Origin of the sequence: Microbacterium sp. H37-C3 (genome assembly GCF_027157935.1) — a bacterium.
Classification (GTDB): domain Bacteria; phylum Actinomycetota; class Actinomycetes; order Actinomycetales; family Microbacteriaceae; genus Microbacterium; species Microbacterium plantarum.
Genome location: NZ_JAPVLR010000001.1, coordinates 288,358 through 400,932, shown reverse-complemented (window position 1 = coordinate 400,932; position 112,575 = coordinate 288,358). Strand labels below are relative to the sequence as shown.

The following is a 112,575-nucleotide window of genomic DNA, read 5'->3' as shown; positions in this document are numbered from 1 at the left end:
GTCGACTGGTTCACGCCCGACGGCTTGGGAGTGTTCGGTGACGGGCGCACGCTTCTGCTGGGCACCGACGGGTACATCGAGCTGCGCAAGTACATCGACATCACGACCGACAACGGTGGTGGCCAGGTGCTCCTCGTGAATCAGGAGGCTCAGCACCGGTTCAACGCGAACGGCATGACGGGGTTCCCGTATTTCGGGCAGCTCATCCGCGACTGCATCGATGGCACCGAAACCGCGATGAGCCAGGACCACGCCTTGACGGCGGCGGAGCTCAGCCTGCACGCGCAGATGGGCGCGACGGTGGTCGGCTCTCCGACGCCGGCGCCCGTCCTGACACCCTGACGGCGACCCGCTCACGAAGACCACGAGGATGTGGAGTTCCGAATGACGCAATCCGTTCACGCGCCGGTTCGGCTCGGGGAGGGCCCGCGGCCGGGCACCGCCACGCGCGCGATCACCACGGCGCCCGCGAAGCGGCGACTGTTCCGCCGTGATCGCACCCCGCGAGCCAAGCAGACCTGGCGCCGCGCCCTCGTCCGCGACTGGCGGCTGTACACCTTCCTTCTCGTGCCGGTCGTCTTCCTGCTCGTGTTCCGGTACATCCCGATGCTCGGGAACGTCATCGCCTTCCGGCGGTTTCGCCCGGGTGGGTCGATCTTCGGCGACGAGTGGGTGGGCTTCTACTACTTCGAGGCGTTCATCTCGAACCAGCAGTTCTGGACGGTGTTCTGGAACACGGTGGTGCTCGGAGGCCTCACTCTTCTGATCACGTTCCCGCTGCCGATCATCCTGGCGCTCATGCTCAACGAGCTGCGCTCGCGTCGCTTCAAGCGCATCGTGCAGACGATCTCGTACCTTCCGCACTTCATGTCGGTCGTCATCGTCGCCGGTCTCGTACTGCAGCTGACCGCTCTGAACGGGACGGTCAACCAGGTCGTCGAGGCGATGGGGGGCGACCCCGTGCCGTTCATGCAGCGCCCCGAGTGGTTCCGTTCCATCTACGTGTCGTCCGAGGTGTGGCAGACGGTCGGCTGGGGAACGATTCTGTACCTCGCCGCGCTCACCACCATCGACGATCAGCTCTACGAGGCCGCCCGCATCGACGGGGCCAATCGCTGGCAGCAGACCTGGCACATCACGCTGCCGGGGATCCGCCCGACGATGATGGTGCTCCTCATCCTGAACATCGGCTCCTTCATGGCCGTTGGGTTCGAGAAGGTCCTGCTGTTGCAGAATCCACTCATCTACTCGACGGCGGACGTCATCTCTACGTATCTCTACCGCGTCGGCATCCAGTCGGCCCAGTTCTCGTACGGAACGGCCATCGGTCTGTTCGAGGCCGTCATCGGCCTCGTGCTCGTCCTCGGCGCTAACGCCCTCTCCCGTCGATTGGTTGGTACCTCGCTGTGGTGACCGAAGCCCTTCCCCCGAAGCCAGACAGTGCCCGCGTGCGCCGGGAGACCGGCATCATCAAGGAGTCAGCGGGTTACCGCACCTTCCGTGTGGTGAACGCCGTCGCCCTCGTGCTCGTCTGCGTCGTGACTCTCTATCCGTTCATCAACCTCGTCGCCAAGGCGTTCTCGTCGGAGGGGTACATCGCCGCCGGCGAAGTGAACCTCATCCCGCGCGGATTCAATATCGACACGTTCCGCGTTGTCATGAACGACGGCACGTTCTGGACGAACTACGGGAACACGTTCCTGTACACGATCGTCGGAACCGTCATCGCGATGGCGATCACCACGACGTACGCCTACGCGCTCAGCAAGCCGTATCTGAAGGGACGGACCTTTTTCGTCGGCATCGCGGTGTTCACGATGTTCTTCGGCGGCGGGCTCATCCCCAACTACATCCTCATCGCCAACTACCTCGGCTGGCGCAACAGCATCTGGGCCGTCGTGGTACCCGGAGCGCTGAGCGTCTTCAATCTGCTCGTCATGAAGTCCTTCTTCGAGAACTTCCCGGAGGAACTCGAAGAAGCCGCAGCGATCGACGGGCTCACGACCTACGGCATCTTCTTCCGGATCGTGCTGCCGCTGTCGAAGGCCGTGCTCGCGACGATGACGCTGTTCTACGCCGTGAGCATCTGGAACTCGTGGTTCAACGCCTTCCTGTTCCTGGACGACAAGTCACTGTTCCCGGTGACCGTCTACCTGCGGAACCTCATCGCGGCGGCGACGGGGGTCCAGGAAGCGATCGGCGGCGAGTCCGCTCAGGTCGCTTCGAACATCCAGGCCGTCACGATGCTGCTCACCGTGCTCCCCATCATCTGCCTGTACCCCTTCATCCAGCGCTACTTCGTCTCGGGCGTGATGCTCGGGTCGGTTAAGGGCTGAATCCCCTACGTCGAACGACGACGTTCACACAGAGGAGAAACACCATGAGAATCACTCGCCACACCCTCGCCGGTGCCGCGGGCCTGGCTGCGGTCGCGGTCGCGCTGTCCGCCTGCTCCGGGCCCGCGACCGAGGATGCCGCCGGCGACGGCGGTGCCACGATCGGAGAGGCCCAGTCCGTCGGCGCAATGGAGGACTTCGAGGCCGGGGTCTCCTTCGCCGCGACCGAGCCGGTCCAGTTCTCGATCATGTATCGGGACCACCCCAACTACCCGGTGAAGGACGACTGGTCGTTCTTCGAGCATCTCGAGAAGGACCACAACGTCACGTTCTCCCGTACGGACATCCCGATGGCCGATTTCGATCAGAAGAAGTCTCTTCTCATCGGCAGCGGCGAGGCCACCGACATCATCTCGTCGACGTACGCCGGATCCGAGACGCAGTTCGTCTCGGGCGGTGCGATTCTGCCGGTCTCGGACTACTTCGACTACATGCCGAACTTCCAGCAGAAGATCGCCGATTGGGACCTCGAGGACGATCTCCGGAATCGTCGCCAGGAGGACGGGAAGATCTACCACCTTCCCGGCCTGCGCGAGGTGCCCGATGTCCAGTACTCGGTGGCCATCCGCGAGGATCTGTGGAAGAAGGCCGGCATCACCGAGGATCCGGCGACCTGGGACGAGTACCTCGAGCAGCTCGAGAGGGTGAAGCAGGCGAATCCCGAGCTGGACTACGCGATGTCGGATCGCTGGACGGATGCGACACCGCTCGGCTCCCTGCTCAGCATCATGGCGCCGAACTACCCCACGGCCGCGGGCTGGGGCTACGCGAACACGTGGTACGACCAGGATGCCGGCGAGTACGTGTTCACGGGAGCATCGGACGGATACAAGCAGGTCGTGTCCGATGCTGCTGCTCTCGTCGAGGCGGGCGTCCTGGACCCGGAGATCACCCAGAGCGATGACCAGGCTGTGCAGAAGTTCATCTCGGGCAAGTCTGCCGCGATCTCCGGGAACACCCAGACGATCGCGGAATACCGGCAGAAGTTCGCGGACTCGGGGCAGGGCGACGTCCCGATCCGCCTGATCTCGCTCCCGGGCGGGCCGGCGGGCGACAAGCTTCCGAGTGGTCGCTTCACCTCGGGCATCCTCATCTCGAGCGATGCGGCCGAGAAGCCGTACTTCAAGGCTCTGCTGCAATTCGTCGACTGGCTGTACTACTCCGACGAAGGCCTCGAGTTCGCGCAGTGGGGCGTCGAGGGCGAGACGTTCACCCGCGAGGCCGACGGTAGTCGCAAGCTGATGGACGACATCGCGTGGAGCTCGATCAACGCCGGCGCCCCACAGCTGCTCAACGCCGACTACGGCTACAGCAACGGGGTCTTCCTCCTCGCGAACGGCTCTTCTCAGGAGCTGGTGCTCTCGATGATGACCGACGAGATCGCCGAGTGGACCGCTGAGCAGCTCGAGAAGAAGGAACAGCTGCCCACCGCCCCGGCGCCGTTGCTCAACGAGATCGAGCTCGAGCAGACCTCTCTGCTGCAGACGCAGCTGACGGATGCCGTCCACGCGGCGACCGCGTCGTTCATCACGGGCCAGCGCTCCATCGAGGACGACTGGGACGCTTACGTGGCCGAGCTCGAGGGCTTGGGGTCGCGCCAGCTCATCGACACGTTCAACACGGCGCTCGAGCGCACGCAGAATCAGGGATGACCGAGAGCGGCCGGCCTTCTGACCGGGGCCGGCCGCCTCGTCTCGTCGAGCGAAGGGGCCGAAGAAATGGATGCGGAAACCACCACGATTCGTCGCGGCGACCCGGCAGATGAGGTCGGCCGCGGCCCCCTCTCACGCGGTGCCGCGTTCATCTACCGGCAGATGGTCCTGGAGGCGCAGCTGCTGCTCGCGTCGCTGCCCTCCGTCGTGGCGGTGCTGCTGCTGGACCGCGACCCGTCGAACGTCCCCCTCTTCGTCCTCGCACTGCTGCCCGTCGCCCCCGCCCTCGTGGCGGGCGTGGCCGCAGCGATGGTTCCGCGTACCGACCTGTCGCCGGGTCAGCACTTCTTCCGTGCGTATCGCCGCGAGCTCGTGCCGACCCTCCGCTGGGCGGCCCCGGCGGCGGTGGCTCTCGCTCTGCTCGCCTTCAATCTCGTCCACCTCGACGGCGTCGACGGCGGGGCGACGCTGCGCCCGCTCTACAGCGTCCTCGGGCTGCTGATCCTCGTCTGGGCCGGGCACATGGTGGTCCTGACGGCCGGGTTCCACTGTCGTGCGCGCGATGCAGCGCGTGTCGCGGCGGCGCAGCTCGCTTCCCAATGGCGTTTCTCGCTGGGCGTGCTGTCCCTGCTGATCGTCACGGTGTTTCTCGTGATCGTGGTGAGCGAGACCGTCGTGCTGCTCCTGCTGTGGGCGTTCGCGGGTCTGCTCGCGCTCATGGCTCGACCGCTGCTGGCGGACACCGCGCGGAGATTCACGCGTCAGGCGTGACCGGCTCCTGGAGTGCCCCCGACAGGATTCGAACCTGTGACCAACGGATTAGAAGGCCGCTGCTCTATCCACTGAGCTACGGAGGCGGATGCATCTACGCTATCGCGCGGAGACGCCGGTTTCGGGCCGGATGCCGCGGAACACTGGTTCCGGGGCGCTCGGGGGCGTACCCTGCGGGTGTCGGAAGGGGTTCGATGATGAACGCGCAGACACGATCGACCGCACTGTGGGTGGCGTACGGCGCCGGGGGAGTCGCGGGAATGATCCGCCACCGCGGCGATGAATACATCGTGACGATGGCGGGTGCGGACGCCGAGCTCGGCGCGTACCCCACGATGGAGATCGCCAAGAACGCGCTGCACGCGCACATGGCGCCGGGAGCGGACTGGCCTACGTTCCGGGAGCACTGAGGCCGCCCACCGCCGCGGCTGGTCTTGTGTCACGTCGGCGGCGTGCCCGGCTGTCGAAGACCGGCAGGCTCACGTGCACCATGGGCCCGATGAGCACGGCGAAGAGCACCGTGCCCAGGCCCACCGTGCCGCCCAGGAGCCAGCCCGTGACGAGCACCGTCGCCTCGACCCCGAGCCGCCCCGCCCAGATGGGCCAGCCCCACCGCTGATGGATCCCGGTCATCAGGCCGTCGCGGGGGCCCGGACCCAGTCGCGCCCCGATGTAGATGCCCGAGGCGACACCGACGAGCGCCGTGCCCGCGATGAACATCGCCACCCGCGCGATCCAGTGATCGGGCGTGCTCACGAGCGGGAGGGTGAACTGCATCGCGGCGCCGACCACGAGGATGTTCGCGACGGTGCCGACACCGGGCTTCTGACGGAGTGGGATCCACAGGAACAGGACCAGGAACCCGGTGATGCTGACGACCCAGCCGATCCCGATACCGGTGTTCTTGCTGATTCCTTCGGCCAGGACGGTCCAGGGGTCGAGACCGATTCCCGCGTCGACCATCACCGCGCACCCCGCTCCGAACAGGATGAGGCCGACGATGAGCTGCGAGAAGCGGAGTATCACTCGTCTATTGCACTGCAGGATTGGCCGTAGCGAAAGATGCCAATTACCGTATCGTGGCCGTATGCACTCCCGGATCTCCGCCAGGTCGCTGGAAGTGGCGCTCGGAGGATGGCGCACACGCGAGCCGGCCTATGAAGCGCTCGCGGACGGCATCCGACTGCTGTGTCTGGACAACCGCATCGCGGCGCGCACCCTGCTCCCCGCCGAGCGCGCCCTGGCGCAGACGCTGGGGCTGAGCCGCACGACGGTGGCGAGCGCCTATGCGAGCCTGCGCGCGAGCGGGCACATCGAGAGTGTGCGGGGCTCGGGCAGCGTCACCACTGCTCAGCCGGTGCGCGGGGGTGGGACGGTGTTCGCCGCACCGGGGTCGATCGACCTGCAGCAGGCGAGCCCGAGCGCCTGGCCGGGCTTGGCCGGCGTGATGGCGGAGATGGCGTCGGATGCGGCCCGACTGGTCTCGCGGACCGGATACGACACCCTCGGGTCGACCGGCCTGCGCGACGCCATCGCCGAACGCTACACCGCGCGTGGCATCCCGACGTCGCGCGATCAGATCCTCGTGACCGCGGGCGCGCAGAGCGCCATCCACCTCATCGCCGAGGTGCTCGTGGCGCGGGGCGATCGCGTGCTCGTCGAGACGCCGACCTATCCGCATGCGGCGGAGGCTCTCCGGGCCGCGGGAGCGCGGCTCGTAGCCGTACCCGTGACGACCGCTCACGGCTGGGACCTCGACCGCCTGGACGAAGCCGCGCGACGGACGCGACCGACGCTCGCCTACCTGATGCCCACGCTGCAGAACCCGACCGGCCGCTCCATGACGGCGACGGAGCAGAATGCACTGCGCGAGGTGGCACAGCGGGGGTGCACGCTCGTCGTCGACGAGACGACGGCCGAACTGTCGTTCGACGCACCGGCACCCGCAGCCCTTCCGGACGACGACGTCGTGCGGATCGGTTCGCTCGGCAAGACGGTGTGGGGCGGCCTGCGCGTCGGATGGGTTCGCGCCCAGCCGGAGGTCATCCGGCGGCTGCATGCGGCGCGGCCGGCGCGCGACCTCGGCACGCCCGAGTTCGAGCAGGAGGTGGCGGCGAGGCTGATTCCGCGGATGCCGGAGATCCTGCCGCAACGCGCCGAGTTGCTCGCCACGGGATACCGCGCGGTCCGAGCCGCGCTGCGCGACAGGCTGCCGGACTGGGACGTCCCCGAGGTCTGCGGTGGCGTGGCGCTCTGGGTCGGTCTTCCGGCGCCGCTCAGCGGGCCGCTCGTTCTGGGTGCCCGTGCCGAGCACGTGTATCTCAGCGGCGGACAGCGCTTCGCGGTCGACGGCGGGCACGAGAACCGTCTGCGGATTCCGTTCACCGCGTCGCCTGCAGAACTGGAGCGCGCCGTCGAAGTCCTGGCCTCGGTGTGGCCGCGCGTGGCGAGCGGAGCTCGGACGGCCGGCCCCACGCCTCTCGACGCCCTGGTCTGAGCTGTGCGAGCCGGGCAGAGCGGGCGAAGGTCAGCGAGAGAGCCGGAGGGTGTCGGACGCCTCATTGATGCGCCAGAATTCGCCGATCGCCCGGAAGGAACGTGACGGCGGGTGGAACCGGAGCGCGCGGAAGCGGTCTCCGGTGGGCGTCTGGACGCGCTCGACGAGGCCCCGGATGTGTCCATCGCCCTCGACGACTCGCCAGCGGTCGGTCCCGATAGCGATGAGCTCGCCGCCCGGCCGCTGTTCCCGGGCCTGGCGGGTGTGGGCCTGCACCAACGTCATGATCTCCTCCTCGCGAACGAGGCTAGAACGGGCCTCGGACATCCGCGGGAACACGCGGCCGGCGCCCGTGGTTGGTTAGGGTGAGACCTCGCGCAAGCGGGAGAACGGAGCTTTCCATGACCACCACCTTCATCCTCGCCGGCGGCTGCTTCTGGTGCCTCGATGCCGCTTATCGTGCGCTCGACGGTGTGTCCGAGGTCGTGTCGGGTTACATCGGCGGGCACATTCCGCACCCGAGCTACGAGGCGGTGTGCACGGGCACGACCGGTCATGCCGAGGCGGTGTCGGTGACGTTCGACCCCGATGTCATCCCGGCCGACGTCATCCTCGATGCGTTCTTCACGATGCACGACCCGCGTCAGCTCAATCGCCAGGGTGCCGATGTCGGCACTCAGTACCGCTCGGCCATGTTCCCGCTCGACGAAGACCAGCGCGAGCTCTTCGCGGCGGCCCGCGACCGCGCCGACGAGATGTGGGGTGGCGGGGTCGTGACGACGATGGAACCCGCCGACACGTTCTACCCGGCCGAGGACTACCACCAGGACTTCTTCGCGAAGAACCCGGGGCAGGGATACTGCCTCGCGGTGGCCGTTCCCAAGGTGAACAAGGTGCGCGCGCGCTTCGCGGAGTACGCCCGCAGCTGACTCCTCCCCAGCGCGATTCGAGGGCGGTTCTGCACCGATGTGCGGAACCGCCCTCGGTGTTCCGGCGCCGGGGCCGAGGCTGGAAGCGCTCCGGCACCCGACGGGCACTCGGGTGTCGGAGCGTCCCACCTTCCGTGCCCTGCTGAGGAGCAGACATGTCAGATCGCATCACCGTCATCGGCAACATCGCCACCGAGCCCGAGCAGCGACGGACGGGTACCGGCATCCCGGTCACGAGCTTCCGTCTCGCGAGCAGCCAGCGCTACCGGGACGCCCAGTCCGGCGAGTGGATCGACGGCACCACCAACTGGTACCGGATCAGCGTGTTCCGTGGGCTCGGAGAGAATGCGTTCGCGTCCCTGCGGAAGGGGCAGCGGGTCATCGTCGACGGGCGGCTGCGGCTGAAGGAGTGGGAAGCCGGCGAGAAACGCGGCATCGAGATCGAGATCGACGCCGACGCGATCGGTCCCGACCTCAAGTGGGGGACTGCGTCGTTCCAACGGAACCCCCGCACGGATGCGGCCGGTCCCGCACGTCCCGGCGGGGCGGCCGATGGCACCGAGGCCGCCGGCGAGAACGCGGCCCACCCCGTGACCACCGACGGCGAGTGGGCCGTCGCTGCGGTGCCCGAGAGGGACCCCGTCGAGCCGACGCCGTTCTGACGCCGCGAGTCGGAGACCGGGGCCGCCTAGAATTCAGACATGCGCTCGCCTCGTCCCCGGTTCACTCGCTCGCTCGTGGGAACGGCCAGCGCTCTCGTCCTCGCCGCATCGCTCGCCGGGTGCTCGATGCTCTTCCCCGAGGAGCCCCCGGCGACATCCACAGCGCCCACGGCGGCACCGACCACCACGGAAGGTCCGGCGCCCCTGTCGCCCGAGAGCACCGCGACTGACAACCTGCCGCTGTTCTCCGAGGTGATGAACCAGGTGGCGGCGTCGCCCGACAGCGTCGCGGGGCGGGCGTACATCGATGCGCTCGTGGCAGCCGGTTTCGACAAGTCGACGATGCAGGTGACGGCCGACCGCACCTCCGTCGACGACCCGGTCGACAGCTTGCAGTTCTCGGTCCTGTGGGCGGGGGAGTGCCTGGTCGGACAGGTGGGTCCATCGACTCCCGCCCCCACGGCGACGGTGTTGCCCGAACTGCCGAGCGGTGGCTGCCTGATCGGCCAGACGCGCCCCATCGACTGGTGAATCGCGGGGTCCGGGCGGGCGAACGCGGCGCCCTCCCGGACTAGACTCGAGACGTTATGGCCGAATACATCTACTCCATGGTCCGCGCCCGCAAGGCCGTCGGCGAGAAGCTCATCCTCGACGACGTCACGATGGCATTCCTTCCCGGTGCCAAGATCGGAATGGTCGGCCCCAACGGTGCCGGTAAGTCGACGATCCTGAAGATCATGGCGGGGCTCGATCAGCCGTCCAACGGTGAGGCGAGGCTCGCGCCGGGCTTCTCGGTGGGCATCCTGATGCAGGAGCCGGAGCTCGACGACACGAAGACCGTGCTCGAGAACATCGAGGCCGGGGTCGCGATCAAGCCGAAGCTCGACCGCTTCAATGAGATCTCCGCGCTCATGGCCGACCCCGACGCCGACTTCGACTCGCTCCTGGCCGAGATGGGCACGCTGCAGGAAGAGATCGACGCGGCCGACGGGTGGGACCTCGACTCTCAGCTGCATCAGGCGATGGAAGCACTTCGCACGCCGCCGGCCGACGCCTCGGTGGCGCCGCTGTCGGGTGGGGAGCGCCGCCGCGTGGCCCTCGCGCGTCTGCTCCTGCAGAAGCCCGACCTGCTCCTCCTCGACGAGCCCACGAACCACCTCGACGCCGAGAGCGTGCTCTGGCTCGAGCAGCACCTTCAGGCTTACAAGGGTGCTGTCATCGCCATCACCCACGACCGGTACTTCCTCGACAATGTCGCCGAGTGGATCGCCGAGGTCGACCGTGGTCGCCTGATCGGCTACGAGGGCAACTATTCGACGTACCTCCAGAAGAAGGCCGAGCGCCTCGACATCCAGGGCAAGAAGGACGCGAAGCTCGCCAAGCGTCTGAAGGACGAGCTCGAGTGGGTGCGGAGCTCTGCCAAGGGGCGTCAGACGAAGTCGAAGGCCCGTCTGGCCCGCTACGAGGAGATGGCGGCAGAGGCCGAGCGCACGCGCAAGCTCGACTTCGAAGAGATCCAGATCCCCGCGGGCCCGCGTCTGGGCAGCGTCGTCATCGACGCGAAGAAGCTTCACAAGGCGTTCGGCGATCGCGTGCTGATCGACGGCCTGAGCTTCAACCTCCCGCCCAACGGCATCGTCGGTGTCATCGGCCCCAACGGCGTCGGAAAGACCACGCTGTTCAAGACCATCGTGGGTCTCGAACCGCTCGACGGCGGAGAGCTGAAGATCGGCGAGACCGTCAAGATCAGCTACGTCGACCAGTCACGCGGCAACATCGATCCGGAGAAGACCCTCTGGGAGGTCGTCTCCGACGGACTGGACATCATCACGGTGGGCAAGACCGAGATCCCCTCGCGGGCCTACGTGTCGAAGTTCGGATTCAAGGGACCTGACCAGCAGAAGAAGGCGGGCGTGCTCTCCGGTGGTGAGCGGAACCGTCTGAACCTCGCCCTCACCCTGAAGGAGGGCGGCAACCTCCTGCTCCTCGACGAGCCGACCAACGACCTCGACGTCGAGACCCTCAGCTCGCTCGAGAACGCGCTGCTGGAGTTCCCCGGCTGCGCGGTCGTCATCACCCACGACCGGTGGTTCCTCGACCGCATCGCGACGCACATCCTCGCGTACGAGGGCACCGAGGAGAACCCGGCGCAGTGGTACTGGTTCGAGGGCAACTTCGAGGCTTACGAGGCGAACAAGATCGAGCGGTTGGGCGCGGATGCCGCGAACCCCGCCAAGTCGACCTACCGCAAGCTCACGCGTGACTGAGCACACGCCGCACACGGTGGCCTCGGTGGTGACAACTGCCGGGGCCACCCGTGTCCGTATCCCCATCCATCTCCGCTGGGGCGACCTCGACGCTCTGGGGCACGTCAACAACACCTCGATGCTCAAGCTGCTGGAAGAAGCGCGCCTGCGCGCCTTCTGGAAGCCCGAGGCAGGGATGTCGGGCCCGACCACGGCCATCCTCGACGCGCTGAGCCTGTCGGCGGAGACGATGACGCTGATCGCGCGGCAGGAGATCGAGTACCTCGCTCCGGTGCCGTACGGCCAGCGCCCGCTCGACGTTCAGCTCTGGATCGGCCGTATCGGCGGTTCGAGCATCGACGTCTGCTACGAGGTCTACAGCCCCCATGAGGACGACCCGCAGACCTGTTACGCCCGCTCGACTGCCGTCGTGGTGATCGTGTCGACCGAGACCGGCCGGCCCGTCCGCCTGACGGATGAGATGCGCCGCGCATGGGCGCCCATCCTCGGGGAGCCGATCACCTACGCTCATCGGCGTTAGGGTCACCAGCATCCGTGGTCGCGGGAACGCGGACCATGATCTCCTGGGCGACGCTGGCGACGAGTGTGCCCGCCCGATCGTAGATCCGCCCGGTCGACAGCCCGCGCCCGCCGCGTGCGCTGGGTGATTCCTGTACGTAAAGCAGCCAGTCATCAACCCGCGCGAAGCGGTGCCACCACATGGCGTGGTCGAGGCTCGCCACCTTGAGGCCGGGCGTCGCCCACGCCAGCCCATGCGCTCGCAGCACGGGCTCCTGGATCGTGAGGTCGCTGAGGAACGCGAGGGCTGCCCGGTGCACCGCGGGGTCGTCGGGCAGGGCAGAGCGGGTGCGAGCCCACACCGCCTGCCGAGGCGTCGCGTCGTTGTCGGGCTGCAGGTAGATCGGCGCCGTGACGTGGCGCAACTCGATGGGGCTGGCGGAGAAGATCCGCCGGCTGAGCGGGTGCATACCGCTCAGCTGTTCCTCCAGAGCGGGGAGGTCTTCGGGCTGCGGCAGACCGTCGGGCATGGGCTCCGCGTGCTCGACGCCGGGATCCTCATCCTCGAACGAAGCGATCATCGAGAAGATCGGCATCCCGTTCTGGAAAGCCTGGGTTCGCCGTGTCGAGAACGACCGACCGTCGTGGATGCGATCGACGGAGAACGTGATGTTCCTCGACGAGTCGCCGGGGCGCAGGAAGTAGCCGTGCATCGAGTGCGGCACGCGTTCGCGCGGCACCGTCCGCATCGCCGCCATCGTCGCCTGTGCGAGCACCTGGCCGCCGAAGACCCGACCCTGGGGCATCACCTGCGACCTGCCGGTGAAGATGTCCTCCGTGGTCCGCGCCTCGCTGGAGGAGAGATCGAGCACGCTGAGCATCGCGGCGACGGGATCCGTCTCTTCCGTGAGGCTGTCGGGCATGGGCTCTGAGCTGTGTGCGGGCATCGGTCGGTAGTCTAGGACGGATGTCCGAGCGCCTCCTGTTCCCGCAGCCCGAGGTGGCCCAAGACGTCCTGACATTCGCGGGCCGTGCAGCCCGCCACGGCGACGGCATCCTTCGGCTGCGCGCTCGTGCCGGCGTCCTGGCGCTCTCGTGCGCGCCCCTGGCACCGCGTTCACTGACCGACGCGACTCCGTTCGTGCTTGCGCTCCGGACGGCTCGCGTCGATCCCGAGCTGGAATGCGACCTGACGATCGACGCGGCTGCGCTCGCACCCGATGGCGATGACGACCGTGCCGTGCGACTTCCCGACAGCGGGGTCGCTGCTTCCTGGGCCGGCGTGTCGCCTCCGCGCTCCGGATGGCGCGAGGCCGGCAGCCTCGACTCCGCTCAGGTGTCGCTCCGGGCGCAGTGGGGGATCGCGGCGGTCGCTCGTCAACTCCCCGCCGGCGCCGGCGATGACGTCGTCCACCTCGTCCGCTCGTCGATCTGGGGAACACCCGACGAGGATCTGGGCGGCCTTCCTCTGGGAGTCGCGTTCGCCGCGGTCGGCCTGGGGTTCATCGCGGGCGCCGAGCACCCGACCATCCGCCGTACCGACGTCTGGACGCGGGTGTCGTTCGCACGGGGCCACGTCCTGACACGGGGGCCGGTCGCGATGGGTCTCACTCCCGTTCGCGCCACGGGAACGCCGCGCTGATTCAGTCCGACGCCGGGGCGTCGGCGGCGGATGCGGGGTGCACGCCCAGCATCGGCCGCCGTGCCGAGCCCTGTGGACCGATGCCGCCCGGCTCGAACGTGTTGACCATGGCGTACGCAGCGCGCTCGAGGTAGTCCCACAGGGTCGCGTCATGGAGCGGGGGCAGCGCGAGCTCGTCGAGTGCCGTGCGCATGTGGCGCAGCCACCGGTCGCGAGCGTCAGGATCTACGTGGAACGGGCGGTGGCGCATTCGCAGCCGAGGATGACCGCGCTCCTCGCCGTAGGTGGTCGGGCCACCCCAGTACTGCTCGAGGAACATCGTGAGCCGGTGCGCCGCCGGCCCCAGGTCGGCCTCGGGATACATCGGCCGCAGCACCTCGTCGGCGGCGACCTCTCGGTAGAAGACATCGACGAGGCGGACGAAGGTCTCGTGACCGCCGACCTCGTCGTAGAAGCTGACCTGGTCGCTCACGGGGTGTCCTTCTGCTGATCCGTTGCGTCGCCGTCACCGGCGGGCGCCTCCTGGGCGTCGGGCGATTGCGTCGACGCCGAGGCCCCCTTGCTGCGCTTCGGCCGCCACTGGGGGCGCGCCTTCACCTGCGGCGGCGCCACCGGCTGGGGCTTGGTCCGCGGCGGGTTCGCGCCTCGGATGCTCTGGGCACCCTCGAAACCGGTGAGGACGGTGGAGTTGAGCTGGGGGAGCGCGACGCCGAGCTCGTCCACGGCATCCTTGAGTCGCGCGCGGAGGGCTCGCGCGACATCGTCCTTGGCGTTGGGCCGCGTCTTGACGACGAGACGGATCACCAACGCGTCGCCGCTGATCGATTCGAGCCCCCACAGTTCGGGCTTCTCGATGATGCGGCTGCGCCACTTCGGTTCGCGCGCGAGATCCTTCGCGGCGTCGATCACGGTCTTCTCGACGACATCGACGTCGGCGTCGGTCGGCACGCCGAGATCGATGATCACGCGCGACCAGCCCTGCGACATGTTCCCGATGCGAGTGATCTCACCGTTGCGAACGAACCACAGCGTCCCGTTGACGTCTCGGACATGCGTGACACGGACGCTGACGTACTCGACGATGCCCGTGGCGAGTCCGAGGTCGACGACGTCGCCGATGCCGATCTGGTCCTCGGCCACGATGAACATCCCGTTCAGGACGTCTTTGACGATGTTCTGAGCACCGAAACCGAGACCGGCGCCGATCGCGGCCGACAGCAGGGTGAACGACCCGAGGATGTCGGGGCTGAGAACGCCCACGATCATCAGCAGGGCAACGATGACGATCGTCACGTTGACGATGTTGGTCAGGATCGACCCGAGTGTGCGGGTCCGCTGGACGATACGCACCTGTGCGAGCGGCGACATGTCGATCGCTCGCGTGTCCTCGGCCTCGGCCCGCGTCTTCGCACCGCGCACGATGCGGTCGACGATGCGGGCGATCAGGCGGCGCATCAACCAGGAGAGCGCGAAGGCGCCGAGGATGATGCCCGCGACCGCGACGATGTTCCATCCCGCGTCGGTGAGGAACTTCCAGAACTCCTCGGCGGGGAACTCCCAGGCGAGCGGGACGGCGGTGGTCACGGTGGTCATCGATCCGATTTTACCGAGCGGCACCACGACATTTCCGAGAGAGCCATCAGGCATCGAGGCCGGGCTCGGCGAGCCCGTGCGCGATCAGCACGGCGTGCACGCGATCTCGCGCGGGCAGCTTCGTCAGGATGCGGCCGACGTGCGTCTTGACCGTGGACTCGCTGAGGAAGAGCTCACCGGCGATCTCCAAATTCGTCAGTCCTCGCGCCATGGCAGCCAGCACATCCGCCTCCCGCGCCGTCAGAACGGCCGGGGTGACGGGCTGCGGAGCGGGCAACCCGGTCGCGGTCACGAGCTCGATCATGCGACGGGTGATCCGCGGAGCGAGCGTCGCCTCGCCTGCGGCGACGGCGCGGACGGCAGCGACGAGCTCATCGCGTCGCGCATCCTTCAGGAGAAAGCCGCCGGCGCCGGCGCGGAGCGCCCCGAACGCATACTCGTCGAGGTCGAACGTCGTGAGCACCAGCACGGCGACGGTCGGATGCTCGCCCCGGATGCGAGCGGTGGCTTGGATGCCGTCGACCACCGGCATGCGCACATCCATCAATACGACGTCGGGCGACGACTCGGAGACGGCGCGGAGGGCGGCCGCGCCATCGGCTGCCTCGCCGACGACTTCGATGCCGTCAGCGGCGTCGAGCACCATCCGGAAGCCGAGGCGGATGAGCTGCTGGTCGTCGACGATCAGCACGCGGATCGGCGAAGCGGGATCAGCGGTCATTATTCTCCTGTTCGAGGGGGATGACGGCGTGCACGCGCCACCCACGGCCCGATCCCGGTCCCGCGGTCACCGCTCCGCCCGCCAGGACCACGCGCTCTCGGAGCCCACGCAGGCCGTACCCCGATGACGACGTCGTCGAGGAAGCGACCGGCTCGCCGTCGTCGACGATATCGACCTCGACTGCGTGAGGACGGTAACCCACCCGCACGTCGATCCGTTCGGCACCGCGTGCGTGGCGCATCGCGTTCGTGACGCCTTCCTGCACGATGCGCGAGATCGCGAGTTGCACCGCGCTGCTGAGCTCCGGCCTGTCGCCGGAGATGGTCAGAGTCGCGTCGAACCCGGCGGCGCGCGCGGAATCGACCGTGTCCGCGGTCGTGTCGCGTGCCAGCGGGGCGAGCGGAGCGGCGTCGTCCTCGCGGAGGATGCCGAGGGTCGCGCGCATGTCGCTGAGGGCTTCGCGCCCCGTCGATGCGATGGCGGTGGCGCCGGGGCGGGCGCGATCGATGTCGCTCGATGCGGCGACGCCCTCGGCCAGGGCGACCATCACCGTCAGCGAGTGAGCGACGATGTCGTGGAGCTCCCGGGCGATCCGGTCGCGTTCCGAGGCCGCGGCGAGGCGCGCCTGCTGATCGCGTTCGACGACGAGCTGGCGCGACCGGTCGATGAGAGCGGCGACGTAACGGTGTCGGTTGCCGACATTCGTGCCGATGAGGGCCCCGATGAGCGCGCTCAGGCCCTCGCCGACCAGCGCGTTCCAGGCGATCATCGGGCCGATCACTCCGGTGAACGCGAGGCCGGCCACCGATGCGGCGAGAACGCCGAACGCGACGGTGACTCCGATCAGGCAGGCCCGAGCACTCCGATGGACGGCGAGGGTGTACGCCGCGATGCCGAGCATCGGCCCACCGGTCGGCGCGGGGGCAAGAAGATACGCGAACGCGACCGTCACGGCCCCGACGAACACGAGCGTCGGGTAGCGCCTGCGCACGAGGAGCGAGGCGCACCCGAGCACGACAACGACCATGACGATAGGAGCCGTGGTGGCCCAGAGCCGGCCGACACCGACCGCGTCGTCGATGCGATCGGTGAAGCTCGTCGCCGGGACGAGCGAGAAGGTCAGGCAGATGAGCGCGGTGAGGATGTCGGCGAAGACCGGGTGCCGCCCCCAGAACCGCCGGAGGAATCCGGGCGGACGCGGAAGCCGCAGCTCATCGTCGGGCGACGATGAGCCACGGCTTCCGGGAGACACTCCTCGTACCCTACGCGTCGGTCGCGCGGAGGATCGCCCAGCCGCCGAGCAGCGTCGCGGTCGGCCACGCGAGCAGCGTGATGAGGCCCGTGACGAAGTCGTCGGAACCGGGCGAGGTCACCGTCTGCGCTGCGCTCGCGGGCAGGTACTGGCCCAGGTCGACGATCCACGCCCACGATTCCCCACCGAAGGCGAACAGGCTCAGGACGATCGGCATGACGAACAGGATGCCGACGGTCGCGGCGATGGCACCTGCGCCGTTGCGGATGATGAAGCCCCATCCGAGTCCGAGCAGGGCGAACGTGGCCATCGCCAGAACACCGAGGACGAGGGGGAGCACCGACGATTCCGCGTCCGTCCAGTCGATGGCACGGTCGCCGAAGATCGGCGCGGAGGCGACGACCGAGACGATCGTGGTGACGACCGTCGTGGCGGCGAGCAGCAGTGCGACCACGACCGCCTTCGCGACGAGCACGGCACCGCGTCGTGGCTCGGCGGTCAGGGTCGATCGGATCATGCCGGTCGAGTATTCGCCGGTGATCGCCATGGCACCGAGGATGCCCGCCACCAGCATCGTGAACTGCATCGGAGCGACGATCGCACCGACCGGGTTGAAGTCGCCGCCGAAATCCTGCGAAGCCCACGCCATGAGCAGCGAGATGCCGATAGCCAGGACGGCCGTGACTCCCAGCGACCACCAGGTGGAGCGCAACGAGAGCAGCTTGATGGTCTCGCTGCGGACAAGGCGACCGAACGACAGTCGCGCGTTCGACGGCGTGGCGCGCGCCGGCGCGGGGGTCTGCACGGTGGTGGTGGCGGTCATCGCACCGCTCCCTTCGTCTGGTATTCGACCGACCCCTCGGTGAGGGCGAGGTAGGCGTCTTCGAGCGATCCCACGCGCGGTGTGAGCTCGTGAAGCGGGATGCCGTGCGCGGCTGCGGTGTCGCCGATCGCGGCCGCGCTCAGGCCGGCGACCTGCAGGAGTCCCGGCTCGCCCGTCGTCACCGCGACGTCGGGGCCGGCGATGAGGCGGGTGAGTTCGTCGGCCCGCGGGGTGCGGACGACGACAGTGTTGCTCGTCCACGAGCGGACCAGATCGTCGATGCCGGCATCAGCCAGCACGCGGCCTCGGCCGAGCACGATCACGTGGTCGGCGGTGAGGGCCATCTCGCTCATGAGGTGGCTCGAGAGCAGTACCGTCCGCCCTTGCGCCGCCTGACCGCGGACGAACTGCCGGACCCAGCGAACGCCCTCGGGGTCGAGACCGTTCACCGGCTCATCGAGGATCAGGGTCTGCGGATCACCGAGGAGCGCGGCTGCGATGCCCAGGCGCTGCCCCATGCCGAGCGAGAACTTGCCGGCGCGCTTGCCCGCTACCGAGCCGAGGCCGGTGATCTCGATCACCTCATCGACGCGGGAGCGGGGGATGCCGTGGGTCGCCGCCATCGCGCGCAGGTGGTTGCGCGCGCTGCGGCCGGTGTGGACGGCCTTCGCGTCGAGGAGGATGCCGACCTCGGTGAGCGGTGACCGCAGCGAGCGGTAGTCGCGGCCGTCGATGGTGACGCGCCCGGACGACGGCCGGTCGAGGCCGACGATCATCCGCATCGTGGTGGATTTGCCGGCGCCGTTGGGACCCAGGAAGCCGGTCACCTTGCCCGACTGCACGGTGAAGCTCACCCCGTCGACGGCCGTCTTGTCTCCGTACCTCTTCGTGAGGCCTTCTGCAACGATCATGCGCCCCACGCTATCGACGGGCGCATCCCGCTGTCGTCCGCCGGGAGTGCCGAGAATGCTGATGGGCGTCGTACCGGAGTACGACGCCCGTCAGCATTGCGGATGACGTCAGTCCTGCGCGTCGCGCTCCTGCACGGCGAGCGCCCGCTCGACGCCCGCGAGGTTCTCGGCGACAAGTCGGCGGAGTGCAGCCGGAGCCTCGGTGTTCTCCGAGAGCCACGCGCGGGTCGCATCGCGCAGCTCGGCGTTGGCGAGAGCAGCCGGGTAGAGGCCGACGATGAGGTACTGGGCGATCTGGTAGGTGCGCGACTCCCAGATCGGCAGCAGCATCCGGAAGTACTCGTCGACGAAGGCGCCGAGGTGCGCCACGCCCGTCGGGTGGGTGAAGCCGGCAGCCGCCGAACGTACGACGGTGTTGGGCAGATCGTCGTTCTCGATGAGCGATGCCCACGCGGTCTTCTTCGCGTCGGCCGTCGGGAGCGCCGCCCGGGCCTGCGCCGCGAATTCGCCGCCCTTCGCGGTGTTGTCGGCCGCCAGTGCGGCGTCGATGTCCCCCGCCGAGACGGCGCCCGACGCAGCGAGGGAGACGAGGAGCGCCCAGGAGAGGTCGGCGTCGATCTCCAGCCCCGGGAGCACGGTGTCGCCCGATCGCAGGGCGCGGACGACGTCGGCGTGGGCGTCGGTCGATGCGGCCGACGCGAAGGCGGTCACGAACTGCAGCTGGCTGTCGCTGCCCGCCTCGGCCTGCTGAGCGAGTTCCCACAGCCCGTCGGCGACGCGGGCACGCGCGGCATCCCGGGTCTGCGGATCGACGTAGGAGTTCGCTGCGAGCTGCAGCTGACCGAGCGTCGTGCGCACCGTGGTGGACTCGGTCTCGGTGCCGATGTTGCGGAGCACCAGGTCGATGTAATCGGTCGCTGATGCTTCGGCGTCGCGGGTCTGGTCCCACGCGGCGCCCCACACCAGGGACCGCGCGAGCGGGTCGCTGATCTTGGCGAGGTGCTCAACCGCCGTACGGAGCGAGCGCTCGTCGAGGCGGATCTTGGCGTACGCGAGGTCCTCGTCGTTCAGGAGGACCAGGTCGGGCTGCGCGCGACCCTTCAGCTCCGGCACCTCCGTCAGATCGCCGTCCACGTCGAGCTCGACGTGGTGCGTGCGCACCAGCGTGCCGCCCTGGAGGGAGTAGAAGCCGACGCCGAGGCGGTGCGGACGGATGGTCGGGTAGTCGGCGGGTGCCGTCTGGACGATGGCGAAGCGGGTGATGGTCCCGTCGGCATCCGTGACGATCTCCGGTTCGAGCGTGTTCACGCCGGCCGTCTCGAGCCACTTCTTCGACCAGGTCTCGAGCTCGCGACCGCTCGTGGCCTCGAGTTCGACGAGAAGATCGGAGAGCTCCGTGTTGCCCCACGCGTGCTTCTGGAAGTACGCCGAGACGCCGGCGAAGAACGCTTCGACGCCGACCCACGCGGCGAGCTGCTTGAGCACCGAGCCGCCCTTGGCGTACGTGATGCCGTCGAAGTTGACCTGGACATCCTCGAGGTCGTTGATGCGGGCGACGACCGGGTGCGTCGACGGAAGCTGATCCTGGCGGTAGGCCCAGGTCTTCTCCATCGCATTGAAGGTCGTCCAGGCCTCGGTCCACTCGGTCGCCTCGGCCGTCGCGATCGTCGACGCCCATTCGGCGAACGACTCGTTGAGCCAGAGGTCGTTCCACCACTTCATCGTGACGAGGTCGCCGAACCACATGTGGGCGAGCTCGTGAAGGATGGTCACGACCCGACGTTCCTTCACCGCGTCGGTGACCTTGGAACGGAAGACGTAGGTCTCGGTGAAGGTCACGGCGCCCGCGTTCTCCATGGCGCCGGCGTTGAACTCCGGCACGAAGAGCTGGTCGTACTTCGCGAAGGGGTAGGGGACGCCGAACTTCTCCTCGAAGTAGGCGAAGCCCTGACGTGTCTTCTCGAAGACGTAGTCGGCGTCGAGGTACTGCCACAGGCTCTTGCGCGCGTAGACGCCGAGGGAGATCACGCGCCCGTCGGCGCTCGTGAGCTCGGAGAAGACCTGCTCATACGGGCCCGCGACGAGGGCGGTGATGTACGAGGAGATCCGGGGAGTCGGCTCGAAGGCCCACGTGGCCGTCCCGCCGTCGCCGGGCACGGGCTCGGGTGTGGGGGAGTTGGAGACGACCTTCCACTCGGCGGGGGCCGTGATCGTGAAGCGGAACTCTGCCTTGAGGTCGGGCTGCTCGAACACCGCGAAGACACGACGCGAATCCGGAACCTCGAACTGCGAGTACAGGTAGACCTCGCCGTCGACGGGGTCGACGAAGCGGTGCAGGCCCTCGCCGGTGTTCGTGTAGAGGCAGTCCGCATCGACGATGAGCTCGTTCTGCGCCGCGAGACCGTCGAGTGCGATGCGGGAATCGCTGAATGCCGAGGGGTCGATCGCCCGGCCGTTGAGGGTGATCTCCCGGACATCGCGTGCGATCAGATCGACGAAGGTCGAAGCGCCCTCGGCGGCGGCGAAACGGATGACCGTGCGCGAGCGGAAGACCTCCGCGCCGACGGTCAGATCGAGGGCGATGTCGTAGCTCTGCGTGTCGACGATCGCGCGGCGCTCCTGCGCCTCGATGCGGGTGAGGTTCTCTCCAGGCACGTGCGTTCTGCTCCCAGGGTCGGGGTGAGGATTCGGGGCCGCGCGCTGCTGGCGCCGACGGCAACCGTGCCAGCCTACGCTTTCGGGGCTCGCACGTTCATAGGATGGTGCCATGCGCATCCATATCGCGACCGACCACGCCGGTCTCGAGTTCTCCACTCAGCTCCAGCACCACCTCGCCGAAGCGGGTCACGATGTCGTCGACCACGGCCCGATCGAGTACGACCCGGTAGACGACTACCCCGCGTTCTGCATCCGTGCGGCGGAGGCCGTCGTCCGGGATCAGCAGGCGGGCGTCGAGGCGCTCGGCGTCGTCTTCGGCGGGTCCGGCAACGGCGAGCAGATGGCGGCGAACAAGGTGCATGGTGCACGCGCAGCACTCGTCTGGAACATCCCGACGGCCGAGCTCGCGCGGGAGCACAACGACGCCAATGTCATCGCCATCGGCGCGCGCCAGCACACGTTCGACGAGGCGGTCACCTTCATCGACCGCTTCATCGCGACGCCCTTCAGCGGGGAAGAGCGCCACGCGCGACGTATCGCCCAGCTCGCCGCCTACGAAGCCGACGGCAGCCTGCTGCCCGATCCGCGCGCGGTCGACGGCGGCACCACGTCGCCGCTGCCGGCAACCGACTCGTTCGATCCGGAAGCGGGCTGATGCCCGAGGGCCATTCCGTCCACCGGATCGCCCGCCAGTTCGAGCGCAACGTCGTCGGCCGCGTCGTCGCCGCGTCGAGCCCGCAAGGGCGGTTCGTCGAGGGCGCGGCGGTGCTCGACGGTCGCGAGGCGATCGAGGCGCGGGCGGTCGGCAAGCAGATGTTCCTCGCGTTCGAGGACGACGTCTGGTTGCGCGTCCACCTGGGGATGTATGGCGCGTGGGATTTCGCCGGCGAGATCGTCGTCGACCCCACGATCGCGTCCGCGAACGGGCGGATGGGACACACGAATCAGCGCGGCACCGAGATCGCGCCGATCTACGACGCCGCCGGAGAGAACTCCCTCAGCTCGATCGGTGCGCCGCGACGAGCCCGCGGACGAGTCCGCATGAGCGAACAGACCACGGGGCTCGGTGACGACGGTGCTGCCGAAGACGGGGGATGGCCGCCGCCCGTCGTCGGTCAGGTGCGCCTGCGCCTGCTCACCGACGTGACCTGTGCCGACCTTCGCGGACCGACCGCCTGTCAGCTGCAGACACCGGAAGAGGTTCAGGCGACGATCGCGAAGCTCGGGCCCGATCCGCTCGTGGATGACGTGACGGAGGGCGAGGAGCGATTCGCCGCGACCGTCCGCCGCAAGCCGACGGCGATCGGTCTGCTTCTCATGGACCAGAGCGTGGTCAGCGGAATCGGCAACGTCTATCGCGCGGAGATGCTGTTCCGCGCACGCCTGAACCCGCACACGCCGGGCCGCGACGTGCCGGAGGAGACCGTCCGAGAGCTCTGGCGCGACTGGGTACGGCTCCTCGCGATCGGCGTCGAGACGGGGCAGATGATGACGATGGACGATCTCGATCCCGAGGCATGGCGCCGGGCGATGGCTCATCGTGACGACCGGCACTGGGTGTATCACCGGGCGGGCCTGCCCTGCCGCGTGTGCGGAACGTCGATCGTCCTCGAGGAGATGGCGTCACGCAAGTTGTACTGGTGCCCGAACTGCCAGAGGTGAGCGCATGAGACAGAATCCCAGCTTCGCGATGACGGATGTCGTCGAGCTGCGCCGTGTGATCGACGAGAACCCGTGGGTCACGATCGTCAGTGCGGGCACCGACGGACTCGTCGCGTCGCACTACGCCGTGCTCCTCGACGACGAACGCGACGACCTCACGATCGTGGGGCACGTCGGGCGCCCGGATGACGTGATCCACGGCCTCGGTGAGAGCGAGATGCTCGTCGTGGTCCAGGGGCCGCACGGGTACGTGTCGCCTCAGTGGTACGGCGACGTGCCTGCCGTCCCCACCTGGAACTACGTCTCGGTTCATCTCTCCGGCGTGCCCGAGATCCTCGCGCCGGAAGAGAACCTGCGTGTGCTCGAGCGCCTCGTCGACCGGTTCGAGTCGGGCCTGGGTGCGCCACGGGGCATGTGGGCCGCGCCGAACGATGAGGACTTCGTCCGGCGTCTCGAGCGGGGGACCGTCGGATTCCGTCTCTCACCGGCCCGAGTCGAGGCTAAACGCAAGCTCAGCCAGAATCGGCCGGATGCCGTGGTCGACACCATCATCGGCGAGCTCGAGCAGGCCGCCACACCGTATGCCGACCCCCGGCTGGCGACGGAGATGCGCCGGGCTCACGAGGCGATGCGCGCCGCCCGCGAGGATCGGTCGTGAACCTCGCAGCGCCGGGCGAGACAGTGGACATCATCGCGGACGTCCGACTGACCGGCCCGGGGCGCACGGATCCGTTCGGTGCCGATCTGGTCGACGTGCACGTCGCGGGTGATGTCGTGGTCGACATCGCGCCTGCGGGCGCCCTCCCGCGACGCGGGGTCGTTCTCGACGGTGGTGGGGGCTGGCTGATCCCCGGACTCTGGGACCACCACGTTCACACCGTGCAGTGGGCCCTGGCGGCGCGCCGCGTCGACCTCGAGGGCATCGTGAGCGCCGCCGAGGCGGCGGCGGTCATGGGTCGAGCGGGACTGGAGCTCGACGGTCGCCGCGTCGGCTCGGGTTTCCGCGACGCGCTCTGGCCTGATCGGCCCTCGCTCGCACTGCTCGACGCGACCACGGGCGACGCGCCCACCTATCTGATCAACTCCGATGTCCACAGCGTCTGGCTCAACAGCGCCGCGCTCCGGCGTGAGGGGATGTCGGCGGCCGACGGGGTGCTGCGCGAGGAGCCCGCGTTCGAGATCTCCCGCCGCCTGAACGCCCTCGACACGGCGGTCGCGGATGCCGCGGTGATCGAGGCGATGTCCGCGGCATCCGCCCGCGGCGTGGTCGGCATCGTCGACCTGGACATGGCATGGAACGCGGAGGCCTGGGATCGCAGGCTGGCTCGCGGATACGACGCGGTGCGCGTGTCGTTCGGCGTCTACGCCAGCATGCTGGATCGAGCGATTTCAGCGGGACTGCAGACCGGCGACGCGATAGATCCGGCGGGGCTCGTGCGGATGGGGCCATTCAAGGTCATCACCGACGGCTCACTCGGCACCCGGACGGCGGCGTGCTCGCACCACTATCCGAACGCCGAGCACGACTTCGGAGTCATGACCGTGCCGCCTGCCGAGCTCGTCGAGCTGATGCGGCGCGCAACGGGGGCCGGCATCTCCTGCGCGGTGCACGCGATCGGCGACGTCGCGAACTCGCACGCCCTCGACGCCTTCGCGATGACGGGAGCCACCGGGACCATCGAGCACGCTCAGCTCGTCGCTCACGCCGACATCCCGCGGTTCGCCCGCCTCGGCATCGGCGCGAGTGTGCAGCCCTCGCATGCCGTCGATGATCGCGACATGGCGGAGGAGTTCTGGGCGGGGCAGACGGCCGTCGGCTACCCGATGCGGGAGCTCGTCGACGCCGGAGCCAACCTGCTGCTCGGTTCGGACGCGCCGGTGGCCCGTCTCGATCCCTGGACCACGATGTCGGATGCGGTGTTCCGTACGCGTGACGAGCGCGAGCCCTGGCGTCCGCATCAGCGAATCCCGGCTGCAGTCGCCCTCGCAGCCTCAACGGCGGGTGGGTCGCAGACCGGCTCGGCGATCGCGCCGGGGGACATCGCGGATCTGGCCATCGTCGACCGTGACCCTCTCGCCGCCGACACGCCCGGAACTCTGCGCGGAACCGGCGTGACGGCGACCCTCCTCGGCGGCCGGATCACGCACATCGGTTGAGTCGCGTTCTTCGGGGCACGCGTCCCGGGAAGGCGAAACGGGACGGTGATCGGTGGGGAAGCGTCCAGCTGCCCTCGTCCCGATCACCGCCCCGTTCGGCGCTGAGGATTACTCGGCGAGGTGTGCGAGGAGGAACCAGCGATCCTTGTCGACGCCGCGCTTGATCTCGATCGCGACGTCCTGGCTCGTGAGGTCGACCTCGTCGAGACCGTCGATGGCGTTCTGAAGGTCGACGAGCACCCCGTCGATGTCGGAGACGATGGCCTTGATCTCGTCCTGCCACTGCGCGAACCCGGCGGGCACGGCGGTGCTGGTCTTCTCGGCCATGGTCGAGACGCGCGAGTCGACGGGCAGGCCGAGGGCGACGATGCGCTCAGCGGCGGTGTCGGCGTAGTCCTGGGCGTGGGCGACCACCGTGTCGAGCAACTCGTGGATCGCGATGAAATTCGAGCCGCGGACGTTCCAGTGCGCCTGCTTGCCGTTGACGACGAGCGCCTGCATCTTGTGCACGACCGGGGTGAGGAACTGCGCGGCAGCGGCGGCGACCTCGGGGTCGGCGGTGAGGGCGGGAGTGGTGATGTTGGTGTCGGTCATGTCTGCGCTCCTTCTGGCAGGTCGTGGCCTGCATCTGTGCAAACGCTACTCACGCCGGAACATTCCGCAAGCAAGAGAAGGCTGGGCTCACCAGGGGTAACGTGAGGCCATGCCCGTCGCCTCGTCCGCATCCCTCGTGTCTCTCGGAGAGTCTCGGCCCCGCCTGCATCCGACGGTGTTCGTCGCGGACGGGGCGCGACTGGTCGGTGACGTGGTCATCGGCGAGATGTCGAGCGTCTGGTACAACGCGGTGATCCGCGGTGATCGGTCGCGCATCGTGATCGGAGATCGCAGCAACGTCCAGGACGGCGTCGTGATCCACGTCGACGCGGGGTCGCCCGCGAAGATCGGCGACGACGTCTCGATCGGCCACAACGCCGTCGTCCACGGGTGCACGGTGGAGGACGGCTGCCTCATCGGGATGAACAGCACGATCCTCAGCGGTGCGGTGATCGGAGCCGGATCTCTCGTCGCCGGGGGAGCGGTCGTGCTCGAGGGAACCGTGATCCCCGCCGGTTCCCTCGTCGCCGGGGTGCCGGCGAAGGTCCGCCGGGCGCTCACGGAGGACGAACGGGGCGGGCTTCACGGGAACGCCGCGACATACCTGCAGCTGGCCACCGATCACGGCGCCCGTTGCGCTGAATGAAAAGCTCCTCCGCATACGAAGACGAGGAGGAGCATCGGAGGGGCTGACGAGAATCGAACTCGCATCATCTGTTTGGAAGACAGAGGCTTTACCACTAAGCTACAGCCCCGCATCCGACCTGGATCGGATGTGGATCGCCCTCACGCTGAGAACCATGTCCAGCGCTGGCAACTCGAACAGTCTAGCGGACTCCGTCGGCTAGACTGACCACGGCCGTTTTCCGACGCACGTGTGCTGCGCGCCCGGGGCGTAGCTCAGCTTGGTAGAGCGCCCGCTTTGGGAGCGGGAGGCCGCAGGTTCAAATCCTGTCGCCCCGACAACGGCCCCACGAACCCAGACCACCGAACGGACGCGCATGTGCGCGGCCGGATAAAGGAGAACGACAGGCATGGTCACCAGCACCGTCGAGACGCTCAGCCCCACGCGGGTGAAGCTCCACATCACGGTCAGCCCGGACGAGCTGAAGCCGAGCATCACCCACGCGTACGAGCACATCGCTCAGGACGTGCAGATTCCCGGCTTCCGCAAGGGCAAGGTGCCCGCTCCCATCATCGACCAGCGTGTCGGCCGCGGTGCGGTCATCGAGCACGCGGTCAGCGAGGGCCTCGACGGCTTCTACCGCGAAGCCGTCACCGCGAACGAGCTGCGCGTCCTCGGGCGTCCGTCGGCCGAGGTCGTCGATTGGCCCAGCGACAAGGACTTCTCGGGCGACCTGAAGGTCGAGGTCGAGGTCGACGTGCGTCCCGAGTTCGAGCTTCCCGCCTACGCGGACATCACCATCGAGGTCGAGCCCGTCGCCACCGACGACGCCGCCATCGACGAGGAGCTCGACCGCCTGCGCGGCCGTTTCGGCACGCTCGTCACCGTCGACCGTCCTGCCGCGAAGGGCGACTTCGTCGAGCTGGACCTCGTCGCGACGATCGACGGCAACGAGATCGACCGCGCCGAGGGTGTGTCGTACGAGGTGGGCTCGGGCGAGCTCCTCGAGGGCATCGACGAGGCCATCGAGTCGCTCACCGCTGGTGAGGACACCACGTTCCGTTCCAAGCTCGTCGGCGGCGACCACGCCGGCGAAGAGGCCGAGGTCGCCGTCACGGTCAAGGCTGTCAAGGAGCGCGAGCTCCCCGAGGCCGACGACGACTTCGCGCAGATGGCGAGCGAGTTCGACACCATCGCCGAGCTGCGCGAGAGCCTTGTCGAGCGCGTCTCGCAGCAGAGCCTGTTCACGCAGGGCGCTGCCGCGCGCGAGAAGCTCGTCGACGCGCTCCTCGAGAAGGTCGAGATCCCGGTTCCGGCCGGACTGGTCGAGGACGAGGTTCACGCGCACCTCGAGGGCGAGGGTCGTCTGGAGGACGACGCGCACCGTGCCGAGGTCACCGAGGCGAGCGAGAAGCAGTTCCGCACGCAGATGGTGCTCGACAAGATCGCCGAGACGCACGAGGTCCAGGTCTCGCAGGACGAGCTGACCCAGTACCTGATCCAGGCCTCTGCGCAGTACGGCATGGCCCCGCAGGACTTCGTCAACGCGCTCCAGCAGAACGGCCAGCTTCCGGTGATGGTCGGCGAGGTCGCCCGTAACAAGGCCCTCGCGATCGCCCTGGGCAAGGTCACGGTCGTCGACACCGACGGGAAGTCGGTCGACCTGACCGGCTTCATCACCGTCGAGGGCGAGGAGTCCGCCGCCGACGAGGTCGTCGAGGAGGCGCAGGAGGCCGCCGACGCCGACGCCGACGCCGCCGGGGCGGAGGAGAAGCCGGCTAAGAAGACGCCTGCCAAGAAGGCGCCCGCTAAGAAGAAGGCGGATGCCGCCGACGACGCTCCCGCCGCCGACGAGAAGGCTCCTGCCAAGAAGGCGCCGGCCAAGAAGGCCCCCGCCAAGAAGAAGGCCGCCGACGAGGCTGCCGCCGAGTGATCTCCTGATCGCGACGGTCGCCCGACCGGCAGAAGGGGCGGATGCTGCGGCATCCGCCCCTTCTGCTCTGCCCGACAGATGCTCCGCATCAGGGACGGCGGTGACACGGGCTATGCCCACGGCGAACACGGTCAGGCGCATGCGGCGGCGTCGGTAGATTCGACACGTCACGAAACTTCGGATCAGGAGCACACATGGCTGACCCCCTCATCGCAACAAGCGTCTTCGACAGACTGCTCAAGGACCGCATCATCTGGCTCGGGTCGGAGGTGCGCGACGAGAACGCGAACGAGATCTGCGCGAAGATCCTCCTGCTCGCCGCCGAGGACTCCGAGAAGGACATCTACCTCTACATCAACTCGCCGGGCGGCTCGATCACGGCCGGAATGGCGATCTACGACACGATGCAGTTCGTTCCGAACGACATCGTCACCGTCGGCATCGGCATGGCCGCGTCCATGGGGCAGCTGCTCCTGACCGCCGGCACGAAGGGCAAGCGTTACATCACGCCCAACGCCCGGGTTCTGCTGCACCAGCCGCACGGCGGGTTCGGCGGCACGGCCAGCGACATCCAGACGCAGGCGCAGCTGATCCTCGACATGAAGCGTCGTCTCGCCGAGATCACCGCGGCCCAGACCGGCAAGTCCGTCGAGCAGATCAACGCCGATGGCGACCGCGACCGGTGGTTCACCGCTCAGGAGGCGCTCGAGTACGGCTTCGTGGACCACATCCGCGAGTCGGCCACCGACGTCGTCGGCGGCGGCGGCACCGAGAACTGATCGACCGAAGGAGAAAGACAACGATGAACACACCCGCCTTCGGCCTTCCCCACGGTGCGGCGATGCCCTCGAGCCGGTACATCCTGCCGCAGTTCGAGGAGCGCACCGCCTACGGCTACAAGCGCCAGGACCCGTACAACAAGCTGTTCGAGGACCGCGTCATCTTCCTCGGCGTCCAGGTCGACGACGCATCGGCTGATGACGTGATGGCCCAGCTGCTCGTGCTCGAGTCGCAGGACCCGGACCGCGACATCATCATGTACATCAACTCGCCCGGTGGATCGTTCACCGCCATGACCGCGATCTACGACACCATGCAGTACGTGTCGCCCCAGATCCAGACGGTGGTGCTCGGTCAGGCGGCTTCGGCGGCGTCCGTGCTGCTCGCCGCCGGCGCCCCGGGCAAGCGTCTCGCGCTTCCGAACGCCCGCATCCTCATCCACCAGCCCGCCGTCGGCGAGGCCGGTCACGGTCAGGCGTCGGACATCGAGATCCAGGCGGCCGAGATCCTGCGCATGCGCACGTGGCTCGAGGAGACCATGGCGCGCCACACCAACCGCACGCAGGAGCAGGTCAACAAGGACATCGACCGCGACAAGATCCTCTCGGCACACGAGGCGATGGAGTACGGCATCGTCGACCAGGTGCTGACGTCGCGCAAGCGGACCCCCGCCGCGATCACCTCCTGAGCGAGGCGAGTTCGCAGCGTATGGCCCCGGCGACGAGCCGGGGCCATACGCGTCATGGGGGCGGTTCGACTCGAAGGGCTCGCAAATCCGCGGGGATGTCTGCGGGAGAGGTTAGGCTCGGAGCACCACGTTCTCAGGTGAGCGATGGTTTCCGGCATCCAGGAGGGGTACATGGCTCGCATCGGTGAGAGTGCCGACCTGTTCAAGTGCTCGTTCTGCGGGAAGAGTCAGAAGCAGGTCCAGCAGCTGATCGCAGGACCCGGCGTCTACATCTGCGACGAGTGCGTCGAGCTGTGCAACGAGATCATCGAAGAGCGCATGGCCGAGTCGGGCGACGAGTCGGTCGCCGAGTTCGACCTCCCCAAGCCGCGCGAGATCTTCTCCTTCCTCGAGGAGTACGTCGTCGGGCAGGACCCGGCGAAGCGTGCGCTCTCGGTCGCGGTCTACAACCACTACAAGCGCGTGCGGGCACACTCGACCCTCCAGCCCGCCGAACAGCGCGCCGACGACGTCGAGATCGCCAAGAGCAACATCCTGCTGCTCGGTCCCACCGGCTGTGGCAAGACGTATCTGGCGCAGACGCTCGCCAAACGCCTCAACGTGCCTTTCGCCGTCGCCGATGCGACCGCGCTCACCGAGGCGGGCTACGTCGGTGAGGATGTCGAGAACATCCTGCTCAAGCTTCTGCAGGCGGCGGACTTCGACGTCAAGCGTGCGGAGACCGGCATCATCTACATCGACGAGGTCGACAAGATCGCACGCAAGGCGGAGAACCCCTCGATCACGCGCGACGTGTCGGGCGAGGGCGTGCAGCAGGCTCTGCTGAAGATCCTGGAGGGGACGGTGGCGTCGGTTCCGCCGCAGGGTGGACGCAAGCACCCGCACCAGGAGTTCATCCAGATCGACACGACCAACGTGCTGTTCATCGTCGCGGGCGCGTTCGCCGGCCTCGAGGAGATCATCTCGTCCCGTGTCGGCAAGCACGGCGTGGGCTTCGGCGCCCCGTTGCAGGAGAAGGACAAGGAACTCGACCTCTTCCGCGAGGTCGAGCCGGAAGACCTGCACAAGTTCGGTCTCATCCCCGAGTTCATCGGCCGTCTCCCCGTCGTCACGTCTGTCGCGCCGCTCGACCAGAAGGCGCTCATCGAGATCCTCACCGGTCCGAAGAACGCCTTCGTCAAGCAGTACCAGCGCATGTTCGAACTCGACGGCGTAGAGCTCGAGTTCGAAGACGAGGCGCTGCGCGCGATCGCCGATCTCGCCGTGGCGCGCAAGACCGGTGCCCGCGGCCTGCGCGCCATCCTCGAAGACGTTCTCGGCCCCATCATGTTCGAGATCCCGTCGGCCGACGATGTCGACAAGGTGATCGTGACGCGGGCCGCCGTCGATGACGGCGCTCCGCCCACGCTCGTCCTGCGGCAGAAGCGCAAGAGCGCCTGACGACCGAGCCGCGACGCCTGCGGAGGTGTCCGAGGTCCCGGTTAACCTGCCGGTATGGGACGCATCATCTTCGACACGGCGAGCTCGCTCGATGGCTTCATCGCCGACAGCGCGGACTCGCTTTCCTGGCTGTTCGCGGTCGACGGTGGCGTCGAGCCCGACGCGAGTCTGCTCCCGGAGAACGCGGGCGTGCTCGTCGAGGGGTCCACGACCTACGAGTGGGTACTCGCCGAGTCCGACCTCCTCGCCCATCCTGAGCGATGGCAGGAGTTCCACGGCGATCGGCCGACCTTCGTGTTCACGACACGCGAGCTTCCGCGTCCGGCGGGCGCAGACGTCAGATTCGTGTCCGGGCCCGTGTCCGATGCGCTTGCGCATATCCGAGAGGCCGCTGCGGGGCACGATGTGTGGGTCGTCGGCGGTGGCGACCTGGCCGGTCAGTTCCTCGACGCCGGTGCGCTCGACCAGATCGCGGTCTCCATTGCGCCCGTGACGTTGGGTGGGGGAGCGCCCCTGCTTCCGCGTCGCATCGAGTCGGACCGGCTCGCGTTGCGCTCAGCAGAACGGGTGGGAGCGTTCGCGCGCCTGGTCTACGACGTGATCCCCGTCGGTGGGCGCGACGCGCGAAGCGCTCCCACCGACGGACTCCTCGCCGCAGACGCGACCTAGGCGCTCAGCCCGCGGCGTGCGAGCAACGGCTCGATGCGGGCGTCACGGCCCCGGAAGTCACGGTATGCCTCGAGCGGATCCTTCGAACCGCCGACGCCGAGGAGGCGCTGACGGAAGCGATCCCCGTTCGAGCGGGTCAGCCCACCGTTCTCCTCGAACCATTCAACGGTGTCGGCGTCGAGAACCTCGCTCCAGATGTAGGAGTAGTACCCGGCGCTGTAGCCACCTGAGAAGATGTGCGCGAAGTAAGCGGACGAGTAGCGTGTCGGCACAGCGGAGTCATCGAGTCCGATGTCGGCGAGGGCCGCGGCTTCGAAGGCTGCCACGTCGGTGACAGCTGCTGCATCCTCCGCGCTGAGCGAGTGCCATGCGAGGTCCAGCCATGCGGCGGCGAGATACTCGCTCGTGGCGAAGCCCTGGTTGAAGGTCCCCGAGGCTTCGAGGCGCTCGACGACGTCCGAGGCGAGCGGCTCACCGGTGTCGACGTGTCGGGCGTAGTTCGCCAGCACCTCGGGTCGGTAGATCCACATCTCGTTGACCTGGCTGGGAAACTCGACGAAGTCGCGGAAAACGCTGGTTCCGGCGAAGGTCGGGTAGGTGACCGTGGCGAACAAGCCGTGCAGCGCGTGCCCGAACTCGTGGAAGAGCGTCGTCACCTCGTCGAGCGTCAGCAACGTCGGGGTACCGGGGGAGGGCTTCGGGACATTCAGGTTGTTGACGACGATCGGAGTCGTCCCTCGTAGCGCCGACTGGGAGGCGATGGAGTTCATCCATGCACCACCGCGCTTGGTGTCGCGCGTGTAGAGGTCGAGCACGAACAGTCCGAGGTGGGAGCCGTCCTCGTTCGAGACCTCGAACACACGCGCGTCCTCGTGGTAGGCAGGCAGGTCATCGCGTTCACGGAACGTGATCCCGTAGAGACGTGTCGCGGCGAAGAAGACGCCGTCGCGCAGCACTCGTTCGGCCTCGAACCATGGGCGCAGCGCGGCCGTGTCGATGTCGAGCGTGCTCGCGCGCACGCGCTCGGTTGCGAATGCCCAATCCTCCGGCCCGACCTCGGCGCCGTCCACGACCTCCTGCAGGGCCAGCTTCTCACGCTGTGCGTTGCGTGCAGCAGGAGCGGCGAGCCGGCGCAGCAGCGCGGACACCGCTTCCGGGTTGCCCGCCGTCTGGTCGGAGGTGACGTAGGCCGCGTGCGAGGGAAAGCCGAGCAGTTCCGCGCGCTCGGCACGGAGGCGGACGATTTCAAGCAGCACGGGGCGGTTGTCGTGGCGGCCGGGCCGGGAGCCGCGAGCGCGCGAGGCCTCGAGGATGCGGCGGCGGGACCGCGGGTTCGTGAGCGAGGCGAGCGCCGGGTGGCCCGTGAACAGTGTCAGGGTTATGACGTAGGCCTCCGGTCGCCCGCGATCGGCAGCCGCGCGCGCGGCGGCGGAGATCTCGCCCTCGCTCAGCCCGTCGAGCTCCTCCCGCGACTCGAACACCACGGCCAGATCGTTCGTATCGGCGAGGAGGTTCTTCTCGAAGGTCGTCGTGAGAACGGACAGTCGGCTGTTGAGCTCGGTCAGTCGCTGCTTAGCGCTGCTGTCGAGCCCGGCGCCGGCGTGGGTCATCTGGACGAACCGCCGCTCCAGCAGGTAGCGCTGCTCGGCCGTGAGTCCGAGATCATCGCGGCTCGTGTGCAGGCGCTCGATCCGGTCGTACAGGCGGGGATCGAGGAGGATCGCGTCGGAGTGCGCAGACATCAGCGGGGCGAGCTCCTCGTCGACGGCCTGCACCGCGGGAGTGGCGTCCGCAGAGCTGACCGTGTAGAAGACGCGCGCTACGTCGCCCAGAAGCCGGCCGCTCTCTTCCCATGCCACGACCGTGTTCTCGAACGTCGGAGGCTCGGTGCTGCCGGCGATCGCGTCGATCTCGTGCCGCTGCTGAGCGAAGGCCTCGCGGAAGGCGGGCAGGTAGTCATCGACGTCGATCTCTCGGTAGTCGGGGAGGCCCCACGCGAGTGACGAGGCGGTGAGAGGGGAATTCGAGGATGCCGACATGGCACAAGCCTACGATGTGTTCCAAAGATCATGTTGCAAAGAGGCGCTTGCAAAGATATCTTTGGACACATGACCGAAGACAACGCCGAGAAGCGGACGCCTCGCGACATCCGCACGCTCGACTCGGGCGCGCTCCGTGCCCTCGCTCACCCCGTGCGCGTGCGTCTCTACGACATCCTGAGTCAGCAAGGCCCTCAGACGGCCAGCTCACTCGCGGCGATGACGGGGGAGTCGTCCGGTTCGACGAGCTACCACCTGCGCGCTCTCGCGAAGCACGACCTCATTCGCGAGATCCCCGATCGGGGCACGGCGCGCGAGCGATGGTGGGAACGGCCCACCGGCGGCGTGTCGTTCCCGGGTGCGGACACGATGCGGACGCCGGCGGGCCGCGCCGCGACCCAGGTCGTCATGGGCGAGTTCCTCGATCGTCGACGCGAGCAGCTCATGCGCTTCGTGGAGAGCACGTTGCGCGAGGAACTCGACCCATGGGCCGAGAACGCGCTCATCACCTCGGCCACCGTCTCGCTGACGGTCGAGCAGCTCCGCGAGGTCAACGCGCGTATCCAAAGAGTCATCGACGACGTCGTCGACGAGTACCGCGTTGACCCGGACCCCGGCCCGAATTCGTCCTCCGAACACCGCATCGTCTCGCTGCGCGCCGAGGCGTTTCCGATCACGACAGAGAGCGACTGACGATGACCAGCGTGACCGTCTCCCGGATCCGCCCACCCGAGTCCGGGCGCCCCCGTCCGCTCGGGCGCGATTTCTCGCGACTGTGGACCGCCGCCGCGTTCAGCAACCTCGCGGACGGCCTGGGCCGCACGGCGGTGCCCCTGATCGCCACGACACTCACGCGCGACCCGCTGCTGATCTCGTTGCTCGGCGCGGCCGCCTTCCTCCCGTGGCTCGTTTTCGGGGTGCCTGCCGGCGTCATCGTCGATCGGCTCGACCGGCGCCGTGTCATGGCGTTGGCGAACAGCGTGCGCGGCGCGGCCGCGGTCGGTCTGGCCGTGCTCACGGTCACGGGCAGTCTCGACATCGTGTGGCTGCTCGTGGGCACGCTCGTCTTCGGCTTCGGCGAGACCCTGTTCGACAACGCGACCAACGCGATCATTCCGAGCGTCGTCGAGCGGGATCAGCTCGATCGGGCCAACGGGCGCATCCAGGCCGCGCAGATCACCATCGACAGCTTCGTAGCGCAGCCCGTCGCCGGCGTTCTCTTCGCCGTCTCGCTCGCACTACCGCTGTGGCTCGGCGCCGCGGGTTACCTGGTGCCGATCGCGCTGGCGCTCCTTCTCCCGCTGGACGCGGCGCGTTCACGGGCTTCGGACGTCATCGGCGCGGATCAGGGCGACGTCGTCGCCGGCGCCGTCCCCGAGCCCCTGCCGGCAGCACCGGACGTCGCCGTTCCCGCCGGGGAAGCGTTGCGCTACCTCTGGCACCATCGGTTCCTGCGTGCCCTGGTCGTGTTCACGTCGGTCGTCGGCTGCGCCTTCGCTTTCGCGCAGGCTCCGACGCTGCTCTACTTCCTCGATGTCCACGGGGTACCCGAGTTCGCCATCGGGTTCGTCACGGCGGGTGTCGGGGTCGGTGCGCTCGCGGGCTCACTCCTCGCTGCGCGCATGGTCGCCCGCTGGGGCCGAGGCAACGTCATGTGGGGCGCGAACCTCGCCGCCGCAGCGTGCATGGTCGCCGTCGGGTTCGCCCCCGGAATCGTCGTCGCGGTCATCGCCTACGCGGGCATGGCGTTCGCGGTGTCGGTGTGGAATGTCCCGTGGGGTGCGCTGCGGCAGCAGATCATCCCGCCGGCGCTGTTCGGGCGCACTCTGGGCATCATCCGGACGCTCACCTGGGGACTCTTCCCCGTGGCGACGATCCTGGGCGGCCTGGTCGCGTCGATCGACCTGCGGCTGCCGTTCATCGCTGCGGGCGCTGTCTGCCTCACCGCGACGGCCGTGTGCACGCGCCTCATCCGCTCCGCGTCCGCGCAAAGCTCTCCCGCCGCGTCGGAGTGAGCGGCGGGAGAGCGGGGCGTCAGAACTCGTCGTCGTCGATCTGACCGACGACCGGTTCACCGGCGGCGTCGAGCGAGACCACGACACCGGTCTCGAGCTCGGCCACGGGGCGTCCCTCGAGCCAGGTCAGAGTCCACTTCGGACGCGGATCTGCGTCGAGCCCGCCGTCGACCGCGCGAACCCGGTCGCGGAAAGCGGCCGGCAGCGAGACGGGCGGCTCATCGCCGCTGGTCCACCGCGTTCCCAAACGCATCTCACGCCTCCTGAGGCGCGAGCTCGACGCGCTCCACGACCAGGTCGCCGTCACTGTCGAGGAGCTCGAGCTCGGCGATGCGTCCGACCGCCTTCAGGTCGCCCTCCGCGCGGCGCAGTCGCTCGATCGTCGCGGCATCCGCGCGCAGCGTCAGTACCGAGACGGGGGTCTTCTGCGAGGCCTTGGCTTCCGTCTTCGCCCGGCGGATGCCGATGAGCGCCGCGCTGGCCGCGGTGAGAACGGCCGGGTCGCCGTCGATGCCGCTCGCTTCCGGCCACGGCGCGGTGTGCACGGAGCCCTCCTCGAACCACGACCATGCCTCCTCTGCGGCGAAGGCGAGCACCGGGGCGAGCAGACGCAGCAGCGACGACAGCGCGAGTCGCAGTGCCAGCGCCGCCGACGCCTGACCCGCGTCGGAGCGGTCGTACGCGCGCTCCTTGACGAGCTCGAGGTAGTCGTCGCAGAAGGTCCAGAAGAACGCTTCCGTGATCTCGAGCGCGCGAGCGTGGTCGTAGGCCTCGAACGCCCGCGTGGCATCGACGATCACACGGTCGAGCGTTGCGAGCATGGCGGCGTCGAGGTCGTGGGTCACCGCCGCGCCCTCGGGCACGGGGAACGACAGCACGAACTTCGCGGCGTTCAGCACCTTGATGGCGAGACGGCGGCCGATCTTCACCTGCGTGGGGTTCTGCGGATCGAACGCGGCGTCGGAACCGAGGCGACTCGACGCGGCCCAGTAGCGGACCGCATCCGTGCCGTGCTGGGCGAGGATGTCGGCGGGGGTGACGACGTTTCCCTTCGACTTCGACATCTTCTTGCGGTCGGGGTCGACGATGAAGCCCGAGATCGCGGCATCCGACCACGGTGCGCGGCCGTCTTCGAGAGCGCTGCGGAGCATCGTGGAGAACAGCCAGGTGCGGATGATGTCCTGCCCCTGCGGCCGCAGATCGAACGGTGCGACGAGCTGCCACAGCTCCTCGTCGCGCTGCCACCCGCCCGCGAGCTGCGGGGTCAGCGACGACGTCGCCCAGGTGTCGAAGATGTCGCGCTCGGCGTCGAACCCGCCCGGCACGCCGCGCTGTTCGGCGGTGTAGCCCGAGGGGACATCCGTGGTCGGGTCGATCGGGAGCTGGGCGGCATCGGGGGTGATGACGCGCTCGTAATCGCGTTCGCCGTTCTCATCGAGGCCGTACCAGATCGGGATCGGTACGCCGAAGAAGCGCTGACGGGAGACGAGCCAGTCGCCGGTGAGACCGTTGGTCCAGTTCTCGTAGCGCACCCGCATGAAGTCGGGGTGCCACGACATCTCCTGACCGAGCGAGATGAGGCGCGCCCGGAGCTCTTCGTCGCGGGCACCGTTGCGCAGGTACCACTGACGGGTCGAGACGATCTCGAGCGGGCGATCGCCCTTCTCGAAGAACTTCACCGGGTGGCTGAAGGGCTTCGACACCTCGAGCAGCTCGCCCGATTCCTGCAGCAGCTCGACGACGCGCCTCTTGGCGCTGAAGACGGTCTTGCCCGCCAGCTCGGCGTAGGCCGCGCGTGCGCCATCCGTGACGATGACGTCAGGCGCCTCGGCCACGATGCGACCGTCGTGGCCGAGGATCGTGCGGTTGGGCAGGTCGAGCTCGCGCCACCAGATGATGTCGGTGACGTCGCCGAACGTGCAGATCATCGCGATTCCCGAGCCCTTGTCGGGCTGAGCGAGGTGATGGGCGAGGACCGGCACCTCGACGTCGAAGAGCGGCGTGCGGACGGTCTTGCCGAAGTAGGGCTGGTAACGCTCGTCATCGGGGTTCGCCACGAGGGCGACACACGCCGGAAGCAGTTCGGGCCGCGTCGTCTCGATGTGGATGTCGCCGCTGCCGTCGGTCTTGTGGAACGCGATGCGGTGATACGACGCCTGCTGCTCGCGATCCTCGAGCTCGGCCTGCGCGATGGCGGAGCGGAAGTCGATGTCCCACAGCGTGGGGGCCAGCGCCTGGTAGGCCTCGCCGCGCTCGAGGTTGCGCAGGAACGCGAGCTGGCTGGTGCGGATGGTCTCGTCCGAGATCGTCCGGTACGTCTGGGTCCAGTCGACGGAGAGCCCGAGCTGGCGGAAGAGCGACTCGAACTGCTTCTCGTCCTCGATCGTCAGCTTCTCGCACAGCTCGATGAAGTTGCGACGGCTGATGGGCACCTGGTCGGCGGCACGGCTCGACTTGTTGTCGCCGCCCTCGAACGGCGGGACGAACGACTCGTCGTAGGGGAGAGTCGGGTCGCAGCGGACGCCGTAGTAGTTCTGGACGCGGCGCTCGGTGGGCAGGCCGTTGTCGTCCCAGCCCATCGGGTAGAAGACGCTCTTCCCGCGCATGCGCTCGAATCGCACCTTGAGGTCGGTGTGGGTGAACGAGAAGACGTGGCCGATGTGCAGCGACCCGGATGCCGTCGGGGGAGGCGTGTCGACGGAGAAGACGCCGCCGCGGCCGGTCTTCGCGGCACGCGCGCGGTCGAACAGGTAGGTGCCCTGCTCGGCCCACGCGGCGCCCCACTTCTGCTCGAGGCCTTCCAGAGCGGGCTTCTCGGGAATGTGCGCTGTCATGGGAACTCCTCGACGATATGTGCGGCACTGTGTGAGCGTGCCTGAGTGTGCGTCGTCCGAGTCTACCGGGGGTCAGAAGGCGGCTTCGATGGTCTCGTTGCCGTCGATGACCTTTCGCACCTCGTCGCTCGTGAACGCGTCGATGAGTGCCTTCGTGGCAGGAGAATCCGCCTCAGCCGAGGGGACCACGAGCTGAAGCGCGAAGCGGTCGTCGAGTTCGGTGAGCAGGCCGTCGTCCTGCGGCGTGAGGCCGAGCGCGGCGATGTGCGACGGCCACTGGAAGACCAGATCGGCCTCGTCGTACGCCGTGTTCAACTGGTTGATCTCCAGCGACAGGAATTGAAGGTTCTTCGGGTTCTCCGCGACGTCGTCGAGGGTCGCGGTGTACGGGTCGATGCCGGGGGCGAGGTCGATGATGTCGGCGTCGGCCAGCAGCTTGAGCGCACGCGCGGTGTTCGACGAGTCGTTCGGGATGGCGACCGTGGCACCGTCGGGGAGCTGGCCGATGTCGGTCAGCGTCTTCGAGTAGAAGGCGATGACGAAGTTGTAGACGGGTTGGACCGCCTCGAGCGATGCCCCGTTCTTCTCGTTGAACTCCGTCATATACGGCTCGTGCTGCGAGAAGTTCGCGTCGATGTCGCCGGCAGCGAGCATGTTGTTGATCGTGACGTAGTCCGACACCGGAACGAGCTCGATCTCGTACCCGTCGGCGATCGCGGCTCCGGCAGCCTCGACGATGTCCGTCGCGGGGGCGGTCACCGCGCCCACGCGGAGCGTCGTGACCCCGGAATAATTGTCTCCGGGCGAGCCGGCGCAGCCGGCGAGGAGTCCGGCGACCGCGAAGGTGGCGATGGCCGCCGAGGCGATGCGGGTGCGAAGGGTGCGAACGGGCATGGGTTCTCCTTGTGAGAGCGGGTGGATGAGGGTCAACGGTGGTCGAGTCGGATCGACAGGCGGTGACCGGCCGACTGGATGACCAGCACGACGGCGAGGATGACGGCGATCGTGAAGTACATCAGCGGATAGTCGTACTCCTGGTAGCCGTAGCGCAGCGCGAAGTCGCCGATGCCGCCACCGCCGACCACACCGAGCACGGTGGAATACGACAGCAGACTGATCGTCGCCGAGGTCAGCGCGTAGACGAGGCCGGGAACGGCCTCGGGAAGCAGGAAGCGCCGGATCGTCTGAGGCAGGGTCGCTCCCATCGTGCGCGCGACCCGGGGGATGCCCGGGCTGATCTCGCGCAGAATCTGCTCGACGAGTCGTGCGTAGATCGCGACCGCGACGAAGCAGAGCGAGAACGTCGCCGCAGGAGTGCCGAATGTCGTCCCGTAGACGAGACGTGTCACCGGCACGAGGAACACGACCAGGAGGAGAAACGGGAAGGAGCGCACGACGTTGATGAAGAGGTTTCCGATCCACCACACGAACCGGTTCGGCGCAGCGCCGCCCCGCCGCGTCAGGTACACGAGCATCCCGAGGGGGAGTCCGAGGACCACCGCGGCGGCCAGCGAGACGAGGAGCATGTATCCGGTCTCGCCGAGCGCCTCGAGCAGGTCTCCGCCGCGGCGCTCGAGTGATTCGACCAGGCCGGTCATGCGCCCAGCTCCCGCCGGGCGCGGTCGAGGTAGCTCTCCCGGCCCAGATCCGATCCGGGTTCGACGTGCAGGATGTCGCGCAGACGCCCGTCCTCGAACAGCGCGACGCGGTCGCAGACGCGCCGCACGACGGCGAGATCGTGCGTCACGACGACCACTGTCGTTCCGAACCGGTCCCGGGCCTCGCGGAGGAGCGCGAGGACGCCGTCGGTCGTGGTGGCGTCGAGCGAGGAGGTCGGCTCGTCGCAGAGCAGGACCTCGGGCCGGCCCACGAGCGCGCGGGCGATCCCCACGCGCTGACGCTGACCGCCGCTGAGCTCAGACGGGTACGCATCCTCGCGACCACCGAGACCGACGAAACGCAGCGTCTCGTCGGCCGCGGCGCGTCGCTCATTCACACTCAGGCGGTTCCGGCGGTCGCGCAGTTCGAGGGCGAGCAGGACGTTTTGACGGACGGTGCGATTCGCCAGCAGGTGCACACCCTGGAAGACCACGCCGATCCGCCGGCGCAGATCCCGCAGCGCCGTCCGGCTGAGACCGGTCGGGTCCTGATCGAGCACCCTCACGGTTCCTGCGGTCGCGCTGATCTCGCCGGTGAGCAGAGCCAGGAGAGTGCTCTTGCCGGCACCGCTCTCGCCGATGACTCCGAAGATCTCGCGCGGAGATACAGCGAGATCGACGTCGGTGAGAGCGCGGGTTCCGCCGGGGTAGGTGACGCTCACGCCGCTGAGGGCGATCGGCGCGTCGGTCGGTGGCACAGGGCATCCCCTAATAGTTGGACGACGTTCAACTATAGTCGAACCATGGTCACCCGGTACCGCACCTCTGCTTTCAACGACGACGGCGGCACGGGGGTCAGCCGCGTGCCGGACGGCCTGGAGGTCGCCGTGTCGAATCCATTGCAGCCGGGCCATGACACCGCCGCGAGCAATCCCGAGCAGCTCCTCGCGCTGGCCTGGTCGACGTGCCTGAACGCGACGGCGCAGACGATCGTGGCGGGCCGCCACCGCACGAAGGCGCGGGTCGAGGTCGAGCTGCGCGACGCCGAGGGGCGCACGGGGTACGAGTTCCTCGTTACGGCTTTCGTCTCCGGCGAGGGGCTGGATGCCTCCGAGGCGGCGGAACTCGCCGCCTCAGCGCACGATCGCTGCCCGATCTCGCGCCTGTTGCGGGAATCGCCGCTCGCCGAGGTACGCGGCGAGGCCTGGTCGGCGTCCTGACGAGGCGCCGTCAGCGATCGACGGCGAATCCGAGGTGGGGCATGTCCACGCCTCGGTAGTGCACCATGAACCGGCGGCGAACGGTCATGCCGAGGCGGATGGCGACGTTCATGGATGCGATGTTGGTGTCGCGGACCTTGGCCCAGATGGCCGGAGCGCCGAGCTCGCGGAATCCCCAGTCGCGGGCGGCGGCGGCGGCCTCGGTCGCGTAGCCGCGATGCCAGTGCGCCCGCTGGAAGAGGTAGCCGACCTCGAGCACCTCTTCGTCGCCGACGAACTGCCGCGTGATGCCGCACTGCCCGATCATGCCGGCCCCAGGGAGGTCGACGGCCCAGAGGCCGAACCCGTCCTCCTCGTAGCGACGAAGATTGCGCGCGAGCCACCGCGCGCTCTCGTCGTCGTCGAACGCCCCCTCGTAGGCGGTCATCGCGATGGGGTCGGTCAGTATCTCGCGGAGCGGGTCCAGATCGTCCTCGGTCATCAGCCGGAGGACCAGACGTTCGGTGCGGGCGATCATCGGCTCGGCTCCTCGGCGGACGCCTCATCGCGCACGTCCCATCCGAGCGCAGCGGCGAACGCGGGGGCATGCGCTTCGATCTGCCGACGCGATGCAGTGGCGCCGGTCAGCGCCCGGATGTCGGTGAAGGCGAGTGCTTCCAGGCCGCGGAGGTCGAGATCCGTGCTCGAGAGCGCACGGGAGTCGAACTCGTCGACCGTCGTGTCGACGAAACGGACCCGCTCGAGCATCGCGCCCGGGGCGTCGAGCGTTCCGATGCGGCAGTCGACGATGAGCACGTCGCGCAACGTCGCGGCGGGCACCGAGAGGTAGTCGATCCGGATGCCGCGGAGGATGACGCCGTCCCAGCGGGCACGCTGGGCGTCGAGGGTGCCGATCCGCCCACCGCTGAGGGTCACGGTGCGCCAGCTGCCGTCGCCCGAGCGGAACTCGGCCGTCGCGAGGTCGCGGATGGCCACGTCGGCGAGCACCGCGCCGGTGAGATCGAGCCGGTCGGGGGACCCGGCTTCGAGGACGCTCTCGCTCAGCCGTGCGTGGGCGCCGTCGACCGCCGCGCCGCCGAGTGCGATCGACGTCTCGACGAGATCGCCGTGTCGGGTGAGGACGCCGGGCTCGAGGTGACGCGGCAGGTCGGGTTCGCTCACGCGAGGGGGCGTGGGACGGGTACGAGGGCGGGCCATACGTTCAGCGTATGCCGACGGTATGATGGGCTCATCAGCACCGATCCGGCCATCACCGGGGAGCTCTCGGAAGAACGGCGGTCATCCGCCCAGTAGAACCGAGCGGGGCAGGCCCGTCACAGCCGCTGGGAGAGTGGCCCTCCGGGGCAAGCGGGGTGGTACCGCGGTCGCACGATCGTCCTCGCAGGAAGTCCGACCCTGCGAGAGAAGCCATGACCTATCCGAAGTCCTCTGCTTTCGGCCCCGCCGCCGACAGCGTCGTTCCGAGCCCCCGCTTCCCCGACGTCGAGCGCGACGTGCTGGCGTTCTGGGAGCGCGACGACACCTTCCGCAGCTCCATCGCGCGGCGCGAGGGGGCGCCCGAGTGGGTCTTCTACGACGGCCCTCCGTTCGCGAACGGGCTCCCGCATTACGGCCATCTGCTCACCGGGTACGCGAAGGATGTCTTCCCTCGCTTCCAGACCATGCGCGGTAAGAAGGTCGACCGCGTCTTCGGCTGGGACACCCACGGCCTCCCGGCTGAGCTCGAAGCGATGAAGCAGCTCGGGATCACCGAGAAGAGCGAGATCGAGGCGATGGGCATCGCCGCCTTCAACGACAAGGCGCGCTCATCCGTCCTCGAGTACACGCGCGAGTGGGAGGACTACGTCACCCGGCAGGCGCGGTGGGTCGACTTCGAACGCGGCTACAAGACGCTCGACACGGGCTTCATGGAGTCGGTGCTCTGGGCGTTCAAGGAGCTGTGGGACAAGGACCTCGCCTACGAGGGGCATCGCGTGCTGCCCTACTGCTGGCGCGACGAGACGCCCCTGTCGAACCACGAGCTGCGCATGGACGACGACGTCTACAAGATGCGCCAGGATCCGTCGGTGACCGTCACCTTCCCGTTCGTCGGGGCGAAGGCCGAGTCCCTCGGCCTCACCGGTGTGCGCGCTCTCGCGTGGACGACGACCCCGTGGACGCTGCCCACGAACCTCGCTCTCGCCGTCGGCCCCGACATCCGGTATGTCGTGCTGCCCGGGGGGCCGGCCGGCGCCGCCGACGTTCATGAGGACCGTGTCGAGGCCGACGCCCACCGCTACCTCCTCGCCGAAGACCTCCTCGCGGGCTACGCGAAGGACCTCGGGTACGGCGACGTCGACGAGGCGCGCGCCGCGATCGAGCGGACCGTTCTCGGCAGCGAGCTCTCGGACGTGCAGTACGACCGGCTCTTCGACTACTACGCGGACACCGACACCTGGGGAACGGGTTCCGCGTGGCGGGTGCTCGTCGACGACTACGTCACCACCACCGACGGCACCGGCATCGTCCACCAGGCCCCGGCCTACGGTGAGGACGACCAGCGCGTGACCGGCGCAGCCGGCATCCCGCTCATCATGAGCCTCGACGACGGCGGGCGCTTCCTCCCGCAGGTCAGCGACGTCGCGGGAGAGTTGTGGATGGACGCCAACCGCCCGCTCATCCGCCTCCTGAAGGCCGAGGGCCGTCTCCTTCGCGAGGCGAGCTACGAGCACTCCTACCCGCACTGCTGGCGCTGCCGCAATCCGCTCATCTACAAGGCGGTGTCGAGCTGGTTCGTGCGGGTCACGGCGATCAAGGACCGCCTGCTCGAACTCAACGAGCAGATCACGTGGGCACCCGAGAACGTCAAGCACGGGCAATTCGGCAAGTGGCTCGAGGGCGCGCGCGACTGGTCCATCAGCCGCAACCGCTTCTGGGGCTCGCCGATCCCCGTCTGGAAGAGCGACGACCCCGAGTACCCGCGGACCGACGTGTACGGCTCGCTCGCCGACATCGAACGCGACTTCGGTCGCCTACCGCGCAACGAGGCGGGCGAGGTCGACCTGCACCGGCCGTTCATCGATGACCTCACGCGTCCGAACCCCGACGACCCCACGGGCCGCTCGACGATGCGCCGCATCGAGGACGTCTTCGACGTATGGTTCGACTCCGGGTCGATGCCGTACGCGCAGGTGCACTACCCCTTCGAGAACCGGGAGTGGTTCGACGAGCACGCGCCGGCCGACTTCATCGTGGAGTACATCGGACAGACCCGCGGCTGGTTCTACGTCATGCACGTGCTCTCGGGTGCGCTGTTCGACCGGCCGGCGTTCTCGGGCGTCGCCTGCCACGGCATCGTGCTGGGCAGCGACGGTCAGAAGATGTCGAAGTCGCTGCGGAACTACCCGGACGTGTCCGAGGTCTTCGATCGCGACGGTTCCGACGCGATGCGGTGGTTCCTGATGGGCTCGTCGGTGCTCCGCGGCGGCAACCTCGTCGTCACCGAGGAGGGCATCCGGGCGGGCGTCCGGGAGTTCCTGCTTCCGCTGTGGAACACCTGGTACTTCTTCGCCACCTATGCCAACGCGGCCGGCGGTGAGGGCGGGGCCGGGTACGAGGTGCGGCGGCGGACCGACTCCACGAACGTGCTCGACCGCTACATCCTGGCGCTGACCGGCGACCTGGTGCGTGATGTCGCAGCCGACCTGGAGGCCCTCGACTCCACGATGGCCGCCGCCAAGCTGCGCGACTTCGCCGAAGCGCTCACGAACTGGTACATCCGCCGCTCCCGCGATCGCTTCTGGGTGGGCGTCGTGCCCGGCGACGATTCCTCGACGGAGGCGTTCGACACCCTCTACACGGTGCTCGAGACGCTGACCCGGGTCGCGGCGCCGCTTCTGCCCCTCGTGAGCGAGCGCGTCTGGCAGGGCCTCACCGGCGGACGGAGCGTTCACCTGGAGGACTGGCCGGACGCGGACGAGTTCGCGCCCGCAGCCGACATCCGTTCGGCTATGGACGCCGTCCGCGAGGTCTCATCTGTGGCCAACGCTCTGCGCAAGAAGGAGGGCAAGCGCGTGCGCCTGCCGCTGCCTCAGCTCACGGTTGCGATGAGTGACGCGGCGTCGCTGGAGCAGTTCGCCGACATCCTCCGCGACGAGCTCAACGTGAAGGATGTCGCCGTGGCCGAGCTTTCGGACGACCTCGCGGCCTCGTATGGCATCAGCCAGCGTCTCTCGGTCAATGCGCGCGCGGCCGGTCCACGACTGGGCAAGCAGGTGCAGCACGTCATCGCGGGTGCCCGGGCGGGCCTGTGGAGCGAGCAGGACGGTGTCGTGACCGTCGACGGCGTCGCGCTTGAGCCCGGCGAGTACGACCTGACCCTCGAAGCGGGAGGGGTGGCGGAAGGCACCGCGATCGCACTGCTGTCGGGGGGCGGGTTCGTCCTGCTCGACACCACCACGACCCCGGAACTCGAGGCCGAGGGCCTGGCGCGCGACGTGATCCGCGCGGTGCAGGACACCCGGAAGGCCGCCGGCTTCGAAGTCAGCGACCGCATCCGGCTGATGCTGACGTTCGATTCCGACGAGGATGCCGCTGCTGTCGCATCGGCGTTCGACGCCGCCGATGTGGCGGGCGAGACGCTGGCGCGCGAATGGGTGGTGCGCTCACGCACCTCGACCGTTGCCGAGTCTGCGGAGTCCGTCGCCGCGACCGAGCCTGACTTCGAGGCCGTGGTCGCCGCCAAGACCTACGCCAACAGCGGAGACCTCGCCGTGAGCGTCACCCGGCTGACAGGAGAGACCGCATGACCGATCAGGCCCGCGCCGACGCCGTGTACACGGCGCTGCTGCAGCGTCAGGGGGAGCAGTGGGTGCAGCCCCGCGTCGAGCGGACACGACGCGTTCTCGAACTGCTGGACGACCCGCAGCGCACCTACCGCGTCGTGCACGTGACGGGAACGAACGGCAAGACGTCGACGAGCCGGATGATCGAGAGCCTCGTGCGCGCGCACGGGCTGCGCACCGGGCTCTTCACCAGCCCGCACCTCGAGCGCTTCACCGAGCGCATCCTGATCGACGGCGAGCCGATCGCCGACGCCGCGGTCGCCGACGCATGGGACGAGATCGCTCCCTTCGTCGACCTCGTGGACGCTGAGCTGGATGCGGCGGGTGACGCTCCTCTGACGTTCTTCGAGCTGCTCACCGTCCTCGCCTTCGTCGCGTTCTCCGACGCGCCCGTCGATGTCGCGGTCATCGAGGTGGGCATGGGCGGATCGTGGGACTCGACCAACACCGCCGACGGGGACGTCGCCGTCATCGGCCCCGTCGCGCTCGACCACGCCGACCGCCTCGGCGAGACCATCGCCGAGATCGCCGCGGTCAAAGCGGGCATCATCAAGCCCGGCGCGGCGGTCGTCTCGGCCGTGCAGACACCCGAGGCGGCCGAGCAGATCCGAGCGCGCGCCGCGGAGGCGGCCGCCACCGTCGGGTTCGCCGGTGAGGAGTTCGGTCTGACCGCGCACAGCCTCGCCGTCGGCGGACAGCAGATCAGTGTTCGGGGGCGCGCGGGGGAGTACCCCGAGCTCTACCTGCCGCTTTACGGCTCTCACCAGGCCGAGAACGCCGCCCTCGCGGTCGCCGCGGTCGAAGCTCTCATCGGCGCCGAGGACCAGGCACTCCACGCGGAGGTCGTCGCGGACGGACTGGGCGCTGTCACCTCCCCGGGTCGCCTGCAGCTGCTCGGGATCAGTCCGACCGTGCTCGTCGACAGTGCGCACAATCCCCACGGCGCAGCGGCACTCGCGGCGGCGCTGCGCGAGTCGTTCGACTTCGACGAGTGGGGCATCGTGCTCGGTGTTCTGGGCGACAAGGACGCCGCGGGGATCGTCGAGGCCCTGGCACCGGTCGCCGCGCACGTATTCGCGACCTCACCGGACTCGGAGCGCGCGTCGGAGCCGACCCTCGTCGCCGATCTTGCCGAGGAGCGCGGACTCGGGGTCACCGAGCACCGCGACCTCGTCGAAGCGGCCGAGGCTGCGCGCGAGTGGGCCGCGGCTGCGGAACGGCGCGCGGTGATCATCGCCGGTTCGGTCGTGCTCGCGGGCGAAGCGATCGCCCTCGCCGCCGCAGAGGACTGGAAGTCGGGATGGCAGGCGTGAGACGGCCTCGCGAGCGCCGACGTCGCGGTGCCGCGGAGTCGCTCGGATCGGTCGTCCTCGGTTTCGAATCCATCGTGGTCTTCCTCGGCGGACTGACCGTCTACGGACTCGGTGCGCTGCCGGAGGGCGTCGCCGACTGGTGGGGAGTGGTCGCCGGGGCGGTCCTCGCCGTGGCGATGATCGTTACCTCAGGGCTGCTGCGGCACCGGTGGGGCATCCTCCTGGGCTGGCTGCTGCAGGTGGTCCTGGCTCTCGGGGTGTTCCTCGTGCCGGCGCTCGGGATCGTCGCGCTGGTTTTCGGCGGCATGTACGCGTATGCGACCATCAAGGGGGCTGCTCTCGACCGGCGGAACGCCGCCCTCGCAGCCGACGAATCGAACGGAGACTGACATGCCCACCGAAGAGACCCTCGTCCTCGTCAAGCCCGACGGTGTGGCCCGCGGCCTCACCGGCGCGATCCTCGCCCGCATCGAGGCGAAGGGCTACGCGCTCGTCGACATCCGGCTCGTCGAACCCGACCGGGAGGTGCTCGAGAAGCATTACGAGGAGCACGCCGGCAAGCCGTTCTACGAACCGCTGCTCGAGTTCATGCAGAGCGGCCCCTCGGTCGCCATCCGCTTGGCCGGCAATCGCGTCATCGAGGGCTTCCGCTCGCTCGCCGGAACCACCGACCCCACGACGGCCGCACCCGGTACGATCCGGGGCGACTTCGGACGCGACTGGGGCCTGGCCGTTCAGCAGAACCTCGTCCACGGCTCCGACAGCCCCGAGTCCGCCGCGCGCGAGCTCGAGATCTGGTTCGGCTGACCGCATCCGCGACATCACGCCCGCCGCTCGACGTCACGACGTCGAGCGGCGGGCGTCGTCGTCTCAGAGGAAGCCGATCCAGTCGAGCCGGATCTGTGCGATCACGGCGATGGCGACGTAGCTGAGCACGGCGAGGAGCGGCACCCAGCCGGTCAGGGTGGCGGCGACCGCTCGGCCTCGACGCGGCAGCGGCACGACACCCGACCTGAGCAGGTGCAGGGTGACGGCGTAGAAGCTCGGGATGGTCACGAACCAGGTGACCATGCACCAGGGGCAGAGCGTTCCGAGAACGAAGATGCTCTGCGAGATCAGCCACACCACGAAGCCGAACGCGAACGCCATGCCCGCCCAGAACAGCAGCCAGAACCACCGGGCGAAGCGTGCGCCCGCGAGGATGGCGGCGCCCACGACGATCGGCGCGACCCAGCCGGTGAGCCCCAGCAGCGGGTTGGGGAAGCCGAAGACCGAACCCTGGGCAGAGGTCAGGTTCGCCCCGCACTGCACGACGAGATTGAAGTCGCATGACGCCGTGGCCGTGGCGTCTTCGAGCAGGTGGAGCCGCTCTGTCGTCAGCGCGAACGCTGCGATCCAACCGATGACGCCCGCGATCATCAGCCAGACGGCGAGTGCGACAGGGCGGGCGTGGCTACGGGGTGCGGACATGACCGCGATTATCCCATCGGCATCGATGACCCCGCCGTGAGCATCGGCCCCGTGTCCCACGAAGCGACGCGCGTAGTGCGATAATGGATGCCGATGCTCGTCTGCAGCCGCGCTGCGACAGGACATCACGAGAGACTTCGGGCAATGGCTGCCCACGCAGGCCGCGCCGAGAGCCGGCTGCACACCGAGTGAGTTCGCGGCTCGTCCTTCCGGGAGCGACGCCGCCAGAGATGTACCGGGTGGCGCGCGGTGCCGCCCGAAGAGGAGTACGCCAGTGATGGCCGATGATCGCAACGACAGCCCGACCCCCGATGAGCCCGCGAACGCGGTAGACCCCGCCGCAGCCGAGCTCGCTGACGCGGTGACGTCGATCGACGCCACCGAGGAGCACATCGACAGCGGGCGCGCCGCCGAGGATGCCGCGCCGGAACCCGGTTCCGGAATGACCGCGGAGACCGGCACCGAGGGGACGTCTGCCGCACCCGCGCCCGAGTCCCCGCCCGTCGAGGAGGCCGCGCCCTCGGAGGAACCCGTCGTCCCCACCGGCGAGCCGGCGCCCGCCGAAGAAGCTGAGGAGCCGGCCCCCGCTGAGGCGCCGGCCCCCGCTGAGGAGCCGGCGCCGACGGACGAGCCGGCGCCCACGGACGAGCCGGCCGCTTCCGGCCCGCCCACCGCGGTCTCGCTCGGACTGTTGCCGGCGGAGTTCGTATCGGCGGTGTCCACCGCGCTGCACTTCTACGCGCCCGAGATCGCGCCTCTTCCCGCGCTGCCGGACGACACCGATGACGACGGCAACGGATCCTCGTCGAGCTCGAGCAGCTCGCGCCGCCGTGGCCGTCGCCGCGGCGGGTCGAACGGCGACGAGGGCAATGAGCCCTCTCCGCGCCAGCGCGCCGTCGAGCTGATCACCGAGCCCCAGCGCATCAAGGGCTCCACTCGCCTGGAGGCGAAGAAGCAGCGTCGCCGCGACGGGCGGGAAGCCGGTCGTCGACGCACCGTCGTCACCGAGGCGGAGTTCCTCGCGCGACGCGAAGCGGTCGACCGCGTCATGGTCGTGCGCTCGAAGAGCGGCCGCATCCAGATCGCCGTGCTCGAGGACAACGTGCTCGTCGAGCACTACGTCGCGCGCAACCAGGACGCTTCCCTCATCGGCAACGTCTATCTCGGCCGCGTGCAGAACGTCCTGCCGAGCATGGAAGCCGCGTTCGTCGACATCGGGCGTGGCCGCAACGCCGTGCTGTACTCGGGCGAGGTCGACTGGGATTCCGTCGAGACGGGCAACCAGCCCCGTCGCATCGAGCTCGCCTTGAAGTCGGGCGACCGCGTCCTCGTGCAGGTCACGAAGGACCCCGTCGGACACAAGGGCGCGCGCCTCACCAGCCAGATCTCGTTGCCCGGCCGCTACCTCGTGTACGTCCCCGGCGGTGCGATGAACGGCATCTCTCGCAAGCTGCCCGACACCGAGCGGGCGCGTCTCAAGCGCATCCTCAAAGAGGTGCTCCCGGAGTCCTCGGGTGTGATCGTGCGCACCGCCGCCGAGGGCGCGACCGAGGATCAGCTGACGCGCGACGTTCAGCGCCTCACCTCGCAGTGGGAGCACATCAGCTCGCAGCTCGAGAAGATCCAGGCGCCGGCCCTCCTGCACTCCGAGCCCGATCTGCTGGTGAAGATCGTGCGCGACGTCTTCAACGAGGACTTCTCGCGAATGCTCATCCAGGGTGACGAGGCGTACTCGACGATCACCTCCTACCTCACCGGCGTCGCTCCCGATCTCCTGGAGCGCGTCGAGAAGTACGAGGACGAGCAGGACCCGTTCGACGCGTTCCGCGTGACCGAACAGATCGAGAAGGCCCTCGACCGCAAGGTGTGGCTGCCTTCCGGAGGTTCGCTCGTGATCGACCGCACCGAAGCGATGACCGTGGTCGATGTCAACACCGGCAAGTTCGTCGGCTCCGGGGGCAACCTCGAAGAGACCGTCACCAAGAACAACCTCGAGGCTGCGGAAGAGATCGTCCGCCAGCTTCGTCTGCGCGACATCGGCGGCATCATCGTCGTCGACTTCATCGACATGGTGCTCGAATCGAACCGCGATCTCGTCCTGCGGCGCCTCATCGAATGCCTGAGCCGCGACCGCACCAAGCATCAGGTCGCGGAGGTCACCTCTCTCGGTCTCGTCCAGATGACGCGCAAGAAGCTGGGCCTCGGGTTGCTGGAGACGTTCAGCGAGGCGTGCGACGTGTGTGCTGGCCGCGGGGTCATCGTTCACCACGACCCGGTCGTCAAGCACCGCGGTGGCGGAGCTCAGGGCAGCAACGGCAACGGCAACGGCTCGGCGCGGCGCGGTCGCGGCGGCGGCAACGCGGCACCGGCTCCCGCGAACGGTGGCACCCATGTCATCACCGAGGGCGCGAAATCGGCCCTGGCGCAGATCGCTGCCTCGACGATCCAGGCGACCGCGGCCGATGAGGATGCCGAGATCATCGCGGCTCCCGTCGAGGCCGAGCCTGCGCCCGTCGAGCGCCCGAAGAAGCCCCGTCGCAAGAAGGCCGAGCCCAAGGCGCCGCGGACCGAGAAGGATCTTCTCCTCGACTCGGTCCTCAACGCGCTTCCCGAGCCCAAGGCGCCCGGTCAGGGACGAGGACGTCGTCGCGTGACCACGGCCGCTCTCAGCGGCACCCCGGTGTCAGCTGCGCCGGCTTCGGACGACTGACGCCCATCGTCGAGAAGAACGCCGCGGGATAGCTTCAGATCCCGCGGCGTTCGCGCGCTGTCACCCTCAGCCCGGAGGCGATGAGCCGGCGTACGAGCTCGTGGCCAGAGACGTGCTGGGCGCCGCCGGCGATGAGGCGCTCGAATGCCGAATCGGGGACGTCGTAGTGGTCGAGGTCGAATGCCCGCGCGGGCAGATCATGGCGTCGCGCGAAGGCATGGAGCTCATCGAGGTCCGTGTCGCTGACCAGGTGCGACCACAGGCGGCCGTGGGCCGGCCAGCGCGGATCGTCGATGAGGATCGCCATCCTCCGATCCTAGGGAGCGCCTCGCTCGGCGGCTCCGAAGCGACACACCCGGCCGTCCTTTTGCCGGATCTCCCGGCATCCGGTAAAGTGGACCCTTGGTGCAGCGAGTCCGTCGACGTCCCGTCACGATTGCGGCTCAGCCACAGGATCCTCTGGGGCACGCGCACCAAGACTTTCCAGTCTCGCAAAGACAATCGGAGCCGTGTGCTCCACAGAAGAAACAGGTGTGAAGTGGTTTACGCAGTTGTGCGCGCCGGCGGCCGTCAGGAGAAGGTCGAGGTCGGCACGATCGTCGTCCTCGATCGTCAGGCGGCTCAGATCGGTGACAAGCTCGAGCTTCCCGCCGTTCTCCTCGTCGACGGCGACGCCGTGACCACCGACGCTGACAAGCTCGCGAAGGTCACGGTCACCGCCGAGGTTCTCGGTGAGGAGCGCGGCCCGAAGATCGTGATCCAGAAGTTCAAGAACAAGACCGGCTACAAGAAGCGCCAGGGCCACCGTCAGGACCTCACGCGCGTCAAGATCACCGGCATCAAGTAAGCCAGGGAGACGCAGAGATGGCACACAAAAAGGGCGCAAGCTCCACCCGTAACGGTCGTGACTCCAACGCACAGCGCCTCGGCGTGAAGCGCTTCGGCGGCCAGGCCGTCAACGCCGGCGAGATCCTCGTCCGCCAGCGCGGCACGCACTTCCACCCCGGCGCCAACGTCGGCCGTGGCGGCGACGACACCCTGTTCGCACTCGCGGCCGGTGCCGTCGAGTTCGGCACGAAGGGTGGCCGCAAGGTCGTCAACATCGTGGCGGCTGCCGAGTAATTCGGACCAGACCACTTCGCGGCGAGGGGCGGGCTTCGGCTCGCCCCTCGCCCTGTTTTCCAGGAGGCACCGCATGGTGACGTTCGTCGACCGGGTCACGCTGCATCTGCGTGCCGGCAAGGGCGGCAACGGCTGCGTGTCGGTGCGCCGCGAGAAGTTCAAGCCGCTCGCCGGCCCCGACGGAGGAAACGGCGGTGACGGCGGCGACGTCGTCCTCGTCGCTGATCCCCAGGTGACGACGCTCCTGTCGTATCACCACTCGCCGCACCGGTCGGGCGGCAACGGCGGCTTCGGCATGGGCGACAACCGCTCGGGCGCGGCGGGGGAGCACCTCGAGCTTCCCGTCCCTGTCGGCACGGTCGTCAAGTCTCCCGAGGGCGAGACGCTCGTCGACATGGTGACCCCGGGCATGCGTTTCGTCGTGGCTCCGGGTGGCCAGGGCGGTCTCGGCAACGCGGCGCTGGCGTCTCCCAAGCGAAAGGCTCCCGGCTTCGCGCTCCTGGGGACCCCGGGCTGGGAAGGCGACGTCCAGCTCGAGCTGAAGACGGTCGCAGACATCGCGCTGGTCGGGTTCCCCTCAGCAGGCAAATCGAGCCTCATCGCGGCGATGTCGGCCGCCCGCCCCAAGATCGCCGACTATCCGTTCACGACGCTGCATCCCAACCTCGGCGTCGTCCAAGCGGGAGACATCCGGTACACGATCGCAGATGTACCGGGCCTCATCGAGGGCGCGAGCGAAGGACGCGGACTCGGTCTCGAATTCCTGCGCCATGTGGAGCGCTGCTCGGCCCTGGTGCACGTGCTCGATTGCGCGACGCTGGAGCCCGGACGCGATCCCCTCACCGACCTCGACGTCATCCTCGCCGAGCTCGGCGCGTATCCGGTCCCGGAGGGCCAGGTGCCGCTGCTCGAGCGCCCGCAGCTCATCGCTCTCAACAAGACCGACGTCCCCGAGGCTCGCGATCTCGCTGACCTCGTGCGTCCCGACCTCGAAGCCCGCGGCTACGGCGTGTTCGAGATCTCGACCGTGAGCCGTCAGGGTCTGCGCGAGCTCTCGTTCGCCATGGCCGAGCTCGTCGCCGAACACCGTGTCGCCGCCGCTGCCGAGGTTCCCGCAGAACGGATCGTCATCCGCCCCAAGGGTGCCGAACGCGACTTCACGATCCGCGTCGAAGGCGGCACCTACGGCAACGTCTACCGCATCCTCGGCGCCAAGCCGGTGCGCTGGGTGCAGCAGACCGACTTCCAGAACGAGGAAGCGGTGGGCTTCCTCGCCGATCGTCTCGACAAGCTCGGCATCGAGGACGAGCTGTTCCGGCTCGGTGCGACCCCGGGCTCGACGGTCGTGATCGGCGAGGGCGACGGCATCGTGTTCGACTGGCATCCGTCGCTGTCGTCGGCCGCTGAGCTCATGACCGCTCCGCGCGGCACCGATCCGCGTCTCGACCTCAATCCGCGCCGGACGTCGAATGAGCGTCGCGAGCGGTACCGCGAGCGGATGGATGCCAAGGCTGAGGCTCGGGCGGAACTCGAGGCAGAGCGCCGCGCTGAGAAGTCGCGAGGTGTCGCAGAGGACGACGCGTGAGCCTGCTCGCGCGCCGGGAGCTCAACGGTGCCCGACGCGTGGTCGTGAAGGTCGGCTCCTCCTCGATCAGCGGGGACAACGCGGGCAAGATCGACTCCCTCGTCGACGCGCTGGCAGAGGCGCACGCCCGCGGAACCGAGGTCGTGCTCGTCTCGTCGGGCGCGATCGCGACCGGCATGCCGTACCTTCGTCTCGACGAGCGCCCGACCGACCTCGCGACCCAGCAGGCAGCAGCGGCCGTCGGGCAGAACGTCCTGGTCTATCGCTACCTGGACGCCCTGCGACAGTACGGCATCGTCGCGGGCCAGGTGCTGTTGACCGCCGGGGACTTCGACGACCCGACGCACCGATCGAACGCACGCCGCGCGATGGAGCGGTTGCTGGGGCTCCGCATCCTTCCCATCGTCAACGAGAACGACACCGTCGCGACACACGAGATCCGTTTCGGTGACAACGACCGGCTGGCGGCTCTCGTCTCGCGTCTCGTCGGGGCGGACGCCCTCGTGCTGCTCAGCGATATCGCCTGCCTCTACACCCGGCCGCCGAGCGAGCCGGGCGCGCGCCCCATCGAGACGGTCTCCTTCGATGACGACCTCAGCGGGTACGAATTCGGCGCGACGGTCGTCAACAGCGTCGGAACCGGCGGTGCCGCAACGAAGGCTTCGGCCGCGCGGCTGGCCGCCGAGGGCGGAGTCGCGGCGCTCGTGACGAGCATCGACCTCGCCAGCGAAGCCCTCGCGGGTGCGGATGTCGGCACGTGGTTCGAGGCGAATCCCGCGCCCGCGCTGATCACCGGTACCGGGGCGATCGGCGTCGGTCAGGGCTGAGGCCGCCGTCGCTAGACTGGCGTGATGACCACAGCCGTCGCATCCGACGTCGCCGAGCGCCTGGGCGCCGCGAAACGGGCGAGCCGCTCGATCGGCCTTCTGGACGATGCCGCCAAGACCCTGCTCCTCGACGGCATCGCCGACGCGTTGATCGCCGACACCGCCCGCATCGTCACGGCGAACCGCGATGACCTGGAGCGCGGCGAGGCGGACGGCCTCTCTGCCGGTCTGCGCGACCGCCTCATGCTCGACGAGGCACGCGTCGCGTCTCTCGCTCGGGCTGTGCGCGATGTGGCACGCCTCCCGGATCCTGTCGGGCGGGTGCTCGATGAGCGCGAGCTGCCGGGCGGCGTGCGACTCCAGAAGGTGTCGGTGCCCTTCGGCGTCGTCGCTTCCATCTACGAAGCCCGGCCGAACGTCACGGTGGACATCACGGCGCTCGCGCTCCGCTCAGGAAACGCCGTCGTCTTGCGAGGCGGCTCCGCAGCGCAGTCGACCAACGCCGCGCTGATCGATGCGATGCGGGGTGCGCTGCAGCGAGCCGGGGTCGACCCCGACGGCATCCAGACCGTCGATGACTTCGGCCGCGACGGCGCGCGGGCGCTCATGCGGGCCCGGGGCCTCGTCGACGTCCTGGTTCCTCGCGGCAGTGCCCAGCTCATCGAGACCGTCGTTACCGAGTCGACGGTGCCGGTCATCGAGACCGGAGCCGGGGTCGTCCACATCGTCCTCGACGAGTCCGCTCCGCTCGAGTGGGCGCGCGAGATCGTCGTGAACGCGAAAGCGCAGCGGCCGAGCGTCTGCAATGCGGTCGAGACCGTGCTCGTCGTGCGGTCGGCGGCCGACCGCCTGGTCCCGCCCGTGTCCGCGGCGCTCATCGGCGCAGGAGTCACGATCCACGGCGACGATGACGTGCGCCGCCTCGTGCCCGCCGCCGTTCCCGCAACGGACGACGACTGGGCGACCGAGCACATGAGCCTCGACCTCGCCATGCGCGTGGTCGACGATCTCGACGAGGCTCTCGAACATATCCGTCGCTACTCGACGATGCACACCGAGGCCATCGTGACCGCCGACGATGCGAATGCGGAGCGCTTCCTCGCTGAAGTGGACGCCGCTGTCGTCATGGCGAACGCGTCGACGCGGTTCACCGACGGGGGCGAGTTCGGCTTCGGTGCCGAGGTCGGCATCTCGACTCAGAAGCTGCATGCCCGCGGCCCGATGGGACTTCCCGAGCTGACCAGCACGAAGTGGCTCGCGCGCGGCGCCGGGCAGACGCGCGCCTGACCACCTAAACTTGATACGCGCCGCCGCGCGAAACGAACGGAGCCACGATGACCCTCGCCACGATCACGGCATTCGCCGCCGAGCAGACCGAGCACCACGGCAATGTGCAGGCGGAGACGATGATCTTCGGCGTCATCGCCCTGGTCATCTTCCTCGCTCTCGGTCTCGTGACGCTGTCGTACCGCAACGTCGCCAACCGCCACGATGGCAAGGCCGAGGCCTACGCCGCCGCCCACGGCAATCAACTGACGCAGTCGGAGAACGGCCACCACTGAGGCCGCACCGATGACGGGAACGCGTGCGCCGCGTATCGGCGTGATGGGCGGCACGTTCGACCCGATTCATCATGGGCACCTGGTGGCAGCGAGCGAGGTCGCGCAGTCGTTCGATCTGGACGAAGTCATCTTCGTGCCGACGGGAACGCCGTGGCAGAAGTCGTTCGTGTCGCCGGGGGAGCATCGGTACCTCATGACGGTCATCGCGACGGCCTCGAACCCGATGTTCACGGTGAGTCGCGTCGACATCGACCGCGACGGTCCGACGTACACGATCGACACACTGCGCGATCTGAAGGCACAACGTCCCGACGCCGACTTCTTCTTCATCACCGGAGCTGACGCCATCGCGCAGATTCTCAGCTGGAGGAACCATGATGAACTGTGGGAGCTCGCGCATTTCGTCGCCGTCTCGCGTCCCGGCCACACGCTTTCCAGTGCCGGACTGCCCAGCGATGACGTGAGCCTGCTCGAGATCCCCGCGCTGGCCATCTCGTCGACCGACTGCCGGGCACGAGTCGGACGCGGACATCCGGTGTGGTACCTCGTTCCAGACGGGGTCGTCCAATACATTGCGAAGCATCATCTCTATCGGAGCAAGGCATGAGCGACAACGAGCAACAGCCACCGACTCCGCAGCTGACGCGCCGACAACTGCGTGAGCTGCGCAACACGGCTTCCAATCCGATCATCGTCGACCCTGACGCCACCGACGACGCGTCGGCGACCGGAGCGGAGCCGACGCCCGCCCCAGCGCCGCTGCCGCGTGCTGCGGAGCCGGTGGAGGTTCCCCCGGCGCCCGTCCCGCAAACGTCTGTCGATCTCGGCTCGCCCGCGCTGACCCGCCGCCAGGCTCGCCTGCAGGAGAAGATCCGCACGGCATCCATCCCTGTCGTGACAGCGACCGGCGAGCACCCGACCGTGGCGGCCGAATCCGACGACTCCGACGCGTCCGGTCCACGCGACGCCGATGACGCGGCTCGGACAGTCGAATCGGATGCCGCCGACGAGGATGCCCAGGACGGCGCCGAGCTCGACGCCCCCCGGGCTGACGGTGAGGCCGAGGCGGCCGATGGTGCGGATGCCGAAACGGAAGCCGCCTCCCCGGACGTCACTGACGCTGTGGTCGAGACCGAGTCTGAGTCTGAGGCAGCGGGTTCCGAGGCTGTCGAGGCGGAGGAGGCCGTCCCCGAAGAGACCGGCGCCGAGGACGACATCGCCCAAGACGACGTCGCGACGGAGGACGTTGTCGCTGACGACGAGCGCGCGATCGACGAGACCGCGGGCGAAGCGGAGCCCGAGCGCCACGTCGTCTCGAACGACCTCGGCGCCGATCTGCTCGCGGGGGAGTCCGCCGCCAGCGACGTGCCCGCATCGTTCGATCAGCTGCTGTCGCGCAGTGCCGCGGCGACGGGCGCGTTCACGACGCCGAACGCACTGATCCTCGCCGAGAACCCCGACGGCGGCCCGCTGGTCGCACCCGTGACCGCGACCGGCGAGGTTCTGATCACCGGGACGTTCACTCTGCCCGAGAACTTCGGTTCGACCGGTGTCGTCCCGGGCGTTGCGGACGGCAAGGAGGTCGATGCGGTTCTCGTGGATGGCGAGCTGCCGGCGTCGTCCTCGCCAACACCGATCGCTGCGAGCGCGGCCATCTCGACCATCAAGAGCGCCGAGGACGTCATTCGTCCGCCGGCGCCGGAGAAGGGCAGCCGCTGGACGGTCGCCCTCGCCATCACCGCGGGGGCCCTCGCCCTCGCCCTGGCGGGTGTTCTGCTCGTCTCGCTTTTCACAGGAGTCTTCGTATGAGTTCACAAGCAGTCATCGACATGGTCGCCGTCGCCGCGACGGCCGCAGAGTCGAAGGGCGGCGAAGACCTCGTCGCCCTCGACGTGTCGCAGCCCCTCCCGCTCGTCGATGCGTTCCTGCTCGTCAGTGGGAACAGTGAGCGCAATGTCGCCGCGATCGCCGATGCGGTCGAGGAGAGCATGCTCGAGGCCGGCCACAAGCGTCTGCGCCGGGAGGGCCGCACCGAGTCGCGCTGGGTGCTGCTCGACTTCGGCGACCTCGTCGTTCACGTGTTCCACGAGCAGGAGCGCGTCTACTACGGGCTCGAGCGCCTGTGGAAGGACTGCCCGGTCATCCCGATCGAGGCCGCCGTGGTCACGAGCACCCCTGGAGATGTTGTAAGCTAAATGAGTTGCCGCGAGAGCGGAAACCACGGGCCTGTGGCGCAGCTGGTAGCGCACCTGCATGGCATGCAGGGGGTCAGGGGTTCGAGTCCCCTCAGGTCCACCAAGTCCCCGCTTCGGCGGGGATTTCGTGTTTTTACGGCGGCGGTGTCGCCCGAGTCGCGGAGTGCTGCGGCTCGTGTGACACGCGCGGCGTGACTCGAATGCTCAGACGGCCGCTGCGGCGTCGACCACGTCGAGCACCGCGGCGCGCAACGCTTGACCGCGGGCGCTCAGCAGCCGCTGCTGGCGCACGTACTCCGCCTTGCCCTCGGCGGTCTCGATCGCAACGGGGGAATAGCCCCAGTCACGCAGATCGTAGGGCGAGGCGCGCATATCGAGTTCGCGGATGTCGCGAGCCAGAACGAAGGCGTCCAGGAGCAGATGTCCGGGAACGAGGGGCCCGAGCTTCAGCATCCATTTGTAGACGTCCATCCCGGCGTGCAGGCAACCCGGCTGCTCGCGTGCGACGGCCCCTTCTCGGTCGAGCGGTTCGCGATTGAGCGGCGCGGCCTCGGGCGTGAAGAACCGGAACGCGTCGAAGTGCGTGCAGCGCAGGTCGTGGGCCTCGACGACGGCATCCGTTCCCGCCGCGCCCAGCCGGAGCGGGATCTCGTGGCGCGTGGCATCGGTCCGGTAGACCATCGCCCACTCATGGAGGCCGAAGCAGCCGAAGACCCCCGCGCGGTCGCGAGTGGCGCGGAGGAGTCCCGTCACACCGCGGTACAGCGACCCGCGCTCCTGGCGGAACTGCTCGTCTGCGACACGCACGTTGCGGCCGCCGACGATCTCATACCAGCGCCAGCCGCCGCGCTGGTCCGCGCCGCCGTTCAGGACGACACCGGGGCCTGGATGCCAGCGCCGGAGAATGGCCGGCTTGTAGGAGTAATACGTGAACAGGAAGTCCTCGACCGGGTGCTTCTCAGCGCGCGAAGCGCGCCGCCGGTGCGCCTCCGTGAGCGCATCAGCGCGCTCCGCGTGCTCGTCGGCGAGCTGATGCCATGTCTCAGGCGCCAACTGCACGGGGGCGGAGAGGCGGAGCGTCACCTCTCGAGGATAGACACCGGTGCGCTGGGAAACCGCGTCACGCCGGCTCGATGAGCGATGGATCGTCATTGCGCACGTTTCCCACAGCGGAGCCGACGGCGAACCAGGTGAGCGTGTCGACGACGGCCGGAGCCGCCTCGGACACCGCGTCGAGCAGGTCGGCCGGGTACTCGGTGGTGGGATCGAGCCAGACATCGGCATACTCGGCGTCGATCATCAGCGGCATGCGGTCGTGAATCTCGGCCAGACCGCCGACCGCTGAGCGCGTCAGGATGGTGAAGCTCAGCAGCCACCGGCCCGGGTCGTCGACGGGGCGCGAAGGGTCTTTCCACCATTCGTAGAGCCCAGCGAAGAAGAGCGGCTCACCGTTCTCGGGCCGGACGAAGTGAGGCGTCTTCGCACCGCCGTGATCTCGCCACTCGTAATAGCCCGATGCCGGGATGACGGCCCGGCGCGAGACCAGCGCATCGCGGAACGTCGGCTTCTCCGCCGCTTCTTCGGACCGGGCGTTGAACGCCCGCGATCCGACCGACGGATCTTTGGCCCAGCCGGGCACGAGGCCCCAGCGGGCGGAGGCGAGGCGACGCGTCGGAGGCTCGGTCTTGACCGAGTCGAGCACGATCGTCGCCTGCGCTGTCGGCGCGATGTTGAACGACGGAGAGGGCAGATCGTCGGGGACGACTTCGGCGTGCAGAACGCTCGCGAGCTCGGAACCGACGCGGGCTACGACGAAACGACCGCACATGTCTTCAGCGTAGGGCGCACGTGCGACATCCGGGCGATGCCGACCTCAGTCGCGCGCGATCACGCCGACATCGGCGAGCCGGTCGAGCAGCGCCGCTCCGTCCGAGCCGGAGACCCACGGCACCTGCGCCGCGGAGTGATCGTTCACCGCGGTGCGGCCACCCGCGAGGACGGCCTCAGCGGGCGACAGCCGCCGGATCGCGACAGCACGCACCCGATCGGGGTACTCACTGGCGAACGCCGTGTAGAGGGAGTCGTCGTGCTGGCCGTCGTCGCCGACCAGGAGCCAGCGGACATGCGGGAACTCCTTCGCGAGGCGGCGCAGGTTCTCGGCCTTGTGATCGCGTCCGCTGCGGAACCAGCGGTCGTGGGTCGGCCCCCAGTCGGTGAGAAGCATCGGTCCTGAAGGGAAGACGTGGCGTCGCAGGAATCGGATGAGGGTCGGCGCGACGTTCCACGCGCCGGTCGACAGATAGATGACCGGGCTGCCCGGGCGGTCGCGCGTCAGCCGCTCGAGCATGACGGCCATCCCGGGCACCGGTTGGCGCGCGTGCTCGTCGAGGACGAACGAGTTCCAGGCCGCCACGAAGGGACGCGGCAGGGCGGTCACCATGACGGTGTCGTCGATGTCGGAGATGATGCCGAAATCGGTGTCGCCGGAGATCACGAAAACCCGGGTCTCGATGACCTCGCTGCCTTCGACGGTCATCGAGATCGTCTGCCAGCCCGGCTCGAGGGCTCCGGGCAGCTCCACGTCGATGACACCGCCGCGATCGGCCACGATCTCGTGCGTCGTGCCCGCGACAGTGACCTTCACCTGTGCGAACGCCACCGGGACCGACGCGAAGCTGCGCCACCCACGGACGGAGGCGTACTCGCCACCCTTCGCCGGGCGCGTCTTCGGCGCGATCAGCACGCGCCCGAGAACGCGCACCCATCCGTCGCCGCCGTAGCCGGGATACGCGGCGACGGTCGGTCGTTGACCGCGCGCGCGGGCGCGTCGTTCGCGCCACGAGTGGAAGCGGCGCTCGAGGCGCGCCAACCACAGGATCTTCTTCCGTGGTGCGGGTGGGGAAGCCATCGCCTCAGTCTTTCACGTCCCCGTCCGCGAGTCGGGTCTTCTCCTCTTCGAGCCGCAGATGACGGGCCTCGCGTCGACTGATCAGCCGTTTCACGAGGTAGGCGAGGAGCAGGAACGCGACGATGACGCCGACGAAAAGGTAGCCCGCGTACTGGATGTTGTCGGAGATCTCGCGGTAGGTCTTCGCCGCGACCGCCACCACTCCGACGTACAGTGACGTCCAGATGACGCAGGCCGGCGCCGTCCACGCGATGAATCGGCGATAGGAGAAGCCGCTCATGCCGACCGTCAGAGGCACGAGTGAATGCAGCACAGGCAGGAAGCGCGAGAGGAAGATGGCGGGTCCGCCCCGGCGTCTCAGATAGAGCTCCGAACGCACCCAGTTGTCCTCGCCGATGCGGCGGCCGAGGCGAGAGAAGCGGATGCGGGGGCCGAGCCAGCGCCCGAGCGCGAACCCGATCGACTCTCCCGCGAGCGAGCCGGCGACGACCGCAGCACCCAAGATGAAGCCCTCACCGACGCTCCCGACCGCGGTCGCGGCCACGATCACCACGGTGTCACCCGGCACCACGAGCCCGATGAGCACACTGGTCTCGAGCATGATCGCGATACCCGCCACGACCGTGCGTAACACCGGATCGATGCTCTGCACGGTGTTCAGAATCCAGTCGAGGATCTCGTTCACGCTCCGAGCCTAGGGGCGTGACCTAGGACATAACCTGTGATCGTGCCCGAGACCACGCGCTTCCGCTGCCTCGACGGCTGGACCGATCCCGCGGAGCTCGTGGGCCACGTGCCCGGGGAGCATGCCTTCTGGCTCGACGCCGGTGTCGACGCTGCGTACGGGTGGAGCTGGATCGGCTCGGGCGAGCCTTCAAATCCGCCGGACCCCGTCGTGGATGGAACGTCGCGCCGGTCGCCGGGCAGCGAGACGGGCACCGGCCCCTTCGTCGGCGGCTGGGTCGGCTGGGCGGGGTACGACGGCGCAGCATCCCGAGCAGGAGCGCCGGCAGAGGGGGATGCCGGCGAACCGGATGCTCTCTGGCTCCGAGTCGAACAGTTCGTCGCGTTCGACCACGCCGCGCGCCGGGTGTGGGTGGCGGCACCGGACGACGCGATCGACGACTTCGCGGCGCAGGTCGAGGGCTGGCGCGCCGCCGCATCCGCCGTCGGCGTTCGCGCGGAGGGCGCGACCGGCGGTCTCCGCGCTGTGGCCCGCGTCGACCCGGAGCGGTACGCCGCGCTCGTCGGGGACTGCCGGAACGCGATCCGCCGGGGTGACGCGTACCAGCTCTGCCTCACGACGCGTTTCACCGTGCGCGATGATCACCCGTTCGACGCGCTCGCGGTGTTTCGGAGGCTTCGTGCCGCGTCGTCGTCGCATCACGGCGGGCTGATCCGATCGGGGGAGCGCGCGCTGATCAGCGCGAGCCCCGAGCGCTTCCTCGGGCTCACCGGCGGAACCGTGCTGACCAGTCCGATCAAGGGCACGCGGCGGCGCGGCGATGACGCGTCATCCGATGATCAGCTGGTGCGGGACCTCGTGACGAGCCCGAAGGAACGCGCGGAGAACGTCATGATCGTCGATCTCATGCGCAACGACCTTCAGCGCGTCAGCGCGCCGGGTTCCGTCGTGGTCGAGCGTCTGCTGGAGGTCGAGACCTACCCCGCGGTGCACCAGCTCGTCAGCAGCGTGTCGGGATCGATCCGGCCGGGTACGCGGCTGTCGGAAGTGCTCGCCGCCGCGTTTCCGGCCGGCAGCATGACGGGCGCACCGAAGCTCTCGGCGATGACGATCCTGCACGAGCTCGAGGGAGCTCCACGGGGGACGTATGCGGGCTGTTTCGGCTGGGTCGGCCGCGACGGCGACGCCGATCTCGCGATGATCATCCGATCGATCGTCGTGAATGGCGAGCAGGCCTACGTCGGCGCGGGCGGGGGCATCACGTGGGGATCCGAGCCGGAAGCCGAGGTCGACGAGGTCGCGTTGAAGGCGCGGGCGCCGCTGGCCGCGCTCGGAGCGGACCTGCCGCCCCTGTGGCGGGAACGGGTCCGGTAGCCTGGGAGCGGTGCTCTCGCGCCCTTTTCGCATTCCCAGATTGGTTCACCCGTGACCGACAGCTCCACTGATCGCGCCAACACGCCCGATTCCGCCGCTTACGACGCCCACGCCGTGCAGGCGAAGTGGCAGCGCGCCTGGGCAGACGCCGATCCCTTCCGGGCCGGCGGCGATGACGACAAGCGTCCCCGCAAGTACGTCCTCGCGATGTTCCCGTACCCCTCGGGCGACCTTCACATGGGGCACGCCGAGAACTACCTCTACTCCGACATCGTGGCCCGCTTCTGGCGGCACCGCGGTTACAACGTCCTGCACCCGATCGGCTGGGACAGCTTCGGCCTGCCCGCTGAGAACGCCGCCATCAAGCGCGGTGCCGACCCCCGCGCGTGGACGTACGACAACATCGCCCAGCAGAAGCAGAGCCTGCACGAGTACGGCGTCTCGTTCGACTGGAGCCGCGTGCTCCATACGAGCGACCCCGAGTACTACACCTGGAACCAGTGGCTGTTCCAGAAGCTGTACGAGAAGGGGCTGGCTTACCGCAAGGAGAGTCCGGTCAACTGGTGCCCCAACGACCAGACGGTGCTCGCCAACGAGCAGGTCGTCGACGGGCATTGCGAGCGCTGCGGCGCCGAGGTGGTCAAGAAGAAGCTCACGCAGTGGTACTTCAAGATCACCGAGTACGCCGACCGCCTGCTCGACGATCTGAATCAGCTCGAGGGCTTCTGGCCGCAGAAGGTCATCCAGATGCAGCGCAACTGGATCGGCCGGTCGGTCGGCGCCGACATCGACTTCGAGATCGAGGGCCGTGACGAGACGATCACGGTCTTCTCGACCCGACCGGACACGCTGCACGGTGCGACTTTCATGGTCGTCGCGCCCGACTCCGACCTCGCCGCCGAGCTGGCAGCGGGTTCGTCCGAGGAGGTGCAGCAGCGTTTCCGTGAGTACCTGCAGACGGTCCAGAAGACGAGCGAGATCGACCGTCAGACCGCCGATCGACCGAAGACCGGCGTCTTCCTCGACCGTTTCGCGATCAACCCCATCAATGGCGAGCGACTGCCGATCTGGGCGGCGGACTACGTCCTGGCCGACTACGGCCACGGCGCGGTGATGGCTGTTCCGGCGCATGACCAGCGTGACCTCGACTTCGCACGCGCATTCGACCTGCCGGTGCGCGTCGTCGTCGACACCACCGCGCCGGTGACCGGCGCGATGCCGGTTATTGAGCTCGACGACGAGGGCGTGCCGATCGACCCGACGCCCGCGATCGACGACATCGACCCCGCCCGCACGGGTGTTGCACTGACGGGCGACGGCCGGATGATCAACTCGGGTGCGTTGGACGGGCTCAGCAAGCGCAACGCCATCGCCCGTGCCATCGAGCAGCTGACCGCGAGCGGAAACGGGCGCGCAGCCAAGACCTACCGCTTGCGGGACTGGCTGATCTCGCGTCAGCGTTTCTGGGGAACGCCGATCCCGATGATCCACACCGACGACGGCCGTATCGTCCCGGTGCCCTCCGAGGAGCTGCCGGTCCGCCTCCCGTCCGTCGAGGGGCTCGACCTCACGCCGAAGGGCTCCTCGCCGCTCGGGGCGGCGACCGATTGGGTCACCACGACCGATCCCGAGACGGGGGAGCCGGCCCTTCGCGACCCCGACACGATGGACACCTTCGTCGACAGCTCGTGGTACTTCCTGCGCTTCCTGTCGCCGAACGACGCAGGCCAGCCCTTCGCGCCTCGCGAGGCCGACAAGTGGGGCCCGGTCGACTTCTACATCGGCGGGGTCGAGCACGCGATCCTGCACCTGCTGTACGCACGGTTCATCACCAAGGCTCTCTTCGACATGGGGCAGGTGGAGTTCACCGAGCCGTTCTCGAGCCTCATCAACCAGGGCATGGTCATCCTCGACGGCGCGAAGATGTCGAAGAGCAAGGGCAACCTCGTGCTCTTCCAGGAGGAGCTCGAGCAGCACGGCGCCGACGTCCTGCGTGTGGCACTGGCCTTCGCCGGACCCGTCGAAGACGATAAGGACTGGGCAGACGTCTCGACGACGGGAGCGGCGAAGTTCCTCGCCCGTGCGCTGCGCGTGGCTGCGGACGTCGACAGCGAGCTCGACGTCGTCTGGGCCGAGGGGGATGCCGCGCTCCGTCGCGTCACCCACCGCCTCTGGGCCGACGCTCCGGGGCTCGTCGAGCAGACGAAGTTCAACGTCGTCGTCGCTCGACTCATGGAGCTCGTGAACGCCACCCGCAAGGTCATCGACAGCGGCGCCGGCGCCGGCGACCCGGCGGTTCGCGAGGCAGCGGAAGCGATCGCCGTCATCCTCGACCTGTTCGCCCCGCACACCGCCGAGGAGATGTGGGAGACGCTGGGCCACCGGCCGTTCGTGGGCCTCGCCGTCTGGCGTCAGCCCGACCCGACCCTCCTCGTCGAGGAGTCCGTCACCGCGGTCGTCCAGATCGACGGAAAGGTCCGCGGCACGCTCAGCGTGTCGGCGAAGATCTCCTCCGACGAGCTCGAATCGCTCGCCCGCAGCGACGACAAGATCGTCCGCGCGCTCAACGGTCGTGAGATCGCCCGCGCCGTGGTGCGAGCGCCTAAGGTGGTCAGCTTCACCACCGCTCGCTGACGAGGGCGGGGGAGTCGTCACGCGATGACACACTTCCCCGCCGCTGTCGCCGGCGGTCTACGGTGGCGATCGTGCAGCCGCTTCCCGCCGTCATCCTCACCGTCGTGCTCGTCGCGTTCGTCGCGGCGGTCGGTCTGGTCTCCCGGCGTTCGCGGGGTCGCTCCCGCGATGTCGCAGACGGCGAGCTCGTGACGCCCGCGATGATTGGCGCGAGCGCCTTCGGTGGCTCCGCCACGCTGCTGCAGTTCAGCACCGAGCTGTGCTCTCGGTGCCCCGCGGCGCGACGCGTTCTCTCGTCGCTCGCCGCGGAGCATGACGGCGTCCGCCACGTCGAGGTGGACCTCACGCATCGCCCGGACCTGACTCGTCGGTTCGAAGTGATGCAGACACCCACGGTTCTCGTGCTCGACGGTACCGGGAGGGTTCGTCAGCGCACCGGTGGTCTTCCGGATCGGTCCGCGCTCGCGACCGAGATCAGCCGTCTGCTGCGGGAGGTCTGAGGTGACCGCGATCGAGCGTATCGATGTCCGAGCACCGCGGTTCGCCGCGTCCATCACCGCGGGACTGCTGCTCGTCGCCTTCCTCGCATCGCTGCTCGGAATCGCAACGGCGTCGGTGGGAGCCGAATGGCGCCTGCCTGCAGCGCCACTTGCCGACCGAGTCGTCGACGCGGGCTTCGTGCTCGTACTGATCGCCGCGCTGCTGTTCCTCTGGGGTGTCTCGTCACCGCGGAGCGCGCCCTGGGGTGTGCTCTTCCGCCGCGTGGTGCGGCCGCGCCTGTCGCCCCCGCGGGAAGTCGAGGACGCTCGTCCACCGCGTTTCGCGCAAGGAGTCGGCCTCGCCGTAACCGCGATCGGGCTGATTCTGCATCTCGCGGGAGTGCCGTGGGCCGTTCCGATCGCTACCGCTCTCGCATTCGCGGCAGCCTTCCTGAATGCCGCGTTCGGATTCTGTCTGGGCTGCGAGATGTACTTGCTCCTGCAGCGCACGGGCATCGTCGGGCGCGCCCGGACATAGCTCGCACCTGACGGTGCGTCCTCCGATTCCTGAGCTCAGTCTCGGGGCCGATTCGCGCTCGGAAGGCCGCCTAGCTTGAGGGGCATTCACGGGGGCGGCGTCGACCGCGGGGACACGGTCGACCCCTTGTCGCCTCTATTCGACGTGCAATGAGGAGACGAAATGAACGACGAGACGATCAGCCCGGCAGCCCCTCTGTTCACCCGGCTATCGAGGACAATTGCTGGCGAATGCTCGCCAATCTGTGGAGCTCACCGGATGCCGGGCACAGCATCGGCACCTCGACGATCGGTTCTTCGGAGGCGTGCATGCTCGGCGGGCTCGCGTTCAAGCGGCGTTGGCAGCAGCTTCGCCGGGCCCAGGGCAAGGACGCGTCCACTCCGAACCTCGTCATGTCGAGCGCCGTGCAGGTGTGCTGGGAGAAGTTCTGCAACTACTTCGACGTCGAGGCCAGATTTGTTCCGATCACCGAGGAACACAAGACGCTCGACGGACACGACCTGGAGAAACACGTCGACGAGAACACGATCGGTGTCGTCGCCATCATGGGCGTGACGTATACCGGGATGTACGAGCCCGTCGCGCAGATCGCTGCGGCACTCGACGCGATCCAGGAGGGCACCGGGCTCGACATCCCCATTCACGTCGACGGGGCATCGGGTGGAATGATCGCACCCTTCCTGCAGCCCGACCTCGTCTGGGACTTCCGTCTCGAGCGGGTCCATTCGATCAGCACCTCCGGCCACAAGTACGGCCTCGTCTATCCGGGCCTCGGCTGGGTCGTATGGCGCGAAGCACGGTGGCTGCCCGAGGACCTCATCTTCAAGGTGAGCTACCTTGGCGGCGAGATGCCCACCTTCGCCCTGAACTTCTCGCGGCCGGGCGCTCAGGTGCTGCTGCAGTACTACCTCTTCCTCCGGCTCGGCTTCGAGGGTTATCGTGCCGTGCAGCAGGAGTCGCAGGACGTCGCGAAGTATCTCGCGGCCGGGATCGGCGCTCTCGACGCGTTCGACCTCTGGAACGACGGCAGCGACATCCCGGTGTTCGCGTGGCGTCTGTGAAGAAGGGGCGCACCGACAACTGGACGCTCGACGACCTGCAGGATCGTCTGCGGATGCGCGGCTGGCTGGTGCCGGCCTATCCGATGCCGGACGATCTCACCGACATCACAGCGCAGCGCATCGTCGTGCGCAATGGGTTGAGCATGGATCTCGCTCAGTCGCTGCTGGCCGACATCCAGCGTGAGGTGGCGTACCTCGACGGCCTGCAGTCGCCCATGCCCACGGCCGCCGCGACCTCGGCGTTCCACCACTGAGGCGCGCCGCCATGTCCACGCGTCAACCATCCCCCCGTACGACGCCGAACCATCCCCTCGCGCCGCGCTCGAGCGTCACGGCGTACCTCGGCGTCGGCCAACTCGCGCTCCTGACGCTCGTCGTCGTCGCGAGCTTGCGCTCGCTCCCGGCGATGGCTGTTTTCGGCCTCGGCAGCGTAACCCTGTACATCCTCCCGGCGATCTTCTTCCTGATCCCGACGGCGCTGGTGGCGGCAGAGCTCGCGACGGGCTGGAAAGGCGGCATCTACGTCTGGATCCGCGAAGCCATGGGCAACCGCTGGGGCTTCACCGCCGTCTGGCTCCAATGGATCCAGAACGTCGTCTGGTACCCCACGCAGCTCGCGTTCATCGCCGCAGCGCTCGCGTTCGTCTTCCTCGATCCGTCACTGTCGAGCTCGGGCTTCTTCACGGCGGTGGTGATCCTCGTGCTGTACTGGGGCTCGACGCTCGTGACGCTCCGCGGCGGGAACCTCTTCGCAAAACTGGGCTCCTGGGGCGGCATCCTCGGAACGCTGCTCCCGGCGGCCTTCCTGATCGTCTTCGGGGCGATCTGGGTGTTCGGTGGCGAGCAGAGCCAGGTGCCGCTCAACCCGGATGCGGTCATCCCGCCGTTCACCGGTATCGCATCGATCGTGCTGATCGTGTCGAACTTCCTCGCCTATGCGGGCATGGAGGTCAATGCAGTGCACGTGAATCAGATGAAGGACCCCGGCCGCGGATTTCCGCGCTCCATCCTGATCTCCTCGATCCTGATCCTGCTCGTGTTCATCCTGCCGACCATCGCGATCTCGGTCGCGGTCCCGCAGGAGGAGCTCGGACTGACGAACGGGATCATGCTCGCGTTCCAGGAGTACTTCCAGCACTGGGGCGTCGGGCAGTGGGCGACGGCCGCGATGTCGGCGCTCATCGCCGCAGGCGCGCTCGCCTCGGTGATCACCTGGATCGCCGGTCCGTCCAAGGGCGTGCTCGCAGCTGCGGAGACCGGGCTTCTCCCGCCGCTGCTGCAGAAGAAGAACAAGGCCGGCGTGCAGTCGGGCATCCTCATGCTGCAGGGCACGATCGTCACGATCCTGGCGGCGATCTTCATCGTCGTTCCCAACGTGAGCGCGGCTTTCGTGGCACTGATCGACATGGCCGCGGCGCTCTACCTGATCATGTACATGATGATGTTCGCGGCTGCGCTCGTGCTCCGGCGCACTCAGCCCGGCGTCAAGCGGACCTACCGCGTCCCGGCCATGGGGCTGGTCGCGGGTGTCGGGTTCCTCGCGAGCCTTGCCGCGTTCGTGTTCTCGTTCATCCCGCCGTCGGGGTTCACCGCGTTCTCACCCGCCTTGTATCCCTGGATCGTCGGGCTGGTGATCATCGTCCTCGGTGCACCGCCGCTGATCTTCTACGCCGCGCGCAAGCCGTCGTGGGACATGCGCACCGCAGAGGACAAGAGCGTCCCGGTCACCCATGAGGCGGATCCACCCGCAGGTGCGGATCGGGGATCAGCGCCGGCTACTCGACGACGACCGGATGCCGCGTCGGGCCCTCCCCAGGCAGGGTGACGCCCGCGATCTCCCGAAGCGACGACCCGCGGCCGAGCGGTCGGGAGCGTCCCGCCTAGCCTGACGGCGTGACTGCTCCCGACTCCGCTCCGGCCCGGCGCCGCCTGGGAATTGGGGCACTGGTCGTCCTCGTTCTTGCCGCAGCGGCGGTCACCGTCGCGATCGGCATGATCCGATCGCTCGCGGCGCCGGTGGCGGTGGTGACCCCCGTCGTGACGCCGACGGCGAGGCCTGACAGCGACACCGGCGCCGCTGTGTACGTCCACGTCCACGGCGCCGTCGTGAGTCCCGGCCTGTATCGCCTGGACGCCGACGCGCGCGTGGTCGACGCTGTGGCCGCGGCCGGCGGGTTCAGCGACACGGCCGATCCGGCTGGAGTGAACCTCGCGCGCACCGTCACCGACGGCGAGCAGCTCTTCGTCCCCGAGCCCGGTCAAGCGCCGCCCGAATCGGCAGGAGGTGGAGCGCCCGGCGGGGCGGGTACGGACGGCCTCGTCGATCTGAACACCGCGGATGCCGCTGCGCTCGACACCCTCCCGCGCGTCGGTCCTGCGCTGGCCGAGCGGATCATCGCCTGGCGCGAGGAGAACGGACGCTTCACGAGCGTCGAAGACCTGCTGGCGGTGTCCGGGATCGGCGAGAAGATGCTGGAGGCACTGCGGGATCGGGTCCGCGTGTGAGCGCCCGCATCCGCCGTCGCGACCTCCGCTTGCTCCCCGTCGCGATCGGTGTCTGGGTCGTCGCGCTCGTGGTGACGCACCATCCCGAGGTCGCGGTCATCGTGGCGGCGGTCCTCTGGACGGTCGCGACGGCATTGCTGATGGCCTTGGCGATCTCCCTTCGCAGATCCCGCGACGGCGCACGCCCGCGACGTACGCCGATCACGATCTTCGCCGTCACTCTCGCCTTCGCCGCCGCGGCCGTCTCACACATCGCGATGAGCGCGCCGGACCGCGATCGGGTCCTCGCATTGCCCCTCTCCGGCGGGCGGGTGGTGACGATCGAGGCCGAGGTCACGGGAAAGATCCTGAGCTCTGCGACCGGCTGGCGTTTCGACGCTGTCGCCACCCGTGTGCGGGTCGGCGGCGACGTCACCGCGACCCGGGTGCCTGTCGTCGTCCGTACGACCGAGCGTCCCGTCGGGCTCGACCTCGGTGCCACCGTCTCGCTCACCGGCTCCGCCGCCCCCGCCCGGCCGGGGGAGCGGGCGGTCCTCGTCATCACGGCGGCCGGCCCGCCGGAGGTGGTATCCCGGCCGCGGGGTCCCCTCGCCCTGGCTTCAAGCCTCCGCACAGCGCTGCTCGCGCAGGCCGCTTCGCTGCCGCAGCCGGGCGCAGGCCTGGTCGCAGGGCTCGCAGTCGGCGACACATCCGCGGTCACTGTCGAGCTCGATGCGCAGATGAAGACCGCTTCGCTCTCGCATCTGACCGCGGTCTCCGGGGCGAACTGCGCGCTCGTCGTCGGCATAGCGTTCGTCGGCGCCGGGATGCTGGGGCTGCGCCGCCCGTGGCGCGTCACGATCGGGCTCGCGGCGCTCTCGGGCTTCGTGATCCTCGTCTCACCCGAGCCGAGCGTCGTGCGCGCGGCTGCCATGGCCGCGATCGCGATGCTCGCAGCGCTGCTCGGGCGCGCGGGTGCGGGAACATCCGTTCTGTGCCTGGCAATTGTCGCGTGTCTGATCGCCGACCCCTGGCTCTCCGGCAGCATCGGGTTCGCCCTGTCGTCGGCGGCGACCGCCGCGCTGATCCTGTTCGCCGGACCTGTGAGCGACTCGCTTCGGCGCCTCATGCCGCGCCCGCTCGCGCTCGCTATCGCCGTACCCGCCGCTGCCCAGCTCGCGTGCACCCCGATCCTGGTGATGATCGATCCGCGACTGCCCGTGTACGCCGTGCTCGCCAATGCGCTGACCGCGCCCGCGGCACCGCTGGCGACCATCGCCGGCCTCGCGGCATGCCTGAGCGCCGGGGTGCCGCTGTTGGCGAGCGGTCTCGCCGCAGTCGCGTGGGTGCCCTGTGCCTGGATCGCCGCCACAGCGGAGGCGGTCGACGCCGTCCCGGGTAACTCGATCGCCTGGATCCCGGATGCGCCAGGCGTCATGCTGGCGACGGTCCTCTGCACCGCGCTGCTGCTCGCTATGCTGCCCGGCACCCCTCGCCGGGTTCATCGCGTTTCGACGGGGCTCGTCGCCCTCGCAGTGGGCGGGGCGGTCGGCGCGGGCCTCGTAACGGGGCCTCTCGACCGGGCGCGAACACCCGAGGACTGGGCGATCGCGCTGTGTGACGTGGACCAGGGCGACGCGGTCCTCGTGCGCTCGAATGACGCCGTCGCGCTCGTCGACACCGGTCCTGATCCCGAGGCCCTCGCGGCGTGCCTGGACCGGTTCGAGGTCAGCCGTATCGATCTCCTCGTACTCACCCACTTCGACCTCGACCATGTCGGCGGCAGCGATGCGGTCATGGGGCGCGTCGGTGCGGTTCTTCACGGTCCGGTCGCGGAGCCGCAGGAGGAGCAGCTGCTCGCGCGGCTCGCCGCAGCCGGGGCAGAGGTTCGCACAGCTTCCGCCGGACTGGCGGGGGTGCTGGGCGCCGCCGAGTGGGAGGTCCTGTGGCCGCGCAGTCGCGCGAGCGGGTTCGCGCCCGGCAACGATTCGAGCGTGGTGATCGATGTCCGCGGAGGCGGGATTCCCGCCGTGCTGCTCCTCGGCGATCTCTCGGAGACGCCCCAGCTGGCCCTCGGGGCCGCGCTGCGGTCGACATACGACGTCGTGAAGGTGTCGCACCACGGCAGCGCCGACCAAGCCGCGTCGCTGTACCGCCGACTCGGCGCGCGCGTTGCGCTGATCGGGGTGGGGGACAACTCCTACGGCCATCCCCGCGAAGAAACCCTCGCCCTCCTGCGCTCGCTCGGGCACGAGATCGTCCGCACCGACGAGACCGGGGCGGCAGCGCTCACCATGACGGATGACGGCATCCGGGTGTGGCGCCAGCGCCTCACGGCGTCGGGATGAACCCGAGGTTCAGTCCGCGTTCTCCGGGCCGTGAGCCGGTTGCTCCGGGTGGGAGACGTATTCGGCCAGCCGCGCATAGGAGTCGGTGATGATCGAGGCCAGTGTCGCGTCGGAATCCTCAGCGGTCCACAGCTCGAGCGCGGTGTCGAAGAGCCCCACGACTGTCTGGGAGAGGAGCAGAGCGTCGATGTGATCGGCGCCGCGTCGCCGGAGCCCGTCGCGGATCGCTTGCGCGAGCACCGCTGACTTCGATCGCTCGCGCTCGATGAGATGTGGGTCGGTGGCGATGATCGATCGGCGCTCGCGGATCCCGTCGCGCCAGGCCTCCAGCTCAGGCGTGACGGCGAGCAATCCATGCATGGCCAGTGCCATCGGGTTGAGCCCGTCGGGCGCGGCGGCGAGCAGGTCGGCGACGACATCCGGAAACTCGCGCTCTCGCAGGAAGAGCACGTCGCGCTTGTCGGGGAAGTGACGGAAGAACGTCCGCGTCGTCAGACCCGCCCGCTCGGCAATCTGCGGCACCGTGGTGGCCGCATACCCCTGCGACCGGAACAGCTCGACGGCTGCTTGTTCCAGGCGCAGTGCGGCATCGGGAGCCCAACGTGGCATGGGGCGAGCCTACCTGATGGCATCATGTGACATCATGGGCACGACGCAGTGATGACAGATCGTGTCATCGTCCTCGGAAACGGAGCCCACCCATGTCATCGAATGCCGCCGCTTGGCTCCCGTCCGCGCGCGCCGATCTCGTCGTCGGGCCCGCTGCGATGCATGAGCCTGGCCCGGGGGAGATCCTCGTCCGCAGCCGTGCGGTCGCGGTGAACCCCCTCGATGACGTCAAGCAATGGACAGGCGACCTGATGTACCGCTGGCTGGGCTATCCCGCGGTGCTCGGGGAGGATATCGCCGGCGAGGTCGCCGCCGTCGGACCGGGGGTGACGCGCTTCGCGGTGGGCGACCGCGTTGCCGCGTACGCCGTCGGGATGGAGCGCGGCCGACGCCATGAGGCGGAAGGCGCGTTCCAGCTCTACGTCGTCGTGCGAGAAGACCTCGCGACCCCGTTGCCCGACGGTCTTCCGTACGAGCAGGCCGCGGTGCTGCCGCTCGCCGTCTCGACGGCGGCCACGGCACTCTTCCAGGACGATCAGCTCGCACTCCGCACCCCGACCGCTGACGCAGCACCGACGGGGGAGACCGTGGTCGTGTGGGGCGGCTCGACGAGCGTGGGGAGCAACGCGATCCAGCTGGCGGTCGCGGCGGGCTATCGCGTCATCACCACCGCCTCACCGCATAACGAGTCCCGGATGCGCGAGCTCGGCGCGGAGCTCGTCATCGACTACCGCGACCCCGCAGCCGTCGCCGCCGTCGCGTCGGGCGTCGAAGGCCGCTCGCTCGCCGGAGTGGTCGCGATCGGAGCGGGCTCAGGCGATGCCGCGGTGAGGATCGCCGCCGCGGCCGGTGCCCGTCGCGTCGCTCTGCTCAGCCCGCCGGTCGCCTTCACGACGCTTCCCCGCCGCGGTGGCCCGAGCATCGCGTTCCTGCGGACGATGACGAAGATCGGGCTGTCCCAGCTCGCGACGCAGGCTCGGGCTCGCCGCCACGGCATCGCGGCCAGGTTCGTGTGGGGGAGCGCCCTCATGACCAACAACGTCGGACCCATGCTGTGGGAGCAGTACTTGCCCGGGGCTCTCGCCGAGGGGCGGCATGTCTGCACCCCCGAGGCCGAAATCGTCGGGGAAGGCCTGGAGAGCATTCAAGACGCGCTGAATCTGCTTCACGCGGGCGTCTCCGCCCGAAAGCTCGTCGTCCGCCTGTAGCGACCACCAATCGGGGTCGGTGGTCGCGATTAGGCTGGGGGCATGCCGCCGAGTCCCCGACGTCCTGCCGCCCGCGGTGCCGCGAAGTCGGCCATTCGGCAGCTGTCGTGGCGCGCGCCGGAACCGGCGCCCATCGTGCTCGTCGCAGGCCCCGAGGAGGTGTGCGCCGAGCGCGCCATCGCCGGACTCCGCGACTATCTGAAGGCCGAGGACCCGAGCCTCGAGGTCTCCGACATCCGCGCCGACGACTACGCCGCAGGCACCCTTCTCGGGATGGCGTCGCCCTCGCTCTTCGGTGAACCTCGGCTGGTGCGAGTGGCGGGCGTCGAGAAGTGCTCCGATGCCTTCCTCACAGAGGCCCTCGCGTATCTCGAGAACCCGCAGGAGGGCGCCACGATCGTCCTGCGGCACACGGGTGCGAGCGTCCGCGGCAAGAAGCTGCTCGAAGCCATCCGTTCCGGCATCGGGGGCGGTGTCGAGATCTCGGTTCCTGCGATCAAACGCGACTCCGACCGTTTCGACTTCGCGGCGGGCGAGTTCAAAGCCGCGGGCAAGCGGATCGCTCCGTCGGCGCTGCGCAGCCTCGTCTCCGCTTTCGCCGACGACCTGACCGAGCTCGCGGCCGCCTGTCAGCAGCTCATCTCGGACGTGCCCGGTGACATCGGCGACCAGGTCGTCGAGCGATATTACGGGGGCCGGGTCGAGACGACCGCCTTCGCCGTCGCGGATACCGCGATCGCCGGCCGCTACGGCGAGGCGCTCATCACGCTGCGGCACGCTCTGGCCAGCGGGGCCGACCCTGTGCCGCTCGTCGCCGCGATCGCCTCGAAGCTGCGCACCATGGCCCGCGTCGTCGGCACGCGCGAGCCGTCTGCCGCGCTCGCTGCCCGGCTCGGCATGAAGGACTGGCAGGTCGACCGAGCCAAGCGCGACCTCGTCGGCTGGACGGAATCCGCCCTCGCGACCGCGATCCAGGCGGCCGCCCGCGCGGATGCCGAGGTGAAGGGCGCCTCGCGCGACCCCGTCTTCGCGGTCGAGCGGCTCGTCACCGTCATCGCGACGCGGTCACCCTACGGGTCCTGACCGCAGCGGCAAAGCGAAAGGCCCGCCCCACACGGGGACGGGCCTTCGACAGCGGCGGCTCAGAGAGCGGCGACCTGCTTCGCGATAGCCGACTTGCGGTTCGCAGCCTGGTTCTCGTGGATGACGCCCTTGCTCACGGCCTTGTCGAGCTTCTTCGTGGCCTTGGCCAGCGCCTTCTCGGCAGCGGCCTTGTCGCCGGCGGCGATGGCCTCGCGGGTGCGACGCACCTCGGTCTTCAGCGCGCTCTTGACGGCCTTGTTGCGCTCGCGCGCCTTCTCGTTGGTCTTGTTGCGCTTGATCTGCGACTTGATGTTCGCCACGTTCGACGTATCTTTCGTTCGGAGTTTTCGGTGGATGTGCCGGGCGACAGTAGAGGGATGCCGCACGGCGGTCGTGTGAGGGAGGAACCCACACGGCAAGCCGACGTCAGAGTCTATCAGGTCGTGTCGCGAGAGCCGGTATTCGCGAGGGTCGCGAGGGCGAGATCCATGACCGTGTTGAACACGCGCGGACGCATGGCCGTGACGAGGTGGCTGGTGCGGGGGACGACGATCAACTCCGCCTCGGGCGCGAGCTTCGCGAACAGCCGTTCATTGACGCGCAGCTGGTCGTACTGACCGTTCACGAACCAGGTCGGCACATCGATCCGTCGGATCGCGGCGAGCAGGTCGAGCACCGACAGGCTCGCGAGCGCAACGTCCTGCGCGTCGTAGGCGTATCCGCCGGCGCCGAAGTCCGGCCGGGTCTCGACGGGAAGCGTGCGGTCGAGGACCCAGTCGGTGATCCGCTGGCCACGGCCGGGCAAGCGGTCGAACCCGAGGGCGAGCGCTCGGTACACCGCGAGGCCGAAGCCACGGGGGATCGCGGTGCAGGACGCGGCGATGAACGCCGACACCGGCGGGCGTTCCTCGCGGCCGACGTAAGCGGTGCTCAGCAGCCCGCCCATCGAGTGGCCCACCAGCAACACGGGGCCGCGCTCAGCGGCATCCCGAACCGCATCGTCGATCGTCGTGAACGCACCATCGAGGGTGAAGGTCTCGGCCATGCGAGTGCCGTGGCCGGGCAGGTCGAGCGCCGTGACGGGGATGCCGCGATCCCGGAGGTGGGCCACCTGAGCGCGCCACATCGTGGCCGAGGTCCGGATCCCGTGCACGAGCACCACCTGCGCGGTCATGCTTCCACCCTACGGACCCGAACCCTGCGCGGGGGAGCAGCTCGGCGAGCACATGAACGAGTGAGGGCGACCGGTGATCCCGGCCGCCCTCACGTCGCATCAGCGTGCCCGCGAAATCATCGCTCCGAGACGGCACCTCGTCGCCGCGTCACCGCGATGACGCCGCCCGCGACGAGGAGCATCGCTCCCGCGAGCAGAACGCCGAGCGGCGTCTCCGCGCCGGTCACCGCGAGCTGCCCCGAGCGCACGACGGTGATCGCGAACTCCAGCGGCTCCTCGCCGGCCGTCGAGATCCGCAGCGTGTGGGCTCCCACCGCGAAGTCTGCGGGAATAGCCACCCGGAATGACGTGACGCCGGAGCCGTCAGCGGCCGGGATGCCACGTACCTCGATCGGCTCGCTGAAGAGGGTCGCACCGATCTGCTGGCCGGGCTCGAGGCCCGAGACCCGCACATCGATGAACCCGCCCTGCTCGACGCGGGTGGTGGAGAGCTCGACCTGCGCCCACGCCGCCGTGCCCGGGTCGGTACCCGGCTCGGTGCTCGGCTCGCCGATCCGAACGGGGATGGTGACCGTCGTCTCCGTGGCATCCGTCGTCAGGACGAGCTCCGCGGCGCCGTCAGGGAGGCCAGTCTGAAGCGGCACGGACACGACCGCGCTTCCGCCGGCGACCGGTGCGGACGCGATGACCAGGCCGCCGAGGGACACATCCACCGAACCGTTCGGGGGCGCTCCGAGGCTCGTCATGTCGAGGTTCGACACGGTGAGCTGGAGCGTCGAGCCCGCAGCTGCGGTCTCGGGCACCCCCTGGACCCGGACGGCGTGCTTCGTGAACGACGGCGCGACGGGCTGCTGCGCGCCGAGGTACTCGATCCAGGCCTCGTGGTCGAGGAAGCCGGTATCGACGTAGTCGGTGCCCGCGGCGAAGGCGCGGAAGTTGTCTCCCGACCCGGATGCGAGGAACGAGAGCGTGCCGATGCGGTACTCGGCGTCGAGGTCGAGCGGCTGCCCGTCGACCGTGACCGAGGTGATCCGGCTGCCCTCCGGGCGGGTGTCGTCGAACGTGTAGGTCACATTGTCGGACAGGCCCAGCTGCAGGTACGGACGCGACGGCACGTTGCCGTCCTTATCGCGCTGCCACTGCTGCTCGAGGACGCGCACGAAGTCGGCGCCCGTGAGGGTCACGAGGGCCATCGTGTTATTGAACGGCAGCACGGCGTACGCCTGACCCCAGGTGATCGTGCCGTCCGGCACGCCCGCGACCGCGTTGGCCCCGAACTCGGCCTGCGTGTCGAACAGGTCGGCCCGAAGGCCGCCGGAGTTCGTCACGCCGATCTGCGCGCCGTTCGGCAAGTTCGCCAGGTTGGAGCGGATCGACTCCGCGACGAGGTTTCCGAGCGAGGACTCCGACGCCCGGTCGTCGCGCTTGCCGCCGGCATAGGCGCCGTCGACATACGAGCCGCCCGAGTAGGCGCTCGTGATGTCGGCGGAGATCGTCGCGACCGGCGTGTTGCCGATCTCGGCGAAGTTCGCGAGCGCCTGCCGGACGATCTCGTCGACCTCGGCGACGCGCGGGTAGGTCGCGATCAGGTCGGCGGCGGGCGTCGTGGTCTGGCCGACGTTCTCCTGTGAGTGCGAGACGACCTCACCGCTCGTGGGATCGACCGAAAGGACGACCTTGCCGACGAACTCGCCGTACGAGCCGGTCTGGACGATCGGTCGCGTCCGGTCCGTTCCCGGGATCGGCGCCGACCACGCGTACAGCTTGTGCGTGTGACCGGTGTAGATGGCGTCGACCTCGGGGGAGGTCTCGGTGACGATGCGGGCGAAGACCGCGCTGTCGGCGACGGCCTCGTCGAGGCTCGCGTCCGAGGCGCTGTCGGCCGCACCCTCGTGGTAGAGCGCGACGATGACGTCGGCCTGGTCGCCGGAGCCGTCGGTGAGGTCGGCTGCGACGCGGTTGACCGCTTCGACGGGGTCGCCGAACTCGAGACCGGCGATGCCCGCGCCGCTCACCAGCGACGCGGTCTCCTCCGTCACGACGCCGATGACGCCGATCGTGAGGCCCTGAGACTCGATGAGCTCGTACTCGTCGAACTGGGGATCGGTCGTGCCGGCGGCGTAGACGTTCGCCCCGAGGTGCGAGAAGTCCGCACGCGGGATGACGCGGTCGCGCAGGTCGGCGAAGCCGCGGTCGAACTCGTGGTTGCCCACCGCGCTCGCCCGCAGATCAAGGGCGTTCAGCACGTCGAGCGTCGGCTCGTCCTGAACGAGTGACGACGCCGGCAGAGACGCCCCGATGTTGTCACCGGCCGACAGCAGCACAGCGTCGGGTGCAGCGGCGCGCAGCTCCTCGATGGTTCCGGCGAACCCGACGGTCCCCGGAACCTCGGGCTGGGCCTCCACCTTGCCCTCGGCGGGCTTGGCGGGCGTGACGCCGGTGATGCGGCCGTGGAAGTCGTTGACCCCGAGCAGCGTCAGATCAATGGGCTCGACCGGGGCCGTTGCCTCCGCCGAGAGGCCGACCTTGACCGGGTCGTGGTCGGAGGAACGGTAGGGGCCGTCATCGTGGAAGTCCACCGGGAAGTAGTTGTACCGGCTGTACTCCAAGAAGATCGACTCGGCGGCGTTGATGTTCCAGATGTCGGCACCGGTGGAGCGCTCGAACGCGGCCTCGTTCATGAGGATGTGGTCGAGTGAGCCGGCGAGCTCCCTGTACTGGTAGGTCGGCTGGGCCAGGTCGTAGGCGATGCCGGCATCGACGTAGCCCGCCTCGTACAGGACCTCGAGCGGGTCCTCTCGTGAGTACGAGTTGAAGTCACCGGCGAGAACCACGGCGTCGACATCGCCGCGCGCCTGCTCGACCCAGGCGTCGAGCGCCTCCGCCTGCCGCACGCGAGAGGCGTTCCACGCTCCCTGGCCGTCGTTCGCGTCGACGTCTCCGTCCGTGGCGGAATCGCCCGACCCCTTCGACTTGAAGTGGTTGACGACGAAGAAGAACTCCTCGCCGCCCCCGGCCGGAGCGAAGCTCTGCCCGATCGGCTCGCGGGCGTTCTGGAACGCCTGGCCGTTGCCGGACTGGTCGCCAAGGGCACGGGCGGCACCGATCGGAGTGACCTCCGCCGGCTGGTAGACGATCGCGTTGGAGATCGCGTCGCGGGTCGAGGCTGCGGGCAGCTCCGAGGACGACGGGACGTATGCCCAGCGCTCCGACCCCGCGGCAGCGTTGAGAGCCCGCACCAGCGCAGCGACAGCGGCGTCGGGTTCATCGCCGAGGCGCGCCGAGTCCTCGATCTCCATGAGACCCACCACGGACGCATCGAGTGCCGTGATGGCCGAGACGATCTTGGCCTGCTGGCGCACGAACGATGCGGAATCCCAGGCACCGCGCTGCGTGCAGCCGCCGCTGACGTTCGTGCCGTTGCCCTCGCGGTCGGTGTAGCTCTCGCAGCGGATGTCTTCGACGCCGAGCGTCGTGAAGTAGTTGAGGACGTTGAACGAGGCGACGGAGACGTCCCCGCCGACCGCGGCGGGTGCTGCCGTGCGGGTGTTCTCCACGGTGATGCCGTCGTCACGGGTGCCGTCCCCGACGATGTGACGGATCGGGTTGAACTTCCACGTGTTGTTGCGGTAGTCGAGGACGACGGGCTCATCGAACGTGACGCTCGCCCCGACGCGGACCGGATCGGTGGTCGAGACGTACGGCGGCGTGAGCTTCGCGGTGCCGAGGTTCGTCCGCGAGCCGTCGTCCAATACGACGCGACGCGCATCCCGATCGCTGACGGCCGCGGCCGCCTCGGGCGAGCCCGGCCGGCCCACGTCGGTCGGCTGCCGGAACGGCTCCGTGCCGGTGGCCAGCACGAGTTCGCCGAACTTGTTGAGGTCGTAGTTGTCCGCCACGACGAAGTCTCCCTGCGGAGCGATCACCATCGACTGGAGCGCCTCGCGCTGCGCAGGATCCGTGAGCCAGCCCACCGTCGCCGGCTCCACGGGCGCGGCCGGATCGATCCGGGACGCCGCGCCGGCGGGCACGTTCACCTGCGTCAGGCCGAAGTAGTCGCCGACGACACCGGTGACGCGCACGGTGTCTCCGAGCGAGACCTCGCCGACGCCCTGCGGCGAGTAGACGAATACGGCATCCGACGCCGTGTGCGTCTGGAAGTCGATCGCCCCGCCCGTGCCACCGGTCTGAATGACGTAGCCGTCGAACCCGCCGGTGGGGTAGTGGGCGGTCACGATGCCTTCGGTCGTCACCGTCTGGCCGTCGAGCGGCGAACGGCTGCCCGTGCCCTGGATCTCGGCGATCGTCACCGTCGTGGGGTCGCCGGGCTGCTCCGGCTCACCCGGCTGCTCCGGCTCACCCGGCTGCTCGGGGATCGTCCCGGCTGCGCCCTGGGGCGTCGGTGCACCGGCCGTGAAGTCGGCCCCGTTGTCGGCGGTGTTCGCGCCCTGGTCGTCCCGGGCGATGCTCGTCGCGTTGGTCGTCGCCGGTGCCGCGCCAGAACCGGCGAAGTCGGTCGCGTTGCGCCACCCGACGTAGTCGACGACAGCGTCGTTCTGCGCGAGGCCCGATCCACCGCTGAGCGCGGCCGTCGAGTTCACGAGCGCGACCTTGCCCTGCGTGCCGCTCATCGGGATGGAGCCCTCGATGTCGGCCGTGAAGCCGGGCAGCGCGGCGTTACCGCCGATGGCCTGGCCGATCAGCAGGTGCCCGCCGGGTTCGATGGTGGCACCCGCGAGAGCAGTCACCTGCCAGTTGGCTCCCGTGCTCGACGCGTACTGGACGCTCCAGCCGTCGAGCGAGACAGCGGCATCCGAGGTGTTGCGAAGCTCGATGAAGTCGCGGTTCAGGGGTGCGCCGCTGTTTCCACCGCCGCCGTAGATCTCGTTGATCACGACGGGCGCGTCAGCGCCGACCGCGGCACTCGCGGGCATCGCGGCCCACCCCACACCTCCCGCCACGATCGCGACGGCGGCGCTGGAGGCCACCCATCTGTGCCAGGGGCGTCGCGCGGGCGCGACAGGGTCTGCTGTGATCACGGTGCTCTCCCGGGGCGGGCCGGGCGCGGGGGATTTCGCGCAACCACCGGCCGCCGCATTGAGCATTCGACGTCATCGACGTGTTCGGCAAGTAGCGGAATGGTTAATTGTTTATCACCCAGCTGAGTGCTGGCGTGTCCAGCCTTCGGCCTCGTACCATCCCGCGCGCGAGGGTTCGCGGCAGTGCCGTCGCGCGGCCCCGGGTAGACTCTCCGGGACATGTCTCCGCGCGCACTCCAGCCGCTCGCGCCTGCCGCAACGCCGCCCGAGCTCATCCGCAACTTCTGCATCATCGCCCACATCGACCACGGCAAGTCGACGCTGGCCGACCGGATGCTGCAGATCACCGGTGTCGTCGCCGACCGCGACATGCGCGCCCAGTACCTCGACCGCATGGACATCGAGCGCGAGCGCGGCATCACGATCAAGAGCCAGGCGGTCCGGATGCCGTGGTCGAAGGACTCCGGCACGTTCGCGCTGAACATGATCGACACGCCCGGTCACGTCGACTTCACGTACGAGGTCAGCCGCTCTCTCGCCGCGTGCGAAGGAGCCATCCTGCTCGTCGACGCCGCGCAGGGCATCGAGGCGCAGACCCTCGCCAACCTCTACCTCGCACTCGAGAACGACCTGCAGATCATCCCGGTTCTCAACAAGATCGACCTCCCGGCGGCCGACCCCGAGAAGTACGCCGCGGAGCTCGCGAACCTCATCGGCGGAGACCCGGAAGATGTTCTCCGTGTCAGCGGCAAGACCGGCATGGGGGTCGAAGATCTGCTGGATCGCATCGTCGACCGCATTCCCGCCCCCGTCGGCGACCCCGAGGCGCCGGCGCGCGCGATGATCTTCGACTCGGTCTACGACGCCTACCGCGGCGTCGTCACCTACGTCCGCATGGTCGACGGCAAGCTCGAACCGCGCGAGCGCATCCAGATGATGTCGACGCGCGCGACGCACGAGCTGCTCGAGATCGGCGTGTCGAGCCCCGAGCCGATCCCCACGAAGGGACTCGGCGTCGGCGAGGTCGGCTACCTGATCACGGGTGTGAAGGACGTCCGCCAGTCCAAGGTGGGCGACACGATCACCAACCACCGCAAGCCGGCGTCCGAGGCGCTGCCCGGATACACCGACCCCAAGCCGATGGTGTTCTCCGGCATCTACCCGATCGACGGCAGCGACTACGGCGACCTGCGCGAGGCTCTCGACAAGCTCAAGCTGTCGGACGCGTCGCTCCAGTACGAGCCGGAGACCTCGGTCGCGCTCGGATTCGGATTCCGCTGCGGCTTCCTCGGGCTGCTCCACCTCGAGATCATCACCGAGCGCCTGTCGCGCGAGTTCGGCCTCGACCTCATCACGACGGCACCGTCGGTGACCTACGAGGTCGCGACCGACACCGGCGAGACCGTCGTGGTGACCAACCCCAGCGAGTACCCCGACGGGCGTGTCGCCGAGGTGTCCGAGCCGGTCGTGAAGGTCGGCATTCTCGCCCCGAAGGACTACGTGGGCACGGTCATGGAGCTCTGCCAGTCGCGCCGCGGCACCCTCCTCGGCATGGACTACCTGAGCGAGGATCGCGTCGAGCTGCGCTACAACATGCCGCTCGGCGAGATCGTCTTCGACTTCTTCGACCACCTCAAGTCGCGCACGCAGGGATACGCGAGCCTCGACTACGAGCCCGCCGGGTCGCAGACCGCCGACCTGGTGAAGGTCGACATCCTCCTGCAGGGTGAGAAGGTCGACGCGTTCAGCTCGATCGTCCACCGCGAGAAGGCCTACGCCTACGGCACGATGATGACCGAGCGCCTGCGCAAGCTCATCCCGCGCCAGCAGTTCGAAGTGCCGATTCAGGCCGCCATCGGCGCACGCATCATCGCCCGCGAGAACATCCGCGCGATTCGCAAGGACGTCCTCGCCAAGTGCTACGGCGGTGACATCACGCGTAAGCGCAAGCTCCTCGAGAAGCAGAAAGAGGGCAAGAAGCGCATGAAGATGGTCGGCCGCGTCGAGGTGCCGCAGGAGGCGTTCATCGCCGCGCTGTCGGGCGACGTCGAAGGCAAGGACAAGAAGTAGCCCCACGGGGAGCAACGAGGAGACCCATGCATCAGCGACGCGGGACCTTCCGGGACGAGACCGTCGACTACGCGGCGGTCGGCGCGACACGCGCGCACGACCTCATGGCGTATCCGCCCGAACACAGCATCCCGGCCGAAGACGCCTGGCGGATCGGGAGCGGGCAGGCTCGCTTCGACACCGCCGCCGACCTCCTCATGTCGTGGGCAGCGCTCCGTGGGGCGGGTTTGCGAGTCGCGGATGTGCGGCCCGCATCGGGACCGATGTACACCGGCGTCGCGTTCGACGACCAGGGAAACGCCGTCGCGCCCAGCAGCATGGAGCACGAGCAGCGCTTCGCGGCGGACGGCACCCCCTACGTCGGAGCCGGCACCACGCTTCAGGTGCACGGGCGTGTGTCGGGGCTGAATGCGGATGCGGAGCTCCGCGTGATCTTCGTTGACGAGGAGCCCCGCCGGGTCGCGTTCGCTCTCGGGACCGTCGGCGGTTCCGTCGTGAGCGGCGAGGAGTCCTTCCTCCTCGAGTGGCGCGATAACGATGAGGTCTGGTTCGTCGTGCGGGCGTTCGATCGGCCGACGGCATTGGCTTACCGCATGCTCAAGAGTCTCGTCCGCCGCCGCCGCCGGATGCTGTTTCAGGGATACCTCCGCGCGATCTCGCCGCTGTACGCGACGCCTGAGGCCTGATGGGCGCGGCACTGCCGATCGGTGATCCGGTGCCGGTCGGCGGGACGCTGCCGGACGACCTCGTCATCGACCCCGACGTCCCGTTCGGGGTGTACCTGCACGTTCCGTTCTGCCGGGTGCGGTGCGGCTACTGCGACTTCAACACCTACACCGCCACAGAGCTACGTGGCGCGCGGCAAGATGCCTACGCCGACGAGGTGCTGCGCGAGATCGCCCTCTCGGCCGATGTGATGGACGAGCGCGGCCCCCGGCGTTCGGCGCAGACGGTGTTCTTCGGCGGCGGCACTCCCACGTTGCTTCCGGCCGGAGACCTCGCTCGGATGCTGAGCGGAGTGCGGGACACGTTCGGCATCGCCGCCGGCGCGGAGGTCACCGTCGAGGCGAACCCCGACACGATGAACCCTCGGGTCGCCGACGCGCTGGCGGCGGCGGGCGTGACGCGCCTGTCGATCGGCATGCAGTCGGCCGTACCGCACGTGCTGGCGGCCCTCGACCGGACGCACGATCCCGCCAACGTCGCCACCGCCGTCGCTGCCGCGCGCGGGGCGGGACTCGACGTCTCGGTCGACCTGATCTACGGAGCGCCGGGGGAGAGCCTCGACGATTGGCGGCGCTCCGTCGAGACCGCAGTCGCGCTCGAGCCCGATCACGTCTCCGCCTACGCGCTCATCATTGAGGAGGGCACGCGCCTCGAGCGCCAGATCCGCCGTGGTGAGGTACCCGCTCCCGACGACGACCTCCAGGCAGACATGTATGAGCTGGCCGACGAGCGTCTCGCCGCCGCCGGCTTCTCCTGGTACGAGGTGTCGAACTGGGCACGGTCGACCGACCAGCGCTCGCGTCACAACCTGGCCTACTGGCGCGGAACCGACTGGTGGGGTTACGGGCCGGGCGCGCACAGTCACATCGCGGGCCTCCGCTGGTGGAACGTGAAACACCCGGCGGCATATGCTCAGCGGCTCTCCGCGGGCGAGTCTCCCGCCGCAGGCCGCGAGCGCCCGGATGCCGAGGCCCGACGGCTCGAGTCCGTCCTGCTGCGATCGCGCATCGTGGATGGGCTCGCCGTCGATGAGCTCGCGAACGACTCGCGCCGTGCCGTCGCATCGCTCATCGCCGACGGGCTCATCGAAGGCGCGGACGCCGTCCGCGGTCGGGTCGTCCTGGCTCGCCGCGGACGCCTCATGGCCGATGCGGTCGTACGGGCGCTCACCGAGTGATCCCGGGCGGCGACCCGCCTCGCCCACGCGGTAGAATTGGCACTCGCAGACATCGAGTGCCAAACAGGAGGTGACGGACATGGTCTCAGAGCGCGGACTGCAGGTGCTGCGGGCGATCGTGCAGGACTATGTCGACACCCGCGAGCCCGTGGGAAGCAAGTCGATCGTCGAGCGCCACGCCTTCGGCGTCTCGGCTGCCACGATCCGCAACGACATGGCGCTCCTCGAGGACGAGGAGCTCATCGCCGCGCCCCACACGTCATCCGGACGCGTGCCGACCGATAAGGGCTACCGCGTCTTCGTCGACCATCTGGCAGGCCTTCGCCCCCTGAGCGCCGCCCAGCGCTCGGCCATCACGACCTTCCTCGACGGCCCCACCGACCTCGACGACCTGCTCGTTCGGACGGTCCGTGCGCTCACCCAGCTGACGGGCCAGGTCGCAATGGTGCAGTACCCGTCCTTCGCGCGCGCGCAGGTCTCGCACCTCGAATTGGTCGACCTCGGCGGCGGACGACTCGTCGTCATCGTCGTCACCGACACCGGCCGTGTCTCCCAGCGGGTGGGCGTGGTACGCACGCTCCTCGACGAAGCGCAATTCGCCGTAGCCAAGGCGACGCTGCGCGCCGCTGTCACCGGCGTCGCCGTGCGAGACGCCGTCACCGCGGTGTCGGCGCTCGCGGAGAGCGAGTCGGTCGGCGACCCGATCGGCGATGCGGTGCGCGAGATCGCCCGCATCCTGGTCGAAGAGCTCGAGACGTTCCGGCAGGACCGCCTCGTCATGGCCGGCACCGCCACGCTCGCGCGGCGAGAGGCGGATTTCCGCGGCAGTATCTATCCGCTGCTCGAAGCCATCGAGGAGCAGGTGACGCTGCTTCGGCTCATGGGCGAGATGGTCGCCGACGACCGCGGCGTCGCAGCGCGAATCGGCCGCGAGAACGAGGCGTACGGGCTCTCCGAAGCTTCGGTCGTCACGAGCGACTACGACGTCCCGGGCTCGCATGCACGCGTCGGCCTCATGGGCCCGACGCGCATGGACTACCCGACGAACCTCGCGACGGTCCGCGCCGTCGCGCACTACCTCAGCCGGCTTCTCGACGAAGACGAGAAGTCCCGCTGACCCACCCCACCCACGCCCGAACGGGCGGAAAGGCGATCCGTGGCTGACCACTACGAGGTCCTGGGCGTTGCGCGCGACGCGTCGCCCGACGAGATCAAGAAGGCGTACCGACGCCTGGCACGAGAACTGCACCCCGACGTCAACCCGGGAGAGGATGCGTCCGAGCGATTCAAGCTCGTCACGCATGCTTACGACGTCCTCAGCGATCCGGAGCAGCGTCAGCGCTACGACATGGGCGGCGACTCCGCCGGCGGCTTCGGCGGCGCCGCGGGCTTCGGCGGATTCAGCGACATCTTCGAGACCTTCTTCGGCGGCGGCGCCGGAGGCGGCGGTCGCGCCGGGCGTCCGCGCTCCCGGCGCGAACGCGGACAGGATGCGCTCGTCCGGGTCACCCTCGAGCTCGGCGACGTCGTCTTCGGCGTGCATCGCGACATCGAGGTCGACACCGCGGTGCTCTGCGACACCTGCCAGGGCTCGTGCTGCCAGCCGGGAACGCAGCCGGTCACCTGCGACGTCTGCCACGGCGCGGGCAACGTGCAGCGCACCGTCCGCAGCCTGCTGGGCAACGTCGTGACGTCGCAGCCCTGCAACGTCTGCCAGGGTTACGGCACGACGATCCCGTACCCGTGCACGACCTGCCAGGGGCAGGGACGCGTCCGGGCTCGCCGCACCGTCTCGCTCGACATCCCCGCAGGCGTCGAGACCGGGTTGCGCCTGCAGCTCCCCGGATCCGGCGAGGTCGGTCCCGCCGGCGGCCCCAACGGCGATCTGTACCTCGAGGTCACGGTCGCTCCGCACGACGTGTTCAGCCGCGAGGGCGACGATCTGCTCGCCACGCTCGAGGTGTCGATGCCCGACGCCGTCCTGGGCACCAGCACCACGATCGAGTCGCTCGACGGTCCGGTCGAGCTCGAGCTGCGCCCGGGCGTCCAGTCCGGCGACGTCCTCACCGTCAAGGGTCGCGGCATCACGCCGCTTCGCGGCTCGACGCGCGGCGACCTGCGTGTCGGCGTTCACGTCGTCACCCCGACGCGTCTGGATGCCAAGGAGCGGGCCCTCATCGAGGAGCTGAAGAAGCGCACGAAGTCGCCCGCGCCACAGCTCGCGGAGTTCCACCAGGGCCTTTTCGCCAAGCTCCGCGATCGGTTCCGGAACAGCTGAGCGCATGGCCCTGCACTTCCTCGTCGACCCGCCGCTCATCACTCGGCCGGGCGAGTTCGTCGACCTCACCGGCGCCGAGGCTCATCACGCGGCCGGCGTCCGTCGCGTGCGTGTCGGTGAGACGGTGACGGTGGGCGACGGCGCGGGGGCGTGGCTCGAGGGCACCGTCACCGCAGCCGATCCGAAGCTCGTCCGCATCGAGGCGCTCTCGCGAGTCGAGCATCCCGCGCCCGCACGGCGCGTGACGCTGATCCAGGCGCTCGCGAAGGGCGATCGCGACGAGCTCGCGGTGCAGGCCTGCACCGAGCTCGGCGTCGATGCGATCGTGCCCTGGCAGGCTGCGCGAAGCGTCTCGCGGTGGAGCGGACCGAAGGTCGAGCGCGGTGTGCAGCGGTGGGCAACCATCGCGCGCGAAGCGGCGAAGCAGGCGCATCGCGCGTGGCTGCCCGCCGTCGACGCGCCCGTGTCGACGACGGAGCTCGCGGCGCGATGCGGCTCCGAGCGAGTGCTGGTGCTCGAGCCGACGGCGACGCGGCGACTGAGCGAGGTCGAATTGGGCGAGGGCGACGTGTCGCTCGTGGTCGGTCCCGAGGGCGGGATCGCAGCCGAGGAGCTGGACGCGCTCGTCGCGGCCGGCGCGGTCGCGGTGCGTCTGGGGAACACGGTCCTGCGGACGTCGACGGCCGGCCCCGCTGCGCTCGGCGTCGTCAACGTCGCCCTCGGTCGCTGGTGACGCCGCCCGTCCCGCCACCGCACCCCGTCGATAGACTGAACGCATGAGCGAACCGTCTGTCTTCACGCGCATCCTCCGCGGCGAGATCCCCTCCGAGATCATCGCCGAGACCGAGAACGCGTTCGCGATCCGCGACATCGCGCCGCAGGCTCCGGTTCACCTCCTCGTGATCCCCAAGACCGAGCGCTACCGCACCGTGGTCGAGCTCGCCGCGGGCGACCCCGCCCTCCTCAGCGAGCTCGTCGGGCTCGCGAACTCCGTCGCTGCCGAGCATTCCGACGGCGACTTCCGTTTGATCTTCAACACCGGCCCCGGCGCAGGACAGACCGTGTTCCACGTTCACGCGCACGTCCTCGCCGGTGGCCTCTCCGAAGGGAGCCTCGGTGGCTGATGCTTCCGAACCCGCCGTCGCGACGATCCTCGCCGACGGTGTCGCCATGGTCCAGCTGCTCGGGCCCCAAGACCGCCTCCTGCGCGTCATCGAGCGGGAGCACCCCGACGTCGACGTCCTCGTCCGCGGCAACGAAATCACCCTGACGGGCTCGAACGAAGACGTCGCCGCCGCGAAGTCGCTCGTCGACGAGCTGATCGCCATGGCACGGGCCGGGCAAGGCCTCGATCCGAGCGACGTGTCGACGTCCAGTCGCATCCTGCAGCGGCGAAAGGGCGATGAAGGCCCGCGCCCGTCCGAGGTGCTGGGGGAGGCGATCCTCTCCTCGCGCGGCAAGGTGATCCGGCCGAAGACGCTGGGGCAGAAGGCCTACGTCGACGCGATCGACGAGAACACGATCGTCTTCGGCATCGGCCCCGCGGGAACCGGCAAGACCTACCTCGCGATGGCGAAGGCGGTGCAGGCCTTGCAGCGCAAGGAAGTCAATCGCATCATCCTGACGCGCCCCGCCGTGGAAGCGGGAGAGCGCCTCGGCTTCCTGCCCGGCACCCTCACCGACAAGATCGACCCGTACCTCCGGCCGCTGTACGACGCTCTCAACGAGATGCTCGACCCCGAGCTCGTCCCCAAGCTCATGGCCACCGGCACGATCGAGGTCGCGCCGCTGGCGTACATGCGCGGACGCACCCTGAACGATTCGTTCGTCGTGCTCGACGAAGCGCAGAACACCACGCCCGAGCAGATGAAGATGTTCCTCACGCGTCTCGGGTTCGGCACGCGCATGGTCGTCACCGGCGACATCACACAGGTCGACCTTCCCCAGGGGACGTCCGGCCTGCGCACCGTGACACGCGTTCTGAAGAGCATCGACGACATTCATTTCGCCACCCTCACCAGCGAGGACGTCGTGCGGCACACTCTCGTCGGCCGGATCGTCGACGCGTACAGCGAGTACGACGAGCAGCGGCTGGCCGCGCGTCGTGAGCGCGACGAGGCCAGCGAGTTCGCCAACCGGGCCGAGCGGCGCACCGCGACACGGCCCGTCGGTCCGCGCGACCGACTCCCGAAACGAGGACGTTCATGACCATCGAGATCACCAACGAATCCGGCGTGTCCGTCGACGAGACCGTGCTGTTGCGCCTGACCGAGCACAACCTCGCGCAGCTGAACGTGAGCCCGGACGCCGACCTCGCCATCCTCCTCGTCGACGAGGGCGCCATGGAGTCTCTCCACGTGCAGTGGATGGACGAGCCCGGCCCCACCGACGTGCTCAGCTTCCCGATGGACGAGCTCCGCCCGGGCACCGAGGACGCCCCGACCCCGCCGGGACTTCTCGGCGATATCGTGCTGTGCCCGCAGGTGGCCGAGGCGCAGGCGCAGGCCGCGCGCCACACGACGCTCGACGAGCTCATCCTCCTCACGACGCACGGGCTGCTGCACCTGCTCGGGTTCGATCACGCCGAGCCGGAGGAGGAGCGCGAGATGTTCGGCCTCCAGCGCGAGTTGATCTCGGCTTTCCACGCAAGCGAGCGCCGCCGCGCGTGACCGTCTTCCTCCTCGTCCTCGGCGCGGTGTTCCTCGTCGCGCTCGGGGGTCTGATGGCCGCTCTCGATGCCGCCCTCGGTGTCACATCGCGCGCTGACCTCGCCGACTGGGCGGAGTCCAGCCGGCGCCAGCAGGCGCTCCGCCGCATCGCCGATGACACGACGGCCCACGCGAACGCCGTCGTCTTCATCCGCATCCTCGCGGAGTCGACGGCTGCGGTGTTCGTCACGGCGGCGCTGACTCTCGCGCTCGAGAATCTGTGGTGGGCGATCCTCGTCGCCGCCCTGCTCATGACGGCGGTGTCCTTCGTTCTGGTCGGCGCGAGCCCGCGATCGGTCGGGCGTCAGCACGCCCGTGGCCTGCTTATCGCGTGCGCTCCGATCGTGCGCGGTGCCCGCATCGTGCTGGGACCTCTCGCCCACCTCCTGGTGATCGTGGGCAATCGCGTCACGCCGGGCGTCTCGCGCGGCACCTCCTTCGCCTCCGAAGAGCAGCTCCTGAGCATGGTCGACGAGGCGGTTTCGCAGGACCTCATCGAAGCCGACGATCGCGACCTCATCCATTCGGTCTTCGATTTCACCGACACGCTCGTCCGTGCGGTGATGGTGCCCCGGACCGACATGGTCACGGTGCCGCAGACGGCCACGACGCACGAAGCGCTCGCGCTGTTCCTCGAGCGCGGCGTGTCGCGGGTGCCGGTCACGGACGACGAGCGCGACGACATCGTCGGCGTCGTCTACCTCAAGGACCTCGTGCAGTTCTCCTACGGCGAGGCGAAGGGATGGCGCGACGTACCCGTGGGCCGCGTGGCGCGGCCCGCCGTGTTCGTCCCCGAGTCGATGCGCGCCGAATCGCTGCTGCAGCAGATGAAACGGGATGCCGTCCACGTGTGCCTCGTCGTCGACGAGTACGGCGGGGTCGCCGGCCTGATCACCCTCGAGGACCTCATCGAGGAGCTCGTCGGTGAGATCGCCGACGAGTACGACCGCGGCGCGGCGGAGGTCGTCGAGCTCGAACCCGGCCGTTACCGCGTGAGTGCCCGGCTCGGCCTCGACGAGGTCGGCGAACTTTTCGGCATCGAGCTGGACGATGACGACGTCGACTCCATCGGCGGGCTGCTCGGCAAGACGCTCGGCCGGGTCCCGATGCCGGGGGCGACCGTGACCGTCGACGGGATCACGATCACCGGCGGCGTCTCGCGTGGCCGCGGGCGGGGACTCGCGACCGTCTTCGTCGAACGCGCCCCCGCCGACGAGACGGACGACACGACGCACCCGCGGACCGGAGAGGTCCGCGTGGCACGAAGAGGAGAAGACAGCAGATGACCGCAGCAGAGAGCCGATCGGGGTTCGTGACCTTCGTCGGACGCCCCAACGTCGGGAAGTCCACGCTGACGAACGCCCTGGTGGGGGAGAAGGTCGCGATCACGAGCGACAAGCCGCAGACGACGCGGCGCGCGATCCGCGGCATCCTGAATCGGCCCGGCGGACAGCTGGTCATCGTCGACACGCCCGGCATCCACAAGCCGCGCACCCTGCTCGGCCAGCGCCTGAACGACCTCGTCGAGCAGGTGCTGGGTGACGTCGACGTCATCGGCTTCCTCGTGCCCGCCGTGGACAAGGTCGGGCCCGGTGACCGCCGCATCGCCGCGTCGCTCGACGGCTACACCCGCGCGAAGAAGGTCGCCATCGTGACCAAGACCGACCTGGCGACCCGCGATGAGATCATGGAGCGCCTCATGGAGGTCGACAGCCTTCGCGAGGACTGGGCAGCTGTGATCCCGTTGTCCGCCGTCACCGAGGACCAGCTCGACGTGCTGGCCGACGAGCTGCTCGCGCTGATGCCCGAAGGGCCGGCGCTGTACCCCGACGATGTGGTGACGGACGAGTCGACCGAGGACCGGATCGCCGAGATCATCCGAGAAGCGGCCCTCGAGGGCGTGCGCGACGAACTGCCCCACTCGATCGCCGTCACGGTGGAGGATGTCGCGCCCCGTGAGGGCTCCGACCTCACGGACGTGTACGCCAACATCGTCGTCGAGCGCGACAGCCAGAAGGCCATCATCATCGGCCGCAAGGGCTCACGGCTCGCCGATGTCGGTGCTCGTGCCCGCGCACAGATCGAGCCTCTTCTCGGGACCCGGGTGTTCCTCTCGCTGCGGGTCCGGGTCGCGAAAGAATGGCAGCGCGACCCCAAGCAGCTGGGACGCCTCGGGTTCTAGCCGACCTCGCGCATCGCCGACTGGACGACGACGACATCCGCGCCGAACTCGGCGTCGGCGGCATCCTGAAGCGTTCCGTCGTCCCAGACGACCGTGACCCAGAGTCGGCCGTCGTACGCACCGGAGGCGAGCACGGTGTCGCCGAGGGTGTCGTGCACCCGTTGTTCGACGTCTCGCAGCGTCGCGTCGTCCGCCGTGCCGGCCAAGCCGCCCGTCGGGTCGGGGATCGGCATCGGGTCGTAGAGCGCCAGCGGGACGGCGGGCGCGGTGACCGTCAGGGCAGAGCCGTCGTACCGTCCCTGGACGGCATAGGTACCCCACGTCGAGCCCGACATCGTGGTCGCATCGGAAAGCGAGGACCAGTCCCAATCCTTCACAGGGATGCCGTCGCACTGGGGCGGCGCCGACTCCGCAACAGCGCCGAGACAGAGCTCGGCACCGGAGCCGTCGTCGAGGACCGTCCCCTGCGCGACGACCTCACCGCTCGGGGGCGCCGGGTCGAGCGAAGTCGGGCCGGCCGCGGGCGTCGAGGCGCAGCCCGCCGTCAGGGCGATCGCACACATCAGGAGGGCGGACGAGCCCGCGCGCGCAGTTCTCATATCCCCACAGTGTCGCGCACGACGCCTTCGTCTCAGGTGAGGCACGCCCGTGTGCGTCCCGGCGGCGAGCGGGGTGTAGCCTGGGCGCATGCGCTTCGGCCGACTGCTTCTCCTTAGTCGCCGCGACGAGTCCTCGTTCTAGGGCCTCTCTCGTCGCGGAGCTTCGCGTTGGCCCGTCACACCCGATGAGGAAGAGCGAGACGACCATGGAGAACAACCAGAAGCCTTCGGGCATGCCGATCCACAAGTATCGGCCGTTCCACGAGCAGATCCGCGTCGATCTGCCCGACCGCACCTGGCCCGCGAAGCGCATCGAGACGGCGCCCCGCTGGTGCGCCGTCGATCTGCGGGACGGCAACCAGGCGCTCATCGATCCGATGAGTCCCGAGCGCAAGCGCGTGATGTTCGAGCTGCTCGTGAAGATGGGGTACAAGGAGATCGAGGTCGGGTTCCCGAGCGCGAGCCAGACCGACTTCGACTTCGTGCGCCAGCTGATCGAGGACGGCTTGATCCCCGACGACGTGACGATCCAGGTGCTGACGCAGGCTCGCGAGCACCTCATCAAGCGCACGTACGAAGCGATCGCCGGCGCGAAGCAGGCGATCGTCCACCTGTACAACTCGACGAGCATCCTGCAGCGTGAGGTGGTCTTCCGCACCGACCGCCAGGGCATCATCGACATCGCACTCGAGGGCGCGCGCCTGTGCCGCCAGTACGAGCAGACCATCCCCGAGACGGCCGTCTACTACGAGTACTCGCCCGAAAGCTACACCGGCACCGAGCTCGAGTTCGCCGTCGACGTCTGCAACCAGGTCATCGAGATCTTCGAGCCGACGCCCGACCGCAAGGTCATCATCAACCTGCCGGCAACCGTCGAGATGGCCACGCCGAACGTGTACGCCGACTCGATCGAGTGGATGAGCCGTCACCTCGCGCATCGCGAGAACGTCGTGCTGTCGCTGCATCCCCACAACGACCGTGGCACCGCGATCGCTGCCGCGGAGCTCGGCTACATGGCCGGCGCCGACCGCATCGAGGGCTGCCTGTTCGGAAACGGGGAGCGCACCGGCAACGTCGACCTCGTCGCGCTCGGCATCAACCTGTTCACGCAGGGCATCGACCCGCAGATCGACTTCAGCGACGTCGACGGCATCAAGCGCACGGTCGAGTACTGCAACCAGCTGCCCGTGCCCGAGCGGAGCCCGTGGGCCGGAGACCTCGTGTTCACCGCGTTCAGCGGCTCGCACCAGGACGCCATCAAGAAGGGCTTCGAGGCGATGTCCGCACGTGCGGCTGCCGACGGCGTCTCGATCGACGAGATCGAGTGGGCGGTGCCCTACCTGCCCGTCGACCCCAAGGACCTCGGTCGTTCGTACGAAGCCGTGATCCGGGTCAACTCGCAGTCGGGCAAGGGCGGCGTCGCCTACCTGCTGAAGACCGACCACGCCCTGGATCTGCCGCGCAAGCTGCAGATCGAGTTCTCGGGAGTCGTGCAGGAGAAGACGGATGCCGAGGGCGGCGAGGTCACGAGCGAGCAGATCTGGTCGATCTTCACCGACGAGTACCTGCCCGCACCGGCCGACGACGACAAGTGGGGCCGGTTCGAGCTGCTCGGCACCCGCACGCAGAGCGACATGTCGGGTGACGTCCGGCTCGACGTCACACTGCGCGACGGTGACGAGCACGACGATGTGTCCGGTGTCGGCAACGGCCCGATCGCGGCGTTCCTCGCGGTGCTGCGCGACCGCGGCTTCGACATCTCGCTCTACGACTACGTCGAGCACACGCTGAGCTCGGGTGGCGACGCTCAGGCGGCGGCCTACGTCGAGCTGCAGGTCGATGACCAGCGCCTCTGGGGCGTCGGCATAGACGGCGACATCTCGACCGCGAGCCTGAAGGCCGTCGTATCGTGCGTCAACCGCGCGATCCGCACCCGTGAGCGCTCGTCGGAGCTGACCGCGGTCTGAGGATCGTCGCACCGCCGCGAGGGTGGCCTCGCAGGTCGGGGCCGCCCTCGCTCCGTCGTCAGCCTTCCGCCCGGCGGGCCTCCGGACGCCGACCGATCAGCGGATGGGCCACGACCCGTCGACGTCGGCGTCGATCCGTCCGATGCTCACGAAGTACTCGGTGAGACTCTCCGCCTGGGCCCGCGCCCAGCCGACCTGGCGGGTGTGAAGCTCGGCGGCGGTCGACGGCATCCCATCGGCGAACCGCTCGGCGAGAATCTGCGCGACGCGCCCCGCTGCGATCGCATCTGCGGATGCCTCGTGCGCCCCGGTGAGCGTGACGGCGTAGTGCTCGGCGACGACCGAGAGGGTGCGCTTCCCGCGGCGGTAGCGGTCGTACCGCTTGTCGATGACGAGCGGATCGATGACGGGGGAGGGCGAGTGGATCGGATCGATCCTGTGCCGGAGCGCTTCGTACTTGAGCATCGAGAAATCGAACGGCGCGTTGTACGCCACCACCGGGATGCCGGCGTCGAACAGGCCCCGCAGGGCGGCGACGACTTCCGCGACCACGTCGGCCGCGGGCCGTCCGTGCCGACGGGCATGCTCAGTCGTGATGCCGTGGATCGCCGCCGCACCATCGGGGATGTCGATTCCCGGGTCGGCCAGCCAGCTGTCGGCCCGCACCGGCGTTCCGTCGGCGTCGAGGACGCCGACGTGCGCCGTCACGATGCGATCCACGGTGACGTCGACGCCCGTTGTCTCCAGATCGAAGACCCCGACCACCTGGCACCATTCGGGTGCCGAGCAGGGCCACAGGTCGAGTTCGGGCGTTGCGACGACGAGAGGGCGATCCGGCTCCACGCAATCGAGGCTAGGGCTCGGGTCGGACATGCCGGATCCGACGCGCCGCCTCCGTAGACTCGACGGATGCCGACCGTCTCTCCGTACGACTCCCTGCTCGCGCGCATCCCGGTGCGCCGCCTCGAGGCCGACATCCTCGGCGGAACGACCGCGTACTGGGTCTACGGGCGCGACGATGCACCCCAGACGCTGGTGGCGGTACACGGGTTCCGGGGAGAGCACCACGGTCTCGAGCCCGTCGTCGCTCACCTCGGCGACGTGCGCGTCATCATGCCCGACCTGCCGGGTTTCGGCGAGACCCCCGCGATACCGGGACGCGAACACGACCTCGAGACATACGCCGACTGGCTCACCGCATTCGCGGCCGTGGTCGCTCCCGGCGCGGTGGTCGTCGGCCACTCATTCGGCTCGATCGTCTCCGCCGCCGCGGTGGCGGGCGGGCTTCCTACCCCTCGGCTGATCCTCATCAACCCCATCGGGGCGCCCGCGCTCGAGGGACCGCGCGGGGTCTTCACGCGCCTCGCCGTCTGGTACTACGACGTCGGGGCGCGCCTCCCGCGGCGGGTGGGCGAAGCACTGCTGCGCAACCGGCTCATCGTCCGGGTGATGAGCCTCGCGATGGTCAAGACGCGAGACCGGACCCTGCGCCGGTTCGTCCACGAGCAGCACGACACCTACTTCTCGAGCTTCGCCGATCGCGACGTGCTCCGCGACGCGTTCGTGACGTCCGTCTCGAACGACGTCCGCGCGTTCGCTCCGCGCATCCCGCAGCCGACGTTGCTCATCGCCGCCGTTCAGGACGACATCACCCCGATCGAGGCCGAGCGCCGGCTGCGCGAGCTGTTCACCGAGGCCGAGCTGGTCGAGATCGACGGGGTGGGACACCTCATCCACTATGAGAAGCCGCGCGAGGCCGCCGCCGCGATCAAGCGATTTCTCGCGCTTTCCGGCGACGATACGCGTTGACGTTCATGCGATTGCCGCAGTTGCCGGTGTCGCAGTAGCGTTTCGAGCCGTTCTTCGAGAAGTCGACGTAGACCGCCGCACAGTCGTCGGCGGCGCAGATCCGCACGCGGTCGTACGCGTCGGCGCGGATGACGTCGACGAAAGCCATGCCGGCCTCCACGAGCACGCGCGTGGCCAGAGGCGCGTCATCGGGAGTCGCATGGATGTGCCAGTCGTATCCGTCGTGGATGACCAGCTGGGGCTGCGCGCGACCGTCGCGCAGCATCGCGTTGACGTGGGGCACGGCGGAGTCCCGGTCGAGCTCCCAGAGCTCGCGGAGGCGCGGCCGGATGCCGCGCATCGCCTGCAGCTCGGCGTCGTCGCGCACGATCGCGCCGGTGAAGGCGAACTCGATGAGGAAAGCATCCAGATCGTCCCCGTCGATGAGCGTGTCGGCGGCGTCCGCGCTCGTGAGCGGGAGCGTGTTGACCAGCGCAGCCGTCGCGCGCAACGACAATTCCGTGTCATGGATGAAGACCACGTTGACTCCTGACGATCGCGAGCGTTACTGTCACGAGTGTAGATAACTTTCACCCCTGACCATCGAGGCTGCCGATGACGAACCCCACCGCGCCCCTGCCCATCATCGCAGGCGCACCGGAGACCGCGCCCACCGGGGTCCCGGGCAGGCGAACCGCGGGCATGGCCATGGCCATCGCCTCCGCGCTGGCGTTCTCGTCGAGCGGTCCGCTCGTGAAGCCGCTGCTCGAGAACGGCTGGTCGCTCGGCGCCGCGCTGTTCATCCGGATCGGGGTCGCAGCCCTCGTGCTGTCGCCGTTCCTGATTCGGGCGATCGCCCGGGAACGGCACTTCTTGCGCCGGCACGGCCTCGCGTTGATCGCGTTCGGCGCGATGCCCGTCGTCGGCTGCCAGCTGTTCTACTTCTCCGCGATGCAGCGGATGCCCGTCGCCGTCGCCCTCCTCATCCAGTATCTGGCGCCCGTCCTCCTGGTGATCTGGGTGTGGCTGACCACCCGCCGCCGACCGTCACCGACGGTGATCGCCGGTTCCGTCGTCGCCATGGCGGGGCTGGTGCTGGTCGTCGACATCGCCGGAGCCCGTTTCGACTTCTGGGGCACGCTCCTCGCCCTCGGTGCCGCCCTCTGCACGTGCGTGTACTTCGTCATGGCCGAGCGCACCGGCGACACGCTACCGCCCCTCGTCCTGGCCGCCGGAGGCATGGTCGTCGCGAGCGCGATCATCGGCACCCTCCTTCTCACGGGCTTCCTGCCGTTCGCGACGAGCACCGTGCTCGCAGACGTGGTCGGGATGCAGCTGCCGCCCATCGTCGTCCTGCTTTGGGTGGGCGCCGCGACCGGGACCGCCTACGCCCTGGGAGTCTCCGCGGTTCCGCGCACGGGGTCGCGTCTGGCATCGTTCATCGGTCTGTCGGAGGTTCTGTTCGCACTCGGCTTCGCGTGGCTGCTCCTGGCCGAGGCGCCCGCGCCGGTCCAGTTCGTCGGCGGGGCGCTCATCCTCGTCGGTGTGGTCCTCGTGCGGCTCGACGCCGAACGCGCACCGGCAGCCGTCAGCCCGCGCGCCCCTCAGCGAGCAGCGGCTTGACGCGGTGCGGAATCACGTCGTCCATGATGAGCGAGGTCTCCGTGCGTTCGACCCCATCGATGGCGAGGATGCGCGCGTCGACGGCGAACAGGTGCTGCGTGTCGCGCGCGACCACGCGGACCATCAGGTCGACCTGACCGCTCAGCCCCTGAGCCTGCAGCACCTCGGGGACGGTTGCGAGCTCCTGCGCGATACGGGGCAGGTCGGGCTGACGGAGCACGACGCTGATGAGCGCCTCGATCGGGAAGCCGAGAGCACGCATCGAGATCGACCGCTCGTACGAGAGGAAGACACCCGACTGCTCCAGCCGTGCCATCCTCGCCTGGACCGTGTTGCGTGACATGCGCAGGCGCTCGGCGAGCGCGACCACCGTCGCGCGGGGGTCATCGGCGAGAGCTTCGAGCAACGCGAGGTCGACGCGGTCGTGCATGGTCATGATGCTTGGACGATACACCGCTCGGAGCCCCACCTCGGAGCATCGCCTCTCGCGGCGAGCGACGGGGCGGCGGCAGGGTCAGATCGTCGCGAGCGCGGGGGAGTCGATGAGGCGCAGACGCTCGCGCTCCATGACGAAGGTGTGCGCCGATCCGTTGGCGAGGCGGACTCCCTGCAACGGGAACTCCTCTGCGGTCGCATGCCGGATGACCTCACGGATGAGGGCGCCGTGCGCGACGACGATCAGCGGCACCGCGATCGGTGCCGTGGTGGCACGCGCGTCGCGGACGGCCCGCTCGAGCCCGCGCAGCGCCCGCTCGCGGACCACCGGCCACGGCTCCGCGTTCGGTACGTCGGCCACGGCCCATTCGCCCCAGCGAGCGTGGAACTCCTCGACTCCGACGCCCTCGGCATCCCCGTAGCCGCGCTCCCGCAGCTCCGGATAGGTGCGCGGCGCAGCGGCCCCCAGCCCGTCTGCGATGATCCGAGCCGTCTCGGCTGCGCGCGAGAGATCGCTCGAGGCGACGACCGCATCCCCGTCGAGCGACTCCCGCAGGGCGGCGGCGACAGCGCGAGCCTGCTCACGTCCGGTGTCGTTGAGGGGGATGTCGGTGGAGCCCTGGATCCGCCGTTCACGATTCCAGTCGGTCTCACCATGGCGCACGAGGGTCAGGATGGTCACCTCTCGACCCTACGCTGGCGGTCGTCCGACCTCGACCTCACCGCCGGGACGGCAGCGCGTCGGCGAAGACACGGAGGACATGACTCGTGCCGTCCTCGATCTTGACGGTTGCCTTCGGGTCGGAGCGCGTCGCGCCTCGGTTGATGATGACCACCGGGAGCTTGCGGCGGCGTGCGCGCTCGACGAGCCGCACGCCGGAGTTGACCACCAGCGACGACCCGGCGACGATGAGCGCGTCGCTCGTGCGCACCAGCTGCTCGGCCTCCGCGAACTTCTCACGCGGCACGAACTCGCCGAAGAAGACGACATCCGGTTTCAGCATGCCGCCGCAGACCGTGCACGTGGGCACAATGAAGCCGTCGCTCGTCGCGGGCAGGACGTCGCCGTCGGGGCCCAGCTCGACGTTCTCGGGGACCGTGATCCACGGATTGTCCCGTTCCACGCGCTCGGCGAGATCGCGTCGGTCGAAGACCTGACCGCAGTGCAGGCAGAACACGCGTCGCATCGTTCCGTGCAGCTCGACCACCCGGCTGCTTCCGGCCCGCAGATGCAGACCGTCGACGTTCTGCGTGATGACGCCCGTGACGACGCCGGAGCGCTCGAGATCCGCGAGCGCCGCATGCCCGTCGTTCGGTCGCGCCGCCGCGAAAGCCTGCCAGCCGAGATGGCTGCCGACCCAGTACCGCCGACGCGCGTCAGCGCTCGCGAGGAACTGCTGCGCCGTCATGGGCGTGCGCACCGGCGCTCCGGCGCCGCGGTAGTCCGGGATGCCCGAGTCGGTCGACACGCCGGCTCCGGTGAGCACCGCGATGCGACGGCCCGCGAGTACCTGCAGGGCGTTGCCGATCTCGTCGCCCGCGGGCGTCTCGAGGTCGGGGTTCGTCACAGTCCCACTCTACGAGCGTCAGCGCATCGCCCGGGCGACGTGACAGGCTGAGACAGTGCCCGTGATCCGCATCGACGACGCCACCGACCCCCGCCTCTCGGACTACCGCGACCTGACCGATGTCGCGCTGCGCCGGGTGCTCGAGCCCGCAGGCGGCCTCTACATCGCCGAGTCGGCGAAGGTCATCTCTCGCGCTCACGCAGCAGGACACCGCGCGCGCTCGTTCCTCGTGCAAGAGAAATGGCTTCCGGATGTGGCCGACCTCGCAGGCGACGCGCCGGTCTTCGTCGTCTCGGACGAGGTCGCCGAGCAGGTGACCGGTTACGCCGTGCACCGCGGAGCCCTCGCCGCCATGCACCGGCCCGTCACAGCACCGGTCAGTGAGATCGTCGCGGACGCCCGGCTCGTGCTGGTGCTCGAGGACATCGTCGACCACACGAACGTCGGCGCCGCCTTCCGAGCCGCCGCCGGTCTGGGGGCCGATGCGGTGCTCGTGAGCGAGCGCTGCGCCGACCCCCTCTACCGCCGCAGCGTCCGCGTCAGCATGGGCACGGTCTTCCAGGTGCCGTGGACGCGTCTGCCGGCCTGGCCGGAGGCGGCGCCGCTGCTCCACGAGGCCGGTCTCCACCTCGCCGCCCTCGCCCTCGCGGACGGCGCCGTCCCGCTCGATGAGTTCGCCGCAGCGCGGCCCGATCGGGTGGCACTGCTCATGGGGACCGAGGGCGACGGGCTCAGCCGGCGCGCCCTCGCGGTCGCCGACACCGTCGTCACCATCCCGATGGCCGGCGGAGTGGACTCCCTCAACGTCGCCGCGGCCGCCGCGGTGTCGCTCTGGGCCCTGCGCTGATCAGTCGTGGTCGTCGGCGCGCCGCAGGACGGGCAGCGGCTCGGGCCGCTTGGCGGTGATGTGGTCGCCCGAGGACTGATGCCGGAGCCGGCGCAGCACCCACGGCATGAGGTACTCGCGAGCCCAGACGAGGTCGTTCGCGCGGGCCGCCCGCCAGGTCAGCACCGGTGTCGTGTCGGGCTGCATCGGTTGCAGGTCGTTGGGCACGTTGAGCGCCCGCAGCACCATGCGCGCAACCTCGTGGTGGCCGAGCGAGTTGTAGTGCAGCCGGTCGTCGTCGAAGAAGCGCATGTCCTGCACCTCTTTCAGCGCCCACTGATCGGCGACGATCGCGTCGTAGCGGTCGGCGATCGCCCGGATGTTCTCGTTGTAGATCGCCACCCGGCCGCGGATGCCGCGGAAGACCGGGGTGAAGTTGGTGTCGATGCCGGTGAAGAGCACGAGCGTCGCGCCCGTCGACGACAGGCGTACGACGGCATCTTCGAACTGCTGCGCAACGGCGTCGGGGTCGGACCCCGGTCGGATGACGTCGTTGCCGCCCGCCGAGAAGGTGACCAGGTCGGGCTTGAGCGCGAGTGCGGGCTCGATCTGATCCGCCACGATCTGGCCGATGAGCTTGCCCCGGACGGCGAGATTCGCGTACGCGAAGTCGGGCACCTGTGAGCTGAGCACCTCGGCCACGCGGTCGGCCCAGCCGCGGTGCCCGCCGGGGCTGCCGGGCTCGGGGTCGCCGATTCCCTCGGTGAACGAGTCGCCGATCGCGACCATGCGACGCCACGGGTGAGCGGTCTCGTTCGGCACATAGGGTGTGCGCCGCGCGTCCTCGGATGGCTCGTTGTTTCTCATGACCCTCCTCGAAGCTCCGTACCTGCCACGCTATCTCGTGCCGGGCGATCGTGTGGGTGGGGTCGTTTAAGGTGGTCCATCGTGACAGAGGACCCCCAGGAGCATTTCGGAAGCTTCGCCGCCGAGCACCTGTCACCCTCGTTCCCGCAGCGTGCGCCGTGGGGTACCGCTCAGCGCCTGCGTGCGTGGCAGGCAGAGGCGCTGGACCAGTACTTCGGCGCCGACGGCCCGGAGGGTGTCGGACGCGGACCGCGCGACTTCCTCGCCGCTGCGACCCCCGGCGCCGGTAAGACGACGTTCGCTCTCCGCCTGGCGTCGGAGCTGCTGCGCCGTGACGTCGTCGATCGCATCATCGTGGTCGCCCCCACCGAGCACCTCAAGACGCAGTGGGCGGATGCCGCCGGCCGAGTCGGCATCCGTCTCGATCCGCGTTTCAGCAACCGCCACGGGATGCCGTCGCGGCAGTACCACGGCGTCGCGGTGACCTACGCGCAGGTCGCGGTGAAGGCATCCGTCCACCAGCGGCTGACGATGGATGCCCGCACGCTGGTCATCCTCGACGAGGTCCATCACGGCGGCGACGCGCTGAGCTGGGGCGATGCGCTGCGCGAGGCCTACGGCAGGGCGACGCGACGTCTGCTTCTCTCGGGAACACCGTTCCGAAGCGACACCGCTCCGATCCCGTTCGTGGAGTATCACCCGAACGAGAAGGGCATCCGCCTCTCCAAGACGGACTTCAACTACGGCTACGGACGCGCCCTCGCCGACGGTGTCGTGCGCCCTGTGCTGTTCCTCGTCTACGCCGGCCACATGAAGTGGCGGACGAAGACCGGCGACGAGTTCGAGGCCCACCTCGGCCAGGACAACACGAAGGACATCACCTCGCAGGCGTGGCGCACCGCGCTGAACCCCGAGGGCGACTGGATCCCCGCCGTGCTGAGGTCTGCAGACCGGCGCCTGAGCGAGGTGCGCCAGGACGTGCCCGACGCCGGCGGCCTCGTCATCGCGACGGACCAGACGGCGGCGCGGGCGTATGCGGAGATCCTGCATCAGATCACCGGCGAGGCTCCAACCGTCGTGCTGTCGGACGACAAGTCCGCGTCGGGCAACATCGAGATCTTCGCGCAGTCGACCACCCGGTGGATGGTCGCGGTGCGCATGGTGTCCGAGGGCGTCGACGTTCCGCGGCTCGCGGTGGGCGTCTACGCCACGTCCTCCTCGACCCCGCTGTTCTTCGCGCAGGCGATCGGGCGTTTCGTCCGGGCTCGTCGTCGCGGCGAGACGGCGAGCGTCTTCCTCCCGAACGTGCCCGTCCTGCTCAACCTCGCCGCCGAGATGGAGCGTCAGCGCGACCACGCGCTCGACCGAGAGGCAGGCGACGACGACGGCCTCGAAGACACCCTCCTCGCCGAGGCGGAGAGCGAGGACAAGGCCTCCGATGAGCTCACCCAGGAGTTCAGCTACCAGGCGCTCGGCTCCGTCGCCCACTTCGACCGCGTCCTCTTCGACGGCGCCGAGTTCGGCCAGCTCGCGGTGCCCGGCACGCCCGAGGAGGAGGAGTTCCTGGGCATCCCCGGACTTCTCGAGCCCGAGCACGTGCACGAGCTGCTCATGCAGCGCCAGTCGCGGCAGACCAAGCACCGGCACAGCCGCGAGGCACGCGAGAGCGCAGCGGGTGCCGCATCCGGCGGGGATGCCCCCAGCGCCGAGTCGACACTGCCCGAGCCGTTGCACCGGTCGCTGAAGGAGCAGCGACAGCTCCTGAACAGCCTCGTCGGCCTGTACGCCCGCCAGAGCGGTGAGCCGCACGGCCAGATCCACGCCGAGCTTCGTCGCGTGTGCGGCGGACCGGCTGTGTCGCATGCGACCGTGGCCCAGCTCCAGGCGCGCATCGCGGTCCTGCGATCACGCGTGAGATCGTGACGTCGTCGGCGCGCCACGCCCGGCGTGCCGACGATTCTTCGCCCCGCCGGTGACGTGTTAGTGTTGTTCCTCGGTTGGGAACAACTGAAAAACACTGCGCGGGTGGCGGAATAGGTAGACGCGCTAGCTTGAGGTGCTAGTGCCCGTATAGGGCGTGGGGGTTCAAGTCCCCCCTCGCGCACAGTGAGAGAAGGGCTCCGGAAACGGAGCCCTTCGTCATTTCCCGGAACGGTTCACGACTACCGTGGAGAGCATGTCCGAGTACGACGATCTGCCCGAGGTCGCCCGCGTCGCGCGGGATCTGATCCGCTTCGACACGACCAACTTCGGCGAGGGGCGCTCGCGCGGCGAACGCGAAGCGGCCGAGTACGTGGGGGCCTATCTCGAGGCGCTCGGACTTCGACCCGAGTACTACGAGCCGATCCCGCGGCGCACGAACGTCTCTGTGCGCATCCCGGGTCGCGACAGCTCGAAGCCGGCTCTCGTCCTGCACGGTCACCTCGACGTCGTGCCGGCCGTGGCGGAGGACTGGAGCGTCGACCCGTTCGAGGGCGTCGTTCGCGACGGGATGCTGTGGGGTCGCGGCGCCGTGGACATGAAGGACATGGACGCGATGATCCTCACGTCCGTGGCAGAGCTCCTGCGCGCGGGGGAGCAGCCCGAGCGCGATCTCGTCGTCACGTTCTTCGCCGACGAGGAGAACGGCGGGGTCGAGGGATCGCAGCTCGTCGTGCGCGATCGGCCCGAGTGGTTCGCCGGAGCGACCGAGGCCATCAGCGAGGTCGGCGGATACTCGATCGGCGTCGACGGGCACCGGGCATACCTGCTGCAGGTCGGCGAGAAGGCCCTCGTCTGGCTGCGGCTCCACGCCACCGGACGAGCGGGCCACGGCAGCCGGCTGCATCCGGAGAACGCCATCACGCGTCTGTCCGAGGCCGTCGCGAAGCTCGGTCGCGCGCACTGGCCGATCGAGCTCACGCTAACGACCCGACGACTCGTCGACGACCTCGCGGCGCTCAGTGGCCGGGACGCGTCGGATCCGGATGCCGTCGCCGACGCGACCGGGCCGACGTCCGCGTTCCTCGCGTCGACCTTCCGGACCACGACGAATCCGACGGGTCTGACCGCGGGATACAAGCACAACGTCATCCCCGATGCCGCGTCCGCTGCGATCGACGTGCGCACGCTCCCGGGACAGGAGGATGCGGTGCTGGCGGAGATCCAGCGAATCGTCGGCGACGACATCCGCATCGAGATCGTGCATCGCGACATCGGCCTCGAGGTCCCCTTCGCGGGGTCGCTCGTCGACACCATGGTCGGTGCGCTCGGCCGACACGATCCCGGCGTGCCGGTGCTGCCGTACCTCATGGGCGGCGGTACCGACAACAAGGCGCTGTCCGAGCTCGGCATCGCAGGATTCGGCTTCGCGCCGTTGCGCCTCCCGGCCGACATGGACTTCACGGGTATGTTCCACGGTGTCGACGAACGCGTCCCGATCGACGCGCTCGTCTTCGGGCAGCGCGTGCTCACCGATCTCATCCGCACGTATTGAAAGGCCGCCCATGCAGCTCCTCGAGGCCATCATCCTGGGCATCGTCCAGGGTCTGACCGAGTTCCTGCCGATCTCCTCGAGCGCCCACCTGCGCATCGTGGGGGAGTTCCTGCCGTCCGCGCAGGACCCCGGCGCCACCTTCACCGCGATCACTCAGATCGGGACCGAACTGGCCGTGCTGGTGTACTTCTGGAAGAAGATCACCCGCATCATCGGTCGCTGGTTCCGCTCGTTCAACGGTTCGGTCCCGCGTGACGATGCCGACGTTCGTCTCGGCTGGATCGTCATCATCGGTACCCTGCCGATCGGCGTTCTCGGGTTCCTGTTCCAGGACGTCATCCGCGACACCTTCCGCAATCTCTGGCTCGTCGCGATCGTGCTCATCGTCTTCGGCCTCATCCTCGGGGCGGCCGACGCGCTCGGGCGACGCGTCCGGACCGAGAAGGACCTGACGTACGGTCACGGTCTGGCCCTCGGGTTCGCGCAGGCGCTCGCGCTCATCCCGGGCGTATCGCGCTCGGGCGCCACCACGACGATGGGGCTCGCGCTGGGCTACACCCGGCCCGCGGCCGCAGAGGTCGCGTTCCTCCTCGCCGTGCCGGCCGTGTTCGGCAGCGGTCTCTACGAGCTGCTGCAGGCGATCCGTGAGCCGGGAGCGTCGGTGTTCTCGCTCGTCGACACCGCCGTGGCCACCGTCGTCGCCTTCGGCGTGGGACTCGCCGTGATCGCCTTCCTGATGCAGTACCTCAAGCGCGGCAGCTTCCTGCCGTTCGTGCTCTATCGCGTCGGGCTCGGAGCGGTGCTGATCGTCCTGCTCTCGCTCGGAGTCCTGCAGGCGTACTGAGCCGGCCGGACGGTCGCGGCGCGCGTCTCAGCGATGCGGGCCGCGACCGAGGCCACGGCCGTCGCCGCCGTCGCCCCGGTGCCGGAGGTACCTCTCGAACTCCTGCGCGATGGCGTCCCCCGAGGCTTCGGGGGAGTCCCACGTGTCGCGGGTCTGCTCCAGCTGACGGATGTACTCCGTCATCTCCTCGTCGTCAGCCGCCGCGGCGTCGATGGTCGCCTCCCAGGCGAGCGCATCACCCGGCAGCGAGCCGCGGGCGACCTTGGCACCCGTGATGCCCTCGAGCTTGTCGAGAAGCGCCAGGGTCGCTTTCGGCGACGGCGAGTGGCCCGCGACGTAGTGCGGCACGCTCGCCCACAGTGCCGCCGTAGGGATCCCGGCCTCCTCCGCCGCAGCGGCGATGACCGACAGGATGCCGACGGGGCCTTCGTAGGTCGAGCGCTCGAGACCGAGCGCCGTGCGCAGCTCTTCGTTGTCGCTTCCGCTGAAGACGGTGATGGGACGAGTGTGGGGAACGTCGCTCATCATCGAGCCGAGCGCGACCACACCGGTGATGTCCTCGCTCAGCGCCGCATCCACCAGCTCGGCCGCGAACGACTTCCAGGCACGCGCTGGTTCGGCGCCGCTGAGGACCCATAGACGCGTGCCGCGTGCAGTCGCGCGCGGTCGCCAGATCGTCGCATCCGGCCATTTCAGCGAGCGGCGGCCGTCAGCGTCGGCCTGGATCTGCGGCCGCGTGTACATGTAGTCGAAGTACAGTTCGGGATCGACCGAGTAGACGGCGTCGTAGGGACGGGATTCGCGAAGCTGTGTCGCGGCGGCGGTCGCGGCTTCGCCGGCGTCGTTCCACCCGTCGAACGCGACCACGAGGACGCGGCGTCCCAGACTGTTCAACCCGTCCTCCGTTCCGAGCCGGCTCGCTCTGCGCGAGCGGGTCTGCTCCACGATACGCCGAGGCCAGCGCATACGGGTCGGGCCACGCGGCGTCTCACCGCTGCATCGGTAACATGGTGCGGATGACTTCTCGTTCCCCTGCCGCGGTCCTCTGGGACATGGACGGCACGCTCGTCGACACCGAACCGTACTGGATGGCGGCCGAGGGTCCGCTCGTCGAGAGCTTCGGGGGAGTGTGGACGCCCGAGCAGGCGCTCAGCCTCGTCGGACTCGGGCTCGAGGACTCCGCGCGCATCCTGCAGAATGCCGGTGTTCGGATGCAGACGCGCGAGATCATCGACCACCTCACCGAGACGGTCTCGGGTCAGTTGCGCCGCGGCGGCACTCCGTTCCGCCCGGGTGCGCGCGAGATGCTCTCCGGGCTCCGCGAAGCCGGGATCAAGACGGCGCTCGTGACCATGTCGATGCGCAGCATGGCCGACACCGTCGTGTCGTCGATCCCGTTCGAGGCGTTCGACGTCGTCATCGCCGGCGACGAGGCGGCCCGCCCCAAGCCGTTCCCCGACCCCTACCTCCAGGCGTGCGCCGCGCTCGGGGTCGATGTCGCCGACACCGTCGCCATCGAGGACTCACCCAACGGCCTGCGTTCGGCGGTCGCCTCCGGCGCCGTCGCACTCGGAGTACCGCTGATGGTCCCACTGCACGGCCTCGGCGCTCACGCTCTCTGGGACTCCCTCGCGGGGCGCTCGGTGGCGGACCTGGCCGATCTCTTCGCCCTCCACCGACTCGGAGCCTCCGCATGACCGACCACCTCCAGCCCCGCGGCCCCTTCCGTTACGGCGACCGCGTCCAGCTGACCGGCCCCAAGGGACGGATGCACACGATCACCCTCCGAGAGGGCGGCGAGTTGCACACCCACCACGGCGTGCTGCGCCACGAGGTCCTCGTCGGCCAGCCCGACGGGTCGGTGGCGACCAACAGCGGTGGGCACGAGTACCTGGCACTCCGCCCCCTGCTGCGCGACTTCGTGATGTCGATGCCCCGTGGTGCCGCGATCGTGTACCCGAAGGATGCGGCTCAGATCCTGGCCGCGGCCGACATCTTCCCCGGCGCCACCGTCGTCGAGGCCGGTGTCGGCTCGGGCGCGCTGTCGCTCTGGCTGCTTCGGGCGATCGGCGACCACGGACGGCTCGTCTCATTCGAGCGACGCGCCGAGTTCGCAGAGGTCGCCGAGGCGAACGTCGCCACGTTCACAGGCGATACCCCCGCGAACTGGTCGGTCATCGTCGGCGATCTCGTCGAGAGCCTGCCCGACGCCGTCGAGCCGGGGACGGTCGACCGGGTGGTCCTCGACATGCTCGCGCCGTGGGAGTGCATCGACGCCGTCGCCGACGCGCTCGCCCCCGGGGGCGTCGTGCTCTGCTACGTCGCCACGGCGACCCAGCTCAGCCGTGTCGCCGAGTATCTCCGCGGCACGGGCCTGTTCACCGATCCCGACGCGTCCGAGACGATGATCCGCGGCTGGCACGTCGAGGGTCTGGCCGTGCGCCCGGATCACCGGATGGTGGCTCACACCGGATTCCTCATCACCGCCCGCCGCCTCGCTCCGGGGGCCATCCCGCCCGATGTCCGGAAGCGCGCGCTGAAGAAGCCGTCGTACGACGATGCGGACGTCGAGATCTGGACGCCGGGAGCGGTCGGCGACCGCGAGATCACGGACAAGAACCTCCGCAAGCGCGTCCGCGAAGCGCAGCGGGCCGCGCGGAGCTCGCTCTCCGTTCCGGACGGGCACGACGACGACTCCGCGTAGACTGCTGCGGTGCGTAGGATCATCGCCGCCGCCGGCGCTCTCTCTCTGACCGTGCTCGCCCTGACGGCCTGTGCCACGCCGTCCTCGGGCTCGGCGTCGTGCACGCGCGACGTGTCCGAGTCCTCGGCCCTCGATCTCGTCGACGTCAGCGACAGCCCCGTCGGCACGAAGCCCACCGTCGCCCTCTCGGCACCGGTCCACGTCGACGGTCTCGCAGCACGCGACACCGTGACGGGAGACGGTCGTGCGGTGACGAGCGACGCACAAGACGTCGTCTTCGACCTCACGGTCCTCGACGGGTCATCGGGTGCGCCGATCGCGGCATCCGGATACACCGGCGAGCTGTCGGAGGTTTACCCGCTCGACAGCTGGGAGGCCACATTCCCGGGCCTCGTCGACGCCCTGCACTGCGCGACCGAAGGCTCGCGCGTCGTGATGGCGCTCGGCCCGGACGAGGTGACGGCCGACACTCGTGCACGGTTCGGCATGGCGGAAGACGCCACGACGGTCGTCGTCCTCGATCTGCAGAAGGTGTATCTCGCCGCCGCTGACGGTGCCGAGCAGTTCAACGATCGGGCCGGCATGCCCTCGGTCGTGGTCGCTCCTGACGGACGCCCCGGCATCGTCATCCCCGACAACGACCCGCCCAGCGACCTCGCGATCGAGGTGCTGAAGAAGGGCGATGGTGAAGAGGTCACCGGCGATGTGCCGGTGCGCGTGCACTACACCGGCGTGACGTGGGCCGACAAGAAGGTCTTCGACAGCACGTGGGGTCAGGGCGCGCAGCCGATGGAGCTCGACAAGACGATCCCCGGGTTCGCCGAAGCGCTCCGAGGCCAGACCGTCGGCTCGCAGATCCTCGTGGTGATCCCGCCCGACCAGGGTTACGGCGACACGGCCCAGGGCGGCATCCCCGCCGATTCGACGCTCGTGTTCGTCGTCGACATCCTCGGCCTCGACGCCGCGTCCTGAGTCCGGGGACGACGGCCACGCCTAGAATCGAAGGCGTGTCCGTCTCGCCCACTCGCGTTCCGCCCGAGGAACGCCTGGTCAATCTCGTCGTCGCCCTCATGGCGACCGAGCAGGGCGTGACGAAAGACACCATCCTGGGTTCGGTCTCCGGTTATCGAGAGCAGGCAGAAGCGGGCGCCCGACGCGAAGCGCTCGAGAAGATGTTCGAACGCGACAAGGAGAACCTGCGCGGTTTGGGCGTTCCGATCGAGACGATCGGCGACTATGCCGACCCCGACGACCTACGCGAAGCGCGCTACCGAATCCCGCCGACGGAGTACGAGCTGCCCGCAGACATCAGCTTCACCCCAGCCGAGCTCGCTCTGCTGACGCTGGCCGGGGGAGTGTGGGGCGAGCAGACGCTCTCGGCGGGCGCTCGGTCGGGACTGCGGAAGATCCGCTCCCTCGGAATCGAGGTCGATGAGCCGATCATCGGCTTCGCCCCGCGACTCGATCTTCACGACTCGTCTTTCCTGCCGTTGCAGCGCGCCATCGAGCAGGCTCGCGAGGTGGAGTTCGACTATCTGCGCCCGGGGTCGGATCGGCCGCGACGACGACGTGTGCGGCCTCTCGCGCTCGTCGAGTTCGAGGCACGCTGGCACCTGTTCGGGTGGGATGCCGGTGTCGATGCCGAGCGGACGTTCCTACTGTCGCGCATCGTCGCGGACGTCGTCGTGACTCGGCAGAGTTTCGACGCCGCGCTTCGTGCCGGCGCCGGAGAACGCGCCTTGTCGGGACTGCGCGACGTCGCCCACCGTCAGAGCGCCGACGTCACCGTCGTCCCCGGCACGGAGGCTGAGCTGCGGCTGCGCCGACGCTCTCTCGCCGAGTCCTCGAGCGGACGACGGCTGCGCATCCCCTTCGTGGATCTCGAGGTGTTCGCCGACGAGCTCGCCTCCTACGGACCGGAGGCGATGGTGCACGCGCCGGCCGATCTGCGCGACGCGGTCGTGCAGCGCCTCCGCGGTGC

108 protein-coding genes, 5 tRNA genes and 1 pseudogene (2 of these 114 cut by a window edge) are annotated in these 112,575 nt (G+C 69.0%); 75 read left to right on the top strand and 39 right to left on the bottom strand.

What is annotated here, in order from left to right:
- The 5 genes from O1W71_RS01835 to O1W71_RS01815 all read left to right on the top strand — a co-directional run.
- Positions 1-342 carry the 3' end of a Gfo/Idh/MocA family protein gene (locus tag O1W71_RS01835; protein WP_269266275.1) on the top strand. It extends 747 nt beyond the left edge of the window, so only the last 342 of its 1,089 coding nucleotides appear in the window; its start codon lies off the left edge, out of view; the stop codon is at positions 340-342.
- Between the two features lie 42 nt (positions 343-384).
- Positions 385-1,413 carry an ABC transporter permease gene (locus O1W71_RS01830; protein ID WP_114589445.1) on the top strand — a complete coding sequence of 343 codons (1,029 nt, stop codon included), beginning with the start codon at positions 385-387 and terminating at the stop codon, positions 1,411-1,413.
- A gap of 35 nt (positions 1,414-1,448) precedes the next feature.
- Positions 1,449-2,336 carry a carbohydrate ABC transporter permease gene (locus O1W71_RS01825; RefSeq protein ID WP_269266274.1) on the top strand — a complete coding sequence of 296 codons (888 nt, stop codon included), beginning with the start codon at positions 1,449-1,451 and terminating at the stop codon, positions 2,334-2,336.
- A 44-nt stretch (positions 2,337-2,380) separates the two neighbouring features.
- Complete coding sequence (locus tag O1W71_RS01820) at positions 2,381-4,048, top strand: ABC transporter substrate-binding protein (RefSeq protein ID WP_269266273.1); 1,668 nt, start codon at positions 2,381-2,383, stop codon at positions 4,046-4,048.
- A 66-nt stretch (positions 4,049-4,114) separates the two neighbouring features.
- The gene (locus tag O1W71_RS01815; RefSeq protein ID WP_269266271.1) at positions 4,115-4,819 is read left to right on the top strand and encodes a hypothetical protein; all 705 of its coding nucleotides are present in this window, start codon (positions 4,115-4,117) and stop codon (positions 4,817-4,819) included.
- A gap of 13 nt (positions 4,820-4,832) precedes the next feature.
- On the opposite strand, the gene O1W71_RS01810 is transcribed toward O1W71_RS01815, so the two are convergent.
- Positions 4,833-4,905: transfer RNA gene (locus O1W71_RS01810), tRNA-Arg, on the bottom strand.
- 111 nt (positions 4,906-5,016) lie between these two features.
- On the opposite strand from O1W71_RS01810, the gene O1W71_RS01805 reads away from it, so the two are divergent.
- The gene (locus O1W71_RS01805; protein WP_146752001.1) at positions 5,017-5,229 is read left to right on the top strand and encodes a methyltransferase; all 213 of its coding nucleotides are present in this window, start codon (positions 5,017-5,019) and stop codon (positions 5,227-5,229) included.
- Here O1W71_RS01805 and yczE read toward each other — a convergent pair.
- The gene (gene yczE / locus O1W71_RS01800) at positions 5,210-5,845 is read right to left on the bottom strand and encodes a membrane protein YczE (RefSeq protein ID WP_269266270.1); all 636 of its coding nucleotides are present in this window, start codon (positions 5,843-5,845) and stop codon (positions 5,210-5,212) included. The genes O1W71_RS01805 and yczE overlap by 20 nt on opposite strands.
- A gap of 61 nt (positions 5,846-5,906) precedes the next feature.
- Between yczE and yczR the strand changes: the two genes are divergently transcribed.
- Complete coding sequence (yczR, locus tag O1W71_RS01795) at positions 5,907-7,316, top strand: MocR-like transcription factor YczR (protein ID WP_269266269.1); 1,410 nt, start codon at positions 5,907-5,909, stop codon at positions 7,314-7,316.
- Between the two features lie 30 nt (positions 7,317-7,346).
- Here yczR and O1W71_RS01790 read toward each other — a convergent pair whose 3' ends face one another.
- The gene (locus O1W71_RS01790) at positions 7,347-7,601 is read right to left on the bottom strand and encodes a hypothetical protein (RefSeq protein ID WP_269266268.1); all 255 of its coding nucleotides are present in this window, start codon (positions 7,599-7,601) and stop codon (positions 7,347-7,349) included.
- A gap of 116 nt (positions 7,602-7,717) precedes the next feature.
- On the opposite strand from O1W71_RS01790, the gene msrA reads away from it, so the two are divergent.
- The 5 genes from msrA (at position 7,718) to O1W71_RS01765 (ending at position 11,694) form a co-directional block, all read left to right on the top strand.
- Complete coding sequence (gene msrA / locus O1W71_RS01785; protein ID WP_269266267.1) at positions 7,718-8,245, top strand: peptide-methionine (S)-S-oxide reductase MsrA; 528 nt, start codon at positions 7,718-7,720, stop codon at positions 8,243-8,245.
- A gap of 155 nt (positions 8,246-8,400) precedes the next feature.
- On the top strand, positions 8,401-8,907 hold the full coding sequence (gene ssb, locus O1W71_RS01780; protein ID WP_114589448.1) for a single-stranded DNA-binding protein: 507 nt from the start codon (positions 8,401-8,403) through the stop codon (positions 8,905-8,907).
- Positions 8,908-8,946: 39 nt separating this feature from the next.
- Entirely contained in the window at positions 8,947-9,438 is a 492-nt protein-coding gene (locus O1W71_RS01775; protein ID WP_269266266.1) for a DUF6993 domain-containing protein, read from the top strand.
- A 56-nt stretch (positions 9,439-9,494) separates the two neighbouring features.
- Positions 9,495-11,174 (top strand): energy-dependent translational throttle protein EttA, encoded by a 1,680-nt coding sequence (gene ettA / locus O1W71_RS01770; RefSeq protein WP_269266265.1) that lies wholly within the window; start codon positions 9,495-9,497, stop codon positions 11,172-11,174.
- Complete coding sequence (locus O1W71_RS01765; RefSeq protein WP_269266264.1) at positions 11,167-11,694, top strand: acyl-CoA thioesterase; 528 nt, start codon at positions 11,167-11,169, stop codon at positions 11,692-11,694. The genes ettA and O1W71_RS01765 overlap by 8 nt, the downstream gene beginning before the upstream one ends.
- On the opposite strand, the gene O1W71_RS01760 is transcribed toward O1W71_RS01765, so the two are convergent.
- On the bottom strand, positions 11,672-12,595 hold the full coding sequence (locus tag O1W71_RS01760) for an acyl-CoA thioesterase (RefSeq protein WP_269266766.1): 924 nt from the start codon (positions 12,593-12,595) through the stop codon (positions 11,672-11,674). The two genes, O1W71_RS01765 and O1W71_RS01760, sit on opposite strands and share 23 nt — an antisense overlap.
- A 44-nt stretch (positions 12,596-12,639) precedes the next feature.
- On the opposite strand from O1W71_RS01760, the gene O1W71_RS01755 reads away from it, so the two are divergent.
- Positions 12,640-13,314 (top strand): hypothetical protein, encoded by a 675-nt coding sequence (locus O1W71_RS01755; protein ID WP_269266263.1) that lies wholly within the window; start codon positions 12,640-12,642, stop codon positions 13,312-13,314.
- Between the two features lies 1 nt (position 13,315).
- Here the strand turns inward: O1W71_RS01755 and O1W71_RS01750 are convergent, their stop codons facing one another.
- The 7 genes from O1W71_RS01750 to pepN form a co-directional block, all read right to left on the bottom strand.
- On the bottom strand, positions 13,316-13,786 hold the full coding sequence (locus O1W71_RS01750) for a globin (RefSeq protein WP_269266262.1): 471 nt from the start codon (positions 13,784-13,786) through the stop codon (positions 13,316-13,318).
- Positions 13,783-14,907, bottom strand: a complete 1,125-nt coding sequence (locus O1W71_RS01745) for a mechanosensitive ion channel family protein (protein WP_269266261.1) — start codon at positions 14,905-14,907, stop codon at positions 13,783-13,785. Before O1W71_RS01745 ends, O1W71_RS01750 begins: the two co-directional genes overlap by 4 nt.
- Before the next feature lie 46 nt (positions 14,908-14,953).
- The gene (locus tag O1W71_RS01740; protein ID WP_269266260.1) at positions 14,954-15,628 is read right to left on the bottom strand and encodes a response regulator transcription factor; all 675 of its coding nucleotides are present in this window, start codon (positions 15,626-15,628) and stop codon (positions 14,954-14,956) included.
- The gene (locus O1W71_RS01735) at positions 15,618-16,880 is read right to left on the bottom strand and encodes a sensor histidine kinase (RefSeq protein WP_269266259.1); all 1,263 of its coding nucleotides are present in this window, start codon (positions 16,878-16,880) and stop codon (positions 15,618-15,620) included. Before O1W71_RS01735 ends, O1W71_RS01740 begins: the two co-directional genes overlap by 11 nt.
- Positions 16,881-16,890: 10 nt before the next feature.
- Positions 16,891-17,703, bottom strand: coding sequence for an ABC transporter permease subunit (locus O1W71_RS01730; protein WP_269266258.1), 813 nt, complete (start codon positions 17,701-17,703; stop codon positions 16,891-16,893).
- Positions 17,700-18,614, bottom strand: a complete 915-nt coding sequence (locus O1W71_RS01725; RefSeq protein ID WP_112614656.1) for an ABC transporter ATP-binding protein — start codon at positions 18,612-18,614, stop codon at positions 17,700-17,702. Before O1W71_RS01725 ends, O1W71_RS01730 begins: the two co-directional genes overlap by 4 nt.
- A 108-nt stretch (positions 18,615-18,722) precedes the next feature.
- On the bottom strand, positions 18,723-21,269 hold the full coding sequence (gene pepN, locus O1W71_RS01720) for an aminopeptidase N (protein ID WP_269266257.1): 2,547 nt from the start codon (positions 21,267-21,269) through the stop codon (positions 18,723-18,725).
- A gap of 112 nt (positions 21,270-21,381) precedes the next feature.
- Between pepN and O1W71_RS01715 the strand changes: the two genes are divergently transcribed.
- The 4 genes from O1W71_RS01715 to O1W71_RS01700 are packed head-to-tail and all read left to right on the top strand — an operon-like array spanning position 21,382 to position 25,091.
- Positions 21,382-21,927, top strand: coding sequence for a ribose-5-phosphate isomerase (locus O1W71_RS01715; RefSeq protein ID WP_112614660.1), 546 nt, complete (start codon positions 21,382-21,384; stop codon positions 21,925-21,927).
- Positions 21,927-22,934 carry an Fpg/Nei family DNA glycosylase gene (locus tag O1W71_RS01710; protein WP_114589455.1) on the top strand — a complete coding sequence of 336 codons (1,008 nt, stop codon included), beginning with the start codon at positions 21,927-21,929 and terminating at the stop codon, positions 22,932-22,934. The genes O1W71_RS01715 and O1W71_RS01710 overlap by 1 nt, the downstream gene beginning before the upstream one ends.
- Positions 22,935-22,938: 4 nt before the next feature.
- A complete protein-coding gene (locus O1W71_RS01705; RefSeq protein WP_269266256.1) occupies positions 22,939-23,592 on the top strand; it encodes an FMN-binding negative transcriptional regulator in 654 nt (217 codons plus the stop codon).
- Positions 23,589-25,091 (top strand): amidohydrolase, encoded by a 1,503-nt coding sequence (locus O1W71_RS01700; RefSeq protein ID WP_269266255.1) that lies wholly within the window; start codon positions 23,589-23,591, stop codon positions 25,089-25,091. Before O1W71_RS01705 ends, O1W71_RS01700 begins: the two co-directional genes overlap by 4 nt.
- A 108-nt stretch (positions 25,092-25,199) precedes the next feature.
- On the opposite strand, the gene O1W71_RS01695 is transcribed toward O1W71_RS01700, so the two are convergent.
- Positions 25,200-25,685: a Dps family protein gene (locus O1W71_RS01695; protein WP_269266254.1), complete on the bottom strand. Its 486-nt coding sequence runs from the start codon at positions 25,683-25,685 to the stop codon at positions 25,200-25,202.
- A gap of 109 nt (positions 25,686-25,794) precedes the next feature.
- On the opposite strand from O1W71_RS01695, the gene O1W71_RS01690 reads away from it, so the two are divergent.
- Positions 25,795-26,331, top strand: a complete 537-nt coding sequence (locus O1W71_RS01690; RefSeq protein WP_269266253.1) for a gamma carbonic anhydrase family protein — start codon at positions 25,795-25,797, stop codon at positions 26,329-26,331.
- A gap of 38 nt (positions 26,332-26,369) precedes the next feature.
- On the opposite strand, the gene O1W71_RS01685 is transcribed toward O1W71_RS01690, so the two are convergent.
- Positions 26,370-26,440 (bottom strand) — tRNA-Gly (locus tag O1W71_RS01685).
- A gap of 134 nt (positions 26,441-26,574) precedes the next feature.
- Between O1W71_RS01685 and O1W71_RS01680 the strand changes: the two genes are divergently transcribed.
- The 6 genes from O1W71_RS01680 (at position 26,575) to O1W71_RS01655 (ending at position 31,820) form a co-directional block, all read left to right on the top strand.
- Positions 26,575-26,648 (top strand) — tRNA-Pro (locus O1W71_RS01680).
- Between the two features lie 71 nt (positions 26,649-26,719).
- Positions 26,720-28,243 carry a trigger factor gene (gene tig, locus O1W71_RS01675; RefSeq protein WP_269266252.1) on the top strand — a complete coding sequence of 508 codons (1,524 nt, stop codon included), beginning with the start codon at positions 26,720-26,722 and terminating at the stop codon, positions 28,241-28,243.
- A 194-nt stretch (positions 28,244-28,437) separates the two neighbouring features.
- Positions 28,438-29,022 (top strand): ATP-dependent Clp protease proteolytic subunit, encoded by a 585-nt coding sequence (locus tag O1W71_RS01670; RefSeq protein ID WP_023950833.1) that lies wholly within the window; start codon positions 28,438-28,440, stop codon positions 29,020-29,022.
- Positions 29,023-29,045: 23 nt separating this feature from the next.
- Positions 29,046-29,711, top strand: a complete 666-nt coding sequence (locus O1W71_RS01665; protein ID WP_023950830.1) for an ATP-dependent Clp protease proteolytic subunit — start codon at positions 29,046-29,048, stop codon at positions 29,709-29,711.
- Positions 29,712-29,882: 171 nt separating this feature from the next.
- A complete protein-coding gene (clpX, locus tag O1W71_RS01660; protein WP_269266251.1) occupies positions 29,883-31,151 on the top strand; it encodes an ATP-dependent Clp protease ATP-binding subunit ClpX in 1,269 nt (422 codons plus the stop codon).
- Between the two features lie 54 nt (positions 31,152-31,205).
- Positions 31,206-31,820, top strand: a complete 615-nt coding sequence (locus O1W71_RS01655) for a dihydrofolate reductase family protein (RefSeq protein ID WP_269266250.1) — start codon at positions 31,206-31,208, stop codon at positions 31,818-31,820.
- Here O1W71_RS01655 and O1W71_RS01650 read toward each other — a convergent pair.
- Positions 31,817-33,859 (bottom strand): M3 family metallopeptidase, encoded by a 2,043-nt coding sequence (locus O1W71_RS01650; RefSeq protein ID WP_269266249.1) that lies wholly within the window; start codon positions 33,857-33,859, stop codon positions 31,817-31,819. The genes O1W71_RS01655 and O1W71_RS01650 overlap by 4 nt on opposite strands.
- Before the next feature lie 69 nt (positions 33,860-33,928).
- Here O1W71_RS01650 and O1W71_RS01645 point away from each other — a divergent pair, with 69 nt between their 5' ends.
- Positions 33,929-34,552 carry a helix-turn-helix domain-containing protein gene (locus O1W71_RS01645; RefSeq protein ID WP_269266248.1) on the top strand — a complete coding sequence of 208 codons (624 nt, stop codon included), beginning with the start codon at positions 33,929-33,931 and terminating at the stop codon, positions 34,550-34,552.
- 2 nt (positions 34,553-34,554) lie between these two features.
- On the top strand, positions 34,555-35,874 hold the full coding sequence (locus tag O1W71_RS01640; RefSeq protein ID WP_442923592.1) for an MFS transporter: 1,320 nt from the start codon (positions 34,555-34,557) through the stop codon (positions 35,872-35,874).
- Positions 35,875-35,893: 19 nt separating this feature from the next.
- On the opposite strand, the gene O1W71_RS01635 is transcribed toward O1W71_RS01640, so the two are convergent.
- From O1W71_RS01635 to O1W71_RS01615, 5 genes are all read right to left on the bottom strand, one after another.
- A complete protein-coding gene (locus tag O1W71_RS01635; RefSeq protein WP_112614684.1) occupies positions 35,894-36,127 on the bottom strand; it encodes a hypothetical protein in 234 nt (77 codons plus the stop codon).
- A gap of 1 nt (position 36,128) precedes the next feature.
- Positions 36,129-38,708 carry a valine--tRNA ligase gene (gene valS / locus O1W71_RS01630; protein WP_269266246.1) on the bottom strand — a complete coding sequence of 860 codons (2,580 nt, stop codon included), beginning with the start codon at positions 38,706-38,708 and terminating at the stop codon, positions 36,129-36,131.
- Positions 38,709-38,780: 72 nt separating this feature from the next.
- A complete protein-coding gene (locus O1W71_RS01625) occupies positions 38,781-39,602 on the bottom strand; it encodes a MetQ/NlpA family ABC transporter substrate-binding protein (RefSeq protein WP_269266245.1) in 822 nt (273 codons plus the stop codon).
- 32 nt (positions 39,603-39,634) lie between these two features.
- The gene (locus tag O1W71_RS01620; RefSeq protein WP_269266244.1) at positions 39,635-40,306 is read right to left on the bottom strand and encodes a methionine ABC transporter permease; all 672 of its coding nucleotides are present in this window, start codon (positions 40,304-40,306) and stop codon (positions 39,635-39,637) included.
- Complete coding sequence (locus O1W71_RS01615) at positions 40,303-41,064, bottom strand: methionine ABC transporter ATP-binding protein (RefSeq protein WP_269266243.1); 762 nt, start codon at positions 41,062-41,064, stop codon at positions 40,303-40,305. Before O1W71_RS01615 ends, O1W71_RS01620 begins: the two co-directional genes overlap by 4 nt.
- Positions 41,065-41,109: 45 nt before the next feature.
- Here O1W71_RS01615 and O1W71_RS01610 point away from each other — a divergent pair, with 45 nt between their 5' ends.
- Entirely contained in the window at positions 41,110-41,526 is a 417-nt protein-coding gene (locus O1W71_RS01610; RefSeq protein WP_269266242.1) for an OsmC family protein, read from the top strand.
- A gap of 10 nt (positions 41,527-41,536) precedes the next feature.
- Here the strand turns inward: O1W71_RS01610 and O1W71_RS01605 are convergent, their stop codons facing one another.
- Positions 41,537-42,043 carry a GNAT family N-acetyltransferase gene (locus O1W71_RS01605; protein ID WP_269266241.1) on the bottom strand — a complete coding sequence of 169 codons (507 nt, stop codon included), beginning with the start codon at positions 42,041-42,043 and terminating at the stop codon, positions 41,537-41,539.
- Positions 42,040-42,687 (bottom strand): hypothetical protein, encoded by a 648-nt coding sequence (locus O1W71_RS01600; RefSeq protein ID WP_269266240.1) that lies wholly within the window; start codon positions 42,685-42,687, stop codon positions 42,040-42,042. Before O1W71_RS01600 ends, O1W71_RS01605 begins: the two co-directional genes overlap by 4 nt.
- Positions 42,688-42,935: 248 nt before the next feature.
- Here O1W71_RS01600 and ileS point away from each other — a divergent pair, with 248 nt between their 5' ends.
- Genes ileS through ndk form a run of 4 tightly spaced genes read left to right on the top strand, consistent with a single transcriptional unit; the run spans position 42,936 to position 48,469 of the window.
- Complete coding sequence (gene ileS, locus O1W71_RS01595; protein ID WP_269266239.1) at positions 42,936-46,313, top strand: isoleucine--tRNA ligase; 3,378 nt, start codon at positions 42,936-42,938, stop codon at positions 46,311-46,313.
- Positions 46,310-47,662, top strand: coding sequence for a bifunctional folylpolyglutamate synthase/dihydrofolate synthase (locus O1W71_RS01590; protein WP_112614702.1), 1,353 nt, complete (start codon positions 46,310-46,312; stop codon positions 47,660-47,662). The genes ileS and O1W71_RS01590 overlap by 4 nt, the downstream gene beginning before the upstream one ends.
- Positions 47,650-48,051 (top strand): DUF4233 domain-containing protein, encoded by a 402-nt coding sequence (locus O1W71_RS01585; RefSeq protein WP_114589473.1) that lies wholly within the window; start codon positions 47,650-47,652, stop codon positions 48,049-48,051. Before O1W71_RS01590 ends, O1W71_RS01585 begins: the two co-directional genes overlap by 13 nt.
- 1 nt (position 48,052) lies before the next feature.
- A complete protein-coding gene (gene ndk, locus O1W71_RS01580) occupies positions 48,053-48,469 on the top strand; it encodes a nucleoside-diphosphate kinase (protein WP_114589474.1) in 417 nt (138 codons plus the stop codon).
- 63 nt (positions 48,470-48,532) lie between these two features.
- Here ndk and O1W71_RS01575 read toward each other — a convergent pair whose 3' ends face one another.
- On the bottom strand, positions 48,533-49,132 hold the full coding sequence (locus O1W71_RS01575; RefSeq protein WP_269266238.1) for a vitamin K epoxide reductase family protein: 600 nt from the start codon (positions 49,130-49,132) through the stop codon (positions 48,533-48,535).
- A gap of 277 nt (positions 49,133-49,409) precedes the next feature.
- Between O1W71_RS01575 and O1W71_RS01570 the strand changes: the two genes are divergently transcribed.
- Positions 49,410-51,842, top strand: a complete 2,433-nt coding sequence (locus O1W71_RS01570) for an Rne/Rng family ribonuclease (RefSeq protein WP_269266765.1) — start codon at positions 49,410-49,412, stop codon at positions 51,840-51,842.
- A gap of 34 nt (positions 51,843-51,876) precedes the next feature.
- On the opposite strand, the gene O1W71_RS01565 is transcribed toward O1W71_RS01570, so the two are convergent.
- Positions 51,877-52,149, bottom strand: coding sequence for a DUF4031 domain-containing protein (locus O1W71_RS01565; protein WP_112614710.1), 273 nt, complete (start codon positions 52,147-52,149; stop codon positions 51,877-51,879).
- Positions 52,150-52,380: 231 nt separating this feature from the next.
- Between O1W71_RS01565 and rplU the strand changes: the two genes are divergently transcribed.
- The 10 genes from rplU to O1W71_RS01515 all read left to right on the top strand — a co-directional run bounded on the left by rplU (position 52,381) and on the right by O1W71_RS01515 (position 59,236).
- Positions 52,381-52,689 (top strand): 50S ribosomal protein L21, encoded by a 309-nt coding sequence (gene rplU / locus O1W71_RS01560; protein ID WP_023950787.1) that lies wholly within the window; start codon positions 52,381-52,383, stop codon positions 52,687-52,689.
- 17 nt (positions 52,690-52,706) lie between these two features.
- Complete coding sequence (gene rpmA, locus O1W71_RS01555) at positions 52,707-52,964, top strand: 50S ribosomal protein L27 (protein ID WP_023950785.1); 258 nt, start codon at positions 52,707-52,709, stop codon at positions 52,962-52,964.
- A gap of 73 nt (positions 52,965-53,037) precedes the next feature.
- Positions 53,038-54,549, top strand: a complete 1,512-nt coding sequence (gene obgE, locus O1W71_RS01550; protein ID WP_269266237.1) for a GTPase ObgE — start codon at positions 53,038-53,040, stop codon at positions 54,547-54,549.
- Positions 54,546-55,376: a glutamate 5-kinase gene (gene proB, locus O1W71_RS01545; RefSeq protein ID WP_112614714.1), complete on the top strand. Its 831-nt coding sequence runs from the start codon at positions 54,546-54,548 to the stop codon at positions 55,374-55,376. The genes obgE and proB overlap by 4 nt, the downstream gene beginning before the upstream one ends.
- A 24-nt stretch (positions 55,377-55,400) precedes the next feature.
- A complete protein-coding gene (locus O1W71_RS01540; RefSeq protein ID WP_269266236.1) occupies positions 55,401-56,663 on the top strand; it encodes a glutamate-5-semialdehyde dehydrogenase in 1,263 nt (420 codons plus the stop codon).
- Positions 56,664-56,710: 47 nt separating this feature from the next.
- Positions 56,711-56,938 (top strand): hypothetical protein, encoded by a 228-nt coding sequence (locus tag O1W71_RS01535; protein ID WP_269266235.1) that lies wholly within the window; start codon positions 56,711-56,713, stop codon positions 56,936-56,938.
- A 10-nt stretch (positions 56,939-56,948) separates the two neighbouring features.
- Positions 56,949-57,545: a nicotinate-nucleotide adenylyltransferase gene (gene nadD, locus O1W71_RS01530; RefSeq protein ID WP_094261568.1), complete on the top strand. Its 597-nt coding sequence runs from the start codon at positions 56,949-56,951 to the stop codon at positions 57,543-57,545.
- Positions 57,542-58,747 (top strand): hypothetical protein, encoded by a 1,206-nt coding sequence (locus O1W71_RS01525; protein WP_269266234.1) that lies wholly within the window; start codon positions 57,542-57,544, stop codon positions 58,745-58,747. The genes nadD and O1W71_RS01525 overlap by 4 nt, the downstream gene beginning before the upstream one ends.
- Positions 58,744-59,133 (top strand): ribosome silencing factor, encoded by a 390-nt coding sequence (gene rsfS, locus O1W71_RS01520; RefSeq protein ID WP_112614722.1) that lies wholly within the window; start codon positions 58,744-58,746, stop codon positions 59,131-59,133. The genes O1W71_RS01525 and rsfS overlap by 4 nt, the downstream gene beginning before the upstream one ends.
- Before the next feature lie 27 nt (positions 59,134-59,160).
- A tRNA-Ala gene (locus O1W71_RS01515) sits at positions 59,161-59,236 on the top strand.
- A gap of 101 nt (positions 59,237-59,337) precedes the next feature.
- Here O1W71_RS01515 and O1W71_RS01510 read toward each other — a convergent pair.
- Genes O1W71_RS01510 through O1W71_RS01495 form a run of 4 tightly spaced genes read right to left on the bottom strand, consistent with a single transcriptional unit; the run spans position 59,338 to position 62,726 of the window.
- A complete protein-coding gene (locus O1W71_RS01510; RefSeq protein WP_442923582.1) occupies positions 59,338-60,216 on the bottom strand; it encodes a 3-methyladenine DNA glycosylase in 879 nt (292 codons plus the stop codon).
- A 37-nt stretch (positions 60,217-60,253) separates the two neighbouring features.
- On the bottom strand, positions 60,254-60,961 hold the full coding sequence (locus O1W71_RS01505; RefSeq protein ID WP_114589481.1) for an SOS response-associated peptidase: 708 nt from the start codon (positions 60,959-60,961) through the stop codon (positions 60,254-60,256).
- A gap of 45 nt (positions 60,962-61,006) precedes the next feature.
- On the bottom strand, positions 61,007-62,041 hold the full coding sequence (locus tag O1W71_RS01500; protein ID WP_269266233.1) for an App1 family protein: 1,035 nt from the start codon (positions 62,039-62,041) through the stop codon (positions 61,007-61,009).
- 4 nt (positions 62,042-62,045) lie between these two features.
- Complete coding sequence (locus tag O1W71_RS01495; protein WP_269266232.1) at positions 62,046-62,726, bottom strand: DedA family protein; 681 nt, start codon at positions 62,724-62,726, stop codon at positions 62,046-62,048.
- Positions 62,727-62,768: 42 nt separating this feature from the next.
- Here O1W71_RS01495 and O1W71_RS01490 point away from each other — a divergent pair, with 42 nt between their 5' ends.
- The 8 genes and pseudogenes from O1W71_RS01490 to O1W71_RS01455 all read left to right on the top strand — a co-directional run bounded on the left by O1W71_RS01490 (position 62,769) and on the right by O1W71_RS01455 (position 73,644).
- Positions 62,769-64,100: an anthranilate synthase component I family protein gene (locus O1W71_RS01490; RefSeq protein WP_331282638.1), complete on the top strand. Its 1,332-nt coding sequence runs from the start codon at positions 62,769-62,771 to the stop codon at positions 64,098-64,100.
- A gap of 51 nt (positions 64,101-64,151) precedes the next feature.
- Positions 64,152-66,734 carry a leucine--tRNA ligase gene (gene leuS, locus O1W71_RS01485; protein WP_269266231.1) on the top strand — a complete coding sequence of 861 codons (2,583 nt, stop codon included), beginning with the start codon at positions 64,152-64,154 and terminating at the stop codon, positions 66,732-66,734.
- A 71-nt stretch (positions 66,735-66,805) separates the two neighbouring features.
- Positions 66,806-67,234: a TlpA family protein disulfide reductase gene (locus O1W71_RS01480; protein ID WP_269266230.1), complete on the top strand. Its 429-nt coding sequence runs from the start codon at positions 66,806-66,808 to the stop codon at positions 67,232-67,234.
- Between the two features lies 1 nt (position 67,235).
- Entirely contained in the window at positions 67,236-67,751 is a 516-nt protein-coding gene (locus tag O1W71_RS01475) for a DUF4395 domain-containing protein (protein ID WP_269266229.1), read from the top strand.
- 209 nt (positions 67,752-67,960) lie between these two features.
- Positions 67,961-69,066 (top strand): annotated as a pseudogene (locus O1W71_RS01470) (glutamate decarboxylase); the annotation flags it as partial.
- Between the two features lie 11 nt (positions 69,067-69,077).
- The gene (locus O1W71_RS01465) at positions 69,078-70,637 is read left to right on the top strand and encodes an amino acid permease (protein ID WP_269266228.1); all 1,560 of its coding nucleotides are present in this window, start codon (positions 69,078-69,080) and stop codon (positions 70,635-70,637) included.
- A 68-nt stretch (positions 70,638-70,705) separates the two neighbouring features.
- On the top strand, positions 70,706-71,317 hold the full coding sequence (locus tag O1W71_RS01460) for a ComEA family DNA-binding protein (protein WP_269266227.1): 612 nt from the start codon (positions 70,706-70,708) through the stop codon (positions 71,315-71,317).
- Positions 71,314-73,644: a ComEC/Rec2 family competence protein gene (locus O1W71_RS01455; RefSeq protein ID WP_269266226.1), complete on the top strand. Its 2,331-nt coding sequence runs from the start codon at positions 71,314-71,316 to the stop codon at positions 73,642-73,644. The genes O1W71_RS01460 and O1W71_RS01455 overlap by 4 nt, the downstream gene beginning before the upstream one ends.
- A gap of 9 nt (positions 73,645-73,653) precedes the next feature.
- On the opposite strand, the gene O1W71_RS01450 is transcribed toward O1W71_RS01455, so the two are convergent.
- Positions 73,654-74,253 carry a TetR/AcrR family transcriptional regulator gene (locus tag O1W71_RS01450; protein ID WP_269266225.1) on the bottom strand — a complete coding sequence of 200 codons (600 nt, stop codon included), beginning with the start codon at positions 74,251-74,253 and terminating at the stop codon, positions 73,654-73,656.
- Between the two features lie 92 nt (positions 74,254-74,345).
- Here O1W71_RS01450 and O1W71_RS01445 point away from each other — a divergent pair, with 92 nt between their 5' ends.
- On the top strand, positions 74,346-75,461 hold the full coding sequence (locus tag O1W71_RS01445) for a zinc-binding alcohol dehydrogenase family protein (RefSeq protein WP_269266224.1): 1,116 nt from the start codon (positions 74,346-74,348) through the stop codon (positions 75,459-75,461).
- Between the two features lie 42 nt (positions 75,462-75,503).
- Positions 75,504-76,544 (top strand): DNA polymerase III subunit delta, encoded by a 1,041-nt coding sequence (holA, locus tag O1W71_RS01440; protein ID WP_071918103.1) that lies wholly within the window; start codon positions 75,504-75,506, stop codon positions 76,542-76,544.
- Positions 76,545-76,603: 59 nt separating this feature from the next.
- On the opposite strand, the gene rpsT is transcribed toward holA, so the two are convergent.
- From rpsT to O1W71_RS01425, 3 genes are all read right to left on the bottom strand, one after another.
- Positions 76,604-76,864, bottom strand: a complete 261-nt coding sequence (gene rpsT / locus O1W71_RS01435; protein WP_112614742.1) for a 30S ribosomal protein S20 — start codon at positions 76,862-76,864, stop codon at positions 76,604-76,606.
- A gap of 116 nt (positions 76,865-76,980) precedes the next feature.
- Positions 76,981-77,718, bottom strand: coding sequence for an alpha/beta fold hydrolase (locus tag O1W71_RS01430; RefSeq protein ID WP_269266223.1), 738 nt, complete (start codon positions 77,716-77,718; stop codon positions 76,981-76,983).
- A gap of 116 nt (positions 77,719-77,834) precedes the next feature.
- Positions 77,835-82,757 carry an ExeM/NucH family extracellular endonuclease gene (locus O1W71_RS01425; protein WP_269266222.1) on the bottom strand — a complete coding sequence of 1,641 codons (4,923 nt, stop codon included), beginning with the start codon at positions 82,755-82,757 and terminating at the stop codon, positions 77,835-77,837.
- A gap of 219 nt (positions 82,758-82,976) precedes the next feature.
- Between O1W71_RS01425 and lepA the strand changes: the two genes are divergently transcribed.
- From lepA to era, 11 genes are all read left to right on the top strand, one after another.
- The gene (gene lepA / locus O1W71_RS01420) at positions 82,977-84,827 is read left to right on the top strand and encodes a translation elongation factor 4 (RefSeq protein ID WP_023950748.1); all 1,851 of its coding nucleotides are present in this window, start codon (positions 82,977-82,979) and stop codon (positions 84,825-84,827) included.
- A 26-nt stretch (positions 84,828-84,853) separates the two neighbouring features.
- Entirely contained in the window at positions 84,854-85,513 is a 660-nt protein-coding gene (locus tag O1W71_RS01415) for a DUF1990 family protein (RefSeq protein WP_112614744.1), read from the top strand.
- Positions 85,513-86,730 carry a radical SAM family heme chaperone HemW gene (hemW, locus tag O1W71_RS01410; RefSeq protein WP_269266221.1) on the top strand — a complete coding sequence of 406 codons (1,218 nt, stop codon included), beginning with the start codon at positions 85,513-85,515 and terminating at the stop codon, positions 86,728-86,730. The genes O1W71_RS01415 and hemW overlap by 1 nt, the downstream gene beginning before the upstream one ends.
- Before the next feature lie 79 nt (positions 86,731-86,809).
- On the top strand, positions 86,810-87,847 hold the full coding sequence (gene hrcA, locus O1W71_RS01405) for a heat-inducible transcriptional repressor HrcA (protein WP_112614748.1): 1,038 nt from the start codon (positions 86,810-86,812) through the stop codon (positions 87,845-87,847).
- A gap of 39 nt (positions 87,848-87,886) precedes the next feature.
- Complete coding sequence (dnaJ, locus tag O1W71_RS01400) at positions 87,887-89,008, top strand: molecular chaperone DnaJ (protein WP_112614750.1); 1,122 nt, start codon at positions 87,887-87,889, stop codon at positions 89,006-89,008.
- 4 nt (positions 89,009-89,012) lie between these two features.
- A complete protein-coding gene (locus tag O1W71_RS01395; RefSeq protein WP_269266220.1) occupies positions 89,013-89,741 on the top strand; it encodes a 16S rRNA (uracil(1498)-N(3))-methyltransferase in 729 nt (242 codons plus the stop codon).
- A gap of 43 nt (positions 89,742-89,784) precedes the next feature.
- A complete protein-coding gene (locus tag O1W71_RS01390) occupies positions 89,785-90,132 on the top strand; it encodes an HIT domain-containing protein (RefSeq protein WP_112614754.1) in 348 nt (115 codons plus the stop codon).
- Between the two features lie 46 nt (positions 90,133-90,178).
- Positions 90,179-91,216, top strand: a complete 1,038-nt coding sequence (locus O1W71_RS01385) for a PhoH family protein (RefSeq protein WP_269266762.1) — start codon at positions 90,179-90,181, stop codon at positions 91,214-91,216.
- The gene (gene ybeY, locus O1W71_RS01380) at positions 91,213-91,677 is read left to right on the top strand and encodes an rRNA maturation RNase YbeY (protein ID WP_023950734.1); all 465 of its coding nucleotides are present in this window, start codon (positions 91,213-91,215) and stop codon (positions 91,675-91,677) included. Before O1W71_RS01385 ends, ybeY begins: the two co-directional genes overlap by 4 nt.
- On the top strand, positions 91,674-93,002 hold the full coding sequence (locus tag O1W71_RS01375; protein ID WP_112614756.1) for a hemolysin family protein: 1,329 nt from the start codon (positions 91,674-91,676) through the stop codon (positions 93,000-93,002). Before ybeY ends, O1W71_RS01375 begins: the two co-directional genes overlap by 4 nt.
- Positions 92,999-93,898, top strand: a complete 900-nt coding sequence (gene era / locus O1W71_RS01370; RefSeq protein WP_114589491.1) for a GTPase Era — start codon at positions 92,999-93,001, stop codon at positions 93,896-93,898. The genes O1W71_RS01375 and era overlap by 4 nt, the downstream gene beginning before the upstream one ends.
- Here era and O1W71_RS01365 read toward each other — a convergent pair.
- The gene (locus tag O1W71_RS01365; RefSeq protein WP_269266219.1) at positions 93,895-94,497 is read right to left on the bottom strand and encodes a hypothetical protein; all 603 of its coding nucleotides are present in this window, start codon (positions 94,495-94,497) and stop codon (positions 93,895-93,897) included. The genes era and O1W71_RS01365 overlap by 4 nt on opposite strands.
- Before the next feature lie 206 nt (positions 94,498-94,703).
- Between O1W71_RS01365 and leuA the strand changes: the two genes are divergently transcribed.
- Complete coding sequence (leuA, locus tag O1W71_RS01360) at positions 94,704-96,464, top strand: 2-isopropylmalate synthase (protein WP_269266218.1); 1,761 nt, start codon at positions 94,704-94,706, stop codon at positions 96,462-96,464.
- A 96-nt stretch (positions 96,465-96,560) separates the two neighbouring features.
- Here leuA and O1W71_RS01355 read toward each other — a convergent pair whose 3' ends face one another.
- Positions 96,561-97,337, bottom strand: coding sequence for a 3'-5' exonuclease (locus O1W71_RS01355; RefSeq protein WP_269266217.1), 777 nt, complete (start codon positions 97,335-97,337; stop codon positions 96,561-96,563).
- A 36-nt stretch (positions 97,338-97,373) separates the two neighbouring features.
- On the opposite strand from O1W71_RS01355, the gene O1W71_RS01350 reads away from it, so the two are divergent.
- The gene (locus O1W71_RS01350; RefSeq protein ID WP_269266216.1) at positions 97,374-98,273 is read left to right on the top strand and encodes an alpha/beta fold hydrolase; all 900 of its coding nucleotides are present in this window, start codon (positions 97,374-97,376) and stop codon (positions 98,271-98,273) included.
- On the opposite strand, the gene O1W71_RS01345 is transcribed toward O1W71_RS01350, so the two are convergent.
- Positions 98,233-98,793 carry a CGNR zinc finger domain-containing protein gene (locus O1W71_RS01345; protein ID WP_269266215.1) on the bottom strand — a complete coding sequence of 187 codons (561 nt, stop codon included), beginning with the start codon at positions 98,791-98,793 and terminating at the stop codon, positions 98,233-98,235. The genes O1W71_RS01350 and O1W71_RS01345 overlap by 41 nt on opposite strands.
- 74 nt (positions 98,794-98,867) lie before the next feature.
- Between O1W71_RS01345 and O1W71_RS01340 the strand changes: the two genes are divergently transcribed.
- The gene (locus O1W71_RS01340; protein WP_269266214.1) at positions 98,868-99,875 is read left to right on the top strand and encodes a DMT family transporter; all 1,008 of its coding nucleotides are present in this window, start codon (positions 98,868-98,870) and stop codon (positions 99,873-99,875) included.
- On the opposite strand, the gene O1W71_RS01335 is transcribed toward O1W71_RS01340, so the two are convergent.
- From O1W71_RS01335 to O1W71_RS01325, 3 genes are all read right to left on the bottom strand, one after another.
- Positions 99,841-100,311, bottom strand: coding sequence for an Lrp/AsnC family transcriptional regulator (locus tag O1W71_RS01335; RefSeq protein WP_114589497.1), 471 nt, complete (start codon positions 100,309-100,311; stop codon positions 99,841-99,843). The genes O1W71_RS01340 and O1W71_RS01335 overlap by 35 nt on opposite strands.
- 78 nt (positions 100,312-100,389) lie before the next feature.
- The gene (locus tag O1W71_RS01330; protein WP_114589498.1) at positions 100,390-100,992 is read right to left on the bottom strand and encodes a histidine phosphatase family protein; all 603 of its coding nucleotides are present in this window, start codon (positions 100,990-100,992) and stop codon (positions 100,390-100,392) included.
- Positions 100,993-101,029: 37 nt separating this feature from the next.
- The gene (locus tag O1W71_RS01325) at positions 101,030-101,878 is read right to left on the bottom strand and encodes a Sir2 family NAD-dependent protein deacetylase (RefSeq protein ID WP_269266213.1); all 849 of its coding nucleotides are present in this window, start codon (positions 101,876-101,878) and stop codon (positions 101,030-101,032) included.
- A gap of 55 nt (positions 101,879-101,933) precedes the next feature.
- Between O1W71_RS01325 and O1W71_RS01320 the strand changes: the two genes are divergently transcribed.
- The gene (locus O1W71_RS01320; protein WP_112614780.1) at positions 101,934-102,725 is read left to right on the top strand and encodes a TrmH family RNA methyltransferase; all 792 of its coding nucleotides are present in this window, start codon (positions 101,934-101,936) and stop codon (positions 102,723-102,725) included.
- Here O1W71_RS01320 and O1W71_RS01315 read toward each other — a convergent pair whose 3' ends face one another.
- Entirely contained in the window at positions 102,726-103,571 is an 846-nt protein-coding gene (locus O1W71_RS01315; protein ID WP_269266212.1) for an SGNH/GDSL hydrolase family protein, read from the bottom strand.
- A 78-nt stretch (positions 103,572-103,649) separates the two neighbouring features.
- Here O1W71_RS01315 and O1W71_RS01310 point away from each other — a divergent pair, with 78 nt between their 5' ends.
- The 4 genes from O1W71_RS01310 to O1W71_RS01295 all read left to right on the top strand — a co-directional run bounded on the left by O1W71_RS01310 (position 103,650) and on the right by O1W71_RS01295 (position 107,890).
- A complete protein-coding gene (locus O1W71_RS01310) occupies positions 103,650-105,494 on the top strand; it encodes a DEAD/DEAH box helicase (protein ID WP_404568564.1) in 1,845 nt (614 codons plus the stop codon).
- 96 nt (positions 105,495-105,590) lie between these two features.
- A tRNA-Leu gene (locus O1W71_RS01305) sits at positions 105,591-105,675 on the top strand.
- Between the two features lie 72 nt (positions 105,676-105,747).
- The gene (locus O1W71_RS01300) at positions 105,748-107,046 is read left to right on the top strand and encodes a M20/M25/M40 family metallo-hydrolase (protein ID WP_269266210.1); all 1,299 of its coding nucleotides are present in this window, start codon (positions 105,748-105,750) and stop codon (positions 107,044-107,046) included.
- Between the two features lie 10 nt (positions 107,047-107,056).
- Positions 107,057-107,890, top strand: coding sequence for an undecaprenyl-diphosphate phosphatase (locus O1W71_RS01295; RefSeq protein ID WP_112614784.1), 834 nt, complete (start codon positions 107,057-107,059; stop codon positions 107,888-107,890).
- Positions 107,891-107,917: 27 nt separating this feature from the next.
- Here the strand turns inward: O1W71_RS01295 and O1W71_RS01290 are convergent, their stop codons facing one another.
- The gene (locus O1W71_RS01290) at positions 107,918-108,784 is read right to left on the bottom strand and encodes a PAC2 family protein (protein ID WP_269266209.1); all 867 of its coding nucleotides are present in this window, start codon (positions 108,782-108,784) and stop codon (positions 107,918-107,920) included.
- 122 nt (positions 108,785-108,906) lie between these two features.
- Here O1W71_RS01290 and O1W71_RS01285 point away from each other — a divergent pair, with 122 nt between their 5' ends.
- From O1W71_RS01285 to O1W71_RS01270, 4 genes are all read left to right on the top strand, one after another.
- Entirely contained in the window at positions 108,907-109,587 is a 681-nt protein-coding gene (locus O1W71_RS01285) for an HAD family hydrolase (protein WP_112614786.1), read from the top strand.
- Positions 109,584-110,594 (top strand): tRNA (adenine-N1)-methyltransferase, encoded by a 1,011-nt coding sequence (locus tag O1W71_RS01280; RefSeq protein ID WP_269266208.1) that lies wholly within the window; start codon positions 109,584-109,586, stop codon positions 110,592-110,594. The genes O1W71_RS01285 and O1W71_RS01280 overlap by 4 nt, the downstream gene beginning before the upstream one ends.
- 9 nt (positions 110,595-110,603) lie before the next feature.
- Positions 110,604-111,566, top strand: a complete 963-nt coding sequence (locus O1W71_RS01275) for an FKBP-type peptidyl-prolyl cis-trans isomerase (protein ID WP_269266207.1) — start codon at positions 110,604-110,606, stop codon at positions 111,564-111,566.
- A gap of 98 nt (positions 111,567-111,664) precedes the next feature.
- Positions 111,665-112,575 carry the 5' portion of a helix-turn-helix transcriptional regulator gene (locus O1W71_RS01270; protein WP_269266760.1) on the top strand. Its footprint extends 28 nt past the window's final position, so 911 of the gene's 939 nt are visible here — the first part of the coding sequence; its start codon is at positions 111,665-111,667; the stop codon falls past the right edge of the window.

What these genes read in the sequence shown, in the direction of transcription:
- O1W71_RS01445 (WP_269266224.1), top strand. Translation starts at nt 74,346, where the DNA reads ATGTCATCGAATGCCGCCGCTTGGCTCCCGTCCGCGCGCGCCGATCTC.
- lepA (WP_023950748.1), top strand. Translation starts at nt 82,977, where the DNA reads ATGTCTCCGCGCGCACTCCAGCCGCTCGCGCCTGCCGCAACGCCGCCC.
- O1W71_RS01355 (WP_269266217.1), bottom strand. Translation starts at nt 97,337, where the DNA reads ATGTCCGACCCGAGCCCTAGCCTCGATTGCGTGGAGCCGGATCGCCCT.
- O1W71_RS01710 (WP_114589455.1), top strand. Translation starts at nt 21,927, where the DNA reads ATGCCCGAGGGCCATTCCGTCCACCGGATCGCCCGCCAGTTCGAGCGC.
- O1W71_RS01695 (WP_269266254.1), bottom strand. Translation starts at nt 25,685, where the DNA reads ATGACCGACACCAACATCACCACTCCCGCCCTCACCGCCGACCCCGAG.
- O1W71_RS01655 (WP_269266250.1), top strand. Translation starts at nt 31,206, where the DNA reads ATGGGACGCATCATCTTCGACACGGCGAGCTCGCTCGATGGCTTCATC.
- O1W71_RS01725 (WP_112614656.1), bottom strand. Translation starts at nt 18,614, where the DNA reads ATGATCGTTGCAGAAGGCCTCACGAAGAGGTACGGAGACAAGACGGCC.
- O1W71_RS01715 (WP_112614660.1), top strand. Translation starts at nt 21,382, where the DNA reads ATGCGCATCCATATCGCGACCGACCACGCCGGTCTCGAGTTCTCCACT.
- O1W71_RS01505 (WP_114589481.1), bottom strand. Translation starts at nt 60,961, where the DNA reads ATGTGCGGTCGTTTCGTCGTAGCCCGCGTCGGTTCCGAGCTCGCGAGC.
- O1W71_RS01465 (WP_269266228.1), top strand. Translation starts at nt 69,078, where the DNA reads ATGTCCACGCGTCAACCATCCCCCCGTACGACGCCGAACCATCCCCTC.
- O1W71_RS01830 (WP_114589445.1), top strand. Translation starts at nt 385, where the DNA reads ATGACGCAATCCGTTCACGCGCCGGTTCGGCTCGGGGAGGGCCCGCGG.
- O1W71_RS01690 (WP_269266253.1), top strand. Translation starts at nt 25,795, where the DNA reads ATGCCCGTCGCCTCGTCCGCATCCCTCGTGTCTCTCGGAGAGTCTCGG.
- O1W71_RS01625 (WP_269266245.1), bottom strand. Translation starts at nt 39,602, where the DNA reads ATGCCCGTTCGCACCCTTCGCACCCGCATCGCCTCGGCGGCCATCGCC.
- O1W71_RS01565 (WP_112614710.1), bottom strand. Translation starts at nt 52,149, where the DNA reads ATGGCGATCCTCATCGACGATCCGCGCTGGCCGGCCCACGGCCGCCTG.
- rpmA (WP_023950785.1), top strand. Translation starts at nt 52,707, where the DNA reads ATGGCACACAAAAAGGGCGCAAGCTCCACCCGTAACGGTCGTGACTCC.
- O1W71_RS01285 (WP_112614786.1), top strand. Translation starts at nt 108,907, where the DNA reads ATGACTTCTCGTTCCCCTGCCGCGGTCCTCTGGGACATGGACGGCACG.
- hrcA (WP_112614748.1), top strand. Translation starts at nt 86,810, where the DNA reads ATGGTCTCAGAGCGCGGACTGCAGGTGCTGCGGGCGATCGTGCAGGAC.
- O1W71_RS01395 (WP_269266220.1), top strand. Translation starts at nt 89,013, where the DNA reads ATGGCCCTGCACTTCCTCGTCGACCCGCCGCTCATCACTCGGCCGGGC.
- O1W71_RS01650 (WP_269266249.1), bottom strand. Translation starts at nt 33,859, where the DNA reads ATGTCGGCATCCTCGAATTCCCCTCTCACCGCCTCGTCACTCGCGTGG.
- O1W71_RS01335 (WP_114589497.1), bottom strand. Translation starts at nt 100,311, where the DNA reads ATGACCATGCACGACCGCGTCGACCTCGCGTTGCTCGAAGCTCTCGCC.
- ndk (WP_114589474.1), top strand. Translation starts at nt 48,053, where the DNA reads ATGCCCACCGAAGAGACCCTCGTCCTCGTCAAGCCCGACGGTGTGGCC.
- O1W71_RS01295 (WP_112614784.1), top strand. Translation starts at nt 107,057, where the DNA reads ATGCAGCTCCTCGAGGCCATCATCCTGGGCATCGTCCAGGGTCTGACC.
- O1W71_RS01575 (WP_269266238.1), bottom strand. Translation starts at nt 49,132, where the DNA reads ATGTCCGCACCCCGTAGCCACGCCCGCCCTGTCGCACTCGCCGTCTGG.
- O1W71_RS01665 (WP_023950830.1), top strand. Translation starts at nt 29,046, where the DNA reads ATGAACACACCCGCCTTCGGCCTTCCCCACGGTGCGGCGATGCCCTCG.
- tig (WP_269266252.1), top strand. Translation starts at nt 26,720, where the DNA reads ATGGTCACCAGCACCGTCGAGACGCTCAGCCCCACGCGGGTGAAGCTC.
- valS (WP_269266246.1), bottom strand. Translation starts at nt 38,708, where the DNA reads ATGACAGCGCACATTCCCGAGAAGCCCGCTCTGGAAGGCCTCGAGCAG.
- ileS (WP_269266239.1), top strand. Translation starts at nt 42,936, where the DNA reads ATGACCTATCCGAAGTCCTCTGCTTTCGGCCCCGCCGCCGACAGCGTC.
- ssb (WP_114589448.1), top strand. Translation starts at nt 8,401, where the DNA reads ATGTCAGATCGCATCACCGTCATCGGCAACATCGCCACCGAGCCCGAG.
- O1W71_RS01635 (WP_112614684.1), bottom strand. Translation starts at nt 36,127, where the DNA reads ATGCGTTTGGGAACGCGGTGGACCAGCGGCGATGAGCCGCCCGTCTCG.
- O1W71_RS01430 (WP_269266223.1), bottom strand. Translation starts at nt 77,718, where the DNA reads ATGACCGCGCAGGTGGTGCTCGTGCACGGGATCCGGACCTCGGCCACG.
- ybeY (WP_023950734.1), top strand. Translation starts at nt 91,213, where the DNA reads ATGACCATCGAGATCACCAACGAATCCGGCGTGTCCGTCGACGAGACC.
- O1W71_RS01350 (WP_269266216.1), top strand. Translation starts at nt 97,374, where the DNA reads ATGCCGACCGTCTCTCCGTACGACTCCCTGCTCGCGCGCATCCCGGTG.
- O1W71_RS01730 (WP_269266258.1), bottom strand. Translation starts at nt 17,703, where the DNA reads ATGACCGCCACCACCACCGTGCAGACCCCCGCGCCGGCGCGCGCCACG.
- O1W71_RS01570 (WP_269266765.1), top strand. Translation starts at nt 49,410, where the DNA reads ATGGCCGATGATCGCAACGACAGCCCGACCCCCGATGAGCCCGCGAAC.
- nadD (WP_094261568.1), top strand. Translation starts at nt 56,949, where the DNA reads ATGACGGGAACGCGTGCGCCGCGTATCGGCGTGATGGGCGGCACGTTC.
- O1W71_RS01755 (WP_269266263.1), top strand. Translation starts at nt 12,640, where the DNA reads ATGTCCGAGCGCCTCCTGTTCCCGCAGCCCGAGGTGGCCCAAGACGTC.
- msrA (WP_269266267.1), top strand. Translation starts at nt 7,718, where the DNA reads ATGACCACCACCTTCATCCTCGCCGGCGGCTGCTTCTGGTGCCTCGAT.
- O1W71_RS01605 (WP_269266241.1), bottom strand. Translation starts at nt 42,043, where the DNA reads ATGATCGCCCGCACCGAACGTCTGGTCCTCCGGCTGATGACCGAGGAC.
- O1W71_RS01450 (WP_269266225.1), bottom strand. Translation starts at nt 74,253, where the DNA reads ATGCCACGTTGGGCTCCCGATGCCGCACTGCGCCTGGAACAAGCAGCC.
- O1W71_RS01820 (WP_269266273.1), top strand. Translation starts at nt 2,381, where the DNA reads ATGAGAATCACTCGCCACACCCTCGCCGGTGCCGCGGGCCTGGCTGCG.
- O1W71_RS01640 (WP_442923592.1), top strand. Translation starts at nt 34,555, where the DNA reads ATGACCAGCGTGACCGTCTCCCGGATCCGCCCACCCGAGTCCGGGCGC.
- O1W71_RS01535 (WP_269266235.1), top strand. Translation starts at nt 56,711, where the DNA reads ATGACCCTCGCCACGATCACGGCATTCGCCGCCGAGCAGACCGAGCAC.
- O1W71_RS01500 (WP_269266233.1), bottom strand. Translation starts at nt 62,041, where the DNA reads ATGGCTTCCCCACCCGCACCACGGAAGAAGATCCTGTGGTTGGCGCGC.
- O1W71_RS01815 (WP_269266271.1), top strand. Translation starts at nt 4,115, where the DNA reads ATGGATGCGGAAACCACCACGATTCGTCGCGGCGACCCGGCAGATGAG.
- O1W71_RS01525 (WP_269266234.1), top strand. Translation starts at nt 57,542, where the DNA reads ATGAGCGACAACGAGCAACAGCCACCGACTCCGCAGCTGACGCGCCGA.
- O1W71_RS01300 (WP_269266210.1), top strand. Translation starts at nt 105,748, where the DNA reads ATGTCCGAGTACGACGATCTGCCCGAGGTCGCCCGCGTCGCGCGGGAT.
- clpX (WP_269266251.1), top strand. Translation starts at nt 29,883, where the DNA reads ATGGCTCGCATCGGTGAGAGTGCCGACCTGTTCAAGTGCTCGTTCTGC.
- O1W71_RS01340 (WP_269266214.1), top strand. Translation starts at nt 98,868, where the DNA reads ATGACGAACCCCACCGCGCCCCTGCCCATCATCGCAGGCGCACCGGAG.
- O1W71_RS01670 (WP_023950833.1), top strand. Translation starts at nt 28,438, where the DNA reads ATGGCTGACCCCCTCATCGCAACAAGCGTCTTCGACAGACTGCTCAAG.
- holA (WP_071918103.1), top strand. Translation starts at nt 75,504, where the DNA reads ATGCCGCCGAGTCCCCGACGTCCTGCCGCCCGCGGTGCCGCGAAGTCG.
- era (WP_114589491.1), top strand. Translation starts at nt 92,999, where the DNA reads ATGACCGCAGCAGAGAGCCGATCGGGGTTCGTGACCTTCGTCGGACGC.
- O1W71_RS01585 (WP_114589473.1), top strand. Translation starts at nt 47,650, where the DNA reads ATGGCAGGCGTGAGACGGCCTCGCGAGCGCCGACGTCGCGGTGCCGCG.
- O1W71_RS01280 (WP_269266208.1), top strand. Translation starts at nt 109,584, where the DNA reads ATGACCGACCACCTCCAGCCCCGCGGCCCCTTCCGTTACGGCGACCGC.
- O1W71_RS01745 (WP_269266261.1), bottom strand. Translation starts at nt 14,907, where the DNA reads ATGACCACCGTGACCACCGCCGTCCCGCTCGCCTGGGAGTTCCCCGCC.
- leuA (WP_269266218.1), top strand. Translation starts at nt 94,704, where the DNA reads ATGGAGAACAACCAGAAGCCTTCGGGCATGCCGATCCACAAGTATCGG.
- O1W71_RS01590 (WP_112614702.1), top strand. Translation starts at nt 46,310, where the DNA reads ATGACCGATCAGGCCCGCGCCGACGCCGTGTACACGGCGCTGCTGCAG.
- O1W71_RS01415 (WP_112614744.1), top strand. Translation starts at nt 84,854, where the DNA reads ATGCATCAGCGACGCGGGACCTTCCGGGACGAGACCGTCGACTACGCG.
- O1W71_RS01610 (WP_269266242.1), top strand. Translation starts at nt 41,110, where the DNA reads ATGGTCACCCGGTACCGCACCTCTGCTTTCAACGACGACGGCGGCACG.
- O1W71_RS01645 (WP_269266248.1), top strand. Translation starts at nt 33,929, where the DNA reads ATGACCGAAGACAACGCCGAGAAGCGGACGCCTCGCGACATCCGCACG.
- O1W71_RS01390 (WP_112614754.1), top strand. Translation starts at nt 89,785, where the DNA reads ATGAGCGAACCGTCTGTCTTCACGCGCATCCTCCGCGGCGAGATCCCC.
- O1W71_RS01385 (WP_269266762.1), top strand. Translation starts at nt 90,179, where the DNA reads ATGGTCCAGCTGCTCGGGCCCCAAGACCGCCTCCTGCGCGTCATCGAG.
- O1W71_RS01620 (WP_269266244.1), bottom strand. Translation starts at nt 40,306, where the DNA reads ATGACCGGCCTGGTCGAATCACTCGAGCGCCGCGGCGGAGACCTGCTC.
- O1W71_RS01365 (WP_269266219.1), bottom strand. Translation starts at nt 94,497, where the DNA reads ATGAGAACTGCGCGCGCGGGCTCGTCCGCCCTCCTGATGTGTGCGATC.
- yczR (WP_269266269.1), top strand. Translation starts at nt 5,907, where the DNA reads ATGCACTCCCGGATCTCCGCCAGGTCGCTGGAAGTGGCGCTCGGAGGA.
- obgE (WP_269266237.1), top strand. Translation starts at nt 53,038, where the DNA reads ATGGTGACGTTCGTCGACCGGGTCACGCTGCATCTGCGTGCCGGCAAG.
- hemW (WP_269266221.1), top strand. Translation starts at nt 85,513, where the DNA reads ATGGGCGCGGCACTGCCGATCGGTGATCCGGTGCCGGTCGGCGGGACG.
- O1W71_RS01775 (WP_269266266.1), top strand. Translation starts at nt 8,947, where the DNA reads ATGCGCTCGCCTCGTCCCCGGTTCACTCGCTCGCTCGTGGGAACGGCC.
- O1W71_RS01760 (WP_269266766.1), bottom strand. Translation starts at nt 12,595, where the DNA reads ATGCCCGACAGCCTCACGGAAGAGACGGATCCCGTCGCCGCGATGCTC.
- O1W71_RS01540 (WP_269266236.1), top strand. Translation starts at nt 55,401, where the DNA reads ATGACCACAGCCGTCGCATCCGACGTCGCCGAGCGCCTGGGCGCCGCG.
- O1W71_RS01805 (WP_146752001.1), top strand. Translation starts at nt 5,017, where the DNA reads ATGAACGCGCAGACACGATCGACCGCACTGTGGGTGGCGTACGGCGCC.
- O1W71_RS01315 (WP_269266212.1), bottom strand. Translation starts at nt 103,571, where the DNA reads ATGAGAAACAACGAGCCATCCGAGGACGCGCGGCGCACACCCTATGTG.
- O1W71_RS01705 (WP_269266256.1), top strand. Translation starts at nt 22,939, where the DNA reads ATGAGACAGAATCCCAGCTTCGCGATGACGGATGTCGTCGAGCTGCGC.
- ettA (WP_269266265.1), top strand. Translation starts at nt 9,495, where the DNA reads ATGGCCGAATACATCTACTCCATGGTCCGCGCCCGCAAGGCCGTCGGC.
- rsfS (WP_112614722.1), top strand. Translation starts at nt 58,744, where the DNA reads ATGAGTTCACAAGCAGTCATCGACATGGTCGCCGTCGCCGCGACGGCC.
- O1W71_RS01740 (WP_269266260.1), bottom strand. Translation starts at nt 15,628, where the DNA reads ATGACCGCTGATCCCGCTTCGCCGATCCGCGTGCTGATCGTCGACGAC.
- O1W71_RS01790 (WP_269266268.1), bottom strand. Translation starts at nt 7,601, where the DNA reads ATGACGTTGGTGCAGGCCCACACCCGCCAGGCCCGGGAACAGCGGCCG.